Genomic DNA, 92,293 nt, shown 5'->3' on the forward strand with positions numbered 1-92,293 from the left:
GCGGGCCAGGCCCATGTCCAGGCCTCCACCGTGGTCACCGACCAGGGCACCTTCGCCATCGGCACCGACGGCAATTGGAGCTTCGCCGTCAATTCCGCCGATCCCAGCGTCCAGGCCCTGGGCGCGGGCGATTCCATGACCAAGAGCTTCACCGTCACCTCCGCCGACGGCACCGCGACCCAGACCGTCTCCGTCACCATCGACGGAGCCAACGACGGCCCGGTGGTGGGTTCGACCACCAATGCCACCGCCAGCGACCATGCGGGCCTGACCACCGGCCATGTGAGCGCCACCGATGTGGATGCCCACGACACCCTGACCTATTCCTTCGGCACCAACGCCAACGGAACCCCCATCACCTCGCTGGCGACCGATCACGGCACCGTCACCTTGAATTCGGCGACGGGCGATTACACCTTCACCCCCAATGCCGGAGCCGCCAGCCTGGGGGCCGGAGTATCGGTCAGCGACAGCTTCACCGTCACCGTCAAGGACGGCCATGGCGGCACCGCCAGCGCCCAGGTGGGGGTGAACATCACCGGCAGCAATGACGGCCCGACGGTCACGGCCACCACCAATGCCACCGCCAGCGATCATGTCGGCCTGACCACCGGCCATGTGACCGCCACCGACGTGGACGCCAACGATGCCGGTCAGTTGAGCTTCCATATCCAGGGCGGCAGCGCGCTGGATGCCACCCATGAGACCCTGGCCACCAGCCACGGCACCGTCACCATCAACACCGCCACCGGCGACTATACCTTCACGCCCAATGCCGGAGCCGCCAGCATGGGCATCGGCGCCACGGCCACCGACGCCTTCACCGTCACGGTGCGGGACGGCCATGGCGGCAGCGCCAACACTCAGGTTGGCGTCAACCTGACCGGCACCAATGACGGCCCCAGCATTTCCACCGTGACCAATGCCACGGCGACGGACCATGCGGGCGGGTCAGGATCGGTGCGGGCGACGGATGCCGATACCGGTGATTCCTTGAGCTATCATCTGCAGGGAACCGGCATCTCCTCGGCCAATGGTCACGAGACCATGGCGACCACCCATGGCACCATCGACCTTAACACCACCACCGGCTCTTATACCTTCACCCCCAATGCCGGAGCCGCCAGCATGGCGGCGGGTGCCGCGGCGACCGACAGCTTCCAGGTGATCGCCACCGACAATCATGGAGCCAGCAGCGCGGCCTCGACCGTCAATGTCAGCCTGACCGGCACCAATGACGGGCCGGTCAGCAGCGGCTCCGTGGCGCTGCAAGGCATCAACGAGGACAATTCGGTCACCTACACCAAGGCGCAATTGCTGGCCAATGTGACCGACGTGGACGGCGACACCCTGTCCATCAGCAGCATCAGCGCCACCAACGGCGCGGTGGTCGCCAATGCCGACGGCACCTATACCTTCACGCCGACCGGAAACTTCCACGGCACGGCCAATTTCAGCATGTCGGTCTCCGACGGCCATGGCGGCACCACCAGCGCCAGCGCCAGTCTGGCGGTGGCCGCGGTGGCCGACAACGCCACCATCACGGCCCCCAATGTGAGCTCGGCCTCGCAAGGGACTGCCACCACCACCATGTCGTCGGGAACCACCTATTTCGAGGGTGACGCCCATAACGACGTGATCACCGGATCAAGCGGCGCCGACACCATCTATGGCGACAGCTCGGACGGATCGACCGCCGTCACGGTGAACCTGAACATCACCGCCAGCGCCATTTCCGGCGAGTCGGTGACATCCATCACCCTGACAAATGTGCCGGGCGACGCCACCTTGAACCATGGCACCCAGAACGACGACGGATCGTGGACCCTGGCGCCGTCCGATCTGTCGGGCCTGACCTTGACGTCGCAGACGGGCATGGGCGGCAATATCGACATCGCGGTGACCACCCAGGACGGGTCGTCGACCACGGTGAGCAACGCCACCATGAATGTGTCGTTCTCGGGCGGCTTCAACGACACCATCACCGGCGGCGCCGGAGCCGACACCATGTATGGCGGCGTCGGCAACGACGTCTTCAAGGTGTCGGGCACCACCGACGGGGTCGGCGACTATTACGACGGCGGCTCGGGCCAGGACACCATCCTGGGCGGGACCGGCAACGACACCATCTATGTCACCAATAACCTGGGCAACATCCATTCCATCGAGTTGATCGACGGCGGCACCGGAACCAACATCATCCAGGCGACCGCGTCGAGCGAGACCCTTGATTTCTCCGGCATGACGCTGAAGAACATCATTTCCATCGATGCCGGCGGCGGCAACGACACGGTGATCGGTTCCGCCGGAGCCGACACCATCCAGGCCGGTGCCGGAGACGACACGGTTGTCGCCATCGGCGGCCAGACCACCGGGGACGTCTATGACGGCGGCAGCGGCTATGACGTGTTGAGCGTCGAATTGTCTCCGGCGCAATACACCACGGCGGTGCGCACCGAGCTGATGGATTTCATGTCGTTCGTGGCCGATCCCAGCCATGCCGGCCAGAGCTTTACCTTCACCTCGCTGGGTGGCCTGAAGGTCACCAATTTCGAGGAACTGTCGGTGGCCATGGGCGGCGAGGAAGTGGAACTGAACCACGGCCCCGAGATCCACGGCTTTACCGGCACCGTCACCACCGGCCATGTGGACGGCCAGATTGAGGCGGTGGATCTGGACCACGACACGTTGAGCTATTCCTTCGGCACCGATGGCACCGGTCATGCCATCACCTCCATGACCACCAGCCATGGCAGCGTCACCATCGACCCCAATACCGGCGAATACCACTTCACCGCCAGCGATCCCAACTACAAGGGCGGCGATTCCTTTAGCGTCACGGTGAAAGACGGCATGGGCGGATCGGCCACCAGCAGGGTGACCATCGACTTCAATCCGGGCGACGACGCCACCGTGGTGAGCGGTCCGGTGGCGCTGACGGCGGCCACCGAGGACACCCAGCAGTTCATCCGCGCCGATGCCTTGCTGGCCAATGCCACCGACGTCGACAACACCCTGCACGTGGCCAATTTGGTGGCCACGGATTCCCACGGCAATGTGGTGGGAACCTTCATCGCCGCCACCGATGCCGAGGGCCATGACGGCTTCGCCTTCAACCCCACCGCCAATTTCTCAGGCGACCTCAACATCGCCTTCGACGCGGTGACCGACACCGGCATCGCCACCCATGCCAACGCCACCATGCATGTGGACGCGGTGGCCGACGCACCGACCCTGGACAGCAGCGTCGTCGCCTTGGGGACCACCGTCGCCCATCTGGGCAACGACAGCCGGGTGATCAGCCTGTACGTCAACGATTCGTCGAGCAGAGGCACGGCTGCCTTCGACTTGCAACTGGGCAGCACCACGGTCGGCCATTACACCACCACCAAGAATTCGTCGGGCGACAATGTGGTCAACGTCACCTTGTCCCAGGCACAGCATGACCAATTGCTGGGTGGTGCCGACCTGAAGGTGGTCAATACCGGGAGCTCCAACTCTTATGACGTCAAGCTGGACAAGATCGTGGTGGACGGCATCACCGTCCAGGCGGAAACCGGCAGCACCACCGGTTCGGTGTCGCTGAGCGCCCGTACCCTGACCGGCGGAGGCAATTACGAACGCCTGAACAATGTGGGTTCCGCCCTGACCTTCGACCTGGACCCGCAGGTGACCCATACGTCCAGCGGCTATCGCCTGGATGTCAGCAGCAGCCTGTCCGACATGGACGGGTCCGAGGTTCACGCCATCCACGTTGACGCCCTGCCGTCCGGAGCCGCCCTCAGCTACACCGGCACCGAGGGTACCTTGGTCCACAATGCCGATGGCAGCTACGACTTCACCCCCGACGCCGCCCATTACGACGGCGCGGTATCGTTCAACATGACCATGGCGCAGGGCACCCCCGGCTTCGACGTCAAGATCACCGCCACCGCCACCGAGACCAGCAATGCCGACAGCAGCTCGACCCTGGACATCAGCCATTGCGACGGCTTGGCGGCGGGTGGCACCACCATTCCCGGCATCACCCTGATCGGCAATGCCGGCAACGACCTGCTGACCGGCTCGGCGGGCGATGACCTGCTGCTGGGCGGCCGGGGCGGCGCCACCGTTCATTTCAGCGGCGGCAGCCACGGCGGCCATTGCGGCAGTGTGGTGGTTTCGACCACCAATGACGTCATCAACGGCGGCGACGGCAACGACGTCATCTATGGCGATGCCAAGATGAGTGGCGGCAACATCATCGTTACCGGTGGCGGCAACGACGTTCTGAACGGCGGCGCCGGAGACGACCAGATCCATGGCGGCGCGGGCAACGACACCATCACCGGCGGCACCGGCGACGACACCTTGTGGGGCGATCAGGGGGCCGACACCTTCCTGTTCGATTTCGGCTTCGGCCATGACGTTGTGGATGGCGGTCGCGGCTGCAGCTGGACCGACACCATGGATTTCACCCATGATAGTCAGTTGACCTCGGTGACCATCGAAAGCGGCGCCAATTGGACGGTCACCACCGACGCCCAGGGCCACCATGTGGCCACCGCCAATACGACGGATGCCTCGGGCCAAGTCACGGTCACCAACCATGACGGCGGTCAGGAAGTGGTCGAGTTCCACAACGTGGAAAAGATCACTTGGTGATATTGTCGGGTACGGTGTGAAATAAGCGGGTCCATCGCAAGATGGACCCGTTTGTCATGGAGGGGGAGAGGTGATGGAGACCATCGGTCCATACCGGGTCCGCCGTCCGCTGATTCAGTCGCCGTTCGCGCGTCTTGTTCTTGCCACGGACGAGCAATTGGAGCGCGACGTGGTGATCAAGGTCTTCGCCGTCGATGCCGCCCAGCCGGAACCTCCGTTCGACGCCAGGGAATGGCGCCGTCGCTTCATGATGGAAGGCCGCATCATGGCTCGGCTGGACCATCCCAATTTGCTGGGCATTTACGAAACCGCCACCGATGAATCCGGCCAGCCCTATCATGTTCTGCCCTTCATGCGCACCAATCTGCCCCGGTTGATCGGCCTGGATCTGCACGACGACGAGTTGGCGGACGCCACCGCGCTTGAACTCCCGAAGTCGCTCCCCCCCGACGAGGTGGTGCGCATCCTGCGCCAAGTCCTGGCGGGCCTCGTCCATCTTCACGCCAATGGCGCGGTGCATCGCGACGTCAAGGCGAGCAATGTCCTGTTGAGCGCCCGCGAGAACGGCTTGGCCCGGCTGTGCGATTTCGGCATGACCAAGTTCGGAACCGGCCCCGATATCCCGCCCGGCGCCTGGATCGGCACCCTTGACTATATCAGCCCGGAGCAACGGCGCGACGCGGGCTCGGTCACCGATCGCACCGATGTCTATTCCGCCGGGGTCTTGGCGTGGCGAATGCTGACCGGCCGCCTGCCCGGCCCGACACCGCCGCCGCTGGCGGACATGGTTCCGGGCCTCAAGCCGCATCTGGTGGGGGTCATCACCGCCGCCATGGCGGAGGATCCCTTGATGCGGCCGAACGCCCAGCAATTCCTGCACGGACTGGCGGAACCCGTGACCCGCAGCATCACCGTCAAGGTTCCTCCGACCGAGGTCTCACCGCCTGTGTTGCCCGCCGTCCCTTAAAGCGACTCTGGTGGAATGCGGGCGAGACGCCCGCGCTCCCAACGGCCCTCTCACCTTGGAGCGCGGGCGTCCCAGCCGTATTGAGCGGCATTATTCCGGCTTTGGAAAGGCGACGGTGAAGACGCTGCCCTCGCCGGGGGTGGAGTCCACCCAGATTCGTCCGCCATGATGGCTGACGATCTTGCGACAGACCGACAGGCCGATGCCGGAGCCTTCGTATTCCTCTTGAGTCACGAGGCGCTGGAAGATGGCGAAGATGCGGTCATGATGTTCTGGGGCGATGCCGATGCCGTTGTCCCGGACCCAGACCTGCCACTCGCTCCCCTCGTCTTGCCAGCCCACCGAGACCACCGCCGGACGATCGGGCAGCCGGTATTTCAGGGCATTGCCCATCAGGTTCTGGAACAGACGGACAAGTTCGTTCCAATCTCCGGCAATGGTGGGCAGGCCGTCTTGTACGGTCAGCGTGGCGGCGGCCTCGCTGGTGGCGACTTCCAGATTCATCCGGCATTCGGCGACGACCTGGTCCAGAGGAACCGGTTCGAACGGCTTTTCGCCGCGGCCGGTCCGGGAGTATTCCAGCAAGCCGGTGATCAGCGAGTCCATGCGCTTGGCGCCGCCAATGGCAAAGCCGAAATATTCCGTCATCTCGTCGGTGATGTTCTGGCCCAGTCCCCGCTGGATCAGGGCCAGATAGCTGGCGACCATGCGCAGGGGCTGGCGCAGGTCATGGGAGGCCACATAGGCGAACTGCTCCAGCTCGGCATTGATCTCCTTGAGCTTGCGCGCTTGCCGGGCAATGCCGACCTGGGCCTGTTCGGCGGCATCCTTGGCGGCGATCACCTCCCGGCTGGACAGTTCGCGCTCCATCATGGCTCCGACCCAGCGCGCGAGCAGGCGAATGAATTCAACGTCGCCATCGTCGAACCGTCGCCCCAAGGGGGCGGGCGAGCTGAAGTTCAGGGTTCCAAGCCGCTGCCCACGCACCGAGACCGGAATGCCCACATAGGATTCCAGCCGGAAGGCGGAATAGCATGGGTGGCCGGCATGGACCGAATCGGCCATATGGGGAATGGCGACGACATCGTTGGATGACAAGGTAATGGAACAATAGGTATCGCCCAGCGGATAGACTTGCCCGTCGGCCAAGGAACTGTCGGGCGGCGCCACGTGGTGGAGCACCGTGTAAGTGTCGCCATCGACCCGGCTGATGATGCCGAACGGCAAGCCGAGATGGCGCGCCCCCAAGTCCAGCGCCGCTCGCAACAGATCATCGGCCGCCAGATGGGGAAGCGCCGCGATGTCGCTGAGCGCGCGCAAGCTCTCGTAATGCCGCTGCACCAGTTGGGTTCGTTCCTCCAGCATGGCCTCGCCAGCCTTGCGCCCGGTGATGTCTTCCTTGATCCCGACGAAATGGGCGACATTGCCGCGATCATCGAGGATCGGAAATATGGTGGCGTCCTCCCAATACAGTTCGCCGCTCTTCTTCTTGTTGCGCATTTCCCCGTGCCAGACGCGACGGCCTGAAATAGTCCCCCATAGGGATGCGTAGACCTCCTGCGGGGTATCCCCCGAGGCGATCACCCTCGGATTTTGCCCGATCACCTCGGCGGCGGCGTATCCTGTCACCGTGGTGAAGCGGGAATTGACGTATTGGATGGATCCTTCCGGATCAGTGACCACCACGGAAACCGGTGACTGCTCCACGATGCGGGAGAACAGACGCAATTGCGTCGCCGCCTGGGCTTGGCCGGTAATATTGGTCGCGCTGCCGCGATAGCCGACGAAATTGCCCGCCGCGTCATAGCGTGGCGCGCCGCTGATACTGATCCACTGGGCCAGCTTGCCGACGCCGATCCAAAAACGGAAATCCCTGAACTTGCGGTGGGCGTTAAGATCTTGGCGATGGGCGATCCAGGCCGCCTCCTCGGTCGGCTGCTCGGCCGAGGCCACATCCCACCCGCGCCGACCGATCAGGATGGCCGGATCGAATCGGGTCGCTTGGAAAAAACCGGGCGACAAAAAGGTGACGCGATGCTCGCGGTCGGTTTCCCAAGTCCAGTCGCTGGAGGCTTCGGAAAAGGCGCGCGACGTGGCCTCGCTCTCGGAAAATTCACTGATCAGCTGCTGCAACCGATCGGCCATGGCGTTGAACGCCCGTGCGGTGTCGGCCACCTCGTCATTGCCCTCGACCATCACCCTGGTGTCGAGATTACCGGCGGCAAGGCGCGTGCCGGCATGGCGCAGGCGATCCAGCTTCACGGTCAAATAGGTGCCGAGAAACCACGCGAATAGGGCCGTCAGGGCTATGCCGGTGGCGCCGATGGCCACCAGCCTCCAGGCGGACACGGCGACCGCCTTGCTCAGCGCCCTGGTATCCAGGCCAATGAAGACCGCTCCCATTTCGTGCCCGGCGACGACAATGGGGTAGCGGCGCTCGGCCAGTCCCGCCCAGGGAGCAGAGGCGGATTCAGCCACCATGCGGCCATCGTCATCGACAAAACGCAGATAGGCGATACCGCTGTCCGCCCTCACTTCGGCGATCAAGGCATAGAGGGTCGCGTAATCCTGGGAAATCAGCGCATCCTTGGCCGTGGCGGCAATCAGCCGCGCCACCGCGTCGCTCCGTCGTGCCATTTCGTCTTGGCCGGAGCTCCGCATGGCCTCCATGGAACTGAACAGCAGAACCACCAGCAAGGCGATCTGCAGCAACCCGATTCCGAGAATGGTCTTGGTCCTGAATCTCATTCCGCCGTCTGCCCCAGCCAATGACGCAAGAGATCGATGTCAAGGCCGCGCACGTCGTTCCATTCGGAATCGTCGGCCCCGACGATAGCCTTCAAGGAGGCCGCGTCCAGCGCTCGCCGTCCCACTTCGTCTTGCCCCAATGAAATCAAGGCGGCGCGGACCCGCGCCACCACCTCCGCCGACACCCGAGGGTGGGCGGCGAAAGGATGGGGGGTATATTCCCGCGTGGTGGCGAGTATCCGCAGTCCGGCCTTCTGATCCAAGGGCAGGGCGTCGAAGGTTCGGGGAATGCCACCTCCGGCCGCGAAATGCCCGCCGAGCACACCACGGTAGACCGAGTCATGGGAAATCACATACTTGGCCACCACCGGAATCCCCAGCCTCGCGAATTCCGCCTGGGTCAGGATACTGGCGGCAAAGGCTCCGGGGGCTGGAAAGATCACCGCCTTGCCAGCCAGATCGGCCATGGCGGTATAGGGGCTGTCCGCCCTGACCACGATGATACCGGCCAGGGGGCGACCCTGTTCATGGGCGAAGGCGCCATATCCCGACGCCCGATGGAAAACCGAATAGTGGTAGGGATTCATATAGGCGAAGTCATAGGCGCCCAACGCCAATCCCTCTTCGAACGTCGGAATATCCTTGTTGGTTCGAAAGTTGAGCCGAACGCCCGCACGCTTGCCAACCTCGTCGAGCAAGGGCAGCCACTGCTCCGCCAATCTGGCCGAGGCCGCCTGCGGCACAATCCCAAATGTCAGGCTCGGCGCTTCGGCCCCCGCCGGACATGGATGCCACAAAATCGTCCACAGCAGTGCCCAGCCCGCTCGGCTTAGAAACCCCATCCCCCCGATCCCCTCAACCCTATTCGCATATGACCTTAGAATAGCATAGTACCACAGCGGCATGAATGGCGTTTGGTCCAAAACTCAACAGATATTAAACGTCGGCGTTCATGGCCCACTTGGATATGCCACCTCTGAAATCCTGGGGCCCCGCGTGAGGCGCCAAGGCATTGACCGGGCAGCGGTAAGCTCGCAGGATGAAGGGCTTTTAGGGTAGCGGTGATGTACGAGCCAAGATCGATCGACTTTGGGCTGAACTGGTGGATATGGAGGGCGCGGGGGACCGCCCTGCTGCTGGTGGTGGCCATCTGTTGCCTGTGGGGCTGGCAAGCTTGGCAGAACCGCGAACGGGAACTGATCAATGCCGAGCTTCTGGTGGCCTCCCTGGCCCGCGCCGCCGATTCCCAGGTGGACGGGGCCATGCGCAGCGTCGAATTTCTGCTGGACGAAGCGGCCGATAGAATCGACATGACACGCTGGCCCAGTACGGAACACTACGAATGGTTCCGCGCCCGCCTGACCGGCCTACCGGAAATCAGCGCCCTGATCGTCGCCGATGCCGACGGCAATGTGGCGGGGGCCACCATCTCACGAGAAGCACCCAAGCCGTCCGCCCGAAAATCCAGTATCGCCGACCGCGAATACTTCGCGGAAGCCAAGGCCCAGTTTCCCGGTCGCCGCTTCCTGGTGGGCAAACCCACCCCCAGCCGATTTTCCGACCGGCTGAGCATCCCGCTGGTCCGCGCCCTCGTCCGTCCCGACGGCAGCTTCGGCGGCGTCATCGTGGCGGGCCTCGTCCCTACCGCGCTGCGCGACCGCATCGCCTCGGTGGTCATCGAGGAGGCCGGAGGCGCCGCCGTCTTCCGTCATGACGCCGTGGTGCTGGCCCGCGTGCCCGGCCAAGACGAATTCGTCGGCAAGGCCTTTCCCAATACGCCGATCTTCCAAGAGGATATCCCCCGCCGCCGTGTCGGAGTCTCGCGCTTCATCGCACCCACCGACGGCAACGACAAGATCATCGCCTATCGCAGTCTGGAGCGTTATCCGCTGGTGGTCACCGTCGGCATCACCAAGAACACCGTCCTGGCCGACTGGCGCCGCCAGATGGTGTTCCAGGCCATCGCCCTGGGTGTTCTGTCCATTGCATTGATCGCTATCGCCCTGCTGTACGACCGCAGGACCATGGCGGCGCGCGAACTGACGGAGCAACTGGCCCAAAGCCACTTGACCTTGGAGCGGCAGGTGGAGGACCGCACCGCCCATCTGGCCGCCGCCAATGCCGAACTGGAGCATTTCGCCTATGCGGCTTCACACGACCTTCAGGAACCGCTGCGCAATGTCACCGGCTTCCTGCAACTGTTGGCGCGGCGCTATGGCGGCAAGCTGGATGCCGAGGCGGACGAATTCATCGACTTCGCCGTCAAGGCCGCCAAGCAGATGTCGTTACTGATCACCGACGTGCTGACTTATTCCAGCACCGGCCGCTCGGAAGCGGCGGCGGAGGCGTGCGAGGCCGCCCCCATCGTCAAGGCGGCGGTCGGCAGCCTCGCCACCGCCATCGCCGAATCGGGGGCCGATATCCGGATCGGAGCCCTGCCAAGCATTGCGTGCCAGCCGGTCCTGATCCAGAGCCTGTTCCAGAATCTGATCTCCAACGCCATCAAGTACCGCGATCCCGCCCGGCCGCCGGTGGTGGAAATTCAGGCGGTCGCATCACCGATATCGGGCATGGTGGAGTTCACGGTGACCGACAACGGCATCGGTGTCGAAGATCAGTATCTGGAACGGATGTTCGGGCTGTTCCAGCGTCTGCATCCCCGGTCCCAGTTCGAGGGCACCGGAATCGGTCTCGCCCTGTGCCGCAAGATCGTCGATCGCCACGGAGGACGCATCTGGGCCGAATCCAAGCCCGGACACGGCACCGTCATTCATGTCACCCTGCCGTCGTAATCCCGCGGGAAGACTTGCCACCGTCACTTGATGTGCCCTTGGGCGGGCGAGACGCCCGCGCTCCGCCGAATCGCTATTCTCGGAGCGCGGCCGTCCCGGCCGCCTAGGGGCACATCAAACGATATGGGGCATGACTCGTCTTCCTAGCCCTCGCGAATAGAAGCCGCCCGCATCCGCGCTTCCACATAGCGGGTCAGCGCCTTTGTCCCGCGAACGCAGTTGCGGAAGACGCAGACGCCCTGATCCATCAGTCCGGCGGCCATGGCGTCATACAGCGGGCCGCCGTCGACGATGGCGATGATGGGCTTGTCGTTGCGATTCACCATGGGCGGCATCAGATGAAGGCTGCTTTTGGCGTTGGCGATATCCCAGCCGGGCCGCAGCTTGCTGTCCACCAGCGCCATGACCGAGGGCGCGGTCGGGTCCATGCCGACCACCACCGCGTCGATATGGGGATCCTGGGCGAAGGCCTCGGTGATTTGAAGATGGCACTCGTCATCGGCGCCGGGATTGATGTCGATGGAATTCCGGACCGTGACCAGGGAATCCAGCTTCTTGGCCATCAATATCTCCTGCACCTTGGCCACGGTGGCGGGGGTCAATTCGCCCATTTCCATGGCGAAGGTGTCGGTAACGATGGAATCGGCCATGGCCACGGCCTCGAACCCGGCGCCGCTGATGGCGCCCAGCCGGTTGCCGCCAATGGTCTTATGGTGGAAGGCGCCCGCGATGTAGAACAGGTCGTCGAAGCTGTCCACATCCTCGGCGACCATGGCGCCCGCTTGCCGCACCACCGCCTCGAACAAGACGGGATCGCCCGCGATGGAGGCGGTATGGCCCATGACGCCCTTGGCGCCCGCCTCGGTACGGCCGGACTTGTAGACCACCACCTGCTTGCCGCTCTTGACCGCCAGGCGAACGGCGCGGACGAAGTCGAGACCGTCACCGTCCTTGAAGCCTTCCACATAGACGCCGATGGTCTCCATATCGGGACGCGCCGCGAAATAGGTCAGCATGTCGCCATGGGTCAGATCGGTCTGGTTGCCCAGGGCCAGCATGTAATTGGGGTCGAGCCAGGGATTGCGCGACAGCCGGGTGATCATGAAGGCACCGCTTTGGCTGAGCAGGACGGAATTGCGTTCCGGCTTCTTCCTGGGCTTGGGCAGGCGCTCCAGCGGAATGAACCAGGAATCGTAGCCGCCGGGATGGGAGACCACGCCCAGGCAATTGGCGCCCAGGAAGATGGGGCCGCCGCCCGGATTGCCGTGGGCGGCGTTGATCTTGGCCGCCAGCACGGCGGCGGGCTCGACGCTGGCCTCGGTCTCGCCCAGGCTGCCGGGGATCAGCATCACCGCATTGACCGAATCCGTCGCGATGATCTCGTCCACCAGGGCATAGACGGCCGCTGAGGGCACCGCCACGATCAGCAGGTCCAGCTTTTCGTCCAGATCCTTCAGGCTGGGCACGCAGCGCACGCCGTCGATCTCGGCCTCGTCGGGGCGGATGATGACGAGACGTTCCTTGGCGCAGCCGCTGCCCATCAGATTCTTCAAGATGATGCGGCCGAAATTCATGCCGCTGGACGACACGCCGATGATGCCGATCCTCTTGGGATGGATCAGGCTGTCGATCTTGGCGATGGGGCGCGCAAGGCGCTTGGCGGCGGGAGCGCAGAGCGTGCAGCGGGCATCGGCGGCGCTCAGGGTCGTGCCGAGGCTGAGCGGGTCAAGCTCCAGCTTGCCCAGCATCTCCTCCGCCCGGCCCAATGCGATCAGTCCGCCGAACAGCGTCTTCAAGGCACCATCCGGCGCGGCCCTGCCTTGGCGTTCGGCCTGGGCGGCCAGCTTGCCATAGGCGAAGGTGCGGCGAAACAGGGCCAGGAAATCCCCCGCGTCGGTCAGCTCCACCGAGGCATGAACAGCAGCACGGTCCTTCTTGAAGCCGCCTTGGGCCAATTCGGCATCCAGCCCGCCCAGGCCAGCGCTGATGATCATGCCGAATTCCCGGGTGCGCTCCAGGGTGACGCGCAGTTCCGCCGCGCCGGGAACGGCAGGGCCGCCCAAGCCGACGCCGAGAACGGAGAGCATGGCCTGAAGCTCGGCCCCTTCCAGACTGGCGCGACCCTTCGCGGCCGCCTGCTGTATCAGATCAAGCGCACCCTTACCCATGTGACCGTCTCCCCCCGAAAATCTAGGTCTTGTCCTTGGGAACCTCTCGCCAGCCCGGCTTGAAGCCCACGCCCGACTCTCCCGAGCCGCGCGCCGGTGAATGATCGATGGCGAAGCCCTGGTTATGGGCGGCCTTGGTCACGATGGTGATCTTCAAGGCCCAGCCGCCAAGCATGGCGATCAGACCGGCCGCCGCCAGCGCCGCCACGGCCATGTCGGGCTGCAACCCGGCCAGCACCAGGAACACGATGGGCATGACATTGCCGCCGATGGTGAAGGGGCCGGAAAAGGCGATCAGCACGGCGGCAGCCGCCACCGGAGCCCCTCCGTCGACCATGCGGCGACGATAGAACATCCACACGAAGACCCGCGCCGCCAGGGCGCTGATCAGCACGGCGCCGCCCCATTCGGGAATCCCGGCCTCCAACACCAGCGGCCCCAGCAGCAGGAAGGCGCCCGCGCCCTCGGCGATGCCGGTGGACAGGATCAGCGGCAAGATCAGCGGCGAACGCCAGGTGGGAATGCCCTTGGTGGCTTCCAGGATGCGCGCCTGACAATAGAGATAGGCGGCGGCGGGAATCCACACCACCTTGACCAGATCGGGATAGACCAGCGCGGCGGCGCCCAGCGGGAACAGAACCCCCGCCACCATGGCCTCGCGGGTCATCCAGCTGCGCTTGCCGCCGAACAACACGTTCATGGCCCGCAGCGGACGACCGATTTCCAGAAACACCGAGAACAGCCCCAGCCCCACCAAGGCCAGACCGGCCAGCAGCAGAACCCGGCTGTAAATGCCGTAATAGGCGGCGGCCGAGGTCAGGATGAGCAGGCCGGTGCCGGAGCCCCCGCCGATGAAATTACCGGCCGCGCGCAGATCCCAGGCGGTTTGCAGCCAGGGCGCCAGGCCCAGATGGCGCATCTGCGGCTGCGCTTCTTCTTGCTCGCTCATTTGTCCTCGGTCTCCCACAAATAATGAATGTTGGGACCGGTTCCGAGTTCCTCGTGCATCCGAAACGACTTGTTCTTGTCCAGCAGCTTGCGGACATTGCTGTTGGGGTCGTCCAGGTCGCCGAAGGTCAGCGCCTTTGCCAGACAGGCATTGACGCAGGCCGGAGTGGCTTCGGGGTCGACTCCGGGGGTCAGGCCATTGGCCAGCCCGTAATCGACGCGGTCGACGCAGAAGGTGCACTTCTGCGCGACGCCGAGCAAGCGTTCATCGAAGCGCTGCGCCTCGTTGGCCGTCGCCTCGCCCTTGAAGGCGAAGGTGGGCTTGGTGACCTTGTAGCGGGCCTGATAGGGGCAAGCCAGGATGCAATAGCCGCAGCCGATGCAGATATCGTAGTCGATCATCACCATGCCGTCGGCGCGCTTGGTGGTCGCCGTGGTGGGGCAAACGTCGCGGCACGGCGGCTCGTCGCAATGCATGCAGCCCACCGGCACGAAGACGCGGCGCACATCGGGGAATTCGCCCACCTCCATATCCAGCACCTTGCGGTACTGCACGCCGGGCGGCGTGTTGTTGGCGTGACGGCAGGCGGTGGTGCAGGTCTGGCAGCCGACGCAGCGCCCCAGATCGGCGGTCATGGCCCATTTGGTCATGCCCGCTCTCCCACCTTGCGGATACCGACACGGGTCAGGTCGGCGGCCGAGCCGGTGGCGTCGGTCAGCGACATGGACATGGCGGTCAGCTTGTTCATGCTGGGCACGTCGAAATCCTTGGCGACCGGCGTCGCCCAGTGGTCGAACTGGCTCATCATCAAGATGGTGTCGGGGCGGATGCCCTGGGACAGCACGACGCGGCCCTGGACGCTTTTTCCGATGGGCGAGCTGACCTCGATGCGATCGCCTTCCCTGACGCCCAGCTTGACGGCGGCGGCGGGGTTCATCACCACGCCGTCATGGCCCTTCACATTGCCCGACACTTCACGCATCAGCGGGATATGCATGTTGGAGCCCCAGGCGTATTGCATGCTCCGCGCCGTGATCACCCAGAACGGGAAGTCGGCCAGCTTGCCGCCGCATTCCACCACATGGTCTTCCCAGAATTTGGGGAAGTCGTGCCAGCCGAACAGCGGCCGATATTCCTCCAACTGGCGGTCCCACCAGTTGATGCCGAATTCACGCAGGCGATTGCCCAGTTGGCGGCCGATGCGGGTCAGCCGTTCCTGATAGGGAAGTTCGTAGCGCAAGCCCTTCTCGGCCAGGGCGGGGGTCAGGAACCAGTTGGCCACCGGGAATGGAATGGTGCGGAAACCGTTTTGCCGCCACCAGTCGAGGCCGTGGGCCTCCTTGCCGTCGGTCAGCTCGGCCGAGGCCGATTTGCAGGACGCGTCCCAGATCTCCTCGGCGGTATGGACCTTGTCCACCGGCAGCGAGAAGTCCCAGTTCGCCCCCTTCAGCGGCACGCCGTGCGAGCCCCGGTTGACGGCGGCGTTGTACTTCTCCAGCAGCCCGGTGCGGGCGGCCAGATCGGTGGCGATATCGGTGAAGTCGCGGGATTCCCCCTGGGCCTGGACGCTGGGCTGGCGCAGGGCGAAGCCCTGGCAGTCCCAATACTGCTCCTGGAACTTGGTGCCGCCGATGCGGATCAGCTGCAAGCCTTCCAGATCGGTGCGGTCGGGCAGCAGGATATCCGCGAAATGGTTGGTCTCGTCGAGGGTGACGGCGAAACAGGCCACGAAGGGCATGCGCGAGACGACGCTGGCCACCCGGTCGGTATCCCAGAACGAGATGACCGGATTAGTGCGATAGACCAGCAGGAATTCCGGGAAGGTGGCGCGCGGCAGCTTTTCCTGCGGCTCGTCCAGGAACATATAGGAGAACTGGGTCGGCCCCAGCGCCGGGCTCCACGACGAATTGCCCACCAGCGGCACCAGGGTGGAATAGGCGTTGCGGATGGAGGGCTTGCTTTTCCAGCTATCGCGGTCGGTGGGATTGAACGGATACTCCATGAAACCGTCGCGGCAGCCCTCGAAGCTTTCCAGGCGATTGGACACCGGCCGGTTGATGCGGATGGTGGTGCCGATGGTGCCGCCGGGAACCTCCAGGGCGCCGACCAGGACCGTCAGCATGGTCCGGCCCCAGCAGCATTCCGCCCCGCCCCAGCCGTTGTTGACGGTCTTGCCCAGCGTCACCGCCACCGGCCGATAGGGCATGGTCTTGCCCTCGATCTCGATGGTCTGGCCGACGCAGGCGGCTTCGAGGAATTCATTGGCGATCTTGCGGATGCGCGCTTCCGGCACGTCGCAGACCTTGGCTGCCCAGGCGGGGGTGTACTGGGCGATGTGCTCGGCGAACATGGTGAAGGCGGTGGTGCCGGAGACGTCCTTCAGCTCCCAGCGCTCCTCGTCGGCGCCCAGTTCCATGGCTACGGCAACCGCGAAGCGGCCTTCCAGGGCGGGAACGGCGCCGGGTGTGTCGAAGGGGACCGGCTTGCCGGTCTTCTCGTCCCAGATCAGCGGCTTTTCGCTGGTCACGTCGCGCAGATAGAAGCCGTTCGGCCCCACCAGATAGGGGCTGGAGGTGCGGTCGCGCAGGAAGGGGATGTCCAACTGGTCGCGCCGGGCTTCAACGGTCATGACGTTGAGCAGGGCGAACAGGAAGGCGGCGTCGGTCTTGGGCCGGATGGGCAGCCATTCCGAGGCGCAAGCGCCGGTCACCGACAGATGGGGTTCCACCTGCACCTTCTTCATGCCGCGTCCGCGCGCCTCGGCATGGCGATAGACGCCGCAGACCCCGGCCGAAGCATCGGAATTGTTGCCGCAGGAAATGATGTAGTTGGTGCGCGGCGTATCCGGCGTGATCACATAGCCGCGATGCCAGAACTCGCCGTAGAGATGTTCCGAGTGATAGCACTTCACGCCCTGGCCGGAGCCGAAGCCGAAATCGATCGGTCCCCAGGCGGACAGCCAGGCGGTCAGCGAGCCCATGTACTGGGTGGGCGTTCCGGCGCCGCCGAACGAGGCGGCGACCTTGGGATAGCCCGCTTCGTCCAGCAATCCCTCGGCGCGGATGGTGTTCAGCTTGTCAGCGATGATTCCCATGGCCTCGTCCCACGAAATGGGAACGAAGCCGGGATCCTGGTCCTTTCCCTTCTTGGGATTGGTCCGCTTCATGGGGGTCAGGATGCGGTGCGGCGAATAGGCCTTCTGGATCAATCCGAAGGCCTTGACGCACACCTTGCCCTCGGCCGGGTGATATCCCGAGGCCTTGTGGTTGGGCTCGATCTCGGTGGCGATGCCATCGACCACCTTGACCGTCATGAGATCCGGCCCGGCCACGCACTGATAACAATAGGTCGCGACTTTCTCGACCTTGGCGGCGGGCTTGGCCGGAGCGGGGCTCATTGCGCGGCCTTCGCCTTCTCGGCCTTGGCCAGCAGGCGCGCCTTGGTCTGGTCCACATCGACGATGAAGCGCTTGTGAACCCCCTTGCCGATCTTGTCGAGCGAGTCCTTGGCGGTGAACGAGAACGTCACGCCCGGCCCCTTCACTTCATCGACGGTCACGGTGATCTCGACCCACTGACCCAACAGGGTCGGCGCCATGTGGTCCACCTCGACGCGGGTACCCACGGAATCCTCACCCGCATCCGCATGCTTCAGCAGCAGATCGCGGCATGTCACTTCCATGTCGTAGATCAGCGCGGGCGTATTGTAGACGCGGGCCTCATCGCCCATGAAACCGATAGTGCGGCCCAGATCCACATCATAGCGACGGGTCGCGGTCAGCCCAGCGACGAGCGAGCTCTTCATAAGGTTCCTCCCGGATGGTTTTGGAACGGGTTTGCCCCGCTCCGATTGCCCAAGTTATATTACACATACACTAAGTATGTCAAGTTTTCTGTATCACGACATGCGAGCAAGCGAGCTGAATGGCCCGGAAATCTTGGGGAATACCCACACAGATAATGTCACAATCCTCCATGACAGACAGCCATGAGAGCCTGGTCGTTTGTGATAGAAAAGGCAGAGGATTCCATCCGAATCGACTTGGTCGATTACAGCAATTCAGTACCGTTTTACTGATTAATGGGGCGGACGGCTATAAAAACCGCTCGACCTCGGCCATGGCCAGCGGCACCGCCGCCTCGACCTCGGGCGACATCAGCTCGCCGCCGGATCGGCCGCCGCTTTCGATCCCCACCAGAGCCAGAAGCTTGGGCAGCCTTCCGGCCTTCCGCGCCTTGGCGAGGTCTGCGACCAGATCAGGGGCCATGGATTTGGGAAATGCCGCCTCGGGAAGATCGGCGGCAATGCCATCGAACACCCGCACGGTGCCTGCCGGGGTTCCCGAATGGGTGGCGCTGATCAGAACCACCCGGTCATAGTCAAGCCAAAGCCCCGACAGATCGCCGCCCTGGCCGTCATGGACCAAGACATCGAGGCCGATGCGTCGCATATTGGCGGCGACGGCCGGGCCCGCGCCGTCATCGCCATTGGACGACACGCCGATGCCGATGACCAGGGCGCGGCTCATGATTCGGCGAACCAGCGGCTGAAAAAGCTATCGTCACCCTCTTCGCGCAAATTCATGGTCGGCGCCCCCGCGTCGTCGATCAGCTCCATGTCCCGCAACCAGCGCACCACCTTGCGGAAATGAGCGATATTATGAAGGCTGATGCCGCCTTCCAGCCAGTTCTGCTCCAGGAAGGCCAGGACGGCGGGCTGGCCCAGTTCGGCCTCCCACAGAATGCCCAGCAGCGAGCACAGGCCCTCTTCCACGTCGCGTTCGGGCAGGTACAGCGACTGGACCGCGTCGGCCTCGGCCTTGCGGCCGCTTTCCGGTCCGGCCCCCAGGCCGAAATCCAGCACGGCGCGCCGCTCCGGCGCCGCCAGTTGGTAATGCGCCACCTCGTGGATCAGCACGCTGGGTTCGAGACGAACCGCCACCGACTCGCCGTCCCAGGTGAAATGCTCCTGCGGCGACAGGTCCAGAATGCCGAAGCCGAACCGGCGGCACAGATCGACCGCCCCCTCATGGTGATCCGAATCGGTGGACAAGGTCAGCAGGTCGCCGTCGGGGATGACGGCGGTAATGCGGCGAAACACCGCGCGGGCCAGCGGATCGGGAGCCAGCGCCGAATCGAACTCGGCCCGCAGCCCGCTCAGGATGGTGTGATCGATGGGCGTCAAAATCATGCCGGGGTATTTACCCGATCCTGACGAAATCGTCCAGCCACCCTTGACCCGAACGACGGCGGCGGGCTAAACGAAGCATCCATTTCTCAAGGACATCGCGCATGGACAGGATCCGCATCATCGGCGGGACGCCGCTCAAGGGCACCATCACCATCGGCGGCGCCAAGAACGCCGCGCTTGCCCTGATGCCGGCCTGCCTGCTGACCGACGAGACCCTGTCGCTGGCCAATCTGCCCCATCTGGTGGACATCACCACCATGGCCAATCTGCTGGCCCAGCACGGCGTCGGCATGATCCTCAATGGCGACGCCGCCAATGGCGGCCATACCGGACGCGTGCTGGAACTGACCGCCGCCGAGATCACCAACACCACCGCGCCCTATGATCTGGTGCGCAAGATGCGCGCCTCGGTTCTGGTGCTGGGGCCGTTGCTGGCCCGCTGCGGCCAGGCCCGCGTCAGCCTGCCCGGCGGCTGCGCCATCGGCACCCGGCCGGTGGACCTTCACCTCAAGGCGCTGGAGCAGATGGGCGCGGTGATCGAGTTGGAAGAGGGCTATATCGTCGCCCATGTAAGGGGACGCCTGAAGGGCGCCCATATCATCTTCCCGCAGGTCACCGTGGGCGGCACCGAGAACATCTTGATGGCCGCCAGCCTTGCCGAGGGCGAGACCGTGATCGCCAACGCCGCGCGCGAGCCGGAAGTGGCCGATCTGGCCCACTGCCTCGTCGCCATGGGGGCCAAGATCGAGGGCATCGGGTCCGGCACCCTTCACATCCAAGGCGTCGATCGCCTGCACGGCGCGCACTATTCCGTGGTGCCCGACCGCATCGAGACCGGCTCTTACGCCGTTGCCGCCGCCATCACGCGGGGTGATATCGAATTGGTGGGAGCCCGCTTCGACCTGATGGAATCGGTCAACACCATCTTGACCGAATGCGGCGTGCTGGTGGAAGAAACCCCGCGCGGCATGCGGGTCTGCGCCGAAGGCCGCGACATCGCGGGCGTCGATATCATGACGGAGCCCTATCCCGGCTTCCCCACCGACATGCAAGCGCAGTTGATGGCGTTGATGTCGACCTCGTCGGGCGCCTCCATGATCACCGAGACCATCTTCGAGAACCGCTTCATGCATGTGCCGGAAATGACCCGCATGGGGGCGCGCATCAACGTCCATGGCGCCTCGGCCATCGTGCGCGGCTCGGCCAAGCTGTCGGGCGCCCAGGTCATGGCCACCGATCTGCGCGCCTCGGTGTCGCTGATCCTGGCGGGCCTCGCCGCCGAGGGCGAGACCATCGTCAACCGCGTCTATCACCTGGATCGCGGCTACGAGCGGGTCGAGGAAAAGCTGGCGGCCTGTGGTGCCCGGATCGAGCGGCTGAAAGCCACGGCGGCGGAGTAGAACCGCCTGTCGTTTGATGTGACCCGCAGGCGGGCGAGACGCCCGCGCTCCGAACGACGCGCTATGCGTGTCCCGGCCGCTTAGTGGTGGAGCATCCCCCACAGCTTGGCGATCACCCCGAACTTCCACAGCAGCGCCACGGCCCCCACCAATACGGCCATGGTGATGAGCTTGCCCCAGGGCGGCTGCTTTTCCGCATAGGGATCCTTCAGCGAGCGCACGGCGCCTTCGGGCAGCTTGGCCAGATGGGTCAACGCGGTGCCGAACGGAATATTGATGCGGGCATGGGTATTCACCGCCCAGCCGTTGGCGTCCAGGATCGGCCCCAGATTGCGCTGATGCAGCTTGAACGAGGCGATCAGCATGCTCGGCCCTGAAATGGCCAGCAGCACGCCCAGCAGCGCCAGCGGAATCTGCCACCACGGCAGCGACAGGAACCCGGTCACCATGGAGGCCACCGCCGTGCCGATGGCGCCCACCGCCAGACCCAGGGCGGCGAAGATACCGGCGAAGCGCCCGGCATCGAAGGGGGGCGGTGGAACCGGGGCCGGAGGATGGGCCGCGGCGGCAACCGGCGGCTTCGCGGGAACGACGGCCGCTGGGGCCGGGGCGGCGGCGTGCGTCGGAATCAGCACCGCCACCGGGGCGGGAGTCTCGGCGGCCTTGGCGGCGGCGAATTTCTCCGCCTGCTGCGCCACCAGCTTGCTGACCTTCTTGTAAGGCGCCCAGAACGACTGACGGATGCTGATGGGATGGTCGATGATGCGCACCACATTGGCATCCCAGTCGCCGCCCTTGCGGTCGTAGAACACACCGTTGCGCCCCACCATCAGCTGGTCGGAATCGCCGTCGGTGACGGCGGCGGCGATGAACATCTTCTCGGCCGCGTCGCCGCCGCGCCGGGTGCATTCGCAATAGACCAGGTAAATACGGCTCAGGGTTGCGATGGGGGCGTGCTTGGCGGGGTCTTCGACCCGGACGCACAATTCGCACGAACGCCCGTCCAGGAACAGGGTTCCCGCCTGGAACACCGCCTTGTGCTTGCGGGTATAGAAGTCGCGGAAGGCGACGAAGTTGTTCAGCAAGGTGACCAGATCGCGGCAGAAGCGCAATAGCCGATCCACCGAGGCGATGGCCTTGGCCTCGGCCTCCAGCGCCAGATCCTTTTCGATCAGATCGAGGATGGCGGCCTGCGCCCCCGATTCCGTCACCTCGGCGATGCGCGCCTTGCCGAGAGCGGCCACCGGCCCTTGGGGCATCTCGGCCCGCCACGCGGTCCAGGCGGCGAAGCGCTCCTTGATGGCGGCCCAGTCCTCGGCCGACAGCGCCTGGCGCTCGCCCAGCAGCGGCACCACCACCTTGAGGCGAAACAGCTCCATGGCCGCCGCCCAAGCCGGATTGCAGCCCAGCCCCAGCGGCAGCGAGCCTCCCGCCACCACCTCGGCCAGCGGGAAGGAGATCAGCCCCTCTTCCGCCGAAGACAGCAGACGATGCGACACCGCCACCCAGTCTTCTTCCGAACGGTTGAGCGGACCGACCGCCCGGGGATCGAAGGCGGCCAGGGCGGAACGGGTGAACCAATCCTCCACCTTGGCGACCACCGCCGATAGGGCCGTCGCCGCGTCCTCGGTCGCCTCGCCCAGGGGGGTCAGCGCCGCATCGGCCTCGGCCTTGGCCGCCCAGGCGTTGAACACCTCGGCATCGGCGAAGAAGGCCTCCACCTTGTCCTTGGAGACGCCGTCCAGGCCGCTGCGGTCCAATTCGCCGCCCAGGCAGGCGATGATGTCCTCGATCACCGAGCGCACCGCCGGATCATCGACGATATCGGGCGGAACGATGCCGTCGCCGTTGAAGTCGTTGGCGGCGAACACTTCTTCCACCCCGGCCACATCGGCCATGGTGATGGCTTCGGCGCCCGCCTTGCCGCTTTTGGCCAGAATGCGCCGCGCCGCCGCCAGAACCGCCTTGCCCTCGTCCTTGCCGTCGTCGATGGCGTCCAGCGGCAGTGAATCCTCGCGCCGCAGCAAGATGTCGGGAGTCTTCAAAAGATTGCAGGCCCAATCCACCGCCGCGATGACCTCGCCCGCCCGGACGCGGCCGTCCTTGTCGCTGTCGATGATGTCCAGCGTGCGGGCATCGATCTCGATGCCACGGGTGGGGCAACTGAGCGCCGCCCACAGCTTCTGGTCCAGCTTGCCCAGCGAGGCCACCGCATGGCCGGTATCGAGCCGAACCTGATCGAAGCCGCCCGCCCGGAAGAACTTCCAATGGGCCTCGTGCCCCGCCTCGCCGTGTTCCGTCGTCATGGAAGCTCCCCCCTGTCGCTATCATCGAAGCCGATGATGCCCGAAGTGGGGGAAAAGGGAAGTTACCTTCTGTTACGCCCGGCCGAACGCCCGACATCGCGGTGTTACGGACTCGTGATTGAATATCGTCATGGATCGAGAAGATCGACAGGAGGTCGCCATGAAGACCACTTTCAAAATCCTCACCTGCCTCGCCATCGCCGCCGTTTTCGGCACCGCCGCCTTGGCCGCCGATCCGCCGACTCCGCAAAGCTTTACGCCCGGCTGGCGTCACGAGCAGATGATCCAGGCCCAGAAGGACGGAAATTTCGGCCCCGGCATGATGATGCGGGCGGGATACGGCCCCGGCCAGGGGCGCGGCCGGATGGCCGCCGCCCTGGGGCCCGACGGCAAGATCGACCCCACCAAGCTGCCCGAGGGCTGCCCATTCCGCGATCAGGCGGCCACGCCCGCCAAGTAAATTCTCCCTTTCCCAGCGGGAGAGGGGCGGGGTGAGGGAGAGTCGCGTCATCACAACCGACGTTTTCGCGGACGCTTTCCCCCCTCACCCGGCCTTCGGCCACCCTCTCCCTCAGGGAGAGGGACTTTATTCATCCCCCACCCCCTGCTTGACAGCGGGGGGTGGGGCTCTGATGCTGTCCCTATTCGAGTTTTGGGAGAGCATCATGCGCCGCCTGTTCGCCGCCCTGGCCCTGACCATGGTGCTGATCCGCCCGGCGGCGGCCAAGGATGAATTGGTGATCGGCATCACCCAATTCCCCGCCACCTTGAATCCGTCCATCGAATCCATGCTGGCCAAGACCTATGTCCTGGCCTTCGCCCACCGGCCGATCACCGCCTATGACGCGTCGTGGCATTTGACCTGCCTGCTGTGCGAAACCGTCCCCACCCTGGAAAACGGCCAGGCCAAGGTCGAGCAACTGCCCGGCGGCAAGAAGGGAATCGCCGTCACCTACACCCTGCGGGCCGATGCCAAATGGGGCGACGGCCATCCCATCACCAGCGAGGACGTGGTGTTCAGTTGGCAGGTGGGGCGTCACCCCCAATCGGGCGTGGCCAGCGCCGAGCTGTTCCGCCGCATTTCCACCGTGACGGTCAAGGACGCCCGCAGCTTCATCCTTCATATCGACCGCGTCACCTTCGACTACAACGCCATCAACGATCTGCGGCTGCTGCCCGCCCATATCGAGCGCCCGCGCTTCGACGGCGCGGCGGCGGAGTACCGCAACCGCACCGCCTATGACCAGGATTCCACCAATCCGGGCCTGTATAACGGCCCCTACCGCATCGCCCAGGTGGTCCAGGGCAGTCATGTGGTGTTGGAACCCAACGCCCAATGGAGCGGCCGCAAACCCGCGTTCAAGCGCATCGTGGTCAAGGCCGTCGAGAACACCGCGTCCTTGGAAGCCAATCTGCTGTCGGGCGATATCGACATGATCGCGGGCGAGCTGGGCCTGCCGCTGGAACAGGCCTTGGCGTTCGAGAAGCGCAACGGCGCCCGCTTCGCCGTCGTCACCAAGCCCAGCCTGACCTATGAGCATCTCGATCTGAATCTGGGCTCCCCCATCCTGGCCGAGCGGAATCTGCGCCAGGCCCTGCTGCTGGGCCTCGACCGCGAAAGCCTGACCAAGCAGCTGTTCGACGGCCGCCAGCCGGTGGCCCATTCCATGGTGCCGCCGCTGGACTGGGTGCATGCCACCGACATCGCCCCATACAAGTTCGACCCCGCCAAGGCCGCCGCCCTGCTGGACGAAAGTGGTTGGAAGCGCGGCCCCGGCGGCATAAGGGTCAATGCCAAGGGCGACAAGCTGTCGCTGGAACTGGTCACCACCGCAGGCAACCGGTCGCGCGAACTGGTGGCCCAGGTGCTGCAAGCCCAATGGCGCAAGCTGGGCATCGATCTGCGCCTCCGGACCGAACCGCCCCGCGTGCTGTTCGGCGAAACGGTCACCAAGCGCAAGTTCCCCCATATGGCCATGTTCGCGTGGTATTCGGCGCCCGAGAACGTGCCCCACTCGACCCTGCATTCCGACGCCATCCCCAAGGCGGAGAATAGCTGGTCGGGCCAGAACTATACCGGCTATGCCAATCCCGCCATGGACCGGCTGATCGAGTCCATCGAAACCGAGCTGGACCGCACCAAGCGCAAGGCCCTGTGGCGTGAACTGCAGGCGCTCTACGCCGCCGACCTGCCCGCCTTGCCGCTGTATTTCAAGGCGGATGCCTTCATCCTGCCCAAGGCGTTGAAGGGACTGGTCCCTACCGGCCACCAGGATCCTTCGCCGTATTGGGTGGAGAACTGGCGGTGGGAGTAATTCTCTTCCGCCTGATTCAATCGGCGGCGGTGCTGCTGGTCATGTCCTTCGTGGTTTACGGCCTGATGGGGCTGATGCCGGGCGATCCCATCGACCTGATGATCGCCGGAGACCCCCACCTGTCCGCCGCCGACGCCGTGCGGCTGAAGGCGCTGTACGGGTTGGACAAGCCGTGGACGGAACGCTGGCTGCGCTGGCTGGGCCGCATCCTCCAGGGCGAATTGGGCTATTCCCGCCTTTATGCCCGCCCGGTGGCCGAGGCCATGGCGCCCGCCTTGGTCAATACCGCCACCCTGATGGCCGCCAGCCTCTGTCTCGCCCTTACCGTCGCCTTGCCGCTGGGCATCGCCGCCAGTCTGCGGCCCGGATCCTGGCTGGACCGCTTCACCACCCTGATCTCGGTGGCATCGGTGTCGGTGCCGGTGTTCTGGCTGGGACTGATGCTGATCGTGGTCTTCGCCGTCAAGCTGGCCTGGCTGCCCGCCGGAGGCATGGCCGAGGTGACGTCGGGCGGCGGCGGCAGGCTGGCCCATCTCGTCTTGCCGGTCTCCGCCCTCGCCCTGGCCGGTATCGGTCAATACGCCAGGCACATGCGCGCCGCCATGATCGGCGAGGCCAGCGCCGATTACATGCGCACGGCGCGGGCCAAGGGCTGCTCACCCCGCCGCGTGGTTCTGCATCACCAGTTGCGCAACGCCCTGATCCCCATCACCACCATCGTGGCCTTGGAGCTGGGCGGCCTGTTCTCCGGCGCCCTGATCACCGAGACGGTGTTCGCCTGGCCGGGCATGGGCCGCCTGATCTACGAGGCGGTGATGGGCAATGATTTCAATCTGGCGCTGTCGGGGCTTTTGCTCGCCACCGCCATGACCCTGGGGGGCTCCATCCTGGCCGACATCGCCTATTGGCGCCTGGATCCCAGGGTGAGGCACCCATGAGAGCCGGTCTCTTCATCCTCGCCCTAATGATCCTGACGGTTCTGTTCGGCCCCATGGCGCTGCCCGAGCCCGATGCGCTGGACCTTGGCGCCCGCTTCGCCGAACCGTCGTGGGAACACCTGTTGGGCACCGACGAGCTGGGCCGCGACCTCGCCGCCCGCCTTCTCCAGGGAGGCCGCGTGTCGCTGACGGTGGCCGCCGTCACCGCCGTGCTGGCGGCACTGATCGGCACCCTGGTCGGCATGGTCGCCGGTTATCACGGCGGCTTCTTGGATGCCGCCCTGATGCGCCTGACCGACGGCGTCATGGCCTTGCCGCTGCTGCCGTTGTTGATCGTTCTGGCCGCCGCCGATCCGGCCAAGCTGGGCATCGATGCCGATATGGCCGGATCGGAAGGCTTCGCGGTGGCGCGGCTGGCCGTCATCATCGCCTGCGTCGGCTGGACCACGGTGGCGCGGCTGGTGCGGGGCTCTACCCTATCGGTGCGATCCCGCGACTATGTGCGGGCGGCGGTGGCGGCCGGGGCGACGCCGTCGCGCATCATGCTCCGCCACATCCTGCCCAATGTGGCATCGCCCATGGTGGTGGCCACCACCCTGTCGGTGGGCAACATCATCCTGATCGAAAGCGCGCTGTCCTTCCTGGGGCTCGGCATCCGGCCGCCGCTGGCGTCCTGGGGCAATATGCTGACCGGCGCCATGGACGTGGTGTGGAGCGCCCCAGCCCTGGCCGTCTGGCCGGGCGCCGCCATCCTGGTGGCTGTCCTGGCGTTCAATCTGGTGGGCGACGGCCTTCAGAAGGCTCTGGACCCTAAGTCTTCCACTTGATGGAACAGCCCATGCTGGCGATCTGGCGCTCGGGGCCTTGGCCGGTCTCGGCGACCAGCCGCATGGCGTCGACCAGTTCGCGCCGCGCATCGGGACCGGCGGGCAGACGACCCGAGGAATCCAGGCGGCCGCGATAGCGCAGGCCCAGCCCGGAATCGAAGCCGAAAAAGTCCGGCGTGCACACCGCGCCATAGGCCCGCGCCACATCCTGGCTTTCATCATGAAGATAGGGAAAAGCCAATCCGTGCCGCTGGGCGAACATCTTCATGGCGTCGAATGAGTCGTCGGGATATTGAACGGCATCATTGGAATTGATGGCCACGACGCCGATTCCCATGGCTGTCAGCTCGGCGGCATCGCGCACCAGGCGATCGATGATGGCCTGCACATAGGGGCAATGATTGCAGATGAAGGCCACCAGAAGGCCTTTGTCCCCGACCGCATCGGCCAAACGCCATGACCGCCCGTCGATACCGGGCAACACGAAATCCGGGGCCGTCCAACCCACATCGCACAAAGGCGTTTCCACTGCCATCGCTGGCCTCCATGACTGGGCAGAATATGCCCATTGATTCCACCGCCCTCGAGTCTCACAATATTGTGGAAATGAGGTCAAGGATCATAGAAATGATCGTGCGGCGTGCGAATTTGGCGATGGTTCTTCTGCTTTGCGGCTGCGGATTCATGTCCTCGGGCGGGATCGTGACGGCGCCCAAGCCACTCCCCAATCCCTATACATTCTTCCAGTTGGAAGCCCTAAGCCTCATCAACACCCACAAGACGGTGGGCGATCACATCATCGGCTGGATCTACGACAAGGATTGCTCGACCCCGCGGGCCGAAAGGGGCGAGGATTATTGCCGCGACTTCCCTGGACGACCGGCGCCGCCGCAGCAGGTCTATTGCTACGCCTCGCTGGGGCGGCCCAGTTGCTTTTCCCAGCCCTACAACGAAGGCAACGACCATTTGATCGGATTCGTGCCTGCTTCGACGCCGATCCGTTAGCGAGGGCGCGGAATGGCGACTCTGGTCCGCATGGCTGACTATCGTGCGAGACCCGCCTTCGTTCAATTCGAACGCGCTGAACTTTGCCTGTTGCTGGCGCTGTACGCGGGGCGCGTGGCGGCGGGCGAGTGGCGGGACTACGCCATTGATCTGGGCGCCGATCAGGCCGTATTCTCGGTCTTTCGGCACACTCGGGAGCGCCCCCTGTTCACCATCGCGAAGGAGCCGCGGAAACAGGCGTGGGTTGTTCGCTCGGGTGGTCGCGAATTGGCACGCTCCGATTCTCTCGCGGACGTGCTGACGGCCGTGCAGCAAAAACCCAGACCCGTGTGATCCCATATATGCCATCAATGCCGCGCACGCTTATCTTGTACATGGGATCATTCCTGCTGGCGGGCGGATTGATGGCCTGCGCCGATGCTCCCCCCCCTTCCGCCACGGCCCGCCTTGCCGCCGATGCTGGCACTCCGTCGTCCGAGGTCGAAGATGACGAGCGCGAGGAGTTTCAGCAGGAAATTCTGTCCGATATCGAGAAGGTCGACACCTTCCTGCAAAAGACGCAGCGCGGGGTCAATCTGTCCGAATTCACCCTGGGCTGGTTCGCCATGATCCTGATCAACGAATTATGCGCCCAGGACCAAGACCTCTACGACCATGTCCATGCCGAGGGCCGCAACGTCGAGCTCTATCTGCGCGGCCCCTTCCAAGCCAACCCAAAGGGTGAAATAGCGACCTTGGCAATCTTGGCCCGCAAGAGCAATGCGCCCATCCGTCTGGCCGCCCGGCACGCCTTGCAGAGCCTGACCACCATCCCGGACAGCCGCGACTCGGCCGAACGGCAGGAACGCAGCCGCGCCGATCTCTATGCCGCCCTGACCAAGCTGAAGTTGGAACTGACCCGGGTCGCCAAGGAAGCGATGGCGACGAAAGCCAATCCATAGTCTTGGGAATTAAGAAGGAGAGGGAGCGTTTGGGGGTCGCTCCCTCTCCAAGCCCCTTCGCGGCACTGGGGTTCGGGGATGGCCACGAAGGAACCTTCTGATGTGGCGCCGAGGGGAGAACGTTGGGGGCGTTCTCCCCTCTTTCGATTCCACCCGCGGTCTTGGGGTTCGGGGATGACCGCGAATGGACCGCGCCACGAGGCTCAGGCTGCTTTCGCCTCCTGATCCACGTTCTCACCGGACCGATCCAGAGGCAGGGAGAAGCCAAAGCGGCTTCCACGGCCAATCTCCGATTCGACCCAGACTTCTCCGCCCATGCGTTCGACCAGACGGCGCACCACCGCCAGTCCCATGCCGATCCCACCGTTCGCGGAAATGGCGGCATCATGCGGGCGGTAGAATACCTCGAACATTTTGGCGACCCGGCCTGCCTCGACGCCGATTCCATTGTCACGGACGGTGAATTTCGCCATGCCGTGATCACGAACCGCCGAAACATGAAGGACCGGCCGCCGCTGATCGGCGCGGAAGCGCACGGCATTGTCGAGCAGTTGAACGAATATCTCGACCAGCGACGGCTGGTCGGCGATCACATCGGGCAACGGATCCACCACCAAGACCACATCCGATAAGGCCAGGACATCGGACAGGCGCCTGCGCGCCACCATCACGGATTCCGTGGCCGAGACACCTACGTCGGTTCGCGCCGCGCTATCAACGGTCACGAAGGCGCGCAGACCGCTGATCAAGGCCTTCATGCGCCGGGCACCATCGACCACATGGGCGAGATAGAGCTTGGCTTCCTCGTCCTCGCGCCCGCGTCCTTGTGCTTCCAACAACTGGGCATACGCGACCATGCGCCGCAGCGGTTCTTGCAGGTCGTGGGCGGCGATGTCGCCGATCCGCTCTAAATCAGCCACGTGACGGCGCAGCCGACCACGGCATTCGGCCAATTCCGCCTCGCGTGTCCTCAGGTCTGCCGCCAGACGCCGCTGGCCGCGAATGCTGATGGCCAAGGCCAGCACGACACCGCAGCTTAGGGCCAGCACAAGCAGGACAAAGCCGGTCCGAGCGATTTCGATCATATTGGGAAACGCCGCCAGCGATTCCGTGAACAGTTCTTGCAGCGAATTGGTCTTCCACCAGACGCCGCCCCAGCCGATCATCACCGCCACGGCGCCGAACAACGGCAGCAGGCTTGCAAAGCCGCCGTCCTCATAGCGCCCAACCGAGGAAATTCGTCTCGTCACAATGCTGACCGTCCCTGCCGCGTCTCGCCCATCGGCCACATGGCCGACCGGGTGCGAGGCCACTTATACCCTGGCTATGGCAATGGAATTACGGCGGCGGTTGAATTGCCCGCCAATACCCTGTAAATGGACTATGAACACATCTTTGAACCGGAGAATGCGGTGACGGCGAAAGCCCATGTGCTGATCGTGGAAGACGAGCCCGTGACAAGGGCGAAGCTCGCCGCCTATCTGACCGCCGACGGCTTCCAGGTCAGCGAGGCCGCCGATGCCAAGGACATGAAGGCTGCGGTGGCGCGGGCCATTCCCGACGTCGTGCTTCTCGACATCAACCTGCCCGATGAGAGCGGCCTGATTCTCGCCCGCGAGCTGCGCGCCAAATCGTCGGTCGGCATCATTCTGGTGACGGCCCGCCAGGACGAGACCGACCGTATCGTCGGCCTGGAAATCGGCGCCGACGACTACATCACCAAGCCGTTCAATCCCCGCGAATTGGCCGTGCGGGTTCGCAATCTGCAACGGCGCGTGGCCCCCAGCATGGCTGCCGAGCGTTCCGCCACCGGCATCTACTCGTTTGCAGGCTGGCGCCTGGACTGCGATGCCCGACAATTGACCTCGCCGACTGGTGAGGCGGTTCGCCTGACACGGGGTGAATTCGACGTCCTGGCCGCCTTGGCCCGCAATGCCGGCCGCGCCCTGACCCGTGATCAATTGCTGGATCTGACCCAGCATGACGGCGAAGCGGTGATCGATCGCACCATCGACGTCCTGGTCGGTCGCCTTCGCCGCAAGATCGAGGGCGACTCCCGTCATCCCTCCATCATCCTGACCGTGCACGGCGTCGGCTATCGCCTGGTCGGCGGCTGAGCGCGTCAGTTGGAGCGCGGGCGTCTCGCCCGCCTTCGCGGGTCACATCAAGCGACAGGCGGGAGAGTATCGATCTCTATTCAAACGGCTTCAGGGCTTCGGCAAGCGCCGCCATGGAGGCCTGCCATAGGGGCTCCAGGGCCGCGACCATTTCAACGGTCTCGGGGCGCTCTTGGCGCGCCGAATCCTCCAGGCTCCTGCATGCGGCGGCCAATCCTCCCAGATGAAGACTGAAGGCGGCCCCCGCCATGCGATGGGCCAATTGCGCCACTCCGCTCCAGTTGCCGTCGGCGCATTGGGCGATGATGGCGGCGAGGTCGGCCGAAGAGGACCGCTGGAACAAATCGGCCAGCCCAACCATGCGCTCGCGCCCCAAGACTTCCATGTCGGACCCCAGATCGGCGGCGGACAGCAATATGACCGGGCTTTCGCTCCGACGCCCCCATTGCCCCCCTCCCTCGCCCTTCAGCCGGGCCATGACCGCGCCGAAGTCGTCGACCCGGAACGGCTTGGGCAGACAGCCCTTGATTCCCACCTCGCGCCAGCGGTGTTCGTCCTCGCGAACGGGATTGGCCGTCAGAAGATAAATCGGAACCTGCCCAGCCGCGCCGGGCAGGGCGAAAATCGCCTTGGCGGTCTCGATGCCGTCCATTCCCGGCATCCGCATGTCCAACAGGACCACATCGAATTCACCCGCCTGGGCGGCGACCACAGCCTGAAAGCCGTCATTGGCCGCAATCACCGTATGGCCGCGTTGCTCCAGCAGTCCGGCGGCGACCTCTCGGTTGACTTCGTTGTCGTCGACCAGCAGAACCCGACACGGCCCAGCCGAATAGGCGGGGCCATCCTGACCGCGCCGGGGTGCGGCATCGGTGGCCTCTAGCGGCAGGTCCACCCTGAAGGTGCTGCCGCGACCGGGAAGACTGTCGCAGTCGATATTGCCATCCATCAGAACCGCCAACCGGCGGCAGATGGCCAATCCCAGCCCGGTTCCGGCGAAGCGACGGGCGGCGCCGCTGTCGCCCTGCCAGAACTCGGTAAACAAGTTGGGCTTTTCCTCGTCGTCGATGCCGATGCCGGTATCGGACACCGCGAAGCGCAGCCCGCCACGGGCCAGGCGTTCCACCCGTATGGCGACACTGCCGCTATCGGTGAATTTGATGGCATTGCCCACGAGATTGAACAAAATTTGGCGAAGCCGCAGCCGATCTCCCTCGACGGTGCGGGGAATGTCGGCATCGAAGCTGGATGTCAGCGCCAACCCCTTTTCGGCGGCGCGGGCGGCCAGCACCATACGAACTTCTTCCACCGCGTCGATGACGTCGAATGGCTCGTAGTCAAGGCTTAGGCCCTCGGCATCGAGCCGGGCGAAGTCGAGAATATCGTTGACCAGCCCCAGCAGCAATTCGCCCGAGGAAACCAGTGTCTGGGTGAAAGAGCGCTGCCGGTGATCCAGCGGCGTTTCCAGCAGAAGGCGCGCCATGCCGAGAACGCCGTTGAGAGGCGTGCGAATCTCGTGCCCCATCATGGCGAGGAAAACCGACTTTGCCCGCGCCGCCTGCTCGGCGGTGTCGCGGGCCTCGCGCAGGGCTTCCTCGCCCAGCTTACGCTCGATGGCGTAGCGCACGACCCGCGAAAGAATGAAGGCGTCGCCGATCCCCTTGACCAGATAGTCCTGGGCGCCGCGCTTCAAGGCATCAAGGGCGACCGCGTCGTCGTCGTTGCCGGTCAGCACCACCACCGGCAGCCGGGGCGCCGCCTGGGTCAGCCGGTCCAGCGTCGCGATACCGGAGGAATCCGGCAGGCCGAGATCGGCCAGGACCACGTCGAAGCCATCGGGATTGGATGCGAGCCGCGCCACCGCCTCGGACAGACGGCCAGTGACCGTGACCTCGAACGGCGTGGCCTTGACCCGGCGCAGCATTTGCCCCACCAAGCGGGCATCGGCGGGGTCGTCTTCCAGCAGGAGGATTCGGATGGGCGAGGTCACTTGGGCAACTGCGCGATGCCGAACCAAAAGTCCTGGATGGAATGAATGGCGGCGGTGAACGCCTCCACATCCATGGGCTTGGACACATAGGAATTCGCGCCCAGCATATAGGCCGTCTTGATGTCGCGCTCCGCCCCGGAGGTGGATAGGATCACCACCGGAATCATGCGCAAAAGGCTGTCTGCCTTTATCTCCTCCAAGACTTCATGACCGTTGCGGCCGGGAAGATTGAGATCCAGCAAGATCAGATCGGGACGCGGCGCGTCGGCATGGCCGACCTGTCGACGCAGAAAGGCCATGGCCTCCTGCCCATCCATCACATGATGCAATCGACATAAATGATGTGAGCGGCGAATCGCGATCTTGACGAGCCCAGCGTCGCCGCTGTCATCCTCGATCAGCAGAACGTCGCGCGTATCCTTTTCCCCCAATTGAATCCCCGATCAAGCGATAGCCCCCCGCCCCGAGGTTGTATCAATTCCCTCTAAATCGCAAGCGGAACCTCGGAAGGCTCTATTACCTTCGGCCAAGTAAACGACAGGGATGCCCCTTCGCCGTCGGAGGGCTCCACCCAAATGGTTCCGCCGTGCCGTTCGACGATTTTCTTGGCGATGGCCAATCCGACACCGGTCCCGTCGAATTCATTGCGGGCATGAAGGCGTTGAAAAATCCCAAAGACCCGTTCGGCATGTTCCGCAGGAATGCCGATGCCGTTGTCCGTAACCACGACTTTCCAGGCCTCGCCCAGATCCTTGCACCCCACTTCGATAAGCGGCGGGCGGTCCGGGCTGCGATATTTAACCGCGTTGCCGATCAGGTTCTGGAACAATCGTTCCAGTTCGCTTTCATCGCCGAGAACGGAGGGCAGTTCGCCGAGAATCCGCACGGCGCCGCCGCTATCCTCGATCTCGAACTGCAGGTCGGCAATGGCGGCATCCAATGCCCTGCACATGGAGACCTGTTTATCCGTGGCAATGCGTCCAACCCGCGAATAGGTGAGCAAGTCGTTGATCAGCCGGTCCATGCGGCGCACGCCGTCACGCACGAAGGCCATGTATTCCTGGGCATCGCCGTTGAGATTGCCCTGCAATTCCTCTTCCATCAGCGAGACGTAGCTGCCCACCACCCGCAGCGGCTGGCGAAGATCATGGGAGGCCACATAGGCGAATTGCTCCAACTCCTCGTTGGAGCGCCACAATTCACGGATCAGCCCGTCCAGTTCGTCTTCCAGGCGCTTTCGCTCGGTCACATCCTGGATGATGGCATCAAGACGAACCGGTACGCCCGCCGCATCCCTGCTGATTTCAGCGCGGCCGTGAACGATCCGGATTTCGCCGCTTGGACGGACGATTCGGAAATTCTTTTCCACCGGCCGCATCGTGGTTCTCACCTGATGAAGGGATGCCTCGACGGCGGCCCTATCGACGGGGTGAATGGTGTCCAGGAACAACTCCTGCGATGGCGCCACTTGACCCGGAACCAGGCCCAGGATGGCGTGGAACTCGCTTGACCAGTGCGACTGACCGCTCTTGAGATCGCGCTCGCCGATTCCCAGCTGTGCCACGCGCTCCGCCTTGGTCAGCAAAGTCTGAAGTCTTTGGTTCGCAGCCGCGTTCGCGCGCAGATGCCAACGGCCGGCCAAAAGCCCGGCGGCCCCACCGATCGACAAGCCAAAGGCCGCCGCCAGCGCCACCGACCACGTGCCGTCCCCGACGACACTCGCCATGGCGACGCCAAGGCCGAGCAGCGCGCCGCACAGCGAGGCCCTCAGCGGCAGTCGGTCATCGCCGAAACGTCCAGATTCATGCCGTGTTTCGATGGTCCGCTTCCTTCCCTTTCGGGACCAGATCCAAGTTAACCGATACCATACTTCCGGCGGATCTGACACCAGTGACAAGCGGCATCTTCCCTCCTATCTTGGCGTACCCGACATTCGCGGAGACTATTGTGCCTCGGCAATACCCGTCCCACCCCCTGCCCGGCGTGCTGGCCCTGATGACGCGCGACGACAGGATCTTGATGGTCCTGCGGGGGAAGGAGCCGGACAAGGGAAAATGGGGCTTTCCTGGTGGACTGGTGGAGTTGGGGGAAACCGTCCTGGCCGCCGCCCTGCGCGAACTGCACGAGGAAACCGGACTGATCGCCGAGGCGGAGGCGGTCATGGACGTCTTCGAGGTCATTACCCCCGACGAAGATGGCCGAATCCGCTACCATTTCGTTCTTAATGTGGTGCGCTGCCACTGGCAATCCGGCGAAGCCGTGGCCGCCGACGACGCCGCCCAAGTGGGATGGTTCAGCCTCGCCGATATCGCCGACCCATTGCTGCCGTGCAGCAGCAATGTGGGCCGATTGGCCCGCATGGCCCTGGCGCAAACGAAAACGGCCGACTGAACAGCCGGCCGTCTCCCAACATCTTTGGCAAATGCTAGCCGCGAGCGGCCCGCTGGCCACCGCCGGGCATGCCCTTGAAGCCGGGCTTGCCGCCCGCCTTGGCGGGACCGCGACCCGGTTGGGCCGGACGCCCGGAACCGTGGGCAGGCTTGCCGCCATTGGCATGCTCGCCATGGGGGTTGTTGCCGCGTCCCTGCTGCGGACGACCCGCCTGGGGATGAGCCTGGGAATGAGCCTGGGGACGCCCCTGGGGCTTGGGCTTGCCGCCAGCGCCACGCGACGCGATATGCGGCGCGTGATAGGCGTGCTCGTAATCGACCGGCACCGCCTGGCGGATGGTCTTTTCGATGGAGCGCAGATACGACACCTCGTCGGCATCGCACAGCGACAGGGCAATGCCGCTGGCACCGGCGCGCGCGGTGCGGCCGATGCGGTGGACATAGCTTTCCGGCTCGTTGGGCAGTTCAAAATTGATCACATGGGTGATGCCGTCCACATCGATACCGCGAGCGGCGATGTCGGTGGCGACCAAGGCGCGGATGCGGCCGTCCTTGAAGTCGGCCAGGGCCTTCTGGCGGGCACCCTGCGACTTGTTGCCATGGATGGCGTCGGACGGAATGCCCGACTTCTCCAGCATCTCGGCGACGCGGTTGGCGCCGTGCTTGGTGCGGGTGAAGATCAGGGCGCGTTCGACGGTCTTGCACGCGAACATCTCGGTCAGCAGGGTCCGCTTGTTCTCGCGGTCCACGAACATCACCTTCTGGTCGATCTTGTCCACGGTGGACGAGACCGGAGTGACCTCGACGCGCACCGGCTGATGCAGGACGCTGTTGGCCAGGCCGACGATGCTATCGGGCATGGTCGCCGAGAACAGAACGGTCTGGCGCGACTTCGGGATCGCCGCGACGATCTTGCGGATGGGCAGGATGAAGCCCATGTCGAGCATGCGGTCGGCCTCGTCGAGCACCAGCACCTCGACCGAGTCGAGGCGGATGGCGCCCTGGTTCATCAGGTCGAGCAGACGGCCGGGCGTGGCCACCAGCACATCGACGCCGCCAGCCATGGTCTTGATCTGGGGAACCATTCCGACGCCGCCGAACACCAGGGCGTGGCGCAGGCGATAATGGCAGCCGTAGGTCTTGAAGCTTTGCCCCACCTGAACCGCCAATTCGCGGGTCGGGGTCAGCACCAGGACGCGGGCGCTCTTGGGCATGGCGCGCTGCTTGATCTGGTCGAGGCGCTGCAGGATCGGCAGCGCGAAGGACGCGGTCTTGCCGGTACCGGTCTGGGCGAGGCCCAGCATGTCCTTGCCCTGGAGCAGGTGGGGAATGGACTGTTCCTGAATCGGGGTCGGAGAAGTATAGCCTTCGGCCTCCAGCGCTTTGAGCAGCGGGGCGTCGAGGCCGAGTTCGGAAAACAAAGTCATAAGGTCTCTTTCATCAACAGGCCGTCACATCCGCGCCAGCCTTCGGGAAGGCAGCGGACGGCAGCGGGGAGAAACCCGCAGGGTGCGGGTTCCGGTCAACCCCTGGACGCGCGGCCATGGGCTATGGGCAAGGGAAAATGAGCTCGGGACCGAAGGCGGGGCATCCCCTAGGAGAGCACCATCGCCGTGCGCGCTGTCGCGAGCAACCGGACGCGAATCATCCGGAGCACGCGGACCCTGCGCTTATTGCAGTGCAATGTCAAGCAATGCCGGACGGCTGGGCGCGAATGAAAGGTGAATGCTTTCGCAGGCGGAGCCCAGCGTGCAGGTATTCCGCTGTGCGCAATCGCACCCGCCTTCGATCAGACGCGACAGGTCGGCGTTGCCGGAATTGCCGTTCTGTGCCACCAACATGGCTCTGACACGGGTCGCTAAGCAGTGGCGCTGTTTCATGGTTGCCTCGCAGAATCAACCGAACTGCCACCTCAGATTAGCGACATGCAACCCTCGAACGAAGCCACGAGAATGGTTCATTCGTGATCATTCATGACAAAAGGCGAGCGTGAATGATGATCACACAAAATATCTATTGGCATTCTTATTGCGAGTGATTATCATATGCATAGCGATATCCACTGATAGGACCGGGAGACCGCCATGTATGTCTGCCTTTGCCACGGCTTCACGGACCGCCAGGTGCGCGCTGCCATCACAGAGGGCGCGGGCAATGCCAATCAGGTCTTTCGTCAGTTCAACGCCAAGCCCCGCTGCGGCAAATGCGTTTCCACCGTGCGGGAATTAGTGGATGAAACCAAGGGCAGTGGCGGCACATCGGGCGGTTGCCCCTGCGGCAAGCGGAATTAGACGATCTCTCCGATGATCAATTCGGCTTCGCCTTCATAGCGACGCGGAGCCGCCTTGACGACATTCTCACCGGCCAGCCATCCCTGGATCGCCCCCTCTTCCGTGACGATGATCCGCAGGCCCGCGTCATGCCGGACTCATCCTATTCGTCGTCGAATCGGCCCGGACATGGCCCCAGGGTCGGCAGCATCTCGGTCCCCTCGGGTTCGCCCAAGGCTTTCGCCTTGAGGGCCCGACGCAAAATCTTGCCGGTGGAGGTCTTGGGCAATTCCGCGATGAAGTGAATCTCGCGCGGCGCCATGGCGGCTCCCAATTCCTGACGGGAAAAGGACAGCAATTCAGTGCGCAAGGCGTCGCCGGCCTCGAAGCCGGGATTGAGCGAGGCGAAGGCGACCGGCACCTCGCGCAGCAGCAGGTCGGGCTTGCCCACCACGCCGACCTCGGCCACCGCGGGATGATCCATCAGGGTGCCCTCGACCTCGAACGGCCCGATCTGGATGGCGCCGCACTTGATCATGTCGTCGGCGCGGCCGACGAACCAGAAGAAGCCATCGGCATCGCGCTTGACCAAATCGCCGGTGAAATACCAGCCGTCACGGCGGAAATCGGGCGCGGGATCGTCACCGCCGATATAATGGGAGAACATGGCCGGCCAGCCTTGGCCCAGGGCCAATTCCCCCACAACGTCGGGACTGTCGACCCGCTTCCGCACGCCGCCGTCGCACCGTATGACCGCCGCCTCGACCCCTGGCAGGACTTGCCCCATGCTGCCGGGCCGACGTCCCTGGCCAGAGGCATTGGCGATGACGATGGCCCCGGTTTCGGTCTGCCACCAGGTATCAAGGAAGGGAACACCCAGCGCCTTTTGGCCCCAGGTCACCGCCTCGGCGTTGAGCGGCTCGCCGACGCTGGCGGCGACGCGCAGGCTGTTTTCCCGGTAAGAACGGGCCAGCGCGGCACCGAAGCGCATCATGGTGCGAATGGCGGTCGGCGTGGTGTACCAGGCCGTCACCTTCTCGTCGTGCAAGATGCCGTACCAGCGCCGGGGTTCCACATCGGATTCATCCACCAGCAAGGTCGCGCCGCAAGCCAGCGGAGCAATCACGCCATAGGCGGTGCTGGTCACCCAGCCGGGATCGGCGGTGCACCAGAAGATATCGGCATCGCTGAGGCCGAACACCCGGCGCCCGGTCATCAGATGGCCCAGCACCGAACGATGGGCGTGCAGCGCGCCCTTGGGCGTGCCGGTGGTGCCGCTGGTGAAGTGCAGGAAGGCAGGCGAGTCCGGTGTCGTCGCCACCGGCGGCACGGGTGCGGCCTCCGACATCACCGCGCCGAAATCCATGCAATCCTCGTGGCCCTGGACGAGGCCGCCATCGTCACCGACCAACAAGACATGACGAATGTCGCCAAGGCTGGCGCGGCTGCTCGCCAGCTTACGGCCATAGAGCTCTTCCGAGGCGATCAGAACCTTCGCTTGCCCCATTTCCAGTCGGGCCTTGATGGGGCCAGGCCCAAAGCTTCCCGACAAGGGGCAATAAATTCCACCCGCCTTCCAAATTCCCAGCGCGGAGATATAAAGCTCGGGCACCCGGTCCAGCAGCACCGCGACGGTCTCGCCCGGCTTCAACCCAAGACCGACCAAGGCCCCCGCCACGCGACCGGACAGATCGGACAGGTCTCGGTAGGAAAACTCGACGCGCTTCTGATGGCGCCCCAGCCAGCGCAACGCCACGGCATGCCCCAGCCCAGCGGCCACGTGACGGTCGGCACAGGCGGCGCCGATGTTCAGCCCGCCCGCATCGGGGCCGGCCAATTCGGCCATAAGGGCATCCCAGCTGAACCCCGGCTCAGCCTTCTCGTCCGCGCTGGTCGTGCCCGCTTTCGCCAATGCCATGCATCCTCCCAAATGCCTTTTCGGTAGCGGACGGCCGCATGGCTCGATCCGCCCGCCAACACGCCACTCAAGCAGCCATTGTTGTCCATGGCGAGCCTGCGGCGCAACCCAAGGAAACGCAGACCACCGATGCGACTTTAAAAATGTTTACGGAGCCGGAGGCAAGCCGCCTTCGAGAATGGCGGCAGCGATGCGTTCGCCGATCAGCTTATTGAACTTGGGAGAATAGTGCACCGTGTCGATATAGGCGTTGCCGTCGGCGGGTTCCAACTCGGCCAGCCACAGCAGGCCATGCTCCCACAGCTGTCCTTGGGACCGCATCTGCGCCAGCTTGGGATAGCCCCGCGCCGAGTTCATGTGATAGCCCAGCGCCTCTTCCTTGACCGGGAACGGCCGCTTGCGATTGTCGTAGGAATAGGTGGGAACCGGCTGTTGCACGAACAATGCCTTAAAGCCCAGACGCTCGGCGGTGGCATCGATCATCCGGCGATTGATGTCGAGGCGGCCGATCACCCGGTCCACATCCGCCTCGCTGTCGCAGAAGCTGCCCCATTCCCGAACCATCACCGACTTATCGCCGCCCAGATGGCGGGCCAGTTGAACCACCGACGAGCGATGGGACAATTCCAGGGCGATGGGCATGCGTGACCGTGCGCGCGTCAACTGGGTCAGCCGCTCGTTCCAGGCCGACACATCGGGAACGGTGCAGTAATAGAAGTCGTTGAGGCCGTCGACGAACACCGCCACATCCGGCTTGACGCCCGAGGTCAAATGGCGTTCCAACGCGATGCGCTCCTGGGTGGAGAAATAGGAGACAACGCCGAAATTGAACACCTGGACATCAGTGCGCCCCGAAGCTCGCAGGGCCTTTTCCACATTGGCGGCGATGGTCTCGTCATTGCCGACGCCGATGCCCATGGCGGTGGAGCCGCCATAGATGAAGACTTTCGGTCCCGCCGCCTTCAAATCCTGATCGTCGCGCCCATTGGTCCGGTAGCCGTCTTCGGTGATGGTGAAGTGCTTGCCATTATAGGGCGCCATGCGAAATTCGACGAAGGGGCTATAGACGGTGTCGGACTGGCGCCACCCTTCGGACATCACTTGTTCGTAGTGTTTGACGTCCTCGCTGTCGTAGAGCTTTCGAATGTTGTCGGGCGTCCAGGAAACGGCGAAGCTCGGCCGTTTGGCCCGCAGCACTTTCAGGGCGGCGTCCGATGCCCATTCGGCGATGGCCACCCCGATCACCGAACACAACACGATCACGGCGACCGAAGTGAACAGACGTCCCAGCGGATTCGATTGTTTCCGGCGCATACGGGCAATACCTTGGAAAAGTCAGGCCTTCTGATACCGCGATTGCAGTGCCCGGCGCAATGAGGAGAAATAATGCATGTTCAGCCTTCATCCCCGCTTGGACGCCGACACCCAATTGATCCGCGATTGGCCGCTGTGCCGCGTGCTCTTGATGAAGGATGCCAACTACCCTTGGCTGATCCTGGTGCCGCGCCGCGCCGAGATTTCGGAAATCACCGATCTCGCCCCCGAGGTTCGCGCCACGCTGATGGAAGAGGTGGCGCGGGCATCCTCCGCTCTGCGGGAACTGTTGAACCCCGACCGCGTCAATGTGGCCGCGCTAGGCAACATGGTGCCGCAACTGCACGTCCATGTGATCGCACGCTTCGCCACCGACCCGGCTTGGCCGAAACCGGTCTGGGGCGCGGTTCCAGCCGCTGCCTACGAGCCGGAAGGGCTGGTGGGGCGGATCACGGAGTTGCGGGGCGCGCTGGGCGACTGATGCCGCTCGTCGTTTGAAGCGACCCTTGGGCGGGCGAGACGCCCGCTTTCCATAAGGGTCTTGTGTAGAAACGAAAACGGCGCCGAATCGCTCCGGCGCCGTTTGCCTGACGTTGTGGCTTCTATTCCAGACGACCCAGCGAGCGCGCCAGAACCAGATAGAGCTTTCCCACTTCCGACGACGTGAAGGTGCCGGTCAGCACGTCCATATGGTCGGAATTACGGGCCTGACCCAGCAGGTTCTCGAATTCCGCCAGATAGCGGGTGACGTATTCGCGGAACTCGCCGTCGTCCTCGAACTTGTTCTTAATGGACGACATCTGGTGCTTGTCCAGATTCTTGAGGATCTTGCGCACGAAGATGCTTTGATCGCCAGCGTGGAAATCGCGCCACGCCTTCTCGTCTATATTGGCGTTGAAGATACGGCCGATATCGACCGAGAGCGACTGCAACTTCTCGACGATGAAGGCGGCGTTCTGCAAGAAGTGCTCGACCGAAGCCTGCGACCGCTTCTCTTCCATCTGCTGGGCACGGATTTCGGCCAGCTTGGAGGCGTTGACCAGTTCGTCCACCTGCCGCGAGAAGCTGTTGGAGAAGCTTTCCGCCTGGGTCGCCAGACGGTCGCCGGTGATGCCCAGATCGTTGGACTTGGCCCGCACCATCTCGAAGGCGGCTTCCAGCTTGGCGCTGGTCCGCTCGGTGGTTTCCTGCAATTCGCTGGCGTGGCGGCGCAATCCGTCACCGGCGGCGCGGACCTGGGCGGTAATGCGCTCCGACGACGCGGTAAGGTCGCGGATACCGGCGCGCAGCATGTCGCCAGCGGCGGTGACCTGGGCGGCTGTCTTATTGGAGGTTTCCTCGAAGTCGCGGCTGATGGTGCGCAGGGCGTCGCCCGCGGTCTGCGACTGGGCGAAGACCTGCTGGGCGGCTTCGCCCAGTTCGACGGCATTCTGCTGGATGGAGGCGCCGAAGGCCTTGAGCACATCGGTGGAATCGTCGGCGACGCGGGCCAGGGCCTGTGACTGCACCCGCAAGCCTTCGCCCACGGCGCTGACCGAGGCTTCCGCCTGATCGGCGGAGATGACCACCTGCTCGGTCTGCTTGCGCAGAACCTCGGTGGCGGCGCGCACGCGGGCACCCAGCTGCTCGGAAACCATGCCCAGTTGCTCGGACCGCTTTTCCAGCGTCTCGGCGACGCTGCCGGTCTCGGTGATGGCCCGCGCCGAGGCGGTGCCCACATCGGTGCTGCGCTGGCGCAGCGCCTCGCCCACCGCTTCCAACTCGACGCCGACGCGGCTCGACATGGCGATCAGGTCGTTGGTGTTCTGGCGCAGCGTGTCGGCGATGCCCTTGACGCGGCCCATGACCTGATCGGAGGTGGCGATCAGATGACGGGACTGCTGGTTCAGCGAGGCTTCCGACAGCTTGGACTGGGTCGAAACCACATTGGCGGCATCGGCCAGTTCGTCGGCCTGCTTGCGCAGGGACTGACGGATGGCCTCGGCCTGGGCGGCGGCCTTTTCGGCCCCCTTGTTGAGGTCGTCGATATGCAGGCGCAGCGTCTCGGACACTTCGCGTCCGCGCACGCTCATCTGATCGGAGGCGGCCGACAGGGCGCGGCTCTGGGCCTGGAAGCCCTCGCCGGTTTCGCGGATGCGGGCGATGGCGCGCTCCACCGCGCTGTCCACGTCGTCGCGGCGCTGGGCGAAGACTTCGCCCACGGCGCCCATCTGGGACGAGGCATCATCGGCGGCGAGGCGCAGATTCTCGGTATGGCGCGACAGCACTTCCTCGATCTCGCGGAAGCGGCCCATGGCCTGATCCGAGGCGGAAACCAGTTCGCGGGACTGAACGCCCAGCGCCTCTTCCACGATCTTGACGCGCGACAGCACGCGTTCGGTGATCTGGTCGAGGCCGGTGGCCTGCTGTTGCAGCGAGGCGGAAATGCGGCCGGTCTGTTCGGCCAGACGCTCGGCGGCCTGATCCAGGTCGGTGTTCTGGCGGGTGAACAGGCCTTCCAGCGCGTCGACACGCTCGGCCAGGGCGGTGGCGACCACCTCGGTGCGGTTGGTGGCCTGCTCGGCCGAGCTGCCCAACTGGGCGCTTTGGCGTTCGAACATGGCGACCACCTGCTCGGCGCGGACAACGGCGTTCTGCGAGGTGCGGTCCAGGGCCTCGGACTGCGCCTTGACCTGTTCCGCCACGGAATCGGCACGCGACGCGGCGCGGGCCGAGGTGGCATCGATGCTTTCGATCTGGCCGCGCAGCAATTCGCCGAAGTCGCGAATGCGGGTCGCCGAGGTCTCGGTGACAGTGTTGAGATCCTGGGTCTGGATGCGCAGCAGGTGCTCGACCTCGCGGGCCCGCGACGTGGCGGCGTCGGCGGCCTGGGTCAGCCCAGCCACTTCCTGGCGAAGCGCATCCACGGCGGACTGGGCCTCGTTGTTGACGCGCCCGAGCACGCCGGTCATGGCTTCCACCTGGGTGACCAGCATGTCGCGGATGGTTTCGGCCTGGTTGGAGGCCAGGGTCGAGGCCTGGATGAGTTCGCCCGCCTGGGCGCGCAATGAATTGGCGATGACGGCGACACGCTGCTCGGCGCCCTCGGCGGGATAGGTCAGCAGCGAGAGCTGCTGGCGGATCTCGGCGGAAACCGAGCGCAGCTCGCGGCCGCGATCGAGATAGGCCACCACCAGCCACAGGAAGGCCAGGGGCAGGAAGGCGGCGCCCGCCAGTCCGCCGATTTCCTGCGGCTGCATGAAGACCAGATTGTTCCAGCCGATGGAGGTGTTGGCGTAGCTGCCGCACAATCCGATCCACAGGACCGTGACAATCAGGCTGACCACCTGGGCCAACCGACTGCCGCCTTGGGCGGAAGCGACGGGCCGACTGACGGGAGCAGGACGCAAATCAGGCAGCGGCGGGGAAAGCATGGCCCCTTTCTCCGGGGTATCGTCAGCCGCTACGGGGGCTGCCCCGGTTTCCTGAGCCTCGGTCTCGCCTCTGGTCATCGTCGTGTCACCCATGAGTCAGCCTTGAACAACTGAAATTTCAGGCCCGCGACCGCCCAATTCATTCGGGCGACAACAGGTATGCCGTGTCCGACCGCGAAGCGGCGGCGGTGCCGAGGCTTGGGGCTAAAGCCAAGCCAAAATTCCAAGTGATGGGCGGACACTGCTCCCCCTCTCCCCCCGGACCTTGGACAGCGCTTCGCAGGATGCCTTTTTCATGGAGGAAAATCAAACACTGATCCCCGTTACAGATTTGCCATATCTGTCGCGATTTGTGCCTCAAAGACCGGCCTCGCCGCGCCGGGCGCTTCGCCTTGGAAAAGGGAGGATGAATTCGAGCAAGGCGAAAAACTGCCCGCCGTCACGTCAAGCTCTGTCGCCGCAATCCCTTGACCATTGGTCACGTTGACACTTGGCTGTGGAGCCGCCTAGCATTCCATCTTTCGCGGGCAAGCGTTTCAGTGAGCGGGACGATGGACTCGATCAAGGTGGAAAAGCGCCCGCAGTCAATTCAGCCCACTGTCACCGTAATGCAATCTGATGCTGCACCTAATGGGGATGCTGCCGGATCAGAACTTTCCGGCACCAAGAGGGGATGATTTGCCATGAGGTTTTCAATGGATCGCGCTACGCCATGCGGGTGGAAAAAACTGACAGTGCTTGCTGTCGCCCTTGTCCTGACAGCTTGCGCCAACGGCAAGGTATCCTCCTATGGGAAGATCGATCATGCCGAGATGACGGCCATCGTTCCGCCCGGTCATTACGGAATCATCGGTGCGCTGAAAGAGGCACTGATAAAAGAAGGATGGAAGGTCATCGTCTCTGCTGGCGATGAAAAGTTTATCGGGAAAGTCATTCCTGAGATAGATATCACGCGGACCAGAGAGCGATCCTCAAGATACACGTTCACTGTGGAGCAGCATGTTTGGAACGTCTGCGCTGCTGGTGAAAATGCGGTTGAGTACGACATAACGATTGTCGATAACCGCTCTGGCTCCGAAGTCGCCTCAATCACCGGGCGCGGTGACTGCTGGGCGGGTCGCAATGACGCGCAGATCTCCAAGGCCATCGGCGCACTCTAATCTGGTTGCGGTGACAGGTTGCGGTGACAGGGTTACGGTGACAGTACGCTAGATTAACGCTCGCTGCTTTACGGCGTCGCTTGAGGCCTGTTGCTTAGGCCCCGGTTTTGCGGGTTTTAGGGAGCGATTCGTCCGTGTTTCCAATTCCGTGAGAAAGGCATCATCGCCAAGAGAAAATGGGGTCAGAGTCGATTTTTCGCCATTTCTCTTGCCCCAATTCTCTTATGGACCGCCGTCAAAAAAGCGGCACACGGGTCAACCGCTGGCCCCCTGATCGGCGCGGACCGTATCCATGAAGTTGTGGACTTCGCTTTCCAGGCTGCCCGCCTCGTTCGACAGGCGGCCCGCGATGTGCAGAACACGGTCGGCGCTGCCGCCGGCCTCGGCGGTGGCCGCCGACAACTCGCCCAGGACGCTGGTGACCTCCATGGTCCCGGCGGCGGCTTGTTGGACGTTGCGGGCGATTTCCTGGGTGGCGGCGCCTTGCTCCTCCACCGCCGCCGCGATGGCTCCGGCGATTTCGTTCAAGGTGCCGATCATGCCGCCGATGCCGCGAATGGCCTCGACCGCCTCGCGGGTGCGGGCCTGCACCGCGCCCACCTGGGTGGAAATCTCCTCGGTGGCCCGCGCCGTCTGATTGGCCAGGGTCTTGACCTCCCCCGCCACCACGGCGAAGCCCTTGCCTGCTTCCCCCGCCCTTGCGGCTTCAATCGTTGCGTTGAGCGCCAGCAGGTTGGTCTGGCTGGCGATATCGTTGATCAGGGTGACGACCTCGCCGATGCGACCGGCCGCCTCGGCAAGACTGAGCACCAGGGCATTGGTTCGTTCCGCCTCGCTGACCGCCTCGCCCGACATGGCCGACGAGCGATGGACCTGTTCGGCGATTTCGTGGATGGAGGAGCTCAGTTGTTCGGCGGCGGTGGCGACGGTGCCCACATTGGCCGAGGCTTGCTCGGCGGTGGCGACCACACCGGCCGCCTGATCGCTGGCGCTTTGCACCGCGCCCGACACGGTGCGAGCCGCATCTTCCATGTCCGCGACAGCCTCGACCAAGACGTCGGACATCCGCTTGATGGTGGCTTCCACGTCATCGGCCAGTTTGAGCCTCGCGGCCCGGCGCTGGGCCGAAGCGACTTTGTAGCCTTCCTGCTGCCCGGCGCGCGCCGCTTCGAAGGCGGCCGCCTCGTCGCGCAGGACGGCGACCGCCTTGGTCAGGGTGCCGATCTCGTCCTTGCGCGGGGAGCGATCCACGTCGACGCTGAAGTCACGCTGGGCGAGACGCTCGGCCACATCGGCCAGGGCGGTGATGGGCATGGCGATATGGCGCGCCAGAATGGTGACCAACACCAGGGCGATCAGGATCACCGACACGGCGATGGAGGCGAAGCCCCAGGCGGCGGCGGTGAAGGCCGCGTCCACGTCGTCGAGATAGACGCCGGTGCCGATGACCCATTTCCACGGCGCATGCGCCAGGGCCACGGACACCTTGGCGACGGGAAGGTCCGACCCGGGGCGCGGGAACTTATAGACCACCTTGGCCATCCCGGTCTTGGCGCCGTCCACCAATTGACGGATGAAGGCGACGCCGTCGGAATCCTTGAGATCCATGAAACCCTTGCCCTCGCGCTCGGGCTTGGGCGGCAGCATCACGTTGACGCCGTCGAAATCGTAGATGAAGTAGTATTCCTGCCCCTGATAGCGCACCGGCCGCAGGGTTTCGATGGCTTGGGCCTTGGCGGTGGCCTCGTCGAATTCACCGGCCTTGGATCGATCATGGAAGGATTGGACGGTGGCCCGCGCCACCTCGGTCAGCGCCTCCACCTTGGCGACCCGCTCGTCCAGCATGGATTGGCGAATCTGCGCTAGCGCCACCCAGGACAAGATGACGAATCCGACCAAGGCCAAGACGGCCGTGGACATCAATTTAAGGAGAATCCCCGACTTCCCCATGGTTCGCCACCCCCGTAAAGCTGAACCCAAGGGCAGAGATTACACCAGGGATTGATAGCCCACCAGCGGCGTTACTTAGTGCTATTGGCTAGGTTCATCGCCGTTGTCCGGTCAGCGTGCCGCCGCCCGCGCCTTGGCACGCGCCTGGACCCGTTCGTCCTTCAGTTGCTCGGCGATCAGGAACGCCAGTTCAAGCGCCTGGGTGGCGTTGAGCCGGGGATCGCAATGGGTGTGGTAGCGGTCGCCCAGGCTGGCCTCGGTGACGGCGGTCATGCCGCCGACGCATTCGGTGACGTCCTGGCCGGTCATCTCGAAATGGACGCCGCCCGCATGGGAGCCTTCCGCCTTGTGGACGGCGAAGAAGGCGCGCACCTCCGCCAGGATGCTGTCGAACAGCCGGGTCTTGAAGCCGGTGGCGGCCTTGACCGTATTGGCGTGCATGGGATCGCACGACCACACCACCGAGCGGCCCTCGCGCTTCACGGCCCGGATCAGGTTGGGCAGGGCGGCCTCGATCTTCTCGGCCCCCATGCGAGTGATGATGGTGATGCGGCCGGGGATATTGGCCGGGTTCAGGGTGTCGATGAGGCGCAGCAGCTCGTCCGGGCTCATGCCCGGCCCCGCCTTGAAGCCCAGCGGATTGCCGACGCCGCGCAGGAATTCCACATGCCCGGCATCCAATTGGCGGGTGCGCTCGCCGATCCACAGCATGTGGGCGGAGCAGTCGTACCAGTCGCCGGTGGTGGAATCCACCCGGGTCAGCGCCTGCTCGTAGGGCAGCAGCAGGGCTTCGTGCGAGGTGAAGAAATCGGTCTCGCGCAGTTGCGGCGTGGTCTCGGAGGTCAGGCCGCAGGCCTCCATGAAGGCCAGGGTCTCGTCCAGACGGGCGCACAGATCCTGATAACGGGCGCCCTGCAAGGTGCCCGCGACGCAAGACAGCGTCCACTGATGCACCTTGTGCAGATCGGCATAACCGCCCTGGGCGAAGGCGCGCAGCAGGTTCAGCGTCGCCGCCGACTGGTTGTAGGCGCGGATCATGCGGGCGGGATCGGGAATGCGCGATTCCGGAGTGAATTCGATACCGTTGATATTGTCGCCGCGATAGCTGGGCAGCGTCACGCCGTCGATGGTCTCGGTATCGGCCGAGCGGGGCTTGGCGAACTGACCGGCCATGCGGCCGACCTTGACCACCGGCATGGCGGCGCCATAGGTCAGCACCACCGCCATCTGCAACAAAGCGCGGAAGGTATCGCGAATATTGTTGGCGCGGAATTCGACGAAGCTTTCGGCGCAATCGCCGCCTTGCAGCAGGAAGGCCTTGCCGTCGGCCACCTCGCCCAGGGACGCCTGGAGCCTGCGTGCCTCGCCCGCGAAGACCAGCGGGGGAGAATTGCGCAGCGTCTCCTCGACCTCGGCCAAGGCGGCCTGATCGGGATAGGTGGGAACCTGATGAATGGGCTTCGCGCGCCAGCTTTCCGGCGACCAGTTCTGGGACATGAAACCTGAAACCTCTTTACCGCGACTGCGAAACAAGAAGCGCTTCTATACGACTCCCGGCATCATATTTCCAGTCCATCCTTAACCCTGTATCATCTGGCCCATGAGCGAGCGGAAACAACACTGGCAAGAGGTCTGGACCACCAAATCGCCCGAGGCGGTGTCGTGGCACCAGGACGACCCCACCCTGTCGCTGGAATTGATCCGGGCGGCCGGATTGCGCAAGGACGCCGCCATCATCGATGTGGGCGGCGGCGCGTCGGTTCTGGTCGATCGCCTGCTGGAGCGGGGATATGTCCATGTGGCGGTGCTCGACATCGCCGAGGCGGCGCTGCGCCAATCCGCCGAACGCCTCGGCCCCATGGGCGACGACGTGACCTGGATCGAATCCGACGTCTTGGACTGGAAGCCGGTGCCGGGGCTGTTCGACCTGTGGCACGACCGCGCCGTTTTCCATTTCCTGCGCGATCCCGCCGAGCAGGCCGCCTATGTGGAGCTCATGAGGACGGCGCTTGGCCCCGAAGCCACCGTCATCATCGCCGCCTTCGCGCCCGACGGCCCCGACAGGTGCTCGGGCCTGCCCACCGCCCGCCACGACCTGGCCAGCCTGTCGGCCCTGCTGGGGGCGGAATTCCGCCTGATGGATGATCGCCGTGAAGCCCATGTCACGCCCGGCGGCAAGATCCAGAACTTCGTCTGGTGCCGCTTCCTTCGGCAATGAGGCCGGGGCAGGACACTAGATCAACGTGCCGTCCTCCGCCGCGTCCTGCGCCCTGGCCAATTCCCGCGCCAGAGCGCCGTCTTTTGGGCCATCCCAGCCGTCCAGGCAAACCAGATCGGTCAGGTCCAGCCGCCTGCGCCACCCCTTGGCCGCCAATTCCGGCTTGGCGTAGAAATGGCTGACCTTGCCGAGGCACAGATACGCTACCGGCACCACACGCTCGGGGAGGCCGAGAATTTCCTTCAGCGCCGGTTCGGAGATGATGCTGACCCAGCCGAGACCGAGCCCCTCGGCGCGGGCGGCCAGCCACAGGTTTTCCACCGCGCAGACGGTGGAATAAAGATCCATGGTGGGGATATGGGTGCGCCCCAGCACCACGGGGCCGACCCGGTCGCGATCGCAGGTGACACAGATATTCAGCGGCGCATCCATGATGCCTTCCAGCTTCAGGGAGCGGTAGACCGCCTGGCGCTCGCCGTCGAACATGGCGGCGGCCTCGTCATTGGCCTGCTGGAAGGCAGCCTTGACCCGCCCCCGGACCTCGGGCGAGCGCACAAGGATGAAATTCCACGGCTGCATGAAGCCCACCGACGGCGCGTAATGGGCCGCCGTCAGGATGCGGGCCAAGACATCGTCTGGGACCGGATCGGGCATGAACTGGCCGCGCACATCGCGCCGCGACAGCAGCACCCGGTACAGGCCCTGGCGGTCCGCCTCGGTCAGCGCGTCGTCCCCCTGGATGGCGGCCGCTTGTTCTGTCATTCTTCCGTCCCTTCTGCTCGCCTGCGCGGGCGTCACTCTAATAGCATCTTCGGTCAATGACCACGGAACGCGATCTTTGGGTTTTCGGTTACGGCTCGCTCATGTGGCGGCCGGGCTTCGACTATGACGAGGTCAAGCCGGCGGTGCTAAAGGGCTGGCGCCGGGGCTTTTGCATCTACTCCCGCCATTGGCGCGGCACCCCCGACCATCCCGGTCTGGTCCTTGGACTAGACGCGGGCGGCTCCTGCCGTGGACTCGCCTTTCGGGTGGCGCGCCAGCGGGCCGCCTCGGTCATCGACTACCTCAACGAGCGTGAACTGATCGGCTATGCCTATGTGGCACGGACGCTGGACATAGACTTTGACGATGGTCGCGTGGAACCCGCCTATACCTTCGTCGCCGATACCGCCCATCATCACTATGCCGGACATCTGCCGCTGCAACGGGCCGCCGCCATCATCATGGACGCCCAGGGCTGCGCCGGGCTGAACCGCGACTATCTGATCAACACCATTCGTCAGTTGGAGCAGGAAGGCTTTTCCGAGCCAGACCTCCATGCCCTGCTGGTGGAAGTGGAACGCCAGACCGGCATCATCGAGGCCGGATCGGGCATCTGACCCCTCATACTGCAACGCAACATTCAAGCCTCCGTCATCATATTACGGCAAAGCGTATGGCATATCCCAGGCAGCAATGCCGCTCCGGGAGTTCGGGCCATGAAATATCGTTGGGAAGAAGTGAACCAGATGCGCGACATCCTCGAAGCCGAGATTCGCGGCCATCATTTCGACCGCGAACACGCCAAGCGCCTGGCGGTCAGTCTGGCCAGGATGTTTCCCGACTGCGCCCAGAGCATGGGGCGCGTCGCCGAAAGAATGTCGTCGGGGGGCTAAGCGCCTTCCAGCCTGCGGAAGAACGCCTTCAAGTCCTCGACGGTAGGAGCGCCCCAACGGGCGACGGCCTCCGCCGGATGGGCGCGCAGACCGGCCGCCAGATCGGCGAACAGTGCACGCATCAGGGCGGAAAAGCCGCTTTCACCCAGGCGGAAATGCTCGTCGCTGGCGCCGCGCCGGACCGGCGTCAGATTGGCGTTGACCAGTTCAATGAACCAGGCCCGCCGCCGCTCGAAGGCGGCGAAGGTTCCCGCGACAACCACCAGCGCCTCGTTGACCAGCGCCCTCGCCTCGGAATCCGCGTGGACGGCCTCCCAATTCCAGCCACCATCGTCCTGGGCATGACGGTCCAGGATGATTTCGCACAACGCCTGGCTTTGCCGGTACATCTCCGGCCCGATCATCTTGTCGATGGCGATGTTGAGGCCGGGAATGATCCGACGCGACAGCACCCCGGTGCCGCCGTCATCGCCGGTGCGAGGCGGAAACAGATGGGCGAAGCGCCGCATCAAAATGCGGTCGAACGGCATGCGCCGCGCACTCTCCAGCAGATGGGCCTCGCGGGCGATGGTGCATTCGTCCCAGGTACGCTGATAAAAGCCCTTGAAGCGCGCCTGTTCGGTGGCGACGAAGCGCTGGGCCAAGGCCCTGATCTGGGCGGCGGTCAGGCTGCCGCCAGCCTTGCCCGCCTCCACCTCCAACCGGGTAACGAAATGGCCGATCATGGTGGTGCCGACGCCTTCGCAGCAACTGGGTCCGTGGGCGGCGGTCTTGCTGGATGACATCGGGAACCTTGCGGCCAGGGTGATCTGATGAGCGAAGGATAACGGGTCCGCCGTCGCGCCGCCATGGCGACGATGGAGTCCATGGTCTAAGCTGGGCTCAGTCGACTCGATAAAGGAACGTGGTGACGGATGGATAGAAGCCTTGTCGCGGCGGTTGCTTCCGGCTGGATCGAAAGCGACGCGCCGCCCGCCCTGCAGGACGGGTTGTTCCAGGATCTCGACGCCTGGACCGCCGATGGCGGCCAGCCCGTCCCCGTGCTGTGGCTGAGCCTGATGCTTCGCCTGGATGCGGCCCGCTGCCGTGATGGCGAGATTTCAGCCTGCCGCACGGCCCTGTCGCTGATGCCGGATCAGCATTATTTCCGTTACCGGCTGGCCCGGGCGCTTCACCATGTCGGCGACGACCCGGCGGCCCTGGCCGAACTTGAGCCCCTGGCCGCCATGGCCGCCGTCGACGCGGACCTTCTCGCCCTGCGTCTCGAGATCGCCGCGGCAATGCGGACGGACACCGTCGCGCTGTTGTCCCTGACCGAGGCCTGGTTCGCTGCCCGGCCGGAGTGGAGCGCCCAGCACGGAAGCTTGATCCGCATCCTGATCGCCCTGGGCGCGATTGCCCTCGCCCGGCGTCTGATGACCGAGGCGGTTCGCACAGCGCCCACCGCTATCGATCAAAAGGTGGAACTGGCGAGACTCGCCATGCTGACCGGCGATTACGTCGCCGCCCGCCGGTTGTTCACTGAATTGTCGAGCCAGGGCATTGCCGATCTCGACCTGATCGTCGGCCGCTTCGGCGGCACCGTCGCTCCCTATACCCCGGACGTGGAGAATGCCATTCGGGCCGCCATGGCGGCGGCGCGGGCTCTGCCCGACGCCGCGCTTGCCTCCTTGCCTCCCTCGCCCTGCCCTCCCATCACGGGCACCCCCAAGGTGGTGTTGGTCGGCTTCGAGTCCACCGGCTTTCCCAACGACATGGCCCATCATCTGGTGGGCAGCGGCCGGGCCGCCGGTCTGGACATCTCGGCCTATCTCGACAATGCCCTGACCATGGCCCATGAGGTCCGGGCCACCGACGCGTGGGTCGAAGCCCGCGTCGAGGCGTTCGAGGCGGAGATGGAATGCCGACGCCCCGACGTGATTCTGGTGGACTGGGCGGCGCCGCTGACGGCGCGCGGCCTGTCGCCGGAACGGCTGGCCGAATTGAAGCACCGGCTGGGCTTCCGCTTGATCGTCGGGATGCGGGATGCCCATGCGGCCGCCCTGGACTGCATGACCCGCTGGCTGGCGGCTGTCGATACCCTGCTGCTGTATCACCCGCTGTCGCCAATTATCGCGGTCGGCGGTGACACCGTATTCGTCGGCTGGCTGCCGGTTCATCTTCCGGCACTGGCCCGGACCGAAGGCCGCGATCTCAATCTGAGCTTCGTCGGCAGCGTCGCCTTCACCTTGCGCAACGCGCTGCTCTCGGTGCTGCTGACCGAGGATCTGCCGTTCACCGCCATCATCGGGGAGCGCCGTAAGACCGAATTGCCCGACATGGCGGCCTATCTGTCGCTGCTGGGCCGATCACGGGCGACGCTGAACATCTCCGCCCATACCCATGACGAGCATCTGGTGACCGGGCGGGTGTGGGAATCCATCGCGATGGAAACCCTGCTGGTGGAGCAGGACAACCCCGCCACCGCGTCATACTTCACGCCGTGGCGACATTATCTGCCGTGGCGGAGCGTGGACGACATCGCCCATATCTGCCGCTTCGTCGAGCGCAACCCGGCTGAGGTGGCCGCCGTGGCCGCCGAGGCCCATGCCTGGGCCGCCCGACACTATTCGGCGGAGCGGTTCTGGCGCGGCCTGATGGCCCACGCAATGCGCAATGATTAGCCCTTCTTGGCCTGGGCCTTGCGGGCGTTGTCGATCAACTGCTTCAAGGTGGGCTGGTCGAGGGCGCTGCCCAGGATGCGGTCGCCGACGATGAAGGTCGGAGTCGCCGCCACTTCCAGCGAGCGGGCCAATTCGTTGACCTTCTTGAGCTGACGGTCGATATCGGGCGAGGCCATATCCTTCTTCAGCTGCTCCACGTTCATGCCGGACTCGCCGGCCAGACGGAAGATGGCCTTTTCGTCCAGGCGGCCGCGGAACCTCATGAAGGCGCGGTGCACCTCGTCATACTTGGCCTGGCTCTGGGACTTGGCCACCAGGGCGACCCGCGAGGCCAGGACCGAATCCGGCCCCAGGATCGGCAGTTCCTTCATGACCAGTTTGACCTTGCCGTCGGCCCGGATGGTTTCCCACACCGAATCGAAGGTCTGCTTGCAAAAGCCGCAGTTGTAGTCGAAGAACTCGACGACCACGACATCGCCCTTCAGATTGCCGCCCACCGGATCGTCGGGGTTCTGGAAGATGTCGTCCTTGCGGGCTTCCATCATCTTCTGGGCATCGGATTCGGCCTGGGCGCGCATCTTCTCGCGCAGCGCTTCAAGGGCCTCGCCCAGCACTTCCGGGTGCTCCATGAGATAGTCGCGAACGACCTTCTTGACCGCTTCCACCTGTTTGGGCGAGAGCGTCATATTCTCCTGGGCGCGGACCGGGGCGGCGGTGAACGCCAAGCTGGCGGCGAGGAGGGCGGCGGCGAAAGTCCTGGCGATCATCTGCGGAATCAACCTGTCTTGGTCAAGGTGTCGGGCATATTGGCGGAAGCCCGGTCCGGGGGCAAGGCCTCGCGTCAGATCACTCCAAGTTCGCCCAGCCGCCGCAGTTCCACCGCGTCCATCTTCAGCAGGGCCGACAGCACCTCTGCCGTGTCGGCACCCAAGGGCGGCGGCGGCCGATCATAGGAAACCGGCGTCTCCGACAACTTGATGGGATTGGCGGCCAGGGTCACCTCGCCCGCCTGGGGATGGGGCACCGTCACCGCCATGCCGCGATGCTTGACCTGGGGGTCGGCGAAGACCTGATCCAGGGTGTTGATGGGGCCGCAGGGAACGCCCGCCGCTTCCAGCGATTCAATCCAGTCGCGGCTGGTCCGCGCCGCGATCAGTGCCGACAGGATCGGCACCAGTTCGGCGCGGTTGCGCACCCGCTCCGCATTGGTGGCGTAGTGTGGATCGCCGCCCAGTTCGGGACGTCCCGCCACCTCGCAGAAACGGCGGAACTGACCGTCATTGCCCACCGCCAGGATGATATGGCCGTCACCGGTGGCGAAGGCCTGATAGGGCACGATATTGGGATGGGCATTGCCCAGGCGCTGCGGCACCATGCCGCCCACCAGATAATTGCTCGCCTGATTGGCCAGCACCGCCACCTGCACGTCCAGCAACGACAGGTCGATATGCTGGCCGACGCCGGTGCGGTCGCGATGGGCCAGGGCGGCCAGCACCGCCACCGAGGCATACATGCCGGTGAAGATGTCGGTCAGCGCTACCCCCACCTTCATGGGCTCGCCGCCAGGGGCGCCGGTCAGGCTCATCAGACCGCCCATGCCCTGAATCAGGAAATCGTAGCCCGCCCGCGCCGCGTATGGCCCGTCCTGGCCGAAACCGGTGATGGAGCAATAGACGATGTCGGGCTTGACCCGCTTCAGCGCGGCGTAGTCGAGGCCGTATTTGGCCAGCCCGCCCAGCTTGAAATTCTCCAGCACCACGTCCGACCGAGCGGCCAGACGGCGGACCAGCTCCTGCCCTTCCGGCCGGGTGAAGTCGATGGTGACCGAGCGCTTGCCACGATTGGTCGACAGATAATAGGCGCTTTCGGCGGTGTCCTTGCCGTCGCGGTCCTTGAGGAAGGGCGGCCCCCAGGCGCGGGTGTCGTCGCCCTCGCCCGGTCGCTCCACCTTGATGACCTCGGCGCCGAGATCGGCCAGCAATTGGCCGGACCACGGCCCCGCCAGCACCCGGCTGAGATCGAGAACGCGCAGATGGGACAGCGGACCGGACATGGGCTACTCCTTGATGCCGCCCAGGCAGAGATATTTGATTTCGAGGAAGTCCTCGACGCCGTATTTGCTGCCCTCGCGGCCGATGCCGGATTCCTTGACGCCGCCGAACGGAGCCACCTCGGTGGAGATGATTCCCTCGTTGATGCCGACGATGCCGTATTCCAGCTTTTCCGCCACCCGCCACACTCGGGCGATGTTGCCCGCGTAGAAATAGGCCGCCAGCCCGAACGGGGTGTCGTTGGCCATGGCGATGGCCTCGGCCTCGGTCTTGAAGCGGAACAGCGGCGCGACGGGTCCGAAAATCTCTTCCCGCGCGATGTCCATCTCGGTGGTGACATCGGTCACGATGGTGGGCTGGAAGAAGGTGCGGCCCAATTCGTGACGCTTGCCGCCGCAGGCGATGCTTGCCCCCTTGGACAGAGCGTCGGCCAGCAGGCGCTCCACCTTCGCCACCGCCTCGTCGTTGATCAGCGGGCCTTGGGTGGCGTCGGAGGTCAGGCCGGGTCCGACCTTCAACCCGGCCACCGCCTTGCCCAGACGGCGGGCGAATTCGTCATAGACGCCGTCCTGGACCAGCAGCCGGTTGGCGCAAACGCAGGTCTGACCGGCATTGCGGTACTTCGACGCCATGGCGCCCGCCACCGCCGCGTCCAGATCGGCGTCGTCGAACACGATAAAGGGGGCGTTGCCGCCCAGTTCCAGACTGACCTTCTTCACCGTGGCGGCGCATTGGCTCATGAGCAGCTTGCCGATTTCGGTGGAGCCGGTGAACGACAGCTTGCGCACCAGCGGATTGGCGGTCAGTTCCCCGCCCACCGCCGCCGGGCGGTTGGTGGTGACGATATTGATGACGCCCTTGGGAATGCCCGCCCGTTCCGCCAGTTCCGCCAGGGCCAGCGCCGACAGCGGCGTGTCCTCGGCCGGCTTGATCACCACCGGGCAGCCCACCGCCAAGGCGGGGGCACATTTGCGGGTAATCATGGCGATGGGGAAGTTCCACGGCGTCACCGCCGCCACCACCCCGATGGGCTCCTTCAACACGACGATGCGCTTATCCGCGCCATGGCCGGGGATGACATCGCCATAGACCCGCTTGGCCTCTTCCGCGAACCATTCGATGAAGGACGCGCCATAGGCCACCTCGCCCCTGGCCTCGGCCAGCGGCTTGCCCTGCTCGGCGGTCAGCAGCACCGCCAGATCCTCCTGATGGGCCATGATCAGGTTGAACCAGTTGCGCAGCAGGGCGGCGCGCTCCTTGGCGGTCTTTGCCTTCCAGCCCGGCCAGGCGGCGTTGGCGGCTTCGATGGCGCGGCGCGTTTCGTCCGCCCCCATGTCGGGAATCTCGGCCAGAACCACCCCGGTGGCGGGATTGGTGACGGCGAAGGTGGCGCCGCTGTCGGCGGCACTCCAAGCGCCGTCCACATAGGCCAGGGATTTCAGCAAGGAGGAGTCTTTGAGGTTCATGACGGGGAGGTTCATGACGGGCGGCCTCTTTGATCGGGACGCTGGCACTATATAGGCCTTAGGACGCCCGCTCCAGCACCGCCTGGGTGTGAAAGCGGCCCAACAGGGCCTGCATCTCCGCCATGGACAGAAAGATGCCGAATCCCATCAGGTCGTTGCGGATCTTGACCAGGATCCACTGTTCCGCCGCCGTGTCCTCCACCTTGGCGAAGTCGGCGTCCAGCAGCAGCTTCAAGTAGCTTTGCACATTCTCGTCGGTCAGATCGGAAAACCAGTCGGCCAGCAACCGGTTGCGCCGAACGCGAACCCAGAACGCCGATTCCTGCCCGGCGATGAAATTCATCTGGCTGGTGGCGCCCTTGGCATCGACGGTGTGGAGCAGGTCGGACATGCCTCTTCTATAGATCGGAATCCATACGGAGGCAAAGACGCTGTTTCTGGCGGAAATGCGCGGGTAGACCGCTAGTTTTTACTTATTATAATTTGATTCAGCTCAATGATACCCATAAGAAAATTATGCATATTTAATTTCGCGCAGGCGGCGCCCATGCGATTTCGGTCGGCAAGGCTGGCCCGCGTCGCACCATGGCCTGCCGGTTCCCGCAATTAAGGGGGGTTAGTAATGCTGAAACATGCCGTTTTATCCGTGATCATCGCGCTGGGTGCGTCCCTGGGGTCTGCCTCTCAGGCGATGGCGGCGGCCGAGCCGATCCAGCCCATTCCGTCGGCGAAGATCAAGGATGCCGGACTGGTCGAACTTGGCAAGAAGCTGTATTTCGACACCCGCCTGTCCAAGTCCGGGTTCATCTCGTGCAATTCCTGCCACAATCTGTCGCTGGGCGGGACCGACAATCTGAAAACCTCCATCGGCCATAATTGGAACAAGGGGCCGATCAACGCGCCGACCGTGCTGAATTCCAGCATGAATCTGGCCCAGTTCTGGGACGGCCGCGCCAAGGATCTGAAGGCCCAGGCGGGCGGTCCCATCGCCAATCCCGGCGAGATGGCCTCCAATCATGAACTGGCCGTCGAGGTCTTGCAGTCCATTCCCGGCTATGTGGCCGAATTCAAGAAGACCTTCGGAACCGACAAGGTCACCATCGAAGAGGTGACCAAGGCCATCGCCGCTTTCGAAGAAACCCTGGTCACGCCCAATTCCCGCTTCGACAAATGGCTGAAGGGCGACAAGAAGGCCATCAACGCCAATGAGCTGGCCGGTTACAAGCTGTTCAAGGACAGCGGCTGCACCGCCTGCCACAACGGCGCCGCCGTTGGTGGAAACTCGTTCCAGAAGATGGGCGTGGTCGCGCCCTATGCCGCCACCAGCCCGGCCGAAGGCCGTGTCGGCGTGACCAAGGACGAGGCCGACCGCTTCAACTTCAAGGTTCCGACCCTGCGCAACGTGGAATTGACCTATCCCTACTTCCACGACGGCGAGGCCGCCACATTGAAGCAGGCGGTGGACACAATGGGCCGCATCCAGTTGGGCAAGCAGTTCAGCGACGACGAGAATGCCAAGATCGTCGCCTTCCTGAAGACCCTGACCGGCGACCAGCCCAATTTCAAGCTGCCGATCCTGCCGCCGTCCTCGGACGCCACGCCGCGCCCGACGCCGTTCGACAAGTAATCGGAAACGTCCAAGACCCGACGAGAAAGCCCCCGCCACTGGCGGGGGCTTTTGATTCTGGGGGGCCTCGGCCCGTGAAAGGATTGGTGGGCCCGGCAGGACTCGAACCTGCAACCAGACCGTTATGAGCGGCCGGCTCTAACCATTGAGCTACAGGCCCCACCGGCCCCGACCTTAACGGATGATCGGGGGAATGCAAGCAGTGGGCGACATCCGCCTTTTGCGGCCGGGACGGCCGCGCTCCGGGGATTGTCGTGGAGCGCGGGCATCCTGCCCGCCGGAAAATGGCGGCGGTGATTAGGTGTCCAGGAACGAACGCAGCTTGCGCGAGCGCGACGGGTGCTTCAGCTTGCGCAGCGCCTTGGCCTCGATCTGGCGGATGCGTTCGCGGGTCACGCTGAACTGCTGGCCCACCTCTTCCAGGGTGTGGTCGGTGTTCATGCCGATGCCAAAGCGCATGCGCAGCACGCGCTCCTCGCGGGGTGTCAGCGACGCCAGGACGCGGGTGGTGGTTTCGCGCAGATTGGCCTGGATGGCGGCGTCCAGCGGCAGCACCGCGTTCTTGTCCTCGATGAAGTCGCCCAGATGGGAATCCTCCTCGTCGCCGATGGGGGTCTCCAGGGAGATGGGCTCCTTGGCGATCTTGAGAACCTTGCGCACCTTTTCCAGCGGCATGGACAGCTTTTCCGCCAGCTCCTCCGGGGTCGGCTCGCGGCCGATCTCGTGCAGCATCTGCCGCGACGTGCGGACCAGCTTGTTGATGGTCTCGATCATGTGCACCGGAATGCGGATGGTGCGGGCCTGATCGGCGATGGAGCGGGTGATGGCTTGGCGGATCCACCAGGTGGCGTAGGTGGAGAACTTGTAGCCGCGGCGGTATTCGAACTTATCGACCGCCTTCATCAGGCCGATATTGCCTTCCTGGATCAGGTCGAGGAATTGCAGGCCGCGATTGGTGTATTTCTTGGCGATGGAAATGACGAGACGCAGATTGGCCTCGATCATCTCCTTCTTGGCGCGGCTGGCCTCGCGCTCGCCCTTCTGCACCGTCTGGACGATGCGGCGGTATTCGCTGATGGGCAGGCCGGCCTCGGCGGAGATTTCGCCGATGGTGGTGCGGATGTCGCCGGTCTCGCGGGCGTATTTGGCGGCGAAGTCCTTCCAGTGCTTGGAGCGGGTTCCCACCTGTTCCAACCAATTGGGGTCCAGTTCCGAGCCATAATAGGCGTCGAGGAAGTCCTGGCGCTTCACCTTGCAGGATTCGGCCAGACGCAGCAGGCGGCCTTCCTGGGTCATCAGGCGGCGGTTGAGGCCGTTCAACTGCTCGACCAGCTGCTCGATGCGGGCGTTGTTGAGATGGATGCCGTCCATCAGACGGACCAGCTCGGTCTTCAGCTTGTCGTACTTCTTCTCCATGGCGGGCGTCACCGGCTCGCCCTTGGAGAGCAGCGCCAACCGCTGGTCCTGCACCTTTTCCAGCTTGTGATGGGTCGCCGCGATGGATTCGAAGGTTTCCAGCACCACCGGCATCAACTGGATTTCCATGGCGGCCAGCGAAATGGAGCTTTCCTCGCCCTCTTCCGCCTCACCCTCGCCTTCGCCCTCGGGAGCACCCTCGGGGGCAGCGCCCTCCTCGGACTCCTCCTCGGCGGCGGGCTCCGAGGCGCCCTCGACCGGGGATGCCGGGATTTCGTCGGGGCCGCGCTCCAGATCCTCTTCCGACAGCTCGCCGCCGGGGCCGGAGCCGTAGGTGGCATCCAGATCGATGATGTCGCGCAGCAGCATCTTGCCCTCGACCAGGGCATCGTGCCAATCCACCACGGCGCGGAGCGTCAGCGGGCTTTCGCAGATGCCGCCGATCATCATCTCGCGCCCGGCCTCGATGCGCTTGGCGATGGCGATTTCGCCCTCGCGGGAGAGCAGCTCCACCGAGCCCATCTCGCGCAGATACATGCGCACGGGATCGTCGGTGCGGCCCAGATCCTCTTCGTCCACGTTGCCCGCGCCGGAATAGCCCTCGGCCGGTTCGGCGGCCTCTTCCTCGGCGCCCTCGGCGGCGGCTTCCTCGCCTTCCTCGCTCTCGACCACGTTGATGCCCAGTTCGGACAGCATGGCCATGGTGTCCTCGATCTGCTCGGAGGACACTTCCTCGGGCGGCATGGCGGCGTTCAACTCGTCATAGGTGACGTAGCCGCGCTCCTTGCCGCGGGCGACCATCTTCTTGACGGCGACGCCAAGGGTGTCGAGCAGGGGGCCGTCCATGGCCTCGTCCTGATTCTCGGAGACTTCCGCCGTGTTCGTCGATTTGGTCGCCATGAAAACCGATGCTCCTGAAGAAACGCCCTTGGCCGCCCCAGGCGGGGTTGCCTTATTATCTTGTATCGGCGCGCCACTAAAGTGACTCGCCTCATGCCCCTCAATCGCCGGGCGGCGGACCTCCGTCCGCCTTGGCTCCCGCGCCACGCGGCGCGCCGGCCCTTGGCCGCAACTCCTCGCCAATGAATGACATCATTGGCGCGTCGATCTAGTCCTCATCCCGCCCGCTGGCCGCCTGTTCGTGGCGCTTGACCGCCTCGAAACGCGTCCAGGCCGCCTGCGACGCGTCCTGGGCCAGCCTTTGATTGGCCTCGCTCACGTCCGCCAGCAGATCCTTGCGCATATAATGGTGGAAGACATCCTCCCAGAGAGCCTTCGCTTCCTCGACGCCGTCATAGCTTCGGACCGAGCGCATTCTCCGTTCGCTCGCGTCCAGCAGCGAGTCCAGACTTTGGGAGAATCCGTCCGCACGCAAATGGTCTATTAAACCATCCGCGTCAAGTCCACGCGTGGCCCCGAGGTGCTTTAGAATCCCGCGACGAAGGTTGTCAAGCGAGTCGTTGGAAAACAAACACCGTCCCAACTCCTCGTGGGCATGGTCGAACAGGCCGGGATTGGCCGCCAGCAAGGCCAGCATCACCCGTTCCTGCATTTCATAGGGCGGCCGCACCGCGCCGGGCGCCCCCAGCCCGACGATGCGCCCGTCGAAGCCGCGCATGGCGGTCTGGTTCGGCAAGGGGCGGCGTCCCTTGCCCTGAAATCCACCGCCTTGGGGCGGCTGGGCCGGGCGGACGGGACGGAAGGCCTGCCACAACTTATCCTTCAGGGTGCGGACATATTGCCATTTCACCGTCTCGTCGGCGATGGCATGGGCCTTTTCCATCAGCTCCTTTTCCAAGGCGGCGCGCCGCTCCGGCGTATCCAGCGAGCGCCCCTCCACGGCGAGGCGCCATGCGACCTCCACCAGCGGCTGGGCGGCGTCGAGCACCGCCTTCATGGCCACCGGTCCACTGGCCTTGATCAGGGAGTCCGGGTCTTCCGAGACCGGAAGGGTGGCGAAGCGCAGCGAGTGGCCAGGCTTCAGGATGGGAAAGGCGCGTTCCAGGGCGCGCGCCATGGCGCGCTGCCCCGCCTTGTCGCCGTCCAGGCACAGGATCGGTTCGGGCGCCAGACGCCACAATTCCTCGATCTGCGCCTCGGTCACCGCCGTGCCCAGCGGCGCCACCGCATAGGCGAAGCCCGCCTGATGCAGGGCGATGACGTCCATATAGCCCTCGGCCACCACCACCGTATTGGTCTCGCGCGCCTGTTCGCGGGCATGGGCGAGGCCATAGAGGGTGGAACCCTTGTGGAACAGCGGGGTTTCCGGCGAATTCAGGTATTTGGGCTGGCCGTCTCCCAGGGTGCGGGCGCCGAACGCCACCACCCGGCCGCGCCGGTCGGTGATGGGAAACATCACCCGGTCGCGGAACATGTCGAAGCTGGCGCCGGGACCATCGGGCTTCTTCAGCAGGCCGGCCTCCAGCAGCAGGGATTCCGGCAGTGTCTCGCACATCAAGGCGGTCTTCATCGCGGTGCGGGAATCCGGAGCCCAGCCCAAGCGGAAGCGGGCGATGGTCTCGTCGGACAGGCCTCGCCCCTTCAGATAGACCAGCCCGTCGCGCCCGGCCGAGCCGCGCAGATTCTGCTCGTAGAAGACGCAGGCGGCCTCCATGGCGTCATGAAGCGAGGAGCGGCGCTGCTCGCGCACCCTCTCCTCCGGCGTCGCCTTGGGAACTTCGAGCCCGGCCTCTCCGGCCAGGCGCTCCACCGCCTCGGTGAAGGACTGGTGGCCGATGCGCATCTCGAAGCCGATGGCGTCGCCATGGGCGCCACAGCCGAAGCAATGGAAAAAGCCCTTGTCCTCGTTGACGGTGAAGGACGGGGTCTTCTCGTTATGGAAGGGGCAGAGTCCGTGGTATTCCCGCCCCTTGCGGATCAGCTTGACGCGCCGCCCGACCACCCCGGAAATCGGGACACGGGCGCGCAGTTCATCGAGGAATTGCGGCGGAAACGCCATGGATGCGGTTTCCCTGCTTCATCGATCGTGGGGGCTTCATAGATGGGGCGGGATGGCCCAAAATACTAGGCGCTCAACAGGGCTTTGACCACCGGACCAGCCTTGGCGAAGTCCATTTGACCGGCGTGACGTTCCTTCAACTTGGCCATGACGCGGCCCATATCCTTGATGGAGGTGGCGTCGGCGTCGTCGATGGCGGCGCGAATGGCGGCCTCGACCTCGGCCTCGGTCATCTGCTTGGGCAGGAAGGTCTCGATGATGGCGATTTCCTCGCCTTCCTGCTTGGCCAGCTCGGGGCGGTTGCCCTGTTCGTACATGGTGATGCTTTCGCGCCGCTGCTTGATCATGGCCTGAAGCATCTGAAGGATTTCATCATCGGCGATGCCGTCGGCCTGCCCCTTGGGCCGGGCGGCGATATCGCGATCCTTCAACGCCGCCATGATCAGTCGGACAGTGGAAACCGTCCGGGCTTCCTTGGCCAGCATCGCCGTCTTCAAGGCATCTTTGAGTTGCTGCCGCAGCATGATGTTCCTCGTTGGCCCTTCCCCTTCGGGAAAGCGCACAGGCTACCTGAAATCCCTAAGGAATGAAAGCTTATCCGTCACATATCAGTCCATTGAAAATAAAGGGTTTTTCGTGGAGCGTCGGAACACTTGACTCCTGGTTGGCGGCTCATTATAAGGCGGCCGTTTACCAATTCACCGACTGGGCCAATGCGCGGCCTGACCCCGGGGATCTTGCCCGATGCAGGACAACCCGGCGGCCCTGTGCGACCCAAGTCTGGCGAAAGGGAGGGCAACTCCCTATCCTGCACCTCAGCGGCGGCCTCCGGCTAGCCGCGCCCGAGACACAAAAGGACCGACATGTCGAACCAACACGGGATCGCACCGAAGCCGAAAAGCCAGGTGCCGTCTTTTGACGCGCCGCGCCCCCCCGGAGCCACCGGCGCCCTGGTGCTGGCCGACGGAACCGTGCTGTGGGGCAAGGGCATCGGCGCCGCTGGCTCCAATGTGGGCGAGGTGGTGTTCAACACCGCCATGACCGGTTATCAGGAAACCCTGACCGATCCGTCCTATGCCGGCCAGATCATCACCTTCACCTTCCCCCATATCGGCAATATCGGCACCAATGCCGAGGATATCGAGACCACCACCCCGGCGGCGCGGGGCCTGATCCTGCGCGGCGACATCACCGAGCCCGCCAATTGGCGCTCGACCAAGCATCTCGACTCCTGGCTCAAGTCCAACAACATCGTCGGGCTGTGCGGCATCGACACCCGGGCGCTGACCCGGCGCATCCGCGCGAGCGGCGCCCCCAACGGCGTCGTCGTCCATGCGCCCGACGGCAGGTTCGACCTGCCCGCCCTGTGGGGCAAGGCCGCCGACTGGCCCGGATTGGAGGGCATGGATCTGGCCAAGGAGGTCACCTCGACCCAGCCCTATTCCTGGGACGAGGCGGAATGGTCGCTGCGTGGCGGCTATGGCAAGCAGACCGCGCCCAAATTCCACGTGGTCGCCATCGACTATGGCGCCAAGCGCAATATCCTGCGCTGCCTTGCCGCCTCGGGCTGCAAGGTCACGGTGCTGCCGGCCGAATCCACCGCCGAGGATGTGCTGGCCCACAAGCCCGACGGCGTCTTCCTGTCCAACGGCCCCGGCGACCCGGCGGCCACCGGCGTCTACGCCGTGCCCATGATCCAAGGCGTGCTGAAGGCGGGAACGCCCCTGTTCGGCATCTGTCTCGGCCATCAGATGCTGGCCCTGGCGCTGGGCGCCAAGACCTTCAAGATGGACACCGGCCATCGCGGCGCCAACCACCCGGTCAAGGATCTCGCCACCGGCAAGGTGGAGATCACCAGCCAGAACCACGGCTTCGTCGTGGACGAGGCCAGCCTGCCCAAGGGCGTCACCGTCACCCACCGCTCGCTGTTCGACAAATCGGTGGAAGGAATCGCGGTCGAAGGCAAGCCGGTGTTCTCGGTCCAATACCACCCCGAGGCCTCGCCGGGGCCGCAGGACGCGCACTATTTGTTCGACCGGTTCGTCGGGCTGATGGAGAAGCGGGGCTAGGCGGACAAGCTCGGTTCACCACGAAGGCGCGAAGGCACGAAGGAATTGGAAGGTAGCAAGGAATTCGATGCCCTTAGCCGAAGGGTGATAGGGTTGGCCATAGAGGTTCATAAGGTTCTGGGGCCAGGCTTGCTTGAATCGGCCTATGAACAGTGTCTGGCCCATGAGTTGGAATTGAACGAAATCCCGTTCAGGCGGCAGGTTCCGGTTCCTGTCGTTTACAAGGGAATGAAGCTTGACTGCGCTTACAGGCTCGACCTCGTCGTGGCCGATACGCTGGTCCTGGAAATCAAGGCGGTTGAGAAATTGCTACCGGTACATAGCGCCCAATTGCTGACCTATTTGAAGTTGACCCGCATTAGTGCTGGTCTTTTGCTGAACTTTAACAGCGAGGTCCTGCGAGACGGCATGAAAAGAGTGGTTCTTTGAACCTTCGTGCTTCCTTCATGCCTTCGTGCCTTCGTGGTTAATTCATTCGCTGGAACCTGATCGATGCCCAAACGTACAGATATCAAGTCCATCCTCATCATCGGCGCCGGGCCTATCGTCATCGGCCAGGCCTGTGAGTTCGACTATTCCGGCGTGCAGGCGTGCAAGGCGCTGAAGGAGGAGGGCTACCGGGTCATCCTGGTCAACTCCAATCCGGCCACCATCATGACCGACCCCGGTCTGGCCGACGCCACCTATATCGAGCCCATCACCCCCGAGATCGTCGCCAAGATCATCGAGAAGGAACGCCCCGACGCCCTGCTGCCCACCATGGGCGGCCAGACCGCGCTGAACACCGCCATGAAGCTGGCCGATGACGGCACCTTGGAGAAGTTCGGCGTCGAGATGATCGCCGCCAAGCGCGACGTCATCGCCAAGGCCGAGGACCGGCTGCTGTTCCGCGACGCCATGGACAAGATCGGCCTTGAATCCCCCAAGTCGCGGTTGATCAGGACTCTGGCCGAGGCCCGCGAGGCCATGCCCTTCATCGGCCTGCCCGCCATCATCCGCCCCAGCTTCACCCTGGCCGGAACCGGCGGCGGCATCGCCTACAACGTGGCCGAATACGAGCAGATCGTGGCAGGCGGTCTGGCCGCCTCCCCCGTGCACGAAGTCCTGGTCGAGGAATCCGTGCTGGGCTGGAAGGAATACGAGATGGAGGTTGTCCGCGACAAGAAGGACAACTGCATCATCATCTGCTCCATCGAGAACGTCGATCCCATGGGCGTGCATACGGGCGATTCCATCACCGTCGCCCCGGCCCTGACCCTGACCGACAAGGAATACCAGATCATGCGCAACGCCTCGATCGCGGTGCTGCGCGAGATCGGGGTCGATACCGGCGGCTCCAACGTGCAGTTCGCCATCAATCCCAAGGACGGCCGCATGACCGTCATCGAGATGAATCCGCGCGTGTCGCGGTCCTCGGCGCTGGCCTCCAAGGCCACCGGCTTCCCCATCGCCAAGATCGCCGCCAAGCTGGCGGTCGGCTACACCCTGGACGAGTTGGCCAACGACATCACCGGCGTCACCCCCGCGTCGTTCGAGCCGACCATCGACTATGTGGTCACCAAGATTCCGCGCTTCACCTTCGAGAAGTTCCCCGGCGCCGACCCCATGCTGACCACCTCCATGAAGTCGGTGGGCGAGGCCATGTCCATCGGCCGCACCTTCCAGGAAAGCCTGCAGAAAGGCCTGCGGTCCATGGAAACCGGCCTGACCGGCCTCGACGACGTGGAGATTCCCGGCGCGGGCGCGGGCGACATGAAGGACGCGGTCAAGAAGGCGCTGGCCCTGCCGCGCGCCGACCGCATCCTGGTGATCGCCCAGGCCTTCCGCTTCGGCCTGACCATCGACGAGGTTCACGCCGCCTGCTTCTACGACAAGTGGTTCCTGGGCCAGATCAAGGGCATCATCGACGCCGAGGCCGAGGTCAAGGCCAAGGGCCTGCCCATCGACGCGCCGGGCCTGTTGCGCCTGAAGAAGATGGGATTCTCGGATCAGCGGCTGTCCAAGCTGTCGGGCAAGACGGTGGTCGAGACCGCTTTCCGCCGCGAGGTGCTGAACGTCAAGCCGGTGTTCAAGCGCATCGACACCTGCGCCGCCGAGTTCCCGTCGTCGACCGCCTATATGTATTCCTGCTACGAGGGCGACGGGGTCAATCCGGCCGAATGCGAGTCCGACCCCAGCACCCGCGACAAGGTGATCATCCTGGGCGGCGGCCCCAACCGTATCGGCCAGGGCATCGAGTTCGACTATTGCTGCGTCCATGCCGCCTACGCCCTCGACGAGGCGGGCAAGGAAACCATCATGGTCAACTGCAACCCGGAAACCGTGTCCACCGACTACGACACCTCGGACCGGCTGTATTTCGAGCCGCTGACCGCCGAGACCGTCATCGATCTGGTGCGCCGGGAGCAGAGCAACGGCAAGGTTCTCGGCTGCATCGTCCAGTTCGGCGGCCAGACTCCGCTAAAGCTGGCCCACGCCCTGGAACAGGCCGGGATTCCGATCCTGGGCACCAGCCCCGATTCCATCGATCTGGCCGAGGACCGCGAGCGGTTCCAGCGGTTGCTGCACGAGTTGGGCTTGAAGCAGCCCGCCAACGGCACCGCGCGGTCCTTTGAGGAAGCCATCACCGTGGCCGAGCGCATCGGCTATCCGGTGGTGATCCGCCCCAGCTTCGTGCTCGGCGGCCGCGCCATGCAGATCGTCTATGATCACGAGGCGCTGGAACGCTACATGCACGAAGCGGTGCGGGTGTCGGGCGACGACCCGGTGCTGATCGACCTCTACCTCAAGGACGCCATCGAGGTGGATGTGGACGCGCTGTGCGACGGCAATCAGGTCTATGTGGCGGGCATCATGCAGCATATCGAGGAAGCCGGAATCCATTCCGGCGATTCCGCCTGCTCGCTGCCGCCTTATTCCCTGGACCACGCCACCATCGTGGAATTGGAACGTCAGACCAGCGCCCTGGCCAAGGCCCTGAACGTGGTCGGCCTGATGAACTGCCAATACGCCATCAAGGACGGCGACATCTACATCCTGGAAGTGAACCCGCGGGCCAGCCGCACGGTTCCCTTCGTCGCCAAGGCGACCGGCGTGCCCATCGCCAAGATCGCGGCCCGCGTCATGGCGGGCGAGACCTTGGCCTCGTTCGGCTTGTCCACCCGCCCGGTCATGAAGCATGTGGCGGTGAAGGAGGCGGTGTTCCCCTTCGCCCGCTTCCCCGGCGTCGATATCCTGCTCGGCCCGGAAATGAAGTCCACCGGCGAGGTCATGGGCATCGATTCCGATTTCGCCCGCGCCTTCGCCAAGAGCCAGTTGGGCGCCGGAACGGTCCTGCCCACCGAAGGCGGCGTCTTCATCTCGGTCAGGGACGGCGACAAGCCCGCCATGGTGGAGGTCGCCCGTCGGCTGCTGTCCATGGGCTTCAAGGTCATGGCCACCGACGGCACCGCCAATTACCTGAAGGATCGCGGCATCACCGATATCAGCATCCTGAACAAGGTGCTGGAGGGTCGCCCCCATTGCGTCGACGCCATGCTGAACAATCAGGTGCATCTGGTGGTCAACACCACCGACGGTTCCCAGGCGGTAAAAGACAGCTTTTCCATCCGCCGCACGGCGCTGACCAACAACATTCCCCACTACACCACGGTAGCGGGCGCCCGGGCGGCGGTGGAGGCCATCGAGGCTCTTCGGCTCGGCACGCTTGATGTTGCCCCGCTGCAATCGTACTTTAGTGGTTCATTCTAGGGGCACTAGGGGCGCTTGATGGAAAAAATTCCGATGACTCCGGGCGGGCTGGCCCAACTGGAGGATGAACTGAGGACACTGAAGATCGTGGAGCGTCCGGCGGTGATCCGGGCCATCGCCGAGGCGCGCGAGCACGGCGACCTTTCGGAAAACGCCGAATACCACGCGGCGCGCGAGCGTCAGAGCTTCATCGAGGGCCGGGTGTCCGAATTGGAGGACATCATCAGTCGCGCCCAGGTGATCGACATCACCACCATGTCGGGCGATCAGGTGCGCTTCGGCGCCACCGTCACCCTGGCCGACGAGGATTCCGACGACGAGGTGGTCTACACCATCGTCGGCGCCCACGAGGCCGATATCAAATCGGGCCGCATGTCGGTGCATTCGCCCCTGGCTCGTGCCCTGATCGGCAAGCATCTGGGCGACACGGTCGAGGTCACCGCGCCGGGCGGCTCGAAATCCTACGAGATCGTCGACGTCCGTTTCGGGTGAGGTTGCCATGCCCGGCCTCAACTGGGTTCCCTCCATGAGCGTCGGCATCGATGAATTCGACGATGCCCATCAGCGGTTCATCTCCATTCTAAAGGAGATCGCCGACGCACTCGCCTTTGGCAACCCCGATCTCGCCCGCAACCGATGCGTCGCCCTGCTCGCCCTCGCCCAGGAACATGGTCGCCGCGAGCTTGCCCTTCTGACCCGCCTGAACTTCCCCCGGATCGAAATCATCGCCGAGACCCAGACCGCCACCCAGGACAATATTTCCGCGCTGCTGGACACCATCGTCAGGGCCCCCGCCGAAGCCTTGGGAATGATCGAGGGCATGCAGCGGGCGGTGGTGACCTATTTGCTGCACGGCGACATCAATTTCAAAAGCTTCATCGAGGAGCTCAAGAACCAGGGCATATGGATCGATCCCGAGGTTTCGGACAAAGAGTGACACCATGGCCAAACCCCAATCCGCCATCTGCGCCGAAACCGGTGATTTCGGTCTGTTTCTCACCCTTGTCCTGAACGGATCGGCCAAAGACGGCATCGGCAGGGCATTGGCGACCTTGCCGGACCTGACGCGGCAAATGTCGCTGGAGTTCGACGAGCCTAGGCTTGTCAGCGCGGTCGCCATCGGCCATGACGCCTGGCGACCGGTGATGGGCGGCGCGCCCCCCGCCGATCTGGTTCCTTTCCAGCCCCTCCGAGACGGTGACCGCGAGGCTCCCGCCACCCCCGCCGACCTGTTCCTCCACATCCACTCGCCTCGCCACGACGCCAATTTCGCCCTGGCCCGGCGGATCGTGGACCGGCTGGGCGACGCCGTGGGGGTGGTCGAGGAGATCCACGGCTTCAAGCATAAAGGCGGCCGCGACCTGACCGGATTCGTCGATGGCACCGAGAATGCCAAGGGCGACGAGCGCGCCGGAGTGGCGCTGGTTCCCGACGGCCCCTTCGTCGGCGGCAGCTATGTCAGCATTCAGCGCTACATCCACGGCATGAGGAAATGGGAGTCGCTGCCGGTCGCCGAACAGGAAGGCGTCATCGGCCGCACCAAGGAGACCGACGAGGAATTGGACGACACCGTCAAGCCGCCCACCGCCCATATCGCCCGCGTGGTGATCGAGGAGGATGGCGAGGAGCTGGAAATTCTCCGCCATTCCCTGCCCTATGGCTCGACCGGCGAGGCCGGACTGTACTTCGTCGCCTATGGGGCCGACCCGGCGACCTTCCGCAAGATGCTGGAAGCCATGGTACTGGCCGATGCCGATGGTCATTACGACCATCTGCTGGACTTCTCGCGGCCGGTCACCGGTGCCGCCTTCTTTGCCCCGTCGCTCGACCTGCTGCGACTCCTATGACCCTTAAGAGGACGCTGCCCATGCGAGGATTGTTCGGGGCCACGGCTCTGCTGCTGGCTGTCGCCACCCCTGCCATGGCGGCGCTGGAGGCCAAGCATTACGTGGCGCGCCGCGTCGCCGCCGAGCATCACCTGCAAATCGCGGTCAGCGGCGTCGAGGATCAGGCCGGAACCTGCCGCGTCACGGGCGAGGTGGTTCGCGCCTTCCTCAGCCGGGGCGAGCGGTTCCGGCCGGGCAGCGACGTCGTCTTCGCCCTGCCCTGCGGCGCCGATGCCTTCTGGCCGCAACAACGGCTGGTATCGGCGAAAATGGTCGAGGCGTTCATCAAATCCTCCACCGGAGCCTTGGAAGCCGCCGATGACGGCCAGGGCATGCGGGCGCTGGACGCCGCCACCGACACGCCGACCATCCGCGACGATCCCGCCCTGGTCCGCGAAGCCACCGAATCCATCGCGGTATACAGCATCGACGCCGAGATCAAGCGCAACAACCCCGACGGCGCCCTGGCGCTGGCCCGCGTCGATGACCGGCATCTGCGCCTCCGCCTGCTCGCCCATGTCGTCGGTGGACTGGTCGGCCGCAAATCCGCCGCGCTGGAATCCGCCACCGCCGAGATGCTGGCCGCCTTCGACGGGCTTGCCGCCGACGATGCCCGGCTCGAGGCCGGTCTGCTGGCGCTGGAACCACTGGCCCTGGGCGGCGCCAGCGACGCCAGCCTGAAACTGGCCGAGCGGCTGGCGCTGGACGTGGACGCCCTGACGATTCCGTCGGCCCGCGACGCGGCGTTGCTGTCGCTCTATGGCGCCCGGACGCGGGCAGAGGCCCCGGCCGCCGCCCTGACCGCCCTGGCCAAGGTCAGCAATCCCAAGCTTCGGCGTGACCATTTGGAGGACATGCCCTTCGCCCAAAAGGATTTCGGCCCGGCCAATCCCGCTTCGCTAATCTGGATGGACCAACTGCTCGCCGCCGCCGAAAGCCAGGCCGACCCGGCGTTCCGCCAGGAAGCCCTGACCGCCTTGTGCCGAACCGCCTACCGGTCCGCCGGGGGGCTGGCCGAGATTCCCGAACTGGTGGGCAAGGCGGTTCCCATGGCGGAACTGGCCGCCAAGCGCCATCACGGGCCGTCCGCCGTCCTGCTTGCGGTGCTGACCGAATTGCTCGGCGGCTCCAAGGCGCGGCCCGAGGCGGCTCGCTGGTATGCCGTGGCCGGGGTCGGTTTCGACGTCGCCAATTCCGCCCGCGCCGAAGCCATCAAGATCCTGTCCAGCTTCACGCCCGCCGAGCGCGCCGCCGCCGCCCGTCTGCTGGGCGGAAGCGGTGCCGCATCCCCGCAGAAACTTCTGGAACTGGCGAAGAAATGAAATCGAGACTTTTCCTGGCCGCATTGGCTTTTCTGCTCAGCGCCGCCACCGCCCGCGCCACCGAGTTCGAGACGCTTCCCGGTCTTTACGCCGGGGGCTCCAAGGTGTGGTGGTGGAACATGCAGGTGAAGGCCCATGTTCCCGCCGCCGCTCGCAACAAGGCCGGTCCGGTGGTCGTGCTGCTGCACGGCTGCGGCCAGGAGGGCGTGCCCTTCGCCGCCGCGTCCGGCTGGCGCGATCTGTCGGAACAGCGGGGTTTCGCCCTGCTGGTGGCCGAGTTCAAGGACTTCGTCGCGCCCTTCGGCACCGAGGGCAAGAATTGCATGTGGTGGTTCGACGAGGACCAGCGCGCAATCTCCGAACAAGGCATCGCGGGCCGCCTGCGCCAGGCGGTGATGCAGACCCGCGACGCCTACGGCATTTCCAGCGGCGAGAATTTCGTCGTCGGCCTGTCGGCGGGCGCCGCCATGGCGCTGGTGACCTTGACCAGCTATCCCGACGACTTCGCCGCCGGGGCCTCCGTCGCCGGGGTGGCGGTGGGGTGCAGCGCCATCGGCACCAATAAGGGCGGCTATATGACCATGACGCCGGAACTGCGCCGCGCCTTTGGGTGCATGGAAGGCCCGGCCGGTGTCGCCGCCGCCGATTGGGGCCGGGAAGCCGCCCGCATCAATCCCAACCGCTTCCGCTGGCCGCGTCTGTCCATCTGGCAGGGCGACGGCGACACGGTGGTGAAATGCGTCAACGCGGTGCAGATCGCCCAGCAATGGGCGGGGCTCCATCATGCGCCCATGCCCGGCTTTACCGCTTGCGAGGACGCGCCCCTGGCGCCGACGCCCTTCGCCCCGGTGTGGAGCGCGGGCGACGCGGTGGAACTGCGCATCCTGCCGGGTCTGGACCATTCCGTCCCGGTGGTGCCCAAGGCGGCCTGCGGCGCCGAAGCCGACCACGTCAAATCCTTCGGCATCTGCGCCGCGTCAGAAATCGCCGGGTTCTTCGGGATAAGGTAACCGAGAACCAGGTCCGATCGACATTCAAAGGGATAGGAAGGGACATGGGCCACAGATAAACACAGATCCCCGCTACGCGGGACACAGATAAGGAAATCTCCCACTTCATCTGTGCTTATCTGTGTTCATCTGTGGCTAAAATTTCTACCGGACAGATGTTCCGGCTCGAAATCAGCCGAATTCCCATGAATGTCGATACGCCCTATTCCCCCTCGGGCTCCGGTCCGGCGTCCAGGTCGATGGGCACGCCGGGTTGGAGCTTGGAGGTGCGAATGGCCAGGGCGCTCTTCACATGGCTGATATTGGGCGCGGCGGTCAGGCGGGTGGTCAGGAAGCGCTGGTAGTCGTCCCAGTCGTGGGCCACCACCTTCAGAAGGAAGTCGGTCTCGCCCGCCAGCATGTGGCATTCACGGACCTCGGACCAGCCCTTGACCAGTTCCTCGAACGCCTTCAGGTCGGTCTCGGCCTGACTGCTGAGGCCCACATGGGCGAAGACGGTGACATTGTAGCCCAAGGCGCCGGGGTCGATTTCGGCATGATATCCCTTGATGTATCCGGCTTCTTCCAGCGCTCGGACACGGCGCAGGCAGGGCGGAGCCGAAATTCCGGCGCGGCGGGCAAGCTCCACATTGGTCATCCGTCCATCGCTCTGCAGATCGGCGAGAATGCGCCGATCGATACGGTCGAGCTTGACCCGCTGCATAAGAGAACTCCAAATCCCACCATATTCGCGCAATTATATTACAAAGAGCGGCGCCAGCAAGCCCCACTTCGTTGCAACGCCTATAAATTTCGTATGAGCGCCCCAAGCCGCGCGAAAGCGAATAACCGCACCTGACCAAAGGATTAAAAATCATAACGGGGCTTTACGCTGTGCGTATGTTTATAATCATTCCATCTTGTGCGGCGACATGATTCCGACTAGGTTCATCGACACATCTCAATCCTCAAAGCCTTTCGAGGGAGCCACAAGAATGTCCGACACCTGCCAAAGCCCGTCCGTCCTGGTGGGCCAACAGGCCCCTGACTTCACCGCGCCCGCGGTGATGCCCGACAACGAAATCAACCCGACCTTCAATCTGAAGTCCTATCTGAAGGGCTCCTATGGTCTGGTGTTCTTCTACCCGTTGGACTTCACCTTCGTGTGCCCGTCGGAAATCCTGGCCCATGACCATCGCGTCAAGGCCTTCGCCGAGCGTAACACCAAGGTCATCGCCGTCAGCGTCGATTCCCACTTCACCCATCTGGCCTGGAAGAACACGCCGGTGGAAAAGGGCGGTCTCGGCAATGTCCAGTTCCCCATGGTCGCCGATCTGACCAAGAGCATCGCCAAGGATTACGGCGTGCTGCTGCCGGGCGGCGTCGCCCTGCGCGGTACCTTCCTGATCGACAAGAACGGCGTGGTGCAGTCGCAGCACGTCAACAATCTGCCGCTGGGCCGCAATGTGGACGAGGCACTGCGTCTGGTCGATGCCCTTCAATTCTCGGAAGAGCATGGCGAGGTCTGCCCCGCCGGTTGGAACAAGGGCAAGGCCGGCATGAAGCCCAATCCCAATGGCGTCGCCGACTATCTGGCCAAGCACGCTTCCGAACTGTAAGTCCGGAAGAAGGATATCGGAGGGCGCGCCGCTTGCCAGTGGCGCGCCCTCTCCTTATGCTGTTCTGCAACAAAACCATCCGGGGGGAAACTGATCCATGGCGCACCACCACAGCAAGGTTCTGATCTTGGGCTCCGGGCCGGCGGGCTGCACCGCCGCCATCTATGCGGCGCGCGCCAATCTTGAACCCATGCTGGTTGCCGGCTTGCAACCCGGTGGGCAGTTGACCATCACCACCGATGTGGAAAACTACCCCGGCTTCGCCGAAGCGGTCCAAGGCCCCTGGCTGATGGAGCAGATGCAGGAACAGGCCAAGCATGTGGGCGCCCGTTTCATGGACGACATGATGGTCTCCGTCGATTTGTCCAAGCGGCCGTTCCAGGCGGTCGGTGATTCCGGCGATACCTATTCCGGCGACACCGTGATCATCTGCACCGGGGCGACCGCCCGCTGGCTGGGCATCGAGTCGGAAAAGAAGTTTTCCGGATTCGGCGTTTCCGCCTGCGCCACCTGCGACGGCTTCTTCTTCCGCAACAAGGAAGTCGCCGTGATCGGCGGCGGTAACTCCGCCGTGGAGGAAGCCATCTATCTGGCCGGCATCGCCTCCAAGGTGACCCTGGTTCACCGCCGCGATTCCTTGCGCGCCGAAAAGATCGCCCAGGACCGCCTGTTCGCCAATCCCAAGGTCGCCGTGGTGTGGGACAGCGTCATCGACGAGATCGTCGGCGACGACAATCCCCCCGGCGTCACCGGCCTGCGCCTGAAGAACGTCAAGACCGGCGCGACCTCCCTGATCAAGCTGGACGGCGTCTTCATCGCCATCGGCCACACGCCGAACACCGACCTGTTCAAGGGCGCGCTGGAAATGGATTCCGAGGGCTATCTGGTGACCACGCCGGGCTCGACGACCACCAACATCCCCGGCGTCTTCGCCGCCGGTGACGTTCAAGACAAGATCTATCGCCAAGCGGTCACCGCCGCCGGTACCGGCTGCATGGCCGCCCTGGAAGCGGAACGTTTTCTCGGCGCGCATGGACACACGGGCTGAGTTGCGGCAGAGTATCGGCATAAAGTCATAAGGGGGACCGAACCCCCTTTCCGGTTAGGAGCGCTCACGTCGTCATGGACTGGGACAAGCTGAGGGTCTTTCATGCCGTCGCCGAGGCGGGCAGCTTCACCCATGCCGGTGAAGTGCTCAATCTCAGCCAGTCGGCGGTCAGCCGCCAGATCAGCGCGCTTGAGGAAAGCCTCAACCTGCCGCTGTTCCACCGCCATGCCCGCGGCCTGATCCTGACCGAGCAGGGCGAGCTGCTCTACAAGACCGCGCGCGACGTCTTTTCCAAGCTGGCCATGACCGAGGCCCTGCTGACCGAAAGCCGCGAACGGCCGCAAGGCCCGCTGAAGATCACCACCACCGTGGCCTTCGGTTCGCTGTGGCTGACACCGCGCATCAAGGACTTCCTGGATGCCTATCCCGATATCGACGTCACCATGGTGCTGTTCGACGGCGAGTTGGATCTGGCCATGCGCGAAGCCGATATCGCCATCCGCATGATGCCGCCGCGCCAGCCCGATCTGGTGCAGCGCCACCTGCTGTCCATGCATTACAGTGTCTATGCCTCGCCCGCCTATCTCGACAAATACGGCACCCCGAATTCGGCCGACGATCTCGACAATCACCGCATCATCGTCTATGGCGATGATACTCGGGTGGCCGCCCCGGTCTCCAATGTCAACTGGCTGCTGGAAGCCGGAGCATCGCCGGATCGGCCGCGCCGCCCGGTGCTGGAGGTCAACAACATCTACGGTATCTATCGGGCGGTCAAAAGCGGCCTCGGCATCGCCGCCATGCCCGATTATCTCAGCGCCGAGACCGATAATCTGGTCCAGATCCTGCCCGAATTGAAGGGGCCCAAGATCGAGGCCTATTTCGTCTATCCCGAGGAATTGCGCAATTCCAAGCGCATCACGGTGTTCCGCGACTTCCTGCTGGCCAAGATCGCCGAAACCGCGCTTTAAAGCCTGATGCCTTAAATAGGCATCAGGCTTTAGGCTTTTCGATTGTCCCTCTGCCTAAGCGCGGCCATCCGGCCGCTTGGCCGCTCGCTCTACGCTCGCTTGAGCCCCACCGAGTCATGCGGCAAATGCATGGGCCTGCCCGAAAATTCGGGTGGTTGCGCAGCGCAACATGTCCTATATCAGTAATCACTGCTTGCTGCATTGCAGCAGGCGACAAGTTTCGGCGGATCTTCCGCCACCGTGTTCCCAGGTGCAATGCCTGGGTTGGGGTCTTCGGATCCTACGTCTCCTAGACGTGAAGCCTCCCTGTTAGACTTTACCCCCCGGTTTTTACCGGGGGGTTTCTTTTTGCGTAATCAGAATAAAATAATCACATCCCTGCGACCTGTATTGCAAGAAATTGTTTCACTTTTTTTGCGCTTTTATTTCAGTCACTTCACTTAAACTCTAACTATTCTAACTTCATTTTATATATCATTCATCAAAACTTAACCTCTTCCATCTCAGCACCTCTTCATAATCCGCCACCGTCAGATTGGGACTGCCCCACCCTTGCCGGCCGGATGGCGATGAAAAGATGAGTGATACGATGGAAGCGACAATCTGGGCTCCGTGGCGCAGGACCGGGAGCCTCGGCGGCGGACCCTATGGCGTCGTCGCCAGGGCCGCGGCGAAGCGCTGCGCCAGTCTGGCCGAGCACCTGTTGCTCTGGTGGAAAAACGGCGATGTCCCCTGGTTCCGCAATATCAGCATCCAGGCCCGGTTCAGCCTGCTGATCGGCGTGGTGGTCGCGGCCGGTGTCCTGGTGGGCCTGGCCTACGCCCTGGGCGAGCGCAGCATATCCGGCGCCTTGGACGACCAGTCGGAATACCAATCGCTGCTTGAGCTCTCCAACGGTATCCGGGCGGGCGCCCTGGTCATGGAAACCGACGCCAACGGCCTGACCGCCGAGCGCCTGAGCAAATTCGCGGAAGATTTCGACACCCAATACTACCTCGTCACCGCCGCGCTGGAGGCCATCAAGGCCTCGGCGGTCGCCATGGAGCACCAGGCCGAGATTCACGGCCTGGAAGCCGCGCTGAATGAGGTCGCAGCCCAATTCGCCGTGGTCGCCAAGGCGACGAACACGCTGGGGCTGACCGAGAGTCAGGGTTTGCGCGGCAAATTGCGCGCCTCGGTGAAGGCCATCGAGGACGAGTTGAAGATGTGGCCCAACACCGACGACCTGAAGACCCGCATGCTGCGATGGCGCGAGGCCGAGAAGGACTTCATGCTGTATCAGGACGCCTCCTATCTGGGCAAAAGCCGGGGACAGGCCCTGCAATTCGACATCGGCCTCGATTCGGCCGCCATCCCCAATTCCACCAAGGATGATTTCCGCGCCATGGCGACGCGCTATTCCGCCGACATGGTGGCCTATGGCAACGCCCATCTGGAGCAACAGACCGAGATCGGCAAGCTGCGCGTCATGTTCGCCGCGCTGCAGCCCCGGATTCAGGCGTTCGCCGCCATGGCCCATACCGGCGTCGCCGAGGCCACCGACCGCCAGAACGTGACCCGCGCCCAGGTGGGTGGGGTTCTGTCCCTGGTCGGCGGCCTCGCCTTGCTGACGGTGCTGCTGGTCGGGGTGATTTCCGCCCGCTCCATCGGGCGGCCGGTACTGCTGATGGAAGAGGCCATGAGCCGTCTGGCCGAGGGCGACAATCTGGTCGAGATTCCCGGCGTGCACCGCGCCGACGAGGTCGGGCTCATGGCCAAGGCCGTCCGGGTCTTCCGCGACAACGCCCTGGCCATGGAGGAATTGAGAGTTCGCCAAGAGGCAGAGCAGGCCGCCAAGGAATTGCGCAGCCAGCAACGCGAAGCCCTGATCGCCGATTTCGATTCCGAGGTGGCCGCCATCATTCAGACCGTGGCCATGTCGGCCACCGATACCGAATCCACCGCCCGCGAGATGGATGCCTTCGCCAGTCAGACGGTCATGCAAATGCAGTCGGTGGATCAGTCATCCAATGCCGCCACCGCCAATGTCCAAGCCATGGCCGCCGCCGCCGAGCAATTGGCCTATTCCATCGAGGAAATCTCGTCGCGGGTCAGCGAAGCGTCGCAAATCGCCGTCGTGGCGGCGGAGAACGCGGCCAAGACCGATTCCATCGTGCAATCGCTGTTCGACGCGTCCAACCATATCGGAACCGTGGTCACCTTCATCCAGACCATCGCGTCCCAGACCCGCCTGCTGGCGCTCAACGCCACCATCGAGGCGGCCCGGGCCGGTGAACACGGCCACGGCTTCACCGTGGTGGCCAATGAGGTCAAGCAATTGGCCGATAAGACGAGCCAAGCCACCGACGACATCGCCCGTCAGATCGCGTCGGTTCAGGCGGCGGGAAAATCGGCGGTGGTGGCCATCCGCGAGATTTCCGCCTCGGTGAATCAGGTCAACCAGATTTCCGGCACCATCGCCGCGGCGGTGGAAGAACAGGGCGCCGCCACCAAGGAGATCGCCCGCTCCGCCCAGGACGCCGCCCAAGGCACCACCATGGTGGCGTCATCCATCAATTGGGTGGTCAAGGAAGCCGCCCAGATGCAGGGTTCCGCGTCCGCCATGCTGGAAACCTCGGTCCAGATGAGCGGCCAGTCGGAAGTGCTCCGCGCCATCGTCGACAACTTCCTATTGGGCGTGACCGATGGCGCCCCCAGCCTGAAATGGGGCGACAACTGGCTGACCGGCCATGCGGTGATCGATGCCGATCACAAGATGCTGGTGCAATACGTCAACGACCTCAGCACCGCCATGATGAAGTCCAAGGGCCGCTCGGTGGCGGGCGACATCCTGGACAACCTGGCGCGCTACACCGTGGAGCATTTCGCCCGCGAGGAAAAGATCTGGGCCGAAGCCGGTCTGCCCAGCCTGAAAGGGCACCAGCAGATTCATGCGGATCTGCTGGCCCGGGTCGGCGCCTTCGCCGACGACTTCCGATCGGGCAAGGCCAACGTCACCACCGAGATCCTGTCATTCCTGCGGGAATGGCTGATGGACCACGTCTTCAAGACCGACAAGGCGGCGGTGGCGGCAATTGGCCGTCGCGTCGGATAGGGCGATGGCCTAGACTTACGTCCTCCACCACAGGACCGGAAGCCATGGCCCCCACCTTTTCCTTGCCGGCCCATTTCCTTGGCCGTCCGGCGTCCAACACCGAGGCCGCGTTCAGCGTCGTCGGCATTCCACTGGATCTTGGCGTCACCAACCGATCGGGCACCCGCGAGGGACCGCACGCCGTGCGCCGGGCCAGCCGCATGCTGGCCGATGGCGACAATCCCGGCGGCTGGAACGACCTTTCGGACCTGTCGGTGGCTGATCGCGGCGACTTCGCGCTGGTGCTGGGCGATCTCGCCGCCTCGCTGCGGATGATCGAGGATCAGGCGGCCGCCTTCGGGCATCTGATGTCCATCGGCGGCGATCACTCCATGACCCTGGCGCTGCTGCGGGCCTTGACCAAGAAGACCGGGCCGGTGGGCCTTATTCATTTCGACGCCCATATCGATACCTGGCCCGACAGCTTCGGCCAGAGCCTGGCCCATGGATCGCCCTTCTTTCATGCCCTGGAAGAAGGGCTGGTGGACCCCAGGCGCATGATCCAGATCGGCATCCGCTCGCCCATGCCCAAGGAGGTGCATGACTGGACCACCGCGCGCGGCGTCACCATCCTCAGCGCCGAGGAGGCCCATCTGCGCGGCCCCGTCGCCGTGGCCGAAGCCATCAGGGAGGTGGTGGGCGACGGCGCGACCTATCTCAGCTTCGACATCGACGCCATCGATCCCGGCCAGGCGCCCGGCACCGGAACCCCGGAAATCGGGGGGCTGTTCACCTGGCAGGTCATGGCCATTCTGCGGCGCCTGCATGGTGTCCGCTTCGTCGGCATGGACGTGGTGGAAGTGGCCCCTGCCTATGACGTGTCCGAGATCACCGCCCTGGCCGCGGCGACGATCCTATGGCAGTACTTGTCACTTCATGCCCCGGCGAAAATGTAACACTTCGAGGTATTGTCCCTTATCCTCCGAAGGTCTATAAGTCATTTTAGTGACGCACACGCACGTGCCGATGGCCCACCCGAGGTTATGCAACGACGAACGCGTCCTTTTTGGAGGAGCCGGCAAGAATGGGCCGGTACCCGAAAGGGAGGTGGACATGTTGGTGACCCCAAGACCGGGCGCTTTCCCCCCAAACTATCGCACCAGCCGCGCCGGACGCTGACAGCGCCGCCAACGATTCGTCGCCCCGTGCCCATTGGGAAGAAGCTCCACCCGATCTGGATCGAACCGGCATCGCCTTAGGGAGGTAAACATGGATAATTGGACTCGTCTGATCGATGCCGGCAGGGAACTGTCCCAGGCCTTCGACCTGCTGGACCGCGCCAATGAGATCACCTACATCACCACGGCGGCCATCATGACCAAGCAAGGCCTCGCCTCCGCCGCCCGCGAAGCGGTGATCCGGGCCAATTCCCTTCTCAAACGCCATTAATCACCCAGCGATAGCGGCGACCGCGACACGGCGCCACTATCGCATTAGCTTCCGAAAACCTTCACGAATACCCCAATCGCAGATTGATACAATCCCCCCCGGACTATTGGGGAATTGAGCCATGGATGCGTCGGGGAAAGTTTTCAATATTCTGTTTGTCTGCGGCGACGACGCGGTCAGGGCGCCCATCGCCGCCGCCCTGATGAATGCACTGTCGTCAAAGGGATTTCGCGCCTTCAGCGCTGGTTTCAGGCCAGCGGCCGAAGTTCCTGTCGCGACATTCGACGCGCTGCGGGTGGCCGGAGCAGCGTCCGATGAAATGAGGCCCATCGGCCTCTCCGAGTTTCAACTGGCGGGCATTCCGAAGATGGATTTCGTCTTCAACCTCACCGAGCCGACCGAGGGATACGGCGACATCACCTTGCCCGGATCACCCCTCGTGCTGTCCTGGCCCATTCCGAGGCCGGACTTGGAAACGGGCTCGTCGGCCGAGCGCAGTTCCAGCATGGCCAATACCGTGCGCATGATCCGCCGCCGAGTCGACCTGTTCGCCGAACTTCCCGCCCAGCGGCTCGACGGCCTTGCCATGCGCCTCCACGCGGAAGCGGTCCACGAGCGCGCCGAGCAAGCCTGAAGGCATCATGGCACTCGGACGACCTCGTCCTGATCAGGGAGACCGGCGCACCAGAACATCGGAGACATCCTCGTCGAACGGCACGCCGCCACGTTCCTCGACGATCTCGATGCAGGCCTGAACCACCGCCGGATCATAACGAATGCCGGAAAAGGCCTTGATCTCGGCAATGGCGGATTCCAGCCCCAGCGCCGGGCGATAGGGCCGGTGCGAGACGATGGCCTCGAAGACGTCGGCCACGGCGATAATGCGGGCCTCCAGAATGATCTGGTCGCCCTTCAACCCGTCGGGATAGCCGCTGCCATCCATGCATTCATGATGCTGCTGCACCATTTCGGCCACGGGCCACGGGAAGTCGATATTGCGGACGATCTCCCAGCCCATGCGGGGATGGGTCTTGATCACCTGGAACGCCTCGTATGACAGTTTTCCAGGCCTGCTGAGGAATTCCGCCGGAATTTGTATCTTGCCGATATCGTGAATGAGGCTTCCCGTCTCGATCCCCTCGATCACCTCCGCCGACAGGCCCAGCCGACGCCCGATAGCCCCGGCGATCTGGGCGACCCGACGTTGATGGCCGGTGGTGTATGGATCGCGCATTTCCAGGGTGAGGGACACGGTGCGCACGGTTTGGCGCAAGACCTGTTTCAGTCGCTTTGCGTATTCCTCGCGCTCCACATCCATGGCCATCCGTTCAATGCTGTAAAGAACGGCGCGGCGGATGAGGTTGCCATCGCCCTCCCCCTTGACGAGATAGTCCTGGCAGCCGTGCTGAACCGCCTTCAGCGCCATCTCCTCATCCTGAAGTCCGGTGACGACGATCACGGGAATAGTCGGCGCGGCCGCGCGAATGCAATCAATGACCGTCAGCCCTTGGCCGTCGGGCAGGGATAGGTCCAGAAGAATGGCATCGGGGCGAAATTCGGCCAGTTTGGCGACGGCCTTGGCCAGGGAATCGGCTTTTTCGATCGTGCATCCGCCAACATCGCCAAGCATGATTTCAATCAGCCGCGCGTCTCCGGGATTATCTTCCACCAGAAGCAGCGAGTATGTAACGTCGGACCTTATCGCCATCATCGCACCCGGCTCAGACGAGTACATACCTTAGCTTAGGTCCGTTCCCCTTCATTCTCCCATGCGAATAGCAAATGCCTGGGACGCGCCCAACACCTAATCCACCGCTAAAATAACCTGCGACGCCTTGATCAAGGCCCAAGCGCGGGCGCCCACCCGAAGTCCCAATTCGTCGGCGCCGTCACGGGTGATCACGGCGGTCAAAACCTTGCCGCCGCCGATATCCAGGGTGATCTCGCAACTGACCGGCCCATCCTCGCGATGGGCGACCGTACCGAGGATGCGGTTGCGGGCCGACACGCTGGGCACCGCCTCGCCGATCGCCAGCATGACGAAAGAGGCCTTGACCAAGGCGGTGACGGCCAGGCCGGGAACAATGGCGAGATCGCGAAGGCTTTCGTCGGTGATGGTGGCGGCCAGGGTCACCGCATCGGTGAGATGAAGAATCACCTCGGCATTGACGCTGCCCTGGTGGATTTCAGTGACGGTGCAGCGAAAGGCGTTACGGGCGCTGGTCTTCATGCCGAGACTCCGAAGCAGAAGGATGGGATCGATGGGGGCGTCACCCGCGCTGAACAGGGCGGCGACACGCGATAGCCGTTCCTCCAGCAGATGAAAGGCTTCGATCAGCGCCTTGCCGTCCTCGGTGACCACGGCGCCGCCGCCGTTGCGGCCGCCGGTCTGGGCCGCCACCGCCGGACGCGGCAGCAGGTTGTTGACGGCATTCAAGGCATCCCATGCCGCCTTGTAGCTGAGGCCGACCGCCTGGGCCGCCTTGGTGATGCTGCCCTGGGTGGCGACGGCTTCCAGCAGGGCGATACGATCGCGTCCCACCGGCGACCGGCTGCCGCCCCTAAGCGCCAAAATGGCTTCCACTTTGCAATCGGCCACGATGCCCCCTTCGTAATGTAGGCAGACTATACGACGAAGGGGGCCACGCGTCAGCCGAAAAGCAGCTACTTGCCGATGATCACTTCCGACGACTTGATGATCGCATGGACATCGTCGCCGATCTTGAGGGCCAGATCGTCGATGGCCTCGTTGGATACCAGGGAGGTGATGGATTGGCCGCCGATGTCGATCTTGACCTTGGCGACGATCTGCCCCTTGTCGATAGCCACGACCTTGCCCTTCAGATTGTTGCGAGCGCTGAGCTTCATGAAAACTCTCCTGACTTAAATAGAAACCGCGGCCAAACTTAGCCTCGGCATTCATATTAGGCAGCAGCATAAATAGGTCAATATGTTCATGTTCGGTTACTATAAGTTTTTAGGCGCTATTACGTATCACTTCATATCGAAAAATTGCATGACTTTAGCAACTCCATCGGAGCGCTATATATTATCATTAGATAGCGACACCTTGATTATAGAGGCGACAAATTCAGATGCGAATGGACCGTCAGGGTTGTTTCGGTCGCATTTGCGTTATATACCATAACTACATCTCGATTTCGATGAAGGAGTGACCCGATGCTGATGAAGCGCCTGTTGGGGGCCGTCACCGCCCTCGCCCTGACCTTGGCCGTCGTCGGTCCTGCCCATGCCGAGGAAGTGGTGGTGTTCGCCGCCGCCTCGCTGACCAATGCCCTGAACGAAATCGGCGAGTCCTTCGCCGCCAGGACGGGAACCAAGATGGTGGCGTCCTATGCGGCGTCCTCGGCACTCGCCAAGCAGGTGGAACAAGGAGCCCCCGCCCAGGTCTTCGCTTCGGCCGATCTGAAGTGGATGGACTATCTGGCCGACAAGAAGCTGATCAACGCCGATACCCGCTTCAATCTGCTGGGCAATACCCTTGTGCTGATCGCCCCCCTTGACGCCAAGCAAGACCGCGTCGAGCTGACCGCCAAGACCGACATCGCCGCCTTGGCGGGACCGGGCCGCATCGCCACCGGCAATCCCGACAGCGTCCCCGTCGGGCTTTATTTCAAGCAAGCCATGGAACGGGCGGGCCAGTGGAAGGCCATCGAACCCAAGATCGCCGCCACCGATTCGGTGCGCGCCGCCCTTGCCTTCGTCGAGCGCGGCGAGGTGCCGCTGGGCGTGGTCTATGCCACCGATGCCGCCGTGTCCAAGAAGGTCAAGGTGGTCGGGATTTTCCCCGACGCCATGCACGATCCCATCACTTATCCCTTCGCCCTGATCAAGGGCAAGGAAACCCCTGCCGCCAAGGCCTTGCTGGACCATATCCGCGGCCCCGAGGCCAAGGCCGTCTTCGTCCGCCATGGATTCAAGATCAACTAGCCGAGGGGCCTGCCATGAAGGTTGCCATCGCCACTCAGGATCTGGCCCGCATCGACGCTCATCTCGGCTGGACCCAACATCTGATGCTCTACGAAGTGGACGAGGAGGGCTATTGCTACCTCGGACTGGAATCCTTTCCGACCGGACGGCAGGATGGCGACCATTCCAAATTGGCTCCCCGCCTCAAAGCCCTTGAAGGCTGCCAACTGGCGTTCGTGGCCGATGTCGGCCCCGACGGCGAGCTTGGACTTGCGCGTGGCAAGGTGATTCCCATTCGAAAATTCGCAGGTGAACCTATCGCAACAGCGTTGGACGCACTACGTGATGGAATGAGGGGGCGGACTCCGCTCTGGCTGCGCCAAGCGGAGCAGCGTTACCGACGCGAAAGCATGGACTGATGAATCCTGGCCGCACCTTGATCGAGAGTTCCAAAGCCTATGAAAGGTTGATGTCCACCGATGGCGCGGTCGACCCACTGGACCGTCATGTGCTCGCCTCGGTCATGGCCGCCGCCATGACCGAGGGTGACGTCACGCTGACACAATCCCTCGGCCTGGACCGGCCGAGCTTGAACCGCCTTCTGGAGACGGCTTTTCCCGGCGCTTATGCCATCGGCGATCTGGTCGGCCCGGACGCCGACGCGGGCGAAGACGCCATCGAGGAGCCCGATTACCGCGCGCTGCTGCTCGATGGCCGCGCCAAGGGCCACGAGATCGAGGACTGGTTGGCCCGTGTGGTGGCGCGGCGTTCGCTCAAGCCCGAGCATCTTTGGGTCAGCCTGGGACTTCGAAATCGCAAGGAGTTGTCGGACATGCTCCACCGCCACTTTCCGGCGGTGGCGGCCCGCAATGTCCAGGGCATGCGCTGGAAGAAGTTCTTTTACCGCGAGATGTGCCAGGCCGAGGGCGTCTATATCTGCAAATCGCCGGTCTGCGACGTCTGTCCGGACTTTGGCGAATGCTACGGAGTGGAAGACTAGGCATGCTTCACATCACCGATTCCGAGCTTGACCGCTTCATTCAAGACGACCTGCCCTATGGCGACCTTACCACTCGCTCTCTCGGACTGGGAACCGAGCCCGCCGCCATGGTCTTTCGGGCGGGAGCCCCCCTGATCACGTCGTCCACCGAGGAGGCGGCCCGCATCCTGACCCGATTGGGCTGCGTCACGGCGCTGACCGCCGCCAGCGGAACCCATGCGGAGCGAGGCGATGTGCTTCTCTCGGCCACCGGCCCGGCGGATGCCATATTGGCGGGCTGGAAAGTGGCCCAGACCCTGGTGGAATACGCCTCGGGCATCGCCAGTGCCGCCGGTCGCATCGCCGCCGCCGCCCGCGCCGTGCGCCCTGACGTGGTGGTCGCCTGTACCCGCAAGACCTTCCCCGGCACCAAGGCCATCGCCATCAAGGCCGTCATCGCCGGAGGCGCCGTGCCCCACCGGCTGGGCCTGTCGGATTCGGTGCTGCTGTTCCCCGAGCATCGCGCCCTGCTGGGCGAGGATTCCATGGCCAAGGCCATCGCCCGCCTCAGGCGAACTTGCCCGGAAAAGAAGGTGGTGGTCGAGGTCACCTCACTGGCCGAAGCGACATTGGCCGCTGATGCCGACGCCCACGTCATTCAACTGGAAAAGTTCAGCCCGGCCCAAGTCGCCGAAGTGGTGGAGCGGCTGGATTACAGCGGACTCCTCATCGCCGCCGCGGGGGGAATCAACGCCACCAACGCGGGCGCCTATGCCGAAGCAGGCGCCGCCATCCTGGTGACCTCCGCCCCTTATTCCGCTCCTCCGGTGGATGTGAAGGTAACCATCACGGCGGTGTCGCCATGAACGCGCCCCATCGGCATTCCTGCCCCACCGTATCGGGCCGGACAGCCTCGTGCGGGGCGCGTGACCGATCCACGCATCGGGCGTGGGCCGTTGAATTCATTGGTGCCGGTTGCAGGATTCGAACCCGCGACCCCCTGATTACAAAATCGAAGAACGAAACGGGAGCGTAAACCGAAAATGGCTAGGAAGCCAAGAGCGGAAACGGTTCGGATACGGTTGGTCCCTGTCACCATTCCTCCCTGAACACCCCATGGGGCACTTATGCCCCCACTGCCCCCCGAGGACTAGCCGGGGACCAAACGGAGATCAAACACCAAGCACGACGGCCGTTGCCGCTCCTCGGGGAGGATGGGGAGGATCGAGATCCGGCCTTGTCCGGTCGGCGAAAGCAGGTTGACCCGTTGACGCCAGGAACTTGTGGCACCGCCGCCGACCAGCAAACTCTGTATTTCGGCGCGCCGACCTACCTTCCAGCCAATCTCCCCATCCTCCCCCGAATGAAGATGAAACCGTACAGCTCTGTCGGCACCCGTCGGCATTCCCGCGCTGCCGAGGGAACCTGTCGGAACAGTCATGTGTCGATACGCAAGGAGAAACGCCCTGCCAGGGCGACAATGGACGGAGAGCGCTTGGCGGGAGAGGAAGGGGGGCATGCGAGTGGTCTCCAAGACGAAACGCCCCGCCGGTGGCACCGGCAGGGCTGGATGGATGAGACAGGGGCAAGAGATGCGCCCCTTCACGGGCATGACATGGGGGTGAGGGTGGAGGGTGTTACGGGATCGCCATTGGTCGCTGGCGTGGCAGGCGACCGATGAACTCCCAATCACAGCGTCCCGGTGAGGGCCCCCTTTCCCGTGATCCGGCCACACCTTCATTAGGCTGAAACATCTCGGAAATTTCAGCATCAGGAATATGAATTTGCGCTTTTCCGGGCTCAGGATGGAGGCTATCCTTGCCCGGAACCTAGAAGGACTAGCAGTTCACATGGGAAATTCGGGCGGTAAAACCTGCGTAGAAAATGCTGCGCGGTTGGATCTGGGAGGCACGCTGGCCCAAGCGATATTCCGGAGCCTGCTTGGCGTGATGTCAGGCAGCATGGGCATGGCAGCGCAGGGGCTGTATTCCATTGGTGACGCCATCACCAAGAGCCTGACCCTAGCCAGCATCCGAATTTCCAAGATTCCTCCCAGCAAGACTTTTCCGTTTGGGGCAGGAAAGATTCTGTTCGTTACCTCGCTCATAATCGGAATATCACTCATCGGGACCGGCGTCTTTCTCGCCAGCACGAGCTTCAATGAGCCGAACACCGTGGAGGCAACAGGCTCTTTGTTTGCCATCGTCGGCGTCATAGTCTCCGCTGCTTTTAGCGAACTGATGTCGCGCTATCTCTCATGCGTCGCGACGGAAAATGACAACATTGCGCTCCGCTCTGCGAGCCGTGACAATCGCATCGATGCGATCACCTCCATCGTTGTACTCACCGGAATCGTTCTTTCCGATGCTGGGCTTGATGCTGCAGATCACATCGCTGCGCTCCTCGTCTCCCTGATTGTCATGAATATTGGCAGAATCATCGCTTGGGATGCCATCAAGGGTCTTTTAGACGTCACTGTTCCGCGTGAAACCCTTGATGAAATCGCCCGAAAGTCACGGACAACAAAGGGTGTTAGAGAAATAAAGCTGATCCGTGGCCGCAGCTTGGGTGAGTTCTGGGAAGTATACATGCATGTTTCAATTGACGAAAAGCTGACGATTGCTGAAAGCAACGCCATTATCAACAACCTTAGAATAAATATACTTGATAGTTTTTCGGAGGTTCAGCATGCGTGGATTATCACGGTGCCAGACACGAGCCGAAATGACGATGTCCAAGATTACTGGGCAGATCATTTATTCGCGGACGCGATAAAACAGGAGCCTGCGTCTCCAAGCCTTCATTCGGAATGATTTTACGCCATAGCACACGATGAGGCAGCATGATTGACATATCAAAAGCGCGGCTAGTTCACCTCCGATGGCTGCTTCAGCTTGAAAAGAAGATCAGGCACGAATCTGCGCCAGCACTTGAGTCCTGTCGGAAGTGTGAACTCGGAAAATGGATATACTCCGAGGCGCTCGAAAAATATAGTGCATACCCAGAGATTTCATTTCTAGAGAAGCGACATCGACATTTCCATGAGACAGCTGATATTCTTGTGAAATTATTCAGTGATCGCAATTTTGTTGAGGCCGAAGTTGCTCTCGACGAGTTGAAACGTGATAGCCAGGATCTCATTTTCATGCTGACGATGTTCGAATATCGCTACACTGGGTTCAATGAGACCAGCTGAGCAGGAGAAAATCGTGGCAAAGCCATCCAAGTCGCTTGTTTCCATGGACAAGATTCTGGAAATTTTAGCTTCGACCATTAGCATCGTTCTTGGACTATTCGGACTTAGCCAGCATTACGGTTCTAATACGATAAAGCCATCGCGTATCTACACCAGCGGAAATGCTGCCGATTTTTTGGAGATGGATCGTCTGGATGTGCTCAAGCTCATCAAAAGCGGCGCGATCCAGGCCACCAAGGGGGGCAACGGCAACTATCTGATTGTTGGCCAGTCCCTGATCAATTATCTGGCTTCACCCACTGTGTCACCGACAGATTAATCCGGGAATTCCCATATGGGCGGCCCATCCGCCCCAATCTGAGGCAAAATATCCTCACCGACGGTTGCTGCAAAGCCGGATTCGGCTGTGTTGTCTGGTGTCGAATGTGGAACATTCTCCATGCCGAGGGACTGGCGGCACAGCGCCCACCTTTTCGTGGTCAGGCAACAAAGCTACGGTTTCCAATTACGGTGTCCATCCTTCAGTCCGCCGATGCCGCCCTGTACCGGGCCAAGGAAAGTGGTCGCAACCGTGTGGTTCTCGCTTCCGACGCGACTGTGGACTGACGTTCCGTAGTTCAGCCGCCTTCCGGCGGGTTGTCGTCCGAGGCAGGATCGCTGGGTAGCCGGACCACGAAAGCGGCGCCCTCGCCAGGGACTTTGCCGCATTTTGATGCCTGTACCGAGAGATCTTGATCTTTCCGGCGTTGACAGGCCGAAGGGGGTTCAAAGGGGGACTTCCGGGGGACAGGGAGAAGCAAAAGGCCCAGCCACCCGGTCGGGCCTTTCTACCCGCATGGATTTTTTGGTGCCGGTTACAGGATTTGAACCCGTGACCCCCTGATTACAAATCAGGTGCTCTACCAGCTGAGCTAAACCGGCGCCGAGGTGAAATTAGCTGCCCCGGGCCAGTTCGTAAAGCGCCACGGCGCAGGCATTGGAGACATTGAGGCTTTCCACCGCTCCGGTCATGGGCAGCCGCACCAGATGGTCGCAATGCTCGCGGGTCAGGCGGCGCAGGCCCTCGCCTTCGGCCCCCAGCACCATCACCACCTTGCCCGACAGCTTGGCCTCGGCCAGGGTCTTGGGGGCGTCGGCGGCCAGACCGGCGGTCCAGAAACCAGCGGCTTTCAAATCTTCCAGGGCGCGAACCACATTGGTGACGCGCACCAGCGGCATGCGTTCCAGCGCGCCCGAGGCCGCCTTGGCCAAGGCCCCTGTCTCTTCCGGAGCATGCCGGTCCGGCGCCACCACCGCCAGGGCGCCGAAAGCGGCGGCCGAGCGCAGGATGGCGCCCACATTGTGGGGATCGGTGACCTGATCGAGCACCACCACCACCGCCGTCTTCATCTCGGCGGCCATTCGGCCCACATCCTCGACGTTTAGGGCTTCCAGCGGTTCCACCAGCACGGCGAGGCCCTGATGGACCGAACCGGGCGGCAGCAGGCGGTCGATCTCGGCCCGCTCCACCGGTTCCACCGGCACCGCCAAGCGCATGCCCTCCAGCCCACGGGCCGCCTCGGTGGTGGCGATCAGGCGGCGGATGCGGCGATCCGGATTGGCCAGGACGGCGCCCGCCGCATGGGTGCCGTAGATCCAGAACGAGGCGCCGCCACCGCCGCCGCGCGGAGCGGGGCCGCGGTGATCGCCTCCCCGGCGGGGATTGCGGATATCGGTGCGGGTGTCGCGCTTCTTCATGGAAACTCCTCTTCCACACCTCGTTTATCGTGCTCTTTTCAGATTGACAAGCTCCGGCAAATTCCCATAGTACAGCCCTCCCGTTGCCCCGGCTTTTGCCGGGTGGCGGTGTGGAGGGGTGGCCGAGCGGTTAATGGCAGCAGACTGTAAATCTGCCGACGAAAGTCTACGGAGGTTCGAATCCCCCCCCCTCCACCATTCCCCCCTTTTTGGGACGGGGTGACGGTGGGAAATTTCTTCTAGTGTGAGCGCCAGGCGGTGCGACCGTGCGGGACGATCTGGCGGGTGTAGCTCAATGGTAGAGCAACAGCCTTCCAAGCTGATGACGAGGGTTCGATTCCCTTCACCCGCTCCAATCGTCGCTCTGTCGCTTCGACCGGAAGCACGGCATGAACCAATGCGGCAGCCGCCGCGATCAGACGGGTTGAAAAATGGCTAAGGCTAAATTCGAGCGGAACAAGCCGCATTGCAATATCGGCACCATTGGTCACGTTGACCACGGCAAGAC

The 92,293-nt window shown here is 63.9% G+C and carries 79 protein-coding genes and 4 tRNA genes; 45 read left to right on the plus strand and 38 right to left on the minus strand.

Going from position 1 to position 92,293, the window contains the following annotated elements; genetic code table 11:
* Both CU669_RS15320 and CU669_RS15325 read left to right on the plus strand, forming a co-directional pair.
* On the plus strand, positions 1-4,644 hold a 4,644-nt coding region (locus tag CU669_RS15320; RefSeq protein WP_146747751.1), incomplete at its 5' end, for a beta strand repeat-containing protein.
* A 73-nt stretch (positions 4,645-4,717) separates the two neighbouring features.
* The gene (locus CU669_RS15325; protein WP_112146272.1) at positions 4,718-5,611 is read left to right on the plus strand and encodes a serine/threonine-protein kinase; all 894 of its coding nucleotides are present in this window, start codon (positions 4,718-4,720) and stop codon (positions 5,609-5,611) included.
* Between the two features lie 90 nt (positions 5,612-5,701).
* Here CU669_RS15325 and CU669_RS15330 read toward each other — a convergent pair whose 3' ends face one another.
* Together CU669_RS15330 and CU669_RS15335 are read right to left on the minus strand one after the other, a co-directional pair.
* Complete coding sequence (locus CU669_RS15330; protein WP_112146274.1) at positions 5,702-8,359, minus strand: PAS domain S-box protein; 2,658 nt, start codon at positions 8,357-8,359, stop codon at positions 5,702-5,704.
* Complete coding sequence (locus CU669_RS15335) at positions 8,356-9,201, minus strand: phosphate/phosphite/phosphonate ABC transporter substrate-binding protein (RefSeq protein ID WP_112146276.1); 846 nt, start codon at positions 9,199-9,201, stop codon at positions 8,356-8,358. Before CU669_RS15335 ends, CU669_RS15330 begins: the two co-directional genes overlap by 4 nt.
* A gap of 222 nt (positions 9,202-9,423) precedes the next feature.
* Between CU669_RS15335 and CU669_RS15340 the strand changes: the two genes are divergently transcribed.
* Positions 9,424-11,151: a sensor histidine kinase gene (locus CU669_RS15340; RefSeq protein WP_112146278.1), complete on the plus strand. Its 1,728-nt coding sequence runs from the start codon at positions 9,424-9,426 to the stop codon at positions 11,149-11,151.
* 143 nt (positions 11,152-11,294) lie between these two features.
* Here the strand turns inward: CU669_RS15340 and CU669_RS15345 are convergent, their stop codons facing one another.
* The 7 genes from CU669_RS15345 to CU669_RS15375 all read right to left on the minus strand — a co-directional run bounded on the left by CU669_RS15345 (position 11,295) and on the right by CU669_RS15375 (position 19,458).
* On the minus strand, positions 11,295-13,319 hold the full coding sequence (locus tag CU669_RS15345; RefSeq protein ID WP_192884625.1) for a CoA-binding protein: 2,025 nt from the start codon (positions 13,317-13,319) through the stop codon (positions 11,295-11,297).
* Positions 13,320-13,341: 22 nt separating this feature from the next.
* Entirely contained in the window at positions 13,342-14,268 is a 927-nt protein-coding gene (locus CU669_RS15350) for a dimethyl sulfoxide reductase anchor subunit (protein ID WP_112146280.1), read from the minus strand.
* On the minus strand, positions 14,265-14,918 hold the full coding sequence (locus CU669_RS15355) for a 4Fe-4S dicluster domain-containing protein (protein WP_112146282.1): 654 nt from the start codon (positions 14,916-14,918) through the stop codon (positions 14,265-14,267). The genes CU669_RS15350 and CU669_RS15355 overlap by 4 nt, the downstream gene beginning before the upstream one ends.
* Positions 14,915-17,665 carry a molybdopterin-dependent oxidoreductase gene (locus CU669_RS15360; RefSeq protein ID WP_112146284.1) on the minus strand — a complete coding sequence of 917 codons (2,751 nt, stop codon included), beginning with the start codon at positions 17,663-17,665 and terminating at the stop codon, positions 14,915-14,917. Before CU669_RS15360 ends, CU669_RS15355 begins: the two co-directional genes overlap by 4 nt.
* Positions 17,662-18,072, minus strand: coding sequence for a thioesterase family protein (locus CU669_RS15365; protein ID WP_112146286.1), 411 nt, complete (start codon positions 18,070-18,072; stop codon positions 17,662-17,664). Before CU669_RS15365 ends, CU669_RS15360 begins: the two co-directional genes overlap by 4 nt.
* A 289-nt stretch (positions 18,073-18,361) precedes the next feature.
* Positions 18,362-18,796, minus strand: a complete 435-nt coding sequence (locus CU669_RS15370) for a hydrogenase maturation protease (protein WP_112146288.1) — start codon at positions 18,794-18,796, stop codon at positions 18,362-18,364.
* Positions 18,793-19,458 carry a hypothetical protein gene (locus CU669_RS15375; protein ID WP_112146290.1) on the minus strand — a complete coding sequence of 222 codons (666 nt, stop codon included), beginning with the start codon at positions 19,456-19,458 and terminating at the stop codon, positions 18,793-18,795. The genes CU669_RS15370 and CU669_RS15375 overlap by 4 nt, the downstream gene beginning before the upstream one ends.
* Before the next feature lie 101 nt (positions 19,459-19,559).
* Between CU669_RS15375 and murA the strand changes: the two genes are divergently transcribed.
* The gene (gene murA, locus CU669_RS15380) at positions 19,560-20,858 is read left to right on the plus strand and encodes a UDP-N-acetylglucosamine 1-carboxyvinyltransferase (protein ID WP_112146292.1); all 1,299 of its coding nucleotides are present in this window, start codon (positions 19,560-19,562) and stop codon (positions 20,856-20,858) included.
* Between the two features lie 80 nt (positions 20,859-20,938).
* Here the strand turns inward: murA and CU669_RS15385 are convergent, their stop codons facing one another.
* The gene (locus tag CU669_RS15385) at positions 20,939-23,164 is read right to left on the minus strand and encodes a hypothetical protein (protein WP_112146294.1); all 2,226 of its coding nucleotides are present in this window, start codon (positions 23,162-23,164) and stop codon (positions 20,939-20,941) included.
* 160 nt (positions 23,165-23,324) lie between these two features.
* Between CU669_RS15385 and CU669_RS15390 the strand changes: the two genes are divergently transcribed.
* The 4 genes from CU669_RS15390 to CU669_RS15405 all read left to right on the plus strand — a co-directional run bounded on the left by CU669_RS15390 (position 23,325) and on the right by CU669_RS15405 (position 27,244).
* Positions 23,325-23,624: a hypothetical protein gene (locus tag CU669_RS15390; RefSeq protein ID WP_112146407.1), complete on the plus strand. Its 300-nt coding sequence runs from the start codon at positions 23,325-23,327 to the stop codon at positions 23,622-23,624.
* A 205-nt stretch (positions 23,625-23,829) separates the two neighbouring features.
* A complete protein-coding gene (locus tag CU669_RS15395; protein WP_112146410.1) occupies positions 23,830-25,479 on the plus strand; it encodes a peptide ABC transporter substrate-binding protein in 1,650 nt (549 codons plus the stop codon).
* The gene (locus CU669_RS15400; protein ID WP_239988735.1) at positions 25,470-26,417 is read left to right on the plus strand and encodes an ABC transporter permease; all 948 of its coding nucleotides are present in this window, start codon (positions 25,470-25,472) and stop codon (positions 26,415-26,417) included. The genes CU669_RS15395 and CU669_RS15400 overlap by 10 nt, the downstream gene beginning before the upstream one ends.
* Complete coding sequence (locus CU669_RS15405; protein WP_112146296.1) at positions 26,414-27,244, plus strand: ABC transporter permease; 831 nt, start codon at positions 26,414-26,416, stop codon at positions 27,242-27,244. Before CU669_RS15400 ends, CU669_RS15405 begins: the two co-directional genes overlap by 4 nt.
* Here CU669_RS15405 and CU669_RS15410 read toward each other — a convergent pair.
* Entirely contained in the window at positions 27,228-27,779 is a 552-nt protein-coding gene (locus CU669_RS15410; protein ID WP_112146298.1) for a thioredoxin family protein, read from the minus strand. The genes CU669_RS15405 and CU669_RS15410 overlap by 17 nt on opposite strands.
* 119 nt (positions 27,780-27,898) lie before the next feature.
* Between CU669_RS15410 and CU669_RS15415 the strand changes: the two genes are divergently transcribed.
* The 3 genes from CU669_RS15415 to CU669_RS15425 are packed head-to-tail and all read left to right on the plus strand — an operon-like array spanning position 27,899 to position 29,190.
* On the plus strand, positions 27,899-28,249 hold the full coding sequence (locus CU669_RS15415; protein ID WP_239988736.1) for a hypothetical protein: 351 nt from the start codon (positions 27,899-27,901) through the stop codon (positions 28,247-28,249).
* A gap of 12 nt (positions 28,250-28,261) precedes the next feature.
* The gene (locus CU669_RS15420; RefSeq protein WP_112146302.1) at positions 28,262-28,582 is read left to right on the plus strand and encodes a DUF2794 domain-containing protein; all 321 of its coding nucleotides are present in this window, start codon (positions 28,262-28,264) and stop codon (positions 28,580-28,582) included.
* Positions 28,583-28,599: 17 nt separating this feature from the next.
* Positions 28,600-29,190 carry a hypothetical protein gene (locus CU669_RS15425; protein WP_146747752.1) on the plus strand — a complete coding sequence of 197 codons (591 nt, stop codon included), beginning with the start codon at positions 28,600-28,602 and terminating at the stop codon, positions 29,188-29,190.
* 203 nt (positions 29,191-29,393) lie between these two features.
* On the opposite strand, the gene CU669_RS15430 is transcribed toward CU669_RS15425, so the two are convergent.
* Positions 29,394-30,440, minus strand: coding sequence for a sensor histidine kinase (locus CU669_RS15430; RefSeq protein ID WP_239988737.1), 1,047 nt, complete (start codon positions 30,438-30,440; stop codon positions 29,394-29,396).
* Positions 30,441-30,602: 162 nt separating this feature from the next.
* On the opposite strand from CU669_RS15430, the gene CU669_RS15435 reads away from it, so the two are divergent.
* On the plus strand, positions 30,603-31,307 hold the full coding sequence (locus CU669_RS15435; RefSeq protein ID WP_112146414.1) for a response regulator: 705 nt from the start codon (positions 30,603-30,605) through the stop codon (positions 31,305-31,307).
* Between the two features lie 76 nt (positions 31,308-31,383).
* Here the strand turns inward: CU669_RS15435 and CU669_RS15440 are convergent, their stop codons facing one another.
* The 3 genes from CU669_RS15440 to CU669_RS15450 are packed head-to-tail and all read right to left on the minus strand — an operon-like array spanning position 31,384 to position 35,023.
* Positions 31,384-33,297: a response regulator gene (locus tag CU669_RS15440; protein ID WP_239988738.1), complete on the minus strand. Its 1,914-nt coding sequence runs from the start codon at positions 33,295-33,297 to the stop codon at positions 31,384-31,386.
* Positions 33,294-33,728 (minus strand): response regulator, encoded by a 435-nt coding sequence (locus tag CU669_RS15445; RefSeq protein WP_112146306.1) that lies wholly within the window; start codon positions 33,726-33,728, stop codon positions 33,294-33,296. Before CU669_RS15445 ends, CU669_RS15440 begins: the two co-directional genes overlap by 4 nt.
* Before the next feature lie 53 nt (positions 33,729-33,781).
* On the minus strand, positions 33,782-35,023 hold the full coding sequence (locus tag CU669_RS15450; protein ID WP_112146308.1) for a sensor histidine kinase: 1,242 nt from the start codon (positions 35,021-35,023) through the stop codon (positions 33,782-33,784).
* Between the two features lie 221 nt (positions 35,024-35,244).
* Here CU669_RS15450 and CU669_RS15455 point away from each other — a divergent pair, with 221 nt between their 5' ends.
* Positions 35,245-35,688, plus strand: coding sequence for an NUDIX hydrolase (locus tag CU669_RS15455; protein ID WP_112146310.1), 444 nt, complete (start codon positions 35,245-35,247; stop codon positions 35,686-35,688).
* Between the two features lie 34 nt (positions 35,689-35,722).
* Here CU669_RS15455 and CU669_RS15460 read toward each other — a convergent pair whose 3' ends face one another.
* A complete protein-coding gene (locus CU669_RS15460; RefSeq protein ID WP_112146312.1) occupies positions 35,723-37,114 on the minus strand; it encodes a DEAD/DEAH box helicase in 1,392 nt (463 codons plus the stop codon).
* A 243-nt stretch (positions 37,115-37,357) separates the two neighbouring features.
* Positions 37,358-37,567: a hypothetical protein gene (locus CU669_RS21160; RefSeq protein WP_146747753.1), complete on the minus strand. Its 210-nt coding sequence runs from the start codon at positions 37,565-37,567 to the stop codon at positions 37,358-37,360.
* A 204-nt stretch (positions 37,568-37,771) separates the two neighbouring features.
* Between CU669_RS21160 and CU669_RS15465 the strand changes: the two genes are divergently transcribed.
* On the plus strand, positions 37,772-37,978 hold the full coding sequence (locus tag CU669_RS15465) for a (2Fe-2S)-binding protein (RefSeq protein ID WP_112146314.1): 207 nt from the start codon (positions 37,772-37,774) through the stop codon (positions 37,976-37,978).
* Positions 37,979-38,120: 142 nt separating this feature from the next.
* Here the strand turns inward: CU669_RS15465 and CU669_RS15470 are convergent, their stop codons facing one another.
* Together CU669_RS15470 and CU669_RS15475 are read right to left on the minus strand one after the other, a co-directional pair.
* Positions 38,121-39,803 (minus strand): AMP-binding protein, encoded by a 1,683-nt coding sequence (locus tag CU669_RS15470; RefSeq protein WP_112146416.1) that lies wholly within the window; start codon positions 39,801-39,803, stop codon positions 38,121-38,123.
* A gap of 219 nt (positions 39,804-40,022) precedes the next feature.
* Complete coding sequence (locus CU669_RS15475) at positions 40,023-41,189, minus strand: SGNH/GDSL hydrolase family protein (RefSeq protein ID WP_112146316.1); 1,167 nt, start codon at positions 41,187-41,189, stop codon at positions 40,023-40,025.
* 76 nt (positions 41,190-41,265) lie between these two features.
* On the opposite strand from CU669_RS15475, the gene CU669_RS15480 reads away from it, so the two are divergent.
* Positions 41,266-41,670 (plus strand): HIT domain-containing protein, encoded by a 405-nt coding sequence (locus CU669_RS15480; RefSeq protein ID WP_112146318.1) that lies wholly within the window; start codon positions 41,266-41,268, stop codon positions 41,668-41,670.
* Between the two features lie 121 nt (positions 41,671-41,791).
* Here CU669_RS15480 and CU669_RS15485 read toward each other — a convergent pair whose 3' ends face one another.
* Entirely contained in the window at positions 41,792-44,602 is a 2,811-nt protein-coding gene (locus CU669_RS15485; RefSeq protein ID WP_239988739.1) for a hypothetical protein, read from the minus strand.
* A 683-nt stretch (positions 44,603-45,285) separates the two neighbouring features.
* Between CU669_RS15485 and CU669_RS15490 the strand changes: the two genes are divergently transcribed.
* On the plus strand, positions 45,286-45,762 hold the full coding sequence (locus tag CU669_RS15490) for a hypothetical protein (RefSeq protein ID WP_112146322.1): 477 nt from the start codon (positions 45,286-45,288) through the stop codon (positions 45,760-45,762).
* A 255-nt stretch (positions 45,763-46,017) separates the two neighbouring features.
* Here the strand turns inward: CU669_RS15490 and CU669_RS15495 are convergent, their stop codons facing one another.
* Both CU669_RS15495 and CU669_RS15500 read right to left on the minus strand, forming a co-directional pair.
* Positions 46,018-47,682, minus strand: a complete 1,665-nt coding sequence (locus CU669_RS15495; protein ID WP_239988740.1) for a methyl-accepting chemotaxis protein — start codon at positions 47,680-47,682, stop codon at positions 46,018-46,020.
* 141 nt (positions 47,683-47,823) lie between these two features.
* On the minus strand, positions 47,824-49,209 hold the full coding sequence (locus CU669_RS15500) for a class II 3-deoxy-7-phosphoheptulonate synthase (protein ID WP_112146326.1): 1,386 nt from the start codon (positions 49,207-49,209) through the stop codon (positions 47,824-47,826).
* A gap of 103 nt (positions 49,210-49,312) precedes the next feature.
* On the opposite strand from CU669_RS15500, the gene CU669_RS15505 reads away from it, so the two are divergent.
* The gene (locus CU669_RS15505) at positions 49,313-49,930 is read left to right on the plus strand and encodes a class I SAM-dependent methyltransferase (RefSeq protein WP_112146328.1); all 618 of its coding nucleotides are present in this window, start codon (positions 49,313-49,315) and stop codon (positions 49,928-49,930) included.
* 15 nt (positions 49,931-49,945) lie between these two features.
* Here CU669_RS15505 and bluB read toward each other — a convergent pair whose 3' ends face one another.
* A complete protein-coding gene (gene bluB / locus CU669_RS15510; RefSeq protein WP_112146329.1) occupies positions 49,946-50,692 on the minus strand; it encodes a 5,6-dimethylbenzimidazole synthase in 747 nt (248 codons plus the stop codon).
* A 56-nt stretch (positions 50,693-50,748) separates the two neighbouring features.
* Between bluB and CU669_RS15515 the strand changes: the two genes are divergently transcribed.
* Both CU669_RS15515 and CU669_RS21585 read left to right on the plus strand, forming a co-directional pair.
* Positions 50,749-51,309 (plus strand): gamma-glutamylcyclotransferase, encoded by a 561-nt coding sequence (locus tag CU669_RS15515; protein WP_112146331.1) that lies wholly within the window; start codon positions 50,749-50,751, stop codon positions 51,307-51,309.
* A 99-nt stretch (positions 51,310-51,408) separates the two neighbouring features.
* Positions 51,409-51,585: a hypothetical protein gene (locus CU669_RS21585; RefSeq protein WP_192884626.1), complete on the plus strand. Its 177-nt coding sequence runs from the start codon at positions 51,409-51,411 to the stop codon at positions 51,583-51,585.
* On the opposite strand, the gene CU669_RS15520 is transcribed toward CU669_RS21585, so the two are convergent.
* Positions 51,582-52,370: a hypothetical protein gene (locus CU669_RS15520; RefSeq protein ID WP_112146333.1), complete on the minus strand. Its 789-nt coding sequence runs from the start codon at positions 52,368-52,370 to the stop codon at positions 51,582-51,584. The two genes, CU669_RS21585 and CU669_RS15520, sit on opposite strands and share 4 nt — an antisense overlap.
* A gap of 129 nt (positions 52,371-52,499) precedes the next feature.
* Here CU669_RS15520 and CU669_RS15525 point away from each other — a divergent pair, with 129 nt between their 5' ends.
* Entirely contained in the window at positions 52,500-54,248 is a 1,749-nt protein-coding gene (locus CU669_RS15525; RefSeq protein ID WP_112146335.1) for a glycosyltransferase, read from the plus strand.
* Here CU669_RS15525 and CU669_RS15530 read toward each other — a convergent pair.
* The 4 genes from CU669_RS15530 to CU669_RS15545 form a co-directional block, all read right to left on the minus strand.
* The gene (locus tag CU669_RS15530) at positions 54,245-55,015 is read right to left on the minus strand and encodes a DsbA family protein (RefSeq protein ID WP_112146337.1); all 771 of its coding nucleotides are present in this window, start codon (positions 55,013-55,015) and stop codon (positions 54,245-54,247) included. The two genes, CU669_RS15525 and CU669_RS15530, sit on opposite strands and share 4 nt — an antisense overlap.
* A gap of 74 nt (positions 55,016-55,089) precedes the next feature.
* The gene (locus tag CU669_RS15535) at positions 55,090-56,301 is read right to left on the minus strand and encodes a CaiB/BaiF CoA transferase family protein (RefSeq protein WP_112146339.1); all 1,212 of its coding nucleotides are present in this window, start codon (positions 56,299-56,301) and stop codon (positions 55,090-55,092) included.
* A 3-nt stretch (positions 56,302-56,304) separates the two neighbouring features.
* Complete coding sequence (locus CU669_RS15540; protein WP_205119471.1) at positions 56,305-57,780, minus strand: NAD-dependent succinate-semialdehyde dehydrogenase; 1,476 nt, start codon at positions 57,778-57,780, stop codon at positions 56,305-56,307.
* A 43-nt stretch (positions 57,781-57,823) separates the two neighbouring features.
* The gene (locus CU669_RS15545; RefSeq protein ID WP_112146343.1) at positions 57,824-58,156 is read right to left on the minus strand and encodes an ATPase inhibitor subunit zeta; all 333 of its coding nucleotides are present in this window, start codon (positions 58,154-58,156) and stop codon (positions 57,824-57,826) included.
* Between the two features lie 300 nt (positions 58,157-58,456).
* On the opposite strand from CU669_RS15545, the gene CU669_RS15550 reads away from it, so the two are divergent.
* Positions 58,457-59,392 carry a cytochrome-c peroxidase gene (locus CU669_RS15550; RefSeq protein WP_239988743.1) on the plus strand — a complete coding sequence of 312 codons (936 nt, stop codon included), beginning with the start codon at positions 58,457-58,459 and terminating at the stop codon, positions 59,390-59,392.
* 84 nt (positions 59,393-59,476) lie between these two features.
* Here the strand turns inward: CU669_RS15550 and CU669_RS15555 are convergent.
* From CU669_RS15555 to CU669_RS15570, 4 genes are all read right to left on the minus strand, one after another.
* Positions 59,477-59,552, minus strand: a tRNA-Ile gene (locus CU669_RS15555).
* 137 nt (positions 59,553-59,689) lie between these two features.
* Positions 59,690-61,708 (minus strand): RNA polymerase sigma factor RpoD, encoded by a 2,019-nt coding sequence (gene rpoD, locus CU669_RS15560; protein WP_112146347.1) that lies wholly within the window; start codon positions 61,706-61,708, stop codon positions 59,690-59,692.
* A gap of 208 nt (positions 61,709-61,916) precedes the next feature.
* Positions 61,917-63,767, minus strand: coding sequence for a DNA primase (gene dnaG, locus CU669_RS15565; RefSeq protein WP_112146349.1), 1,851 nt, complete (start codon positions 63,765-63,767; stop codon positions 61,917-61,919).
* Positions 63,768-63,832: 65 nt separating this feature from the next.
* On the minus strand, positions 63,833-64,291 hold the full coding sequence (locus tag CU669_RS15570; protein WP_112146351.1) for a GatB/YqeY domain-containing protein: 459 nt from the start codon (positions 64,289-64,291) through the stop codon (positions 63,833-63,835).
* A 339-nt stretch (positions 64,292-64,630) separates the two neighbouring features.
* Between CU669_RS15570 and carA the strand changes: the two genes are divergently transcribed.
* The 8 genes from carA (at position 64,631) to CU669_RS15610 (ending at position 73,804) form a co-directional block, all read left to right on the plus strand.
* Positions 64,631-65,836, plus strand: a complete 1,206-nt coding sequence (gene carA, locus CU669_RS15575; RefSeq protein WP_112146353.1) for a glutamine-hydrolyzing carbamoyl-phosphate synthase small subunit — start codon at positions 64,631-64,633, stop codon at positions 65,834-65,836.
* Between the two features lie 45 nt (positions 65,837-65,881).
* Positions 65,882-66,265, plus strand: a complete 384-nt coding sequence (locus CU669_RS15580) for a GxxExxY protein (protein ID WP_112146355.1) — start codon at positions 65,882-65,884, stop codon at positions 66,263-66,265.
* 63 nt (positions 66,266-66,328) lie between these two features.
* On the plus strand, positions 66,329-69,586 hold the full coding sequence (gene carB, locus CU669_RS15585; RefSeq protein WP_112146357.1) for a carbamoyl-phosphate synthase large subunit: 3,258 nt from the start codon (positions 66,329-66,331) through the stop codon (positions 69,584-69,586).
* Between the two features lie 18 nt (positions 69,587-69,604).
* On the plus strand, positions 69,605-70,078 hold the full coding sequence (gene greA / locus CU669_RS15590; protein WP_112146359.1) for a transcription elongation factor GreA: 474 nt from the start codon (positions 69,605-69,607) through the stop codon (positions 70,076-70,078).
* Between the two features lie 7 nt (positions 70,079-70,085).
* A complete protein-coding gene (locus CU669_RS15595; RefSeq protein WP_112146361.1) occupies positions 70,086-70,523 on the plus strand; it encodes a hemerythrin domain-containing protein in 438 nt (145 codons plus the stop codon).
* Between the two features lie 4 nt (positions 70,524-70,527).
* A complete protein-coding gene (locus CU669_RS15600) occupies positions 70,528-71,433 on the plus strand; it encodes a Dyp-type peroxidase (protein ID WP_112146363.1) in 906 nt (301 codons plus the stop codon).
* A 20-nt stretch (positions 71,434-71,453) separates the two neighbouring features.
* Positions 71,454-72,794: a hypothetical protein gene (locus tag CU669_RS15605; RefSeq protein ID WP_112146365.1), complete on the plus strand. Its 1,341-nt coding sequence runs from the start codon at positions 71,454-71,456 to the stop codon at positions 72,792-72,794.
* A complete protein-coding gene (locus CU669_RS15610) occupies positions 72,791-73,804 on the plus strand; it encodes an extracellular catalytic domain type 1 short-chain-length polyhydroxyalkanoate depolymerase (protein WP_112146367.1) in 1,014 nt (337 codons plus the stop codon). Before CU669_RS15605 ends, CU669_RS15610 begins: the two co-directional genes overlap by 4 nt.
* Positions 73,805-74,006: 202 nt before the next feature.
* Here the strand turns inward: CU669_RS15610 and CU669_RS15615 are convergent, their stop codons facing one another.
* Complete coding sequence (locus CU669_RS15615; RefSeq protein WP_112146369.1) at positions 74,007-74,507, minus strand: Lrp/AsnC family transcriptional regulator; 501 nt, start codon at positions 74,505-74,507, stop codon at positions 74,007-74,009.
* Positions 74,508-74,778: 271 nt separating this feature from the next.
* On the opposite strand from CU669_RS15615, the gene CU669_RS15620 reads away from it, so the two are divergent.
* The 7 genes from CU669_RS15620 (at position 74,779) to CU669_RS15650 (ending at position 82,577) form a co-directional block, all read left to right on the plus strand.
* The gene (locus CU669_RS15620) at positions 74,779-75,402 is read left to right on the plus strand and encodes a peroxiredoxin (protein WP_112146371.1); all 624 of its coding nucleotides are present in this window, start codon (positions 74,779-74,781) and stop codon (positions 75,400-75,402) included.
* A gap of 97 nt (positions 75,403-75,499) precedes the next feature.
* On the plus strand, positions 75,500-76,450 hold the full coding sequence (gene trxB / locus CU669_RS15625; protein ID WP_112146373.1) for a thioredoxin-disulfide reductase: 951 nt from the start codon (positions 75,500-75,502) through the stop codon (positions 76,448-76,450).
* A 74-nt stretch (positions 76,451-76,524) separates the two neighbouring features.
* On the plus strand, positions 76,525-77,421 hold the full coding sequence (locus tag CU669_RS15630) for a LysR family transcriptional regulator (RefSeq protein WP_112146375.1): 897 nt from the start codon (positions 76,525-76,527) through the stop codon (positions 77,419-77,421).
* 577 nt (positions 77,422-77,998) lie between these two features.
* Positions 77,999-80,515, plus strand: a complete 2,517-nt coding sequence (locus CU669_RS15635; protein WP_112146377.1) for a bacteriohemerythrin — start codon at positions 77,999-78,001, stop codon at positions 80,513-80,515.
* Positions 80,516-80,559: 44 nt separating this feature from the next.
* Entirely contained in the window at positions 80,560-81,450 is an 891-nt protein-coding gene (speB, locus tag CU669_RS15640) for an agmatinase (protein ID WP_112146379.1), read from the plus strand.
* Positions 81,451-81,763: 313 nt separating this feature from the next.
* Entirely contained in the window at positions 81,764-81,943 is a 180-nt protein-coding gene (locus CU669_RS15645) for a hypothetical protein (RefSeq protein ID WP_112146381.1), read from the plus strand.
* Positions 81,944-82,064: 121 nt separating this feature from the next.
* The gene (locus CU669_RS15650) at positions 82,065-82,577 is read left to right on the plus strand and encodes an arsenate reductase/protein-tyrosine-phosphatase family protein (protein WP_112146382.1); all 513 of its coding nucleotides are present in this window, start codon (positions 82,065-82,067) and stop codon (positions 82,575-82,577) included.
* Positions 82,578-82,610: 33 nt separating this feature from the next.
* Here the strand turns inward: CU669_RS15650 and CU669_RS15655 are convergent, their stop codons facing one another.
* From CU669_RS15655 to CU669_RS15665, 3 genes are all read right to left on the minus strand, one after another.
* Entirely contained in the window at positions 82,611-83,678 is a 1,068-nt protein-coding gene (locus tag CU669_RS15655) for an HD domain-containing phosphohydrolase (protein ID WP_322096914.1), read from the minus strand.
* 69 nt (positions 83,679-83,747) lie between these two features.
* A complete protein-coding gene (locus CU669_RS15660) occupies positions 83,748-84,542 on the minus strand; it encodes a TOBE domain-containing protein (protein WP_112146386.1) in 795 nt (264 codons plus the stop codon).
* A gap of 65 nt (positions 84,543-84,607) precedes the next feature.
* Positions 84,608-84,811, minus strand: a complete 204-nt coding sequence (locus tag CU669_RS15665) for a TOBE domain-containing protein (protein WP_112146388.1) — start codon at positions 84,809-84,811, stop codon at positions 84,608-84,610.
* 312 nt (positions 84,812-85,123) lie between these two features.
* On the opposite strand from CU669_RS15665, the gene modA reads away from it, so the two are divergent.
* The 7 genes from modA to mamR all read left to right on the plus strand — a co-directional run bounded on the left by modA (position 85,124) and on the right by mamR (position 90,367).
* Complete coding sequence (modA, locus tag CU669_RS15670; protein ID WP_112146390.1) at positions 85,124-85,894, plus strand: molybdate ABC transporter substrate-binding protein; 771 nt, start codon at positions 85,124-85,126, stop codon at positions 85,892-85,894.
* A gap of 14 nt (positions 85,895-85,908) precedes the next feature.
* Positions 85,909-86,292 carry a NifB/NifX family molybdenum-iron cluster-binding protein gene (locus CU669_RS15675; RefSeq protein ID WP_112146392.1) on the plus strand — a complete coding sequence of 128 codons (384 nt, stop codon included), beginning with the start codon at positions 85,909-85,911 and terminating at the stop codon, positions 86,290-86,292.
* Positions 86,293-86,342: 50 nt separating this feature from the next.
* Positions 86,343-86,873, plus strand: a complete 531-nt coding sequence (locus CU669_RS15680; protein ID WP_239988742.1) for a nitrogen fixation protein NifQ — start codon at positions 86,343-86,345, stop codon at positions 86,871-86,873.
* A 2-nt stretch (positions 86,874-86,875) separates the two neighbouring features.
* Positions 86,876-87,718 carry a ModD protein gene (modD, locus tag CU669_RS15685; RefSeq protein WP_112146396.1) on the plus strand — a complete coding sequence of 281 codons (843 nt, stop codon included), beginning with the start codon at positions 86,876-86,878 and terminating at the stop codon, positions 87,716-87,718.
* A 984-nt stretch (positions 87,719-88,702) separates the two neighbouring features.
* Positions 88,703-89,665 (plus strand): CDF transporter MamV, encoded by a 963-nt coding sequence (mamV, locus tag CU669_RS15690; RefSeq protein ID WP_161539678.1) that lies wholly within the window; start codon positions 88,703-88,705, stop codon positions 89,663-89,665.
* 29 nt (positions 89,666-89,694) lie between these two features.
* Entirely contained in the window at positions 89,695-90,048 is a 354-nt protein-coding gene (locus tag CU669_RS22140) for a CZB domain-containing protein (protein ID WP_112146400.1), read from the plus strand.
* A 13-nt stretch (positions 90,049-90,061) separates the two neighbouring features.
* Positions 90,062-90,367, plus strand: coding sequence for a magnetosome protein MamR (gene mamR, locus CU669_RS15700; RefSeq protein WP_146747754.1), 306 nt, complete (start codon positions 90,062-90,064; stop codon positions 90,365-90,367).
* Between the two features lie 526 nt (positions 90,368-90,893).
* Here the strand turns inward: mamR and CU669_RS15705 are convergent.
* Positions 90,894-90,969: transfer RNA gene (locus tag CU669_RS15705), tRNA-Thr, on the minus strand.
* A gap of 12 nt (positions 90,970-90,981) precedes the next feature.
* Positions 90,982-91,785: a 23S rRNA (guanosine(2251)-2'-O)-methyltransferase RlmB gene (gene rlmB, locus CU669_RS15710; protein ID WP_112146403.1), complete on the minus strand. Its 804-nt coding sequence runs from the start codon at positions 91,783-91,785 to the stop codon at positions 90,982-90,984.
* A gap of 112 nt (positions 91,786-91,897) precedes the next feature.
* Between rlmB and CU669_RS15715 the strand changes: the two genes are divergently transcribed.
* A tRNA-Tyr gene (locus tag CU669_RS15715) sits at positions 91,898-91,983 on the plus strand.
* A gap of 83 nt (positions 91,984-92,066) precedes the next feature.
* A tRNA-Gly gene (locus CU669_RS15720) sits at positions 92,067-92,140 on the plus strand.
* Positions 92,141-92,293: the final 153 nt, after the last annotated feature.

This window comes from Paramagnetospirillum kuznetsovii (assembly GCF_003284725.1).
GTDB lineage: Bacteria > Pseudomonadota > Alphaproteobacteria > Rhodospirillales > Magnetospirillaceae > Phaeospirillum > Phaeospirillum kuznetsovii.

What these genes read in the sequence shown, in the direction of transcription:
- CU669_RS15325 (WP_112146272.1), top strand. Translation starts at nt 4,718, where the DNA reads ATGGAGACCATCGGTCCATACCGGGTCCGCCGTCCGCTGATTCAGTCG.
- CU669_RS15330 (WP_112146274.1), bottom strand. Translation starts at nt 8,359, where the DNA reads ATGAGATTCAGGACCAAGACCATTCTCGGAATCGGGTTGCTGCAGATC.
- CU669_RS15335 (WP_112146276.1), bottom strand. Translation starts at nt 9,201, where the DNA reads ATGGGGTTTCTAAGCCGAGCGGGCTGGGCACTGCTGTGGACGATTTTG.
- CU669_RS15340 (WP_112146278.1), top strand. Translation starts at nt 9,424, where the DNA reads ATGTACGAGCCAAGATCGATCGACTTTGGGCTGAACTGGTGGATATGG.
- CU669_RS15345 (WP_192884625.1), bottom strand. Translation starts at nt 13,319, where the DNA reads ATGGGTAAGGGTGCGCTTGATCTGATACAGCAGGCGGCCGCGAAGGGT.
- CU669_RS15350 (WP_112146280.1), bottom strand. Translation starts at nt 14,268, where the DNA reads ATGAGCGAGCAAGAAGAAGCGCAGCCGCAGATGCGCCATCTGGGCCTG.
- CU669_RS15355 (WP_112146282.1), bottom strand. Translation starts at nt 14,918, where the DNA reads ATGACCAAATGGGCCATGACCGCCGATCTGGGGCGCTGCGTCGGCTGC.
- CU669_RS15360 (WP_112146284.1), bottom strand. Translation starts at nt 17,665, where the DNA reads ATGAGCCCCGCTCCGGCCAAGCCCGCCGCCAAGGTCGAGAAAGTCGCG.
- CU669_RS15365 (WP_112146286.1), bottom strand. Translation starts at nt 18,072, where the DNA reads ATGAAGAGCTCGCTCGTCGCTGGGCTGACCGCGACCCGTCGCTATGAT.
- CU669_RS15370 (WP_112146288.1), bottom strand. Translation starts at nt 18,796, where the DNA reads ATGAGCCGCGCCCTGGTCATCGGCATCGGCGTGTCGTCCAATGGCGAT.
- CU669_RS15375 (WP_112146290.1), bottom strand. Translation starts at nt 19,458, where the DNA reads ATGATTTTGACGCCCATCGATCACACCATCCTGAGCGGGCTGCGGGCC.
- murA (WP_112146292.1), top strand. Translation starts at nt 19,560, where the DNA reads ATGGACAGGATCCGCATCATCGGCGGGACGCCGCTCAAGGGCACCATC.
- CU669_RS15385 (WP_112146294.1), bottom strand. Translation starts at nt 23,164, where the DNA reads ATGACGACGGAACACGGCGAGGCGGGGCACGAGGCCCATTGGAAGTTC.
- CU669_RS15390 (WP_112146407.1), top strand. Translation starts at nt 23,325, where the DNA reads ATGAAGACCACTTTCAAAATCCTCACCTGCCTCGCCATCGCCGCCGTT.
- CU669_RS15395 (WP_112146410.1), top strand. Translation starts at nt 23,830, where the DNA reads ATGCGCCGCCTGTTCGCCGCCCTGGCCCTGACCATGGTGCTGATCCGC.
- CU669_RS15405 (WP_112146296.1), top strand. Translation starts at nt 26,414, where the DNA reads ATGAGAGCCGGTCTCTTCATCCTCGCCCTAATGATCCTGACGGTTCTG.
- CU669_RS15410 (WP_112146298.1), bottom strand. Translation starts at nt 27,779, where the DNA reads ATGGCAGTGGAAACGCCTTTGTGCGATGTGGGTTGGACGGCCCCGGAT.
- CU669_RS15415 (WP_239988736.1), top strand. Translation starts at nt 27,899, where the DNA reads ATGGTTCTTCTGCTTTGCGGCTGCGGATTCATGTCCTCGGGCGGGATC.
- CU669_RS15420 (WP_112146302.1), top strand. Translation starts at nt 28,262, where the DNA reads ATGGCGACTCTGGTCCGCATGGCTGACTATCGTGCGAGACCCGCCTTC.
- CU669_RS15425 (WP_146747752.1), top strand. Translation starts at nt 28,600, where the DNA reads ATGCCGCGCACGCTTATCTTGTACATGGGATCATTCCTGCTGGCGGGC.
- CU669_RS15450 (WP_112146308.1), bottom strand. Translation starts at nt 35,023, where the DNA reads ATGGCGAGTGTCGTCGGGGACGGCACGTGGTCGGTGGCGCTGGCGGCG.
- CU669_RS15460 (WP_112146312.1), bottom strand. Translation starts at nt 37,114, where the DNA reads ATGACTTTGTTTTCCGAACTCGGCCTCGACGCCCCGCTGCTCAAAGCG.
- CU669_RS21160 (WP_146747753.1), bottom strand. Translation starts at nt 37,567, where the DNA reads ATGAAACAGCGCCACTGCTTAGCGACCCGTGTCAGAGCCATGTTGGTG.
- CU669_RS15465 (WP_112146314.1), top strand. Translation starts at nt 37,772, where the DNA reads ATGTATGTCTGCCTTTGCCACGGCTTCACGGACCGCCAGGTGCGCGCT.
- CU669_RS15470 (WP_112146416.1), bottom strand. Translation starts at nt 39,803, where the DNA reads ATGGCCGAATTGGCCGGCCCCGATGCGGGCGGGCTGAACATCGGCGCC.
- CU669_RS15475 (WP_112146316.1), bottom strand. Translation starts at nt 41,189, where the DNA reads ATGCGCCGGAAACAATCGAATCCGCTGGGACGTCTGTTCACTTCGGTC.
- CU669_RS15480 (WP_112146318.1), top strand. Translation starts at nt 41,266, where the DNA reads ATGTTCAGCCTTCATCCCCGCTTGGACGCCGACACCCAATTGATCCGC.
- CU669_RS15485 (WP_239988739.1), bottom strand. Translation starts at nt 44,602, where the DNA reads ATGCTTTCCCCGCCGCTGCCTGATTTGCGTCCTGCTCCCGTCAGTCGG.
- CU669_RS15490 (WP_112146322.1), top strand. Translation starts at nt 45,286, where the DNA reads ATGAGGTTTTCAATGGATCGCGCTACGCCATGCGGGTGGAAAAAACTG.
- CU669_RS15495 (WP_239988740.1), bottom strand. Translation starts at nt 47,682, where the DNA reads ATGTCCACGGCCGTCTTGGCCTTGGTCGGATTCGTCATCTTGTCCTGG.
- CU669_RS15500 (WP_112146326.1), bottom strand. Translation starts at nt 49,209, where the DNA reads ATGTCCCAGAACTGGTCGCCGGAAAGCTGGCGCGCGAAGCCCATTCAT.
- CU669_RS15505 (WP_112146328.1), top strand. Translation starts at nt 49,313, where the DNA reads ATGAGCGAGCGGAAACAACACTGGCAAGAGGTCTGGACCACCAAATCG.
- bluB (WP_112146329.1), bottom strand. Translation starts at nt 50,692, where the DNA reads ATGACAGAACAAGCGGCCGCCATCCAGGGGGACGACGCGCTGACCGAG.
- CU669_RS15515 (WP_112146331.1), top strand. Translation starts at nt 50,749, where the DNA reads ATGACCACGGAACGCGATCTTTGGGTTTTCGGTTACGGCTCGCTCATG.
- CU669_RS21585 (WP_192884626.1), top strand. Translation starts at nt 51,409, where the DNA reads ATGAAATATCGTTGGGAAGAAGTGAACCAGATGCGCGACATCCTCGAA.
- CU669_RS15520 (WP_112146333.1), bottom strand. Translation starts at nt 52,370, where the DNA reads ATGTCATCCAGCAAGACCGCCGCCCACGGACCCAGTTGCTGCGAAGGC.
- CU669_RS15525 (WP_112146335.1), top strand. Translation starts at nt 52,500, where the DNA reads ATGGATAGAAGCCTTGTCGCGGCGGTTGCTTCCGGCTGGATCGAAAGC.
- CU669_RS15530 (WP_112146337.1), bottom strand. Translation starts at nt 55,015, where the DNA reads ATGATCGCCAGGACTTTCGCCGCCGCCCTCCTCGCCGCCAGCTTGGCG.
- CU669_RS15535 (WP_112146339.1), bottom strand. Translation starts at nt 56,301, where the DNA reads ATGTCCGGTCCGCTGTCCCATCTGCGCGTTCTCGATCTCAGCCGGGTG.
- CU669_RS15540 (WP_205119471.1), bottom strand. Translation starts at nt 57,780, where the DNA reads ATGAACCTCCCCGTCATGAACCTCAAAGACTCCTCCTTGCTGAAATCC.
- CU669_RS15545 (WP_112146343.1), bottom strand. Translation starts at nt 58,156, where the DNA reads ATGTCCGACCTGCTCCACACCGTCGATGCCAAGGGCGCCACCAGCCAG.
- CU669_RS15550 (WP_239988743.1), top strand. Translation starts at nt 58,457, where the DNA reads ATGGCGGCGGCCGAGCCGATCCAGCCCATTCCGTCGGCGAAGATCAAG.
- rpoD (WP_112146347.1), bottom strand. Translation starts at nt 61,708, where the DNA reads ATGGCGACCAAATCGACGAACACGGCGGAAGTCTCCGAGAATCAGGAC.
- dnaG (WP_112146349.1), bottom strand. Translation starts at nt 63,767, where the DNA reads ATGGCGTTTCCGCCGCAATTCCTCGATGAACTGCGCGCCCGTGTCCCG.
- CU669_RS15570 (WP_112146351.1), bottom strand. Translation starts at nt 64,291, where the DNA reads ATGCTGCGGCAGCAACTCAAAGATGCCTTGAAGACGGCGATGCTGGCC.
- carA (WP_112146353.1), top strand. Translation starts at nt 64,631, where the DNA reads ATGTCGAACCAACACGGGATCGCACCGAAGCCGAAAAGCCAGGTGCCG.
- carB (WP_112146357.1), top strand. Translation starts at nt 66,329, where the DNA reads ATGCCCAAACGTACAGATATCAAGTCCATCCTCATCATCGGCGCCGGG.
- greA (WP_112146359.1), top strand. Translation starts at nt 69,605, where the DNA reads ATGGAAAAAATTCCGATGACTCCGGGCGGGCTGGCCCAACTGGAGGAT.
- CU669_RS15595 (WP_112146361.1), top strand. Translation starts at nt 70,086, where the DNA reads ATGCCCGGCCTCAACTGGGTTCCCTCCATGAGCGTCGGCATCGATGAA.
- CU669_RS15600 (WP_112146363.1), top strand. Translation starts at nt 70,528, where the DNA reads ATGGCCAAACCCCAATCCGCCATCTGCGCCGAAACCGGTGATTTCGGT.
- CU669_RS15605 (WP_112146365.1), top strand. Translation starts at nt 71,454, where the DNA reads ATGCGAGGATTGTTCGGGGCCACGGCTCTGCTGCTGGCTGTCGCCACC.
- CU669_RS15610 (WP_112146367.1), top strand. Translation starts at nt 72,791, where the DNA reads ATGAAATCGAGACTTTTCCTGGCCGCATTGGCTTTTCTGCTCAGCGCC.
- CU669_RS15615 (WP_112146369.1), bottom strand. Translation starts at nt 74,507, where the DNA reads ATGCAGCGGGTCAAGCTCGACCGTATCGATCGGCGCATTCTCGCCGAT.
- CU669_RS15620 (WP_112146371.1), top strand. Translation starts at nt 74,779, where the DNA reads ATGTCCGACACCTGCCAAAGCCCGTCCGTCCTGGTGGGCCAACAGGCC.
- trxB (WP_112146373.1), top strand. Translation starts at nt 75,500, where the DNA reads ATGGCGCACCACCACAGCAAGGTTCTGATCTTGGGCTCCGGGCCGGCG.
- CU669_RS15630 (WP_112146375.1), top strand. Translation starts at nt 76,525, where the DNA reads ATGGACTGGGACAAGCTGAGGGTCTTTCATGCCGTCGCCGAGGCGGGC.
- CU669_RS15635 (WP_112146377.1), top strand. Translation starts at nt 77,999, where the DNA reads ATGAGTGATACGATGGAAGCGACAATCTGGGCTCCGTGGCGCAGGACC.
- speB (WP_112146379.1), top strand. Translation starts at nt 80,560, where the DNA reads ATGGCCCCCACCTTTTCCTTGCCGGCCCATTTCCTTGGCCGTCCGGCG.
- CU669_RS15645 (WP_112146381.1), top strand. Translation starts at nt 81,764, where the DNA reads ATGGATAATTGGACTCGTCTGATCGATGCCGGCAGGGAACTGTCCCAG.
- CU669_RS15650 (WP_112146382.1), top strand. Translation starts at nt 82,065, where the DNA reads ATGGATGCGTCGGGGAAAGTTTTCAATATTCTGTTTGTCTGCGGCGAC.
- CU669_RS15655 (WP_322096914.1), bottom strand. Translation starts at nt 83,678, where the DNA reads ATGTACTCGTCTGAGCCGGGTGCGATGATGGCGATAAGGTCCGACGTT.
- CU669_RS15665 (WP_112146388.1), bottom strand. Translation starts at nt 84,811, where the DNA reads ATGAAGCTCAGCGCTCGCAACAATCTGAAGGGCAAGGTCGTGGCTATC.
- modA (WP_112146390.1), top strand. Translation starts at nt 85,124, where the DNA reads ATGCTGATGAAGCGCCTGTTGGGGGCCGTCACCGCCCTCGCCCTGACC.
- CU669_RS15675 (WP_112146392.1), top strand. Translation starts at nt 85,909, where the DNA reads ATGAAGGTTGCCATCGCCACTCAGGATCTGGCCCGCATCGACGCTCAT.
- CU669_RS15680 (WP_239988742.1), top strand. Translation starts at nt 86,343, where the DNA reads ATGTCCACCGATGGCGCGGTCGACCCACTGGACCGTCATGTGCTCGCC.
- modD (WP_112146396.1), top strand. Translation starts at nt 86,876, where the DNA reads ATGCTTCACATCACCGATTCCGAGCTTGACCGCTTCATTCAAGACGAC.
- mamV (WP_161539678.1), top strand. Translation starts at nt 88,703, where the DNA reads ATGGGAAATTCGGGCGGTAAAACCTGCGTAGAAAATGCTGCGCGGTTG.
- CU669_RS22140 (WP_112146400.1), top strand. Translation starts at nt 89,695, where the DNA reads ATGATTGACATATCAAAAGCGCGGCTAGTTCACCTCCGATGGCTGCTT.
- rlmB (WP_112146403.1), bottom strand. Translation starts at nt 91,785, where the DNA reads ATGAAGAAGCGCGACACCCGCACCGATATCCGCAATCCCCGCCGGGGA.